At 70.7% G+C, this 110585-nt stretch carries 114 protein-coding genes, 1 tRNA gene and 3 pseudogenes (2 of these 118 only partly in view); 63 read left to right on the forward strand and 55 right to left on the reverse strand.

Features of this window, described 5'->3' with window-relative positions:
• On the reverse strand, positions 1-112 hold the start of the coding sequence (folP, locus tag LT971_RS14260) for a dihydropteroate synthase (protein WP_237007616.1). 1004 nt of this gene lie to the left of the window's left edge; only the first 112 of its 1116 coding nucleotides appear in the window; it begins with the start codon at positions 110-112; its stop codon lies beyond the left edge, outside the window.
• 90 nt (positions 113-202) lie between these two features.
• On the opposite strand from folP, the gene LT971_RS14265 reads away from it, so the two are divergent.
• Positions 203-778 (forward strand): DUF8114 family protein, encoded by a 576-nt coding sequence (locus LT971_RS14265; RefSeq protein ID WP_237007617.1) that lies wholly within the window; start codon positions 203-205, stop codon positions 776-778.
• Complete coding sequence (locus tag LT971_RS14270) at positions 771-1514, forward strand: RNA methyltransferase (protein ID WP_237007618.1); 744 nt, start codon at positions 771-773, stop codon at positions 1512-1514. Before LT971_RS14265 ends, LT971_RS14270 begins: the two co-directional genes overlap by 8 nt.
• Before the next feature lie 3 nt (positions 1515-1517).
• On the opposite strand, the gene LT971_RS14275 is transcribed toward LT971_RS14270, so the two are convergent.
• A complete protein-coding gene (locus tag LT971_RS14275; RefSeq protein WP_237007619.1) occupies positions 1518-1982 on the reverse strand; it encodes a MaoC family dehydratase in 465 nt (154 codons plus the stop codon).
• A 61-nt stretch (positions 1983-2043) separates the two neighbouring features.
• Positions 2044-2982 (reverse strand): DMT family transporter, encoded by a 939-nt coding sequence (locus tag LT971_RS14280; RefSeq protein ID WP_237007620.1) that lies wholly within the window; start codon positions 2980-2982, stop codon positions 2044-2046.
• A gap of 144 nt (positions 2983-3126) precedes the next feature.
• On the opposite strand from LT971_RS14280, the gene LT971_RS14285 reads away from it, so the two are divergent.
• Complete coding sequence (locus LT971_RS14285) at positions 3127-3612, forward strand: Lrp/AsnC family transcriptional regulator (RefSeq protein WP_237007621.1); 486 nt, start codon at positions 3127-3129, stop codon at positions 3610-3612.
• Between the two features lie 12 nt (positions 3613-3624).
• Here LT971_RS14285 and gatE read toward each other — a convergent pair whose 3' ends face one another.
• The 4 genes from gatE to LT971_RS14305 all read right to left on the reverse strand — a co-directional run bounded on the left by gatE (position 3625) and on the right by LT971_RS14305 (position 9190).
• Complete coding sequence (gene gatE, locus LT971_RS14290) at positions 3625-5598, reverse strand: Glu-tRNA(Gln) amidotransferase subunit GatE (protein WP_237007622.1); 1974 nt, start codon at positions 5596-5598, stop codon at positions 3625-3627.
• Between the two features lie 36 nt (positions 5599-5634).
• The gene (locus LT971_RS14295) at positions 5635-7233 is read right to left on the reverse strand and encodes a PH domain-containing protein (RefSeq protein WP_237007623.1); all 1599 of its coding nucleotides are present in this window, start codon (positions 7231-7233) and stop codon (positions 5635-5637) included.
• Positions 7230-7709: a PH domain-containing protein gene (locus tag LT971_RS14300; RefSeq protein ID WP_237007624.1), complete on the reverse strand. Its 480-nt coding sequence runs from the start codon at positions 7707-7709 to the stop codon at positions 7230-7232. Before LT971_RS14300 ends, LT971_RS14295 begins: the two co-directional genes overlap by 4 nt.
• Before the next feature lie 65 nt (positions 7710-7774).
• A complete protein-coding gene (locus tag LT971_RS14305; RefSeq protein WP_237007625.1) occupies positions 7775-9190 on the reverse strand; it encodes a class II fumarate hydratase in 1416 nt (471 codons plus the stop codon).
• Positions 9191-9344: 154 nt separating this feature from the next.
• Between LT971_RS14305 and LT971_RS14310 the strand changes: the two genes are divergently transcribed.
• Genes LT971_RS14310 through LT971_RS14325 form a run of 4 tightly spaced genes read left to right on the forward strand, consistent with a single transcriptional unit; the run spans position 9345 to position 13688 of the window.
• A complete protein-coding gene (locus tag LT971_RS14310; protein ID WP_237007626.1) occupies positions 9345-10631 on the forward strand; it encodes an ABC transporter substrate-binding protein in 1287 nt (428 codons plus the stop codon).
• A 25-nt stretch (positions 10632-10656) separates the two neighbouring features.
• On the forward strand, positions 10657-11652 hold the full coding sequence (locus LT971_RS14315) for a carbohydrate ABC transporter permease (RefSeq protein ID WP_237007627.1): 996 nt from the start codon (positions 10657-10659) through the stop codon (positions 11650-11652).
• Positions 11649-12518 carry a carbohydrate ABC transporter permease gene (locus LT971_RS14320; protein ID WP_237007628.1) on the forward strand — a complete coding sequence of 290 codons (870 nt, stop codon included), beginning with the start codon at positions 11649-11651 and terminating at the stop codon, positions 12516-12518. Before LT971_RS14315 ends, LT971_RS14320 begins: the two co-directional genes overlap by 4 nt.
• 18 nt (positions 12519-12536) lie before the next feature.
• On the forward strand, positions 12537-13688 hold the full coding sequence (locus LT971_RS14325; RefSeq protein ID WP_237007629.1) for an ABC transporter ATP-binding protein: 1152 nt from the start codon (positions 12537-12539) through the stop codon (positions 13686-13688).
• Positions 13689-13718: 30 nt separating this feature from the next.
• Here the strand turns inward: LT971_RS14325 and LT971_RS14330 are convergent, their stop codons facing one another.
• Positions 13719-13979, reverse strand: a complete 261-nt coding sequence (locus LT971_RS14330) for a BolA/IbaG family iron-sulfur metabolism protein (RefSeq protein ID WP_237007630.1) — start codon at positions 13977-13979, stop codon at positions 13719-13721.
• A 123-nt stretch (positions 13980-14102) separates the two neighbouring features.
• Here LT971_RS14330 and LT971_RS14335 point away from each other — a divergent pair, with 123 nt between their 5' ends.
• Positions 14103-15098, forward strand: coding sequence for a hypothetical protein (locus tag LT971_RS14335; protein ID WP_237007631.1), 996 nt, complete (start codon positions 14103-14105; stop codon positions 15096-15098).
• Here the strand turns inward: LT971_RS14335 and fen are convergent.
• From fen to LT971_RS14355, 4 genes are read right to left on the reverse strand one after another with little or no spacing between them, the layout of a single operon-like run.
• A complete protein-coding gene (gene fen, locus LT971_RS14340) occupies positions 15095-16078 on the reverse strand; it encodes a flap endonuclease-1 (RefSeq protein WP_237007632.1) in 984 nt (327 codons plus the stop codon). The two genes, LT971_RS14335 and fen, sit on opposite strands and share 4 nt — an antisense overlap.
• A 37-nt stretch (positions 16079-16115) precedes the next feature.
• The gene (locus LT971_RS14345) at positions 16116-16340 is read right to left on the reverse strand and encodes a hypothetical protein (RefSeq protein WP_237007633.1); all 225 of its coding nucleotides are present in this window, start codon (positions 16338-16340) and stop codon (positions 16116-16118) included.
• Positions 16337-16546: a hypothetical protein gene (locus LT971_RS14350; protein WP_237007634.1), complete on the reverse strand. Its 210-nt coding sequence runs from the start codon at positions 16544-16546 to the stop codon at positions 16337-16339. Before LT971_RS14350 ends, LT971_RS14345 begins: the two co-directional genes overlap by 4 nt.
• Complete coding sequence (locus tag LT971_RS14355; protein WP_237007635.1) at positions 16543-17166, reverse strand: GNAT family N-acetyltransferase; 624 nt, start codon at positions 17164-17166, stop codon at positions 16543-16545. Before LT971_RS14355 ends, LT971_RS14350 begins: the two co-directional genes overlap by 4 nt.
• Positions 17167-17275: 109 nt before the next feature.
• On the opposite strand from LT971_RS14355, the gene LT971_RS14360 reads away from it, so the two are divergent.
• Complete coding sequence (locus LT971_RS14360) at positions 17276-17794, forward strand: class I SAM-dependent methyltransferase (RefSeq protein WP_272904892.1); 519 nt, start codon at positions 17276-17278, stop codon at positions 17792-17794.
• A gap of 22 nt (positions 17795-17816) precedes the next feature.
• Entirely contained in the window at positions 17817-18218 is a 402-nt protein-coding gene (locus tag LT971_RS14365) for a DUF3054 domain-containing protein (protein WP_237007637.1), read from the forward strand.
• Here the strand turns inward: LT971_RS14365 and LT971_RS14370 are convergent.
• The gene (locus LT971_RS14370) at positions 18205-19518 is read right to left on the reverse strand and encodes an MFS transporter (RefSeq protein ID WP_237007638.1); all 1314 of its coding nucleotides are present in this window, start codon (positions 19516-19518) and stop codon (positions 18205-18207) included. The genes LT971_RS14365 and LT971_RS14370 overlap by 14 nt on opposite strands.
• 109 nt (positions 19519-19627) lie before the next feature.
• On the opposite strand from LT971_RS14370, the gene LT971_RS14375 reads away from it, so the two are divergent.
• Positions 19628-20629 carry an ornithine cyclodeaminase family protein gene (locus LT971_RS14375; protein ID WP_237007639.1) on the forward strand — a complete coding sequence of 334 codons (1002 nt, stop codon included), beginning with the start codon at positions 19628-19630 and terminating at the stop codon, positions 20627-20629.
• Here LT971_RS14375 and LT971_RS14380 read toward each other — a convergent pair whose 3' ends face one another.
• From LT971_RS14380 to LT971_RS14395, 4 genes are read right to left on the reverse strand one after another with little or no spacing between them, the layout of a single operon-like run.
• A complete protein-coding gene (locus LT971_RS14380) occupies positions 20630-21586 on the reverse strand; it encodes a presenilin family intramembrane aspartyl protease PSH (RefSeq protein WP_237007640.1) in 957 nt (318 codons plus the stop codon). It abuts the gene before it with no gap.
• 45 nt (positions 21587-21631) lie between these two features.
• Positions 21632-21859: an H/ACA ribonucleoprotein complex subunit GAR1 gene (locus LT971_RS14385; protein WP_237007641.1), complete on the reverse strand. Its 228-nt coding sequence runs from the start codon at positions 21857-21859 to the stop codon at positions 21632-21634.
• A 3-nt stretch (positions 21860-21862) separates the two neighbouring features.
• On the reverse strand, positions 21863-22141 hold the full coding sequence (gene srp19 / locus LT971_RS14390; RefSeq protein WP_237007642.1) for a signal recognition particle subunit SRP19: 279 nt from the start codon (positions 22139-22141) through the stop codon (positions 21863-21865).
• Positions 22142-22180: 39 nt separating this feature from the next.
• Complete coding sequence (locus LT971_RS14395; protein ID WP_272904881.1) at positions 22181-23341, reverse strand: PGF-CTERM-anchored ABC transporter substrate-binding protein; 1161 nt, start codon at positions 23339-23341, stop codon at positions 22181-22183.
• Between the two features lie 59 nt (positions 23342-23400).
• Here LT971_RS14395 and btuC point away from each other — a divergent pair, with 59 nt between their 5' ends.
• From btuC to LT971_RS14425, 6 genes and pseudogenes are all read left to right on the forward strand, one after another.
• A complete protein-coding gene (gene btuC / locus LT971_RS14400) occupies positions 23401-24504 on the forward strand; it encodes a vitamin B12 ABC transporter permease BtuC (protein WP_237007644.1) in 1104 nt (367 codons plus the stop codon).
• Positions 24501-25673, forward strand: a pseudogene (locus LT971_RS14405) (heme ABC transporter ATP-binding protein); the annotation flags it as partial. The gene btuC and the pseudogene LT971_RS14405, both read left to right, overlap by 4 nt.
• A gap of 154 nt (positions 25674-25827) precedes the next feature.
• On the forward strand, positions 25828-27804 hold the full coding sequence (locus tag LT971_RS14410; protein ID WP_237007646.1) for a CARDB domain-containing protein: 1977 nt from the start codon (positions 25828-25830) through the stop codon (positions 27802-27804).
• A gap of 1 nt (position 27805) precedes the next feature.
• Positions 27806-28366 (forward strand): thermonuclease family protein, encoded by a 561-nt coding sequence (locus LT971_RS14415; protein WP_237007647.1) that lies wholly within the window; start codon positions 27806-27808, stop codon positions 28364-28366.
• A gap of 151 nt (positions 28367-28517) precedes the next feature.
• Positions 28518-30281, forward strand: coding sequence for a PAS domain S-box protein (locus tag LT971_RS14420; protein ID WP_237007648.1), 1764 nt, complete (start codon positions 28518-28520; stop codon positions 30279-30281).
• Positions 30282-30283: 2 nt separating this feature from the next.
• Complete coding sequence (locus LT971_RS14425; RefSeq protein ID WP_237007649.1) at positions 30284-31924, forward strand: sensor histidine kinase; 1641 nt, start codon at positions 30284-30286, stop codon at positions 31922-31924.
• Between the two features lie 36 nt (positions 31925-31960).
• On the opposite strand, the gene LT971_RS14430 is transcribed toward LT971_RS14425, so the two are convergent.
• The 4 genes from LT971_RS14430 to LT971_RS14445 form a co-directional block, all read right to left on the reverse strand.
• On the reverse strand, positions 31961-32737 hold the full coding sequence (locus tag LT971_RS14430; RefSeq protein WP_237007650.1) for a hypothetical protein: 777 nt from the start codon (positions 32735-32737) through the stop codon (positions 31961-31963).
• Positions 32738-32895: 158 nt separating this feature from the next.
• Positions 32896-33744 carry a YihY/virulence factor BrkB family protein gene (locus tag LT971_RS14435; protein ID WP_237007651.1) on the reverse strand — a complete coding sequence of 283 codons (849 nt, stop codon included), beginning with the start codon at positions 33742-33744 and terminating at the stop codon, positions 32896-32898.
• Positions 33745-34273: 529 nt separating this feature from the next.
• Positions 34274-34345, reverse strand: a tRNA-Thr gene (locus LT971_RS14440).
• Positions 34346-34479: 134 nt separating this feature from the next.
• On the reverse strand, positions 34480-35463 hold the full coding sequence (locus tag LT971_RS14445; protein ID WP_237007652.1) for a class I SAM-dependent methyltransferase: 984 nt from the start codon (positions 35461-35463) through the stop codon (positions 34480-34482).
• Between the two features lie 119 nt (positions 35464-35582).
• Here LT971_RS14445 and dph5 point away from each other — a divergent pair, with 119 nt between their 5' ends.
• Positions 35583-36365 carry a diphthine synthase gene (gene dph5, locus LT971_RS14450; protein WP_237007653.1) on the forward strand — a complete coding sequence of 261 codons (783 nt, stop codon included), beginning with the start codon at positions 35583-35585 and terminating at the stop codon, positions 36363-36365.
• Positions 36366-36372: 7 nt separating this feature from the next.
• On the opposite strand, the gene tsaA is transcribed toward dph5, so the two are convergent.
• From tsaA to LT971_RS14475, 5 genes are all read right to left on the reverse strand, one after another.
• The gene (gene tsaA, locus LT971_RS14455) at positions 36373-36747 is read right to left on the reverse strand and encodes a tRNA (N6-threonylcarbamoyladenosine(37)-N6)-methyltransferase TrmO (protein WP_425293287.1); all 375 of its coding nucleotides are present in this window, start codon (positions 36745-36747) and stop codon (positions 36373-36375) included.
• A 2-nt stretch (positions 36748-36749) separates the two neighbouring features.
• Complete coding sequence (locus LT971_RS14460) at positions 36750-36965, reverse strand: hypothetical protein (RefSeq protein WP_237007654.1); 216 nt, start codon at positions 36963-36965, stop codon at positions 36750-36752.
• A 61-nt stretch (positions 36966-37026) separates the two neighbouring features.
• Positions 37027-37812 (reverse strand): VOC family protein, encoded by a 786-nt coding sequence (locus tag LT971_RS14465; protein WP_237007655.1) that lies wholly within the window; start codon positions 37810-37812, stop codon positions 37027-37029.
• A 61-nt stretch (positions 37813-37873) separates the two neighbouring features.
• Positions 37874-38296: a TIGR04206 family protein gene (locus LT971_RS14470; protein ID WP_237007656.1), complete on the reverse strand. Its 423-nt coding sequence runs from the start codon at positions 38294-38296 to the stop codon at positions 37874-37876.
• A gap of 4 nt (positions 38297-38300) precedes the next feature.
• A complete protein-coding gene (locus tag LT971_RS14475; protein WP_237007657.1) occupies positions 38301-39413 on the reverse strand; it encodes an OBG GTPase family GTP-binding protein in 1113 nt (370 codons plus the stop codon).
• A gap of 100 nt (positions 39414-39513) precedes the next feature.
• Between LT971_RS14475 and LT971_RS14480 the strand changes: the two genes are divergently transcribed.
• From LT971_RS14480 to LT971_RS14510, 7 genes and pseudogenes are all read left to right on the forward strand, one after another.
• Positions 39514-39720, forward strand: a complete 207-nt coding sequence (locus LT971_RS14480) for a VNG_1110C family protein (protein WP_237007658.1) — start codon at positions 39514-39516, stop codon at positions 39718-39720.
• Between the two features lie 40 nt (positions 39721-39760).
• A complete protein-coding gene (locus LT971_RS14485; protein ID WP_237007659.1) occupies positions 39761-40252 on the forward strand; it encodes a 50S ribosomal protein L11 in 492 nt (163 codons plus the stop codon).
• A 213-nt stretch (positions 40253-40465) separates the two neighbouring features.
• Positions 40466-41104: a 50S ribosomal protein L1 gene (locus LT971_RS14490; RefSeq protein ID WP_237007660.1), complete on the forward strand. Its 639-nt coding sequence runs from the start codon at positions 40466-40468 to the stop codon at positions 41102-41104.
• Complete coding sequence (locus LT971_RS14495; RefSeq protein WP_237007661.1) at positions 41105-42157, forward strand: 50S ribosomal protein L10; 1053 nt, start codon at positions 41105-41107, stop codon at positions 42155-42157. It abuts the gene before it with no gap.
• A gap of 7 nt (positions 42158-42164) precedes the next feature.
• Positions 42165-42512 (forward strand): 50S ribosomal protein P1, encoded by a 348-nt coding sequence (gene rpl12p / locus LT971_RS14500; protein WP_237007662.1) that lies wholly within the window; start codon positions 42165-42167, stop codon positions 42510-42512.
• Positions 42513-42678: 166 nt separating this feature from the next.
• A complete protein-coding gene (locus tag LT971_RS14505) occupies positions 42679-43920 on the forward strand; it encodes a tripartite tricarboxylate transporter permease (protein ID WP_237007663.1) in 1242 nt (413 codons plus the stop codon).
• 126 nt (positions 43921-44046) lie between these two features.
• Positions 44047-44202: pseudogene (locus LT971_RS14510) on the forward strand (dodecin domain-containing protein); the annotation flags it as partial.
• 70 nt (positions 44203-44272) lie between these two features.
• On the opposite strand, the gene LT971_RS14515 reads toward LT971_RS14510, so the two are convergent.
• Together LT971_RS14515 and LT971_RS14520 are read right to left on the reverse strand one after the other, a co-directional pair.
• Positions 44273-44518, reverse strand: coding sequence for a hypothetical protein (locus LT971_RS14515; RefSeq protein WP_237007665.1), 246 nt, complete (start codon positions 44516-44518; stop codon positions 44273-44275).
• Between the two features lie 2 nt (positions 44519-44520).
• A complete protein-coding gene (locus tag LT971_RS14520) occupies positions 44521-46275 on the reverse strand; it encodes a right-handed parallel beta-helix repeat-containing protein (RefSeq protein WP_237007666.1) in 1755 nt (584 codons plus the stop codon).
• A gap of 450 nt (positions 46276-46725) precedes the next feature.
• On the opposite strand from LT971_RS14520, the gene LT971_RS14525 reads away from it, so the two are divergent.
• Positions 46726-48336 (forward strand): alkaline phosphatase family protein, encoded by a 1611-nt coding sequence (locus tag LT971_RS14525; protein ID WP_237007667.1) that lies wholly within the window; start codon positions 46726-46728, stop codon positions 48334-48336.
• A gap of 20 nt (positions 48337-48356) precedes the next feature.
• Here LT971_RS14525 and LT971_RS14530 read toward each other — a convergent pair whose 3' ends face one another.
• Together LT971_RS14530 and LT971_RS16580 are read right to left on the reverse strand one after the other, a co-directional pair.
• Positions 48357-48629: a HalOD1 output domain-containing protein gene (locus tag LT971_RS14530; protein ID WP_237007668.1), complete on the reverse strand. Its 273-nt coding sequence runs from the start codon at positions 48627-48629 to the stop codon at positions 48357-48359.
• An 84-nt stretch (positions 48630-48713) separates the two neighbouring features.
• Complete coding sequence (locus LT971_RS16580) at positions 48714-48890, reverse strand: DUF7563 family protein (protein ID WP_425293285.1); 177 nt, start codon at positions 48888-48890, stop codon at positions 48714-48716.
• Positions 48891-49225: 335 nt separating this feature from the next.
• Here LT971_RS16580 and LT971_RS14535 point away from each other — a divergent pair, with 335 nt between their 5' ends.
• Positions 49226-49462: a DUF8593 domain-containing protein gene (locus LT971_RS14535; protein WP_237007669.1), complete on the forward strand. Its 237-nt coding sequence runs from the start codon at positions 49226-49228 to the stop codon at positions 49460-49462.
• Between the two features lie 104 nt (positions 49463-49566).
• Here the strand turns inward: LT971_RS14535 and LT971_RS14540 are convergent, their stop codons facing one another.
• Positions 49567-50307 carry a hypothetical protein gene (locus tag LT971_RS14540; RefSeq protein ID WP_237007670.1) on the reverse strand — a complete coding sequence of 247 codons (741 nt, stop codon included), beginning with the start codon at positions 50305-50307 and terminating at the stop codon, positions 49567-49569.
• A 143-nt stretch (positions 50308-50450) separates the two neighbouring features.
• On the opposite strand from LT971_RS14540, the gene LT971_RS14545 reads away from it, so the two are divergent.
• The 14 genes from LT971_RS14545 to LT971_RS14610 all read left to right on the forward strand — a co-directional run bounded on the left by LT971_RS14545 (position 50451) and on the right by LT971_RS14610 (position 66532).
• Positions 50451-51866, forward strand: coding sequence for a hypothetical protein (locus tag LT971_RS14545; RefSeq protein WP_237007671.1), 1416 nt, complete (start codon positions 50451-50453; stop codon positions 51864-51866).
• A 158-nt stretch (positions 51867-52024) separates the two neighbouring features.
• Positions 52025-52600 (forward strand): acyltransferase, encoded by a 576-nt coding sequence (locus tag LT971_RS14550; RefSeq protein ID WP_237007672.1) that lies wholly within the window; start codon positions 52025-52027, stop codon positions 52598-52600.
• On the forward strand, positions 52597-53715 hold the full coding sequence (locus LT971_RS14555; RefSeq protein WP_237007673.1) for a DegT/DnrJ/EryC1/StrS family aminotransferase: 1119 nt from the start codon (positions 52597-52599) through the stop codon (positions 53713-53715). Before LT971_RS14550 ends, LT971_RS14555 begins: the two co-directional genes overlap by 4 nt.
• Positions 53716-53723: 8 nt before the next feature.
• Complete coding sequence (locus LT971_RS14560) at positions 53724-54680, forward strand: Gfo/Idh/MocA family protein (RefSeq protein ID WP_237007826.1); 957 nt, start codon at positions 53724-53726, stop codon at positions 54678-54680.
• Complete coding sequence (locus LT971_RS14565) at positions 54677-56080, forward strand: nucleotide sugar dehydrogenase (RefSeq protein ID WP_237007674.1); 1404 nt, start codon at positions 54677-54679, stop codon at positions 56078-56080. The genes LT971_RS14560 and LT971_RS14565 overlap by 4 nt, the downstream gene beginning before the upstream one ends.
• Positions 56077-56853 (forward strand): polysaccharide deacetylase family protein, encoded by a 777-nt coding sequence (locus tag LT971_RS14570; protein WP_237007675.1) that lies wholly within the window; start codon positions 56077-56079, stop codon positions 56851-56853. Before LT971_RS14565 ends, LT971_RS14570 begins: the two co-directional genes overlap by 4 nt.
• Complete coding sequence (locus LT971_RS14575; RefSeq protein WP_237007676.1) at positions 56850-57908, forward strand: DUF354 domain-containing protein; 1059 nt, start codon at positions 56850-56852, stop codon at positions 57906-57908. The genes LT971_RS14570 and LT971_RS14575 overlap by 4 nt, the downstream gene beginning before the upstream one ends.
• Positions 57905-58855 (forward strand): polysaccharide deacetylase family protein, encoded by a 951-nt coding sequence (locus LT971_RS14580; RefSeq protein WP_237007677.1) that lies wholly within the window; start codon positions 57905-57907, stop codon positions 58853-58855. Before LT971_RS14575 ends, LT971_RS14580 begins: the two co-directional genes overlap by 4 nt.
• A gap of 41 nt (positions 58856-58896) precedes the next feature.
• Entirely contained in the window at positions 58897-59904 is a 1008-nt protein-coding gene (locus LT971_RS14585; RefSeq protein WP_237007678.1) for a lipid II:glycine glycyltransferase FemX, read from the forward strand.
• Between the two features lie 2 nt (positions 59905-59906).
• Positions 59907-60866, forward strand: coding sequence for a glycosyltransferase (locus tag LT971_RS14590; RefSeq protein WP_237007679.1), 960 nt, complete (start codon positions 59907-59909; stop codon positions 60864-60866).
• Positions 60867-60963: 97 nt separating this feature from the next.
• Positions 60964-62796 (forward strand): hypothetical protein, encoded by a 1833-nt coding sequence (locus tag LT971_RS14595; RefSeq protein WP_237007680.1) that lies wholly within the window; start codon positions 60964-60966, stop codon positions 62794-62796.
• Entirely contained in the window at positions 62793-64262 is a 1470-nt protein-coding gene (locus LT971_RS14600) for a lipopolysaccharide biosynthesis protein (protein WP_237007681.1), read from the forward strand. Before LT971_RS14595 ends, LT971_RS14600 begins: the two co-directional genes overlap by 4 nt.
• 40 nt (positions 64263-64302) lie before the next feature.
• A complete protein-coding gene (locus LT971_RS14605; protein ID WP_237007682.1) occupies positions 64303-65277 on the forward strand; it encodes an NAD-dependent epimerase/dehydratase family protein in 975 nt (324 codons plus the stop codon).
• Positions 65278-65350: 73 nt separating this feature from the next.
• A complete protein-coding gene (locus LT971_RS14610; protein WP_237007683.1) occupies positions 65351-66532 on the forward strand; it encodes a carboxylate--amine ligase in 1182 nt (393 codons plus the stop codon).
• Positions 66533-66548: 16 nt separating this feature from the next.
• On the opposite strand, the pseudogene LT971_RS16585 reads toward LT971_RS14610, so the two are convergent.
• From LT971_RS16585 to LT971_RS14635, 6 genes and pseudogenes are all read right to left on the reverse strand, one after another.
• Positions 66549-66839 (reverse strand): annotated as a pseudogene (locus tag LT971_RS16585) (DUF2891 family protein); the annotation flags it as partial.
• Positions 66840-66881: 42 nt separating this feature from the next.
• Positions 66882-68498, reverse strand: a complete 1617-nt coding sequence (locus LT971_RS14615) for an alkaline phosphatase family protein (RefSeq protein ID WP_237007684.1) — start codon at positions 68496-68498, stop codon at positions 66882-66884.
• A 30-nt stretch (positions 68499-68528) separates the two neighbouring features.
• Complete coding sequence (locus tag LT971_RS14620) at positions 68529-69347, reverse strand: ParB N-terminal domain-containing protein (protein WP_237007685.1); 819 nt, start codon at positions 69345-69347, stop codon at positions 68529-68531.
• Positions 69348-69350: 3 nt separating this feature from the next.
• Positions 69351-70469 (reverse strand): Gfo/Idh/MocA family protein, encoded by a 1119-nt coding sequence (locus LT971_RS14625; protein ID WP_237007686.1) that lies wholly within the window; start codon positions 70467-70469, stop codon positions 69351-69353.
• 62 nt (positions 70470-70531) lie between these two features.
• The gene (locus LT971_RS14630; RefSeq protein ID WP_237007687.1) at positions 70532-71110 is read right to left on the reverse strand and encodes a metal-dependent hydrolase; all 579 of its coding nucleotides are present in this window, start codon (positions 71108-71110) and stop codon (positions 70532-70534) included.
• Positions 71111-71114: 4 nt separating this feature from the next.
• Positions 71115-72143, reverse strand: coding sequence for a DUF1616 domain-containing protein (locus tag LT971_RS14635; protein WP_237007688.1), 1029 nt, complete (start codon positions 72141-72143; stop codon positions 71115-71117).
• 286 nt (positions 72144-72429) lie between these two features.
• Between LT971_RS14635 and LT971_RS14640 the strand changes: the two genes are divergently transcribed.
• Positions 72430-73875: a right-handed parallel beta-helix repeat-containing protein gene (locus LT971_RS14640; RefSeq protein ID WP_237007689.1), complete on the forward strand. Its 1446-nt coding sequence runs from the start codon at positions 72430-72432 to the stop codon at positions 73873-73875.
• A 47-nt stretch (positions 73876-73922) separates the two neighbouring features.
• Here the strand turns inward: LT971_RS14640 and LT971_RS14645 are convergent, their stop codons facing one another.
• On the reverse strand, positions 73923-74933 hold the full coding sequence (locus LT971_RS14645; protein WP_237007690.1) for a CARDB domain-containing protein: 1011 nt from the start codon (positions 74931-74933) through the stop codon (positions 73923-73925).
• A gap of 210 nt (positions 74934-75143) precedes the next feature.
• Here LT971_RS14645 and LT971_RS14650 point away from each other — a divergent pair, with 210 nt between their 5' ends.
• From LT971_RS14650 to LT971_RS14660, 3 genes are read left to right on the forward strand one after another with little or no spacing between them, the layout of a single operon-like run.
• Positions 75144-76400: a glycosyltransferase family 2 protein gene (locus tag LT971_RS14650; protein ID WP_336885803.1), complete on the forward strand. Its 1257-nt coding sequence runs from the start codon at positions 75144-75146 to the stop codon at positions 76398-76400.
• A 45-nt stretch (positions 76401-76445) separates the two neighbouring features.
• The gene (gene glmM / locus LT971_RS14655; protein ID WP_237007691.1) at positions 76446-77786 is read left to right on the forward strand and encodes a phosphoglucosamine mutase; all 1341 of its coding nucleotides are present in this window, start codon (positions 76446-76448) and stop codon (positions 77784-77786) included.
• Between the two features lie 43 nt (positions 77787-77829).
• The gene (locus tag LT971_RS14660) at positions 77830-78852 is read left to right on the forward strand and encodes a sugar phosphate nucleotidyltransferase (protein ID WP_237007692.1); all 1023 of its coding nucleotides are present in this window, start codon (positions 77830-77832) and stop codon (positions 78850-78852) included.
• Between the two features lie 54 nt (positions 78853-78906).
• Here the strand turns inward: LT971_RS14660 and LT971_RS14665 are convergent, their stop codons facing one another.
• Positions 78907-79590 (reverse strand): DUF7344 domain-containing protein, encoded by a 684-nt coding sequence (locus LT971_RS14665; protein WP_237007693.1) that lies wholly within the window; start codon positions 79588-79590, stop codon positions 78907-78909.
• Between the two features lie 3 nt (positions 79591-79593).
• On the reverse strand, positions 79594-80661 hold the full coding sequence (locus LT971_RS16550) for an NTP transferase domain-containing protein (RefSeq protein ID WP_336885804.1): 1068 nt from the start codon (positions 80659-80661) through the stop codon (positions 79594-79596).
• A gap of 356 nt (positions 80662-81017) precedes the next feature.
• Here LT971_RS16550 and glmS point away from each other — a divergent pair, with 356 nt between their 5' ends.
• The 3 genes from glmS to LT971_RS14685 all read left to right on the forward strand — a co-directional run bounded on the left by glmS (position 81018) and on the right by LT971_RS14685 (position 83794).
• Complete coding sequence (glmS, locus tag LT971_RS14675) at positions 81018-82853, forward strand: glutamine--fructose-6-phosphate transaminase (isomerizing) (RefSeq protein ID WP_237007695.1); 1836 nt, start codon at positions 81018-81020, stop codon at positions 82851-82853.
• Between the two features lie 121 nt (positions 82854-82974).
• Positions 82975-83490, forward strand: coding sequence for a DUF7344 domain-containing protein (locus tag LT971_RS14680; protein ID WP_237007696.1), 516 nt, complete (start codon positions 82975-82977; stop codon positions 83488-83490).
• Positions 83491-83515: 25 nt separating this feature from the next.
• Positions 83516-83794, forward strand: a complete 279-nt coding sequence (locus tag LT971_RS14685) for an ArsR family transcriptional regulator (protein WP_237007697.1) — start codon at positions 83516-83518, stop codon at positions 83792-83794.
• 135 nt (positions 83795-83929) lie between these two features.
• Here LT971_RS14685 and LT971_RS14690 read toward each other — a convergent pair whose 3' ends face one another.
• On the reverse strand, positions 83930-84292 hold the full coding sequence (locus tag LT971_RS14690; protein WP_237007698.1) for a DUF5658 family protein: 363 nt from the start codon (positions 84290-84292) through the stop codon (positions 83930-83932).
• A 468-nt stretch (positions 84293-84760) separates the two neighbouring features.
• Between LT971_RS14690 and LT971_RS16470 the strand changes: the two genes are divergently transcribed.
• Positions 84761-84892 (forward strand): hypothetical protein, encoded by a 132-nt coding sequence (locus LT971_RS16470; protein WP_272904883.1) that lies wholly within the window; start codon positions 84761-84763, stop codon positions 84890-84892.
• A gap of 113 nt (positions 84893-85005) precedes the next feature.
• Here the strand turns inward: LT971_RS16470 and LT971_RS14695 are convergent, their stop codons facing one another.
• Together LT971_RS14695 and LT971_RS14700 are read right to left on the reverse strand one after the other, a co-directional pair.
• Positions 85006-85569 carry a cysteine hydrolase family protein gene (locus LT971_RS14695; protein WP_237007699.1) on the reverse strand — a complete coding sequence of 188 codons (564 nt, stop codon included), beginning with the start codon at positions 85567-85569 and terminating at the stop codon, positions 85006-85008.
• Entirely contained in the window at positions 85562-86404 is an 843-nt protein-coding gene (locus LT971_RS14700; protein ID WP_237007700.1) for a YqcI/YcgG family protein, read from the reverse strand. Before LT971_RS14700 ends, LT971_RS14695 begins: the two co-directional genes overlap by 8 nt.
• A gap of 125 nt (positions 86405-86529) precedes the next feature.
• On the opposite strand from LT971_RS14700, the gene LT971_RS14705 reads away from it, so the two are divergent.
• The 3 genes from LT971_RS14705 to LT971_RS14715 all read left to right on the forward strand — a co-directional run bounded on the left by LT971_RS14705 (position 86530) and on the right by LT971_RS14715 (position 89716).
• Positions 86530-87288, forward strand: a complete 759-nt coding sequence (locus tag LT971_RS14705; RefSeq protein WP_237007701.1) for a DUF547 domain-containing protein — start codon at positions 86530-86532, stop codon at positions 87286-87288.
• A complete protein-coding gene (locus LT971_RS14710; protein WP_237007702.1) occupies positions 87285-88199 on the forward strand; it encodes a prenyltransferase in 915 nt (304 codons plus the stop codon). The genes LT971_RS14705 and LT971_RS14710 overlap by 4 nt, the downstream gene beginning before the upstream one ends.
• A gap of 89 nt (positions 88200-88288) precedes the next feature.
• A complete protein-coding gene (locus LT971_RS14715) occupies positions 88289-89716 on the forward strand; it encodes an FAD-dependent oxidoreductase (protein WP_237007703.1) in 1428 nt (475 codons plus the stop codon).
• Between the two features lie 31 nt (positions 89717-89747).
• On the opposite strand, the gene LT971_RS14720 is transcribed toward LT971_RS14715, so the two are convergent.
• From LT971_RS14720 to LT971_RS14735, 4 genes are all read right to left on the reverse strand, one after another.
• Positions 89748-90245, reverse strand: a complete 498-nt coding sequence (locus LT971_RS14720; RefSeq protein ID WP_237007704.1) for a peroxiredoxin family protein — start codon at positions 90243-90245, stop codon at positions 89748-89750.
• 56 nt (positions 90246-90301) lie between these two features.
• The gene (locus LT971_RS14725) at positions 90302-90928 is read right to left on the reverse strand and encodes a DUF6517 family protein (protein ID WP_237007705.1); all 627 of its coding nucleotides are present in this window, start codon (positions 90926-90928) and stop codon (positions 90302-90304) included.
• 75 nt (positions 90929-91003) lie between these two features.
• Positions 91004-92491 (reverse strand): cysteine--tRNA ligase, encoded by a 1488-nt coding sequence (cysS, locus tag LT971_RS14730; protein WP_237007706.1) that lies wholly within the window; start codon positions 92489-92491, stop codon positions 91004-91006.
• 47 nt (positions 92492-92538) lie between these two features.
• The gene (locus LT971_RS14735; RefSeq protein ID WP_237007707.1) at positions 92539-93048 is read right to left on the reverse strand and encodes a DUF7523 family protein; all 510 of its coding nucleotides are present in this window, start codon (positions 93046-93048) and stop codon (positions 92539-92541) included.
• Positions 93049-93135: 87 nt separating this feature from the next.
• Here LT971_RS14735 and LT971_RS14740 point away from each other — a divergent pair, with 87 nt between their 5' ends.
• On the forward strand, positions 93136-93480 hold the full coding sequence (locus LT971_RS14740) for an ArsR/SmtB family transcription factor (protein ID WP_425293286.1): 345 nt from the start codon (positions 93136-93138) through the stop codon (positions 93478-93480).
• Positions 93477-93773 carry a DUF7521 family protein gene (locus tag LT971_RS14745; protein WP_237007708.1) on the forward strand — a complete coding sequence of 99 codons (297 nt, stop codon included), beginning with the start codon at positions 93477-93479 and terminating at the stop codon, positions 93771-93773. Before LT971_RS14740 ends, LT971_RS14745 begins: the two co-directional genes overlap by 4 nt.
• A 26-nt stretch (positions 93774-93799) precedes the next feature.
• Here the strand turns inward: LT971_RS14745 and LT971_RS14750 are convergent, their stop codons facing one another.
• Entirely contained in the window at positions 93800-95014 is a 1215-nt protein-coding gene (locus LT971_RS14750) for a LolA family protein (RefSeq protein WP_237007709.1), read from the reverse strand.
• Between the two features lie 117 nt (positions 95015-95131).
• Here LT971_RS14750 and LT971_RS14755 point away from each other — a divergent pair, with 117 nt between their 5' ends.
• Positions 95132-96010: a CbiX/SirB N-terminal domain-containing protein gene (locus tag LT971_RS14755; RefSeq protein ID WP_237007710.1), complete on the forward strand. Its 879-nt coding sequence runs from the start codon at positions 95132-95134 to the stop codon at positions 96008-96010.
• Positions 96011-97099, forward strand: coding sequence for a DR2241 family protein (locus LT971_RS14760; RefSeq protein ID WP_237007711.1), 1089 nt, complete (start codon positions 96011-96013; stop codon positions 97097-97099).
• Between the two features lie 66 nt (positions 97100-97165).
• Here the strand turns inward: LT971_RS14760 and LT971_RS14765 are convergent, their stop codons facing one another.
• From LT971_RS14765 to LT971_RS14775, 3 genes are all read right to left on the reverse strand, one after another.
• The gene (locus tag LT971_RS14765) at positions 97166-97726 is read right to left on the reverse strand and encodes a DUF7524 family protein (protein WP_237007712.1); all 561 of its coding nucleotides are present in this window, start codon (positions 97724-97726) and stop codon (positions 97166-97168) included.
• A 42-nt stretch (positions 97727-97768) separates the two neighbouring features.
• A complete protein-coding gene (locus LT971_RS14770; RefSeq protein WP_237007713.1) occupies positions 97769-97978 on the reverse strand; it encodes a methytransferase partner Trm112 in 210 nt (69 codons plus the stop codon).
• 67 nt (positions 97979-98045) lie between these two features.
• Positions 98046-99368, reverse strand: a complete 1323-nt coding sequence (locus tag LT971_RS14775) for an adenylosuccinate synthase (RefSeq protein WP_237007714.1) — start codon at positions 99366-99368, stop codon at positions 98046-98048.
• Between the two features lie 217 nt (positions 99369-99585).
• Here LT971_RS14775 and LT971_RS14780 point away from each other — a divergent pair, with 217 nt between their 5' ends.
• Complete coding sequence (locus tag LT971_RS14780; protein ID WP_089667391.1) at positions 99586-99888, forward strand: hypothetical protein; 303 nt, start codon at positions 99586-99588, stop codon at positions 99886-99888.
• 14 nt (positions 99889-99902) lie between these two features.
• On the opposite strand, the gene LT971_RS14785 is transcribed toward LT971_RS14780, so the two are convergent.
• From LT971_RS14785 to LT971_RS14795, 3 genes are all read right to left on the reverse strand, one after another.
• A complete protein-coding gene (locus LT971_RS14785) occupies positions 99903-102008 on the reverse strand; it encodes a DUF7527 domain-containing protein (RefSeq protein ID WP_237007715.1) in 2106 nt (701 codons plus the stop codon).
• A 100-nt stretch (positions 102009-102108) separates the two neighbouring features.
• The gene (locus LT971_RS14790) at positions 102109-102387 is read right to left on the reverse strand and encodes a UPF0058 family protein (protein WP_237007716.1); all 279 of its coding nucleotides are present in this window, start codon (positions 102385-102387) and stop codon (positions 102109-102111) included.
• 55 nt (positions 102388-102442) lie between these two features.
• The gene (locus tag LT971_RS14795) at positions 102443-102661 is read right to left on the reverse strand and encodes a DUF7120 family protein (RefSeq protein ID WP_237007717.1); all 219 of its coding nucleotides are present in this window, start codon (positions 102659-102661) and stop codon (positions 102443-102445) included.
• A 163-nt stretch (positions 102662-102824) separates the two neighbouring features.
• Between LT971_RS14795 and LT971_RS14800 the strand changes: the two genes are divergently transcribed.
• Genes LT971_RS14800 through menD form a run of 3 tightly spaced genes read left to right on the forward strand, consistent with a single transcriptional unit; the run spans position 102825 to position 106543 of the window.
• Positions 102825-103421, forward strand: coding sequence for a sulfite oxidase-like oxidoreductase (locus LT971_RS14800; RefSeq protein WP_237007718.1), 597 nt, complete (start codon positions 102825-102827; stop codon positions 103419-103421).
• 45 nt (positions 103422-103466) lie between these two features.
• Positions 103467-104792, forward strand: a complete 1326-nt coding sequence (locus tag LT971_RS14805) for an isochorismate synthase (protein WP_237007719.1) — start codon at positions 103467-103469, stop codon at positions 104790-104792.
• The gene (gene menD / locus LT971_RS14810; protein ID WP_237007720.1) at positions 104789-106543 is read left to right on the forward strand and encodes a 2-succinyl-5-enolpyruvyl-6-hydroxy-3-cyclohexene-1-carboxylic-acid synthase; all 1755 of its coding nucleotides are present in this window, start codon (positions 104789-104791) and stop codon (positions 106541-106543) included. Before LT971_RS14805 ends, menD begins: the two co-directional genes overlap by 4 nt.
• Here the strand turns inward: menD and LT971_RS14815 are convergent.
• Positions 106523-107185, reverse strand: coding sequence for a DUF7978 family protein (locus LT971_RS14815; RefSeq protein WP_237007721.1), 663 nt, complete (start codon positions 107183-107185; stop codon positions 106523-106525). The genes menD and LT971_RS14815 overlap by 21 nt on opposite strands.
• 75 nt (positions 107186-107260) lie before the next feature.
• Here LT971_RS14815 and LT971_RS14820 point away from each other — a divergent pair, with 75 nt between their 5' ends.
• The 3 genes from LT971_RS14820 to LT971_RS14830 all read left to right on the forward strand — a co-directional run.
• Positions 107261-108175: a 1,4-dihydroxy-2-naphthoyl-CoA synthase gene (locus tag LT971_RS14820; RefSeq protein WP_237007722.1), complete on the forward strand. Its 915-nt coding sequence runs from the start codon at positions 107261-107263 to the stop codon at positions 108173-108175.
• 167 nt (positions 108176-108342) lie between these two features.
• Complete coding sequence (locus LT971_RS14825; RefSeq protein WP_237007723.1) at positions 108343-109959, forward strand: BCCT family transporter; 1617 nt, start codon at positions 108343-108345, stop codon at positions 109957-109959.
• 48 nt (positions 109960-110007) lie between these two features.
• A protein-coding gene (locus LT971_RS14830) for a 1,4-dihydroxy-2-naphthoate polyprenyltransferase (protein WP_237007724.1) crosses the window boundary here: on the forward strand, positions 110008-110585 show its 5' portion. The gene runs 358 nt beyond the window's last position; the window shows 578 of its 936 coding nt (coding positions 1-578); it begins with the start codon at positions 110008-110010; its stop codon lies beyond the right edge, outside the window.

The raw sequence follows: 110585 nt of genomic DNA on the forward strand, positions 1-110585 counted from the left end.
CGTCGTAGACGCTCGGGTCGTACGGCGACTCCTCGGAGACGTTCAGCACGCCCATGATGCGCGGCGGGTGGTCGTCGCCGATCGGCAGCCCGGCTGCGTCGACGGTTCGCATATCACCACAGGAGGGCGACAGCCTCATAGGTCGTGTGGAACCGGCGCCGGCTTCGGGCGCCTTTTGTGCGTGCGCGGCCAATCTGGGGCCATGACCAAGGTGAGCATCGGCCTCCGGGGGTGGCGCTTCGACGAGGACGAGGTGTTCGACGGGGAGGGCGGCTACCGGCCGCGCTCGGAGATGGACGACGACACCCGGGAGCGCCTCGAGCGGCTCCCGATGCTGCTGGACCAGCCCTGCGACGTCTGCTATCTTGGCGACGGTGACGCCGACGCCGAGCCGGCGGCCGTCTACGGCGAGCCGGGCGCCGAGGTGCTGGTGTGTGACGACCACGAGGCGACGTTCTACTACTGGTTCCTCGAGGCCGGCGGCGACGAGTACGAGGGGTCGCCGGACCTCCAGGACGCCTTCCACGAGTGGGTGGCGGCCGGGAACAGCGAGCCCGGCTGGTACGAGGGCCCCCAGCACGTCGAGACGGACCCCGAGAGCCTGCCCGACCCGGGTCCCGACACGTCGCAGGTCGAAGTGGGTGAGCCGGTGCCCGTGAACGTCGACCTGCCCGAGGACGAGCAAGCGGAGATCAACCTCATCGAGGCCGCCGAGTTCGAAGAGGACGTCGCCGACGACCTCGACCTCGACGCGGACTACCCGACCGGCGATGAGTAAGCCCGCAGTCGCCATCGTGGACGCGGAGACGTCGGGGAACGTCGGCACCATCGCTCGCGCGATGAAGAACTTCGGGTTCGAGGACCTGCTGCTGGTCGACCCGCCGTACCTCGGCCGGGACTCCGAGGCGTACGGGTTCGCCGGGCACGCCCGCGAGGACATCCTCCCCGAGGCCCGCGAACTCTCCTTCGACGACCTCGTCTCGGAGTTCCACACGGTCGGGTTCACGGCCATCACGAACGAGGACGCCACCAGCCACACGCGGTTCCCGTTCCGGACGCCAGCGGAACTCGGCGACAGCCTCCGCGACGTGGAGGCGCCGACCGCGCTCGTGTTCGGCCGGGAGCGCGTGGGCCTGACGAACGACGAGCTCGCCCGCATCGACGAAGTGGGTTCGATTCCCGCCAGCGCGGAGTACCCGGTGATGAATCTCGGGCAGGCGGCCACCGTCGCGCTGTACGAGCTCCGCGACCTCGCGATGAGCGAGACCCAGCTGCCGGACGTCGAGCGCCACCGCGCCGACGAGGCCGAGATCGAGCAGTTCTACGAGCACGCAAGCGAGTTCCTCGACGCCGTCGACTACCCCGAGGAGAAACAGGCGAAGACGATGCGGATGCTCCGCCGGATGCTCGGCCGCACGCACCCGACGGGCCGCGAGATCAACACCGTCCACGGGCTGCTGCGCCGGGCCGAGAACCAGCTGCCGGGGGACGGCGACGGAGCAGGCGACGACTAGCCGTCAGTTTCCACCGGTCGACGGGTCGCGGCGGGCGTACAGCACGATGGGTTCCATGGTGAGCTTCGGCTCGCCGGCCTCGTTCTCGGTGGTCACGCGGGTGCGGACCGTGCCGCGGTCCGGCGTGCTCTCGGAGGGCGTCTTCTCTAGGACGTCGACGGTCACCGACAGCGTCTCGCCCGGGAACGTGGGGTTCGGCCACCGGAGCTCGTCGACGCCGACGGCGCCGTAGCTGGCGGCCTCGGAGAAGTGGTTGTCGACGAGCAGCCGCATCGTCATCGCGGCCGTGTGCCAGCCGGAGGCCGCCAGCGCACCGAAGGCGGACTCCTCGCTGGCGCGCTCCGGGTCGGTGTGGAACCACTGCGGGTCGTACTCCTCGGCGAACGCGAGCACTTCGGCCTCGGTCACGTCGTAGCTGCCGAACGACTGCGTCTCGCCGACGGTCAGGTCCTCGAAGTAGACGGGCACGCCAGCAGGTTCGCCGGGGGCGGCGTTAGCTGTTGTGCCAGCGGCGACGCCGCCCGGGTGCTCACAGGCCGACCTCGTCGGCGGTGTCGCGGACGACGGTGCCGACGTAGTCGTGCTTGACGAGCGCGAACCCGGCGAAGATGACGGCGAAGCCGGCGAGCGCGCGGGGGGCGACGACGTCGCCGAGCAGCAGCCACGCGGCGGCGGCGGCGCCGACCGGCTCGAGGTAGGAGACGAGGTTGATTTCGGTGGCGCCGACGCGGTCCAGCAACACGAAGTACAGCAGGTAGCCGCCGGCGCCGGCTACCAGCGTGAGGTAGGCGAGGCTGGCGAGTGCGGTCGGCGTCCAGTCGACGGCGCCGATGGCCTCGCCGCGGGCCGCGGCGCCGACCCAGAGGACGAGCGAGCCAAGGAGCATGGCCCACGCCTCCATCGTCTCCATGGGGAGGCCGCCGCCGGGGAGTTTGCCGGTGAGGACGCCGCCGAGCGCGAAGCTCGCGGCGGCGAGGAACACGAGCAGGAGGCCGCCGAGGTGGACGCCGCCGGCACCGCCGGGGTTGGCGACGACGACGACGCCGGCGATGCCGGCGAGGAGGCCGGCGGCCTGGGTGCCGTCGATGCTGGCGTTCTGGTAGAGTTTGCTCGCGAACCCGGCGGTCAGAATCGGCGCGAGGCTGACGACGATGGCGGCGACGGCGCCGGAGACGTGACGTTCGCCCAGATAGAGGGCGCCGTGGTAGACGGCGAACACGAAGACGCCGACGACGCTGACGGCGAACCACTCCCGGTGGCCGCGGGGCCGCCAGCGGTCGGTGGTGGCGGCTGCGTAGGCGAGGACGATGGCGCCGGCGACGGTGTACCGGAGCGCGGCGAACGACAGCGCGGGAATCTCGTGGAGGCCGATTTCGATGGCGACGAAGGAGGTCCCCCAGATGGCCGCGAGCAGCACGAACAGCACGGCGGTGGGAGACGTCCCCAACGTGGGACGGTGGAAGCTCATGGAAACTCCAAACAGGTCGGAGTATATTAGACTTATCTTCAAGACTTGTGTCTATACTGGTTTTTCACGTCAAATAAGTGGCTCTGTTTGGGCTTGCGTCGCACTCCCACAGGCTTTTGTCGGCGCTCACCGACCTGACGGACGATGGACGAACGCGACGTCACGCTCCTGAAAGCAATCGCCGACCTCGGGACAGGCAGCCCAGAGGCGCTCCACGAGGAGACGGACATCCCCGTCTCCACCATCCACTACCGGCTGAACAACCTCCGCGACGACGGCGTCGTCACCAACGACCTCTACGACGTCGACCTCGACGCCGTCGGCCTCGACGTCACCGTCGTCCTCGAAGTCCTCACCAGCTACGAGGGCAGCTACGAGGACGTCGCCGACGACATCAGCGCCATCGAGGGCGTCACGCAGACGTTCTTCACGATGGGCGAGACGGACTTCGTGGTCGTCGCCCGGCTCCCGGACTCCGACGAGGTCGAGCGCCTCATCTCCGACTTCGAAGCGCTCGACCCCGTGGACAGGACCAACTCCACGTTCGTCATCGACCGCCAGAAAGACTCCCAGCGCGCCCTCGAGAGCTACAGCCTCGACAGCCTCCTCGAGGCGCTCGTCGACGAGTAGTCCCCGTCGCCCCTACGCCCGCTGCTGTATCTCCTCGCGCAGCACCTCGCTGACGAGGTCGCCGTCCGCCTTCCCGCGCAGCGCGCCCATGCACTCGCCCATCAGCGCCGAGAACGCGCCCATGCCCTCCGCCTCGACCTGGTCGCTGTTGCGCTCGACGACTTCCACGACGGCCTCGCGGACCTCGTCCTCGGCTGCGGACCCGAGCCCCAGCTCCTCGGCGAGCTCGCCGGGGTCGCTGTCCGGGCTCCCAGCCAGCCCTTCGAGGAGTTCCGGCACGCCCTCCTGTGCGAGGTTGCCGTCGGCGACGAGCCCGAAGACGCCCCGGAAGTGGTCGTCCGTCAGCTGGTCGACTGCCACGTCGTCCCGGCGCAGTTCGGTGACCGTCGACTCCAGCGTCTGCGCCGCCAGCGTCGCGTCGACGCCAGCCTCGACCTGCTCCTCGAACAGCGGCCAGCGCCGGCCGTACGCCACCTGCTCGGCGAGCCCGGCGTCCAGCCCGAACTCCGCCTGGTACCGCTCGACCTTCTCCGTGAGCAGTTCCGGCGTCTCCACGTCCGACGGGTCGGGGTCGACCGGCGGCACGTCCGTCTCGGGGTACATCCGGGCCGCGCCCGGCAGCGGGCGCAGGTACCGCGACGTCCCGTCGTCGTTCGCGCCCCTGGTCTCCTCCGGGACGCCCTCCATCGCCGTCTCGGCGCGCTCCGCGACTGCCTCGATGGACTGGGCGGCGGTTTCGGGGTCGTCCGCCACGATGGCGACGGCGTCGTCCTCGCCGGCGCCGACGGCCTCGCGGAGCGCCGCCACCTCGTCCTCCGTCACGCCGTAGGCCGGCAGTTCGTCCGTGTGGAAGATACCGCCCGCGCCGTGGCGCTTGGCGTGGTCGGAGAACTCCGTCCCCAGCCGGCGGTCGTCCTGTAGCTCGCGGCCGACGAGGCCGTCGAAGCCGAACAGCGGGACGGCGTGGACCTCACCACCTGCTCGCGGCTCGTCGCCGTCTTCTCGCGGGCTATGCCCGCTCGAACGGTCCGAGGGACTGCGTCCCTCGCTACTCGCGTCTTCCGCGGAGCGTGGCTCCGCGCCGTCGTCCAGCGCGCCCCGGATGACGCCTGACTCGGTGTCGGCGAACACGTCGGTCACGTCCTGCGTCTCGCCCACGCCGGCGTCGCGCTCGTCCAGCTCGTCGACGATATCGAGGAGTTCGACCTGCCGCCGGACCTCCTCCCGCACGAGGTCGTCGATGTCGTCGAGGCTCTGGACGCCCTTCATCTCCACGCGCGCGCCCTCCGCAATGGAGACGTTCACGTCCTGCCGAATCGTCCCCAGCCCGCGCTTGACTTTCCCGGTCGACCGCAGCAGCATCCCGATGCGCTCGGCGGCCTCCTGCGCCTGCTCGGGCGACGAGATGTCCGGCTCCGTCCCGATTTCCACGAGCGGGATGCCCAGCCGGTCCAGCGAGTACAGCACGCCGTCCTCGCGGTCCTCGATGCGCTGGGCGGACTCCTCCTCGAGCATCAGGTCCTCGACGCCGACCGGCCCCTCGCTCGTCTCGATGACGCCGCCCTCGGCCACCAGCGTCGACCGCTGGAAGCCACCGGTGTTCGAGCCGTCGATGACGACCTTCCGCATCACGTGCGCCCGGTCGACGGCGTCCATCTCCAGCAGCTGGGCGATCTCCAGCGCCGCGTCCAGCGCCTCGTCGTCCAGCCGGTGTGGCGGCTCGTCGTCCTCCTCGACCAGACACGTGGTGTCGTACGCGAGGTACTCGAACTCGCGCTCGACCTTGCTTTCCTCCAGTGCGGCCTCGTCGATCTCGCCCAGCTCCGAGCGCGTCGGGTGGAGGTACCGCGTGAACGTCCGGTCGGCGGCCTCCGGCTCCCGGAGCGCCGTCGGGCACGCACAGAACAGCTTGGTCGCCGTGTCCAGCTGCTGGTGGATCTCCAGCCCGGCGACCAGCCCAAGCTCCTCGTAGTCGAACTCGGTCATTACCCGACTCTGGGACGGCGAAGGCAATAAAACCGTTCAGTCGCCGGCCGCCGCCGAGGACTGTCCGCCACCCGTCTCGGGCGTCTCGCGGACGCCCACGGTCACGAGGGTCCGGTCGACGACGGTGTCCGCGAGCTCGTCGGCCTCGCTGCCGTCGCGGTCCACCGCCACCGCGCCGCTCCCGGAGATGGACCGCGAGCCCGCCGTGTCGACGACGACGCTGGTGAGGTCCCAGCGCTGCTGGAACACCGTCTGGCTCCGAATCACGGTCTGCACGCGGTGGTTCGGGACGACGGTGGTCCGGCGGCGCCACCACCCCTTCTGGGTGACGACGTGGTCGCCGTCCGCGTGCACGCCGCGGTTCGCGTGCGCCCGCGCCGCGGCCGGCACCGCCAGCGGCACCAGCGCGACCAGCGCGTACCACGGGAACGACACGACGAACCGGCTCACGAGGAAGCCCGCAGCCACCACCGTGAGCGCGGCGAGCGCGTACCGGCGGACGTAGCGCTTCCGGGCGCGCTCCGGCGGCCGCGAGAGGTCGTACTCGTCGAACGGCTCGACGTCGCGCGCGAGCGTGAAGACGTCTGCGCGCGGCGCCAGCGGGATTGCCGCCTCCGACCCACCGCTGGGCGACTGGCCGGGCGCGTACCCCGCCGTCTCCACTGCCAGCGACGCGAAGCCGTACCGCCGCATCAGGACGTTCTCCTCGACGGAGACGGTCTGGAGCTTCGACAGCGGGATGGTGCCGTCCTTGCGCTCGAACAGCCCCCGCTCGTACCGGAGGTCGTCGCCGACCCGGCGCAGCCGGAACCCGTAGAACTGGACGACCCGGACGACCGCCGACACCAGCCAGACCCCGAGCCCGAGCACGAGGACGCCCGCAGCGATCACGGCCAGCCCCACGTTCGGGACGTCGACCCGCTGGCCGAGGCTGGGCACGACGAACGTCGCGAACGCGACGACCCCCGACAGCAGCCGGGGGTCGAACGACAGCAGGCCGTACAGCAGGAGGTCGCGGTCCGACAGCTCGAACAGCAACTCGCCGCGCTCGCCGACCGGCGTCGGCTCGAACTCGCCGGTCGACGCCTCGGCGTCCGTCCCTCCAGCAGCGGCGGGTTCACCGCCCTCCACACCGGTTGCGGCGGCGTCGCCCGCCTCGCTGTCGGTCGCGTCCGCTCGGTCGGTGCGGCCGCGCTCGCGGGCACCGCGGCGCTCCCGGACCTCCTCCTGGAGCCGCGCGGCCTCCTCGCGGCTCACGAACCGGAGATTCGCCTCGGTGCTGCCGCCACCCGCCGTCTCCACGTCGACCTCCGCCAGCCCGAGCAACCGAGCGACCAGCGACCGCGTGACGTCGACGTTCTGCACGCGCCGCAGCGGAATCTCGCGCTCCCGCCGGGAGAACACGCCCGAGGCGATGTCGAGGCTGTCCTCGGTGAGCTCGTAGTCGAACCGCCGGAAGTACGCCACCTCGTAGCCGACGACCGCCAGCACCGCCAGCACCGCGACGACCACCGCACCCCCGGTGAGCACGGGGTCGCCCCGGGAGAGCGCCACCCCGCCGACGAGGAACGCCCACGCGAACCCGATGGCGCGGGAGACCGCGCGCAGCGGCACCGACAGCGGGTGGAGTCTCATACGGCGTCACCCTCGCCGTCCTCGGGCTCGCTCTCGATGGCGAGCCGCCGCAGCGTCTCCTGGACGTCGTCTACCCGAGCGGCAGCGAGCCCAGGAATCGCCACGTCGGCGCCCCGGGAGCCCGCCGTATAGACGACGACGCGCCCGAGTCCGAGCACGCGCTCCAGCGGGCCGCGGCGTGAGTCGACGTGCTGGACGCGAACGTAGGGGACAGTTGTCCGCACGCGCACGAGGACGCCGCGCTCGATGTAGAGGGTGTCCTCGCGCACGTCGAACCGCCAGATGCGATACCGGAGGAGCGCGTGCAGCGTCCCGAGCAGTGCCACGACGCCGAAGACGGCCGGCGCCACGACGAGGCGGGAGACACCGGGGTCCAGCACGGTCACGGCGACGCCCGCGGCCACGGCGAGCACGACTGCGAACACCAGTACGCGCCACAGCCAGACGACGACAACCTTCCCGTCGAGTCGCTCCATGGACTGCCTCGGGCCTCGCACCACAAGAAGGTAGGCGGGTGACTGCCGGGACCGCGACCGGCGGGTTACTCGTCGTCGTCGCCGGAGAGGATGCCGCGGTGGGTCATCCGCTCGGGGTCGAGGACGTCCGCGGCCTCGCTCTCGGAGAGATAGCCCTTCTCCACGACGACCTCCTTGACGGTCTTTCCCTCCTTCAGCGCGGCCTTCGCGACCTCGCTGGCCCTGTCGTAGCCGATGGTGGGGTTGAGCGCGGTCGCCAGCGCCATCGAGCGCTCGACCTGCTCCTCGCAGACCGCCTCGTTGGCCTCGAGCTTGGCGACGAACTTCTCGCCGAACGCCTCGCTTGCGTTGGCGAGCATGTCCGCGGACTGCAGGAAGTTGTGCGCGAGCACCGGCTTGTAGAGGTTCAGGTCGATCTGGCCCTCGGCTGCGCCCGCGGAGACGGCGGCGTCGTTGCCCACGACCTGCTTGTGGACCTGGTTGACCGCCTCCGCCACGACGGGGTTAATCTTCCCGGGCATGATCGAGGACCCGGGCTGGTTCTCGGGCTGCTCGAGCTCACCGAGCCCGTTCCGGGGGCCGGAGGCGAGCAGCCGGAGGTCGTTGGCGATCTTGTTGAGCGAGCCCGCGACGGTGCGGAGCGCGCCGTGGGCCTCGTTCATGGCGTCGTGGGCGGCCTGCGCTTCGAAGTGGTCGTCGGCCTCGCAGAACTCCACGCCCGTCTCCTCGCTGATGTACTCGGCTGCTTTCTCGGGGAACTCGGGGTGCGTGTTGAGACCGGTGCCGACGGCGGTGCCGCCCAGCGCGAGCTCCGCAAGCCGCGGCTTCACGGCGTCGACGCGCTCGATGCCCTTCTCGACCTGCGTCCGGTAGCCGCCGAACTCCTGGCCGAGCCGCACCGGCGTCGCGTCCTGCAGGTGCGTGCGGCCGGTCTTCACGACGCCGTCGAACTCCTCGGCTTTCGCGTCGAGTTCCGCAGCCAGCGTCTCCAGACCCGGCTTTACGTCTTTCACGAGGGCTTCGAGGCTCGCGACGTGCATCGCCGTCGGGATGACGTCGTTGCTGGACTGGCCGTAGTTCACGTGGTCGTTCGGGTGGACGACGCGGTCGCCGATGTCCTCGCCGAGAATCTCGGCGGCGCGGTTCGCGACGACCTCGTTGGCGTTCATGTTCGAGGACGTCCCCGAGCCCGTCTGGAAGACGTCGACGGGGAACTGGTCGTCGTGCTCGCCGGCGATGACCTCGTCGGCGGCCGCGACGATGGCGTCGGCCTTCTCTTCGTCGACGAGGTCGAGGTCGCGGTTCGCCTGCGCGGCGGCCTTCTTGACGACGCCGAGCGCGCGAACGAACCGCCGGCCGAACGCGATGCCGGAGATGGGGAAGTTCTCGACCGCGCGCTGGGTCTGGGCGCCCCAGTAGGCGTCGGCCGGTACCTGCATTTCGCCGAGACTGTCCTGCTCCGTTCGGTAGTCCTCGCTCATGAGTGAAGCGTCGCCCGGCGGTGCGTAAAAGCCATCGGAAGCGGTCGTCGACGCCTCGCTACGTGACCTAGTAGCATATCTTTACTCGATACCGGATTAACGAATGGACAATGATTAAGTATCCCCGCGGCAACGTGCGGACGATTACCGCACGATGTCAGACAACGACCTTTCACGACGAAGCTACCTCAAGGGCGCGTCCGCCGCGGGCGCCGCCTCGCTCGCGGGACTGACAGGCTGCCTCGGCCTCGGCGGCGGCGGCGGCAGCGACCCGGTCGAACTCCTGCACGGCTGGTCCGGCGGAGACGGCGCCTCCGCGTTCGAAGCCATGCACGAGGGCTTCCAGAAGGAACACGACGTCGAGACCAACGTCAAGCCGATCGGCGGTAGCGGGAACACCACCCTCGACGCCCGCATCAGCACCCGCCTGGGCAACGACGACCCGCCGAGCTCGTGGGCAGAGTGGCCCGGTCAGAACCTCACCCAGTTCACCAGCGAGGACCTGCTGGGTGACATCGAATCGGACGTCTGGGAGGAGAACGGGATGAAAGACGCCTACCTCGAGGGCCCGAAAGAGGCCGCGCAGGTCGGCGGCAGCTACGTCGCCGTCCCGACGAACATCCACCGCATCAACAACCTCTTCTTCAACAAGTCGGTCGTCGAATCGGCCGGCATCGACCCGGCGGGCCTCGAATCCCCCGCAGACCTCGTAGAGGCCGCGGCGACGGTCGAGGAGGAGACGGACGCCGTCGGCTTCTCGCACGCGATGTCGTCGCCGTGGACGACCCTCCAGCTCTGGGCGTGCGTGTTCCTCGGTGAGCACGGCGAGAGCGCCTACGACGACTTCATCAGCGGCGAGGGCGACCAGGACGCCGTCCAGTCCTCGCTGGAGACCGTCGCCGAGCTCTCGGCGCACTTCAACGAGGACGCCGGCACCGTGGGCTTCCAGGAGGCCAACCAGAAGGTCATCGACGGCGGCGCCGCGTTCTTCGACCAGGGCGACTGGGCGGCCCAGCAGTACATCTCTCAGGAGGGCTTCGAGTTCGAGTCCGAGTGGGGTCACGTGCCCTTCCCGGGTACCGACGGGCTCTACTCGCTGAACATGGACTCGTGGGTCTACTCGGCAGACGGCCCGAACCCCGAGGGTACCAAGGAGTGGCTGCGCTACGTCGGCACGAAGGACGCGCAGGTCCGGTTCAACACCCGGAAGGGCTCGATTCCGCCGCGCTCGGACGTCTCCACCGAGGAGTTCGGTCCGTTCCAGACGAGCCAGATCGAGGAGTTCCAGAACTCCAAGGCTCAGCCGCCGTCCATCGCGCACGGCCTCGCCGTCGCCCCGGAGACGCTGACCAACCTCAAGAACGCCGTGAGCAACGAGTTCAGCAACCCCTCGATGGACGCCGCAGCGAACGCCGCCGAGGCGTTCATGAACGCGTTCTGAGGAGCCGAACCACCTACCGAGTTTTATGATCGACCGCATACACGAAGCAGTACGGGCACGTGGGGAGTCCGAGGGGGACGGAGACGCCCGAACAGACGGCGGGACGGCCACCGTCGCCGACGACGACGCGGGGAGCTTCTTCGGGTCGGTGAGCCGAGACTTCCTCGGGTCGCTGCCGTTCTGGCTGCCGCCGTTCGCGCTCATGGGCTTTTTCGTCTACGGCGCCATCGGCTGGAACTTCGCGCTGTCGCTCGTGAACGTCCAGCAGTTCAACCAGCCCAACTACTCGCAGCTGGACTTCGACCAGTACCTCCGGGCGTTCGGCGACCCGTCGTTCATCAGCGCCGCACAGAACACCGCCGTTCTGCTCGTGGCGTTCACGCTCGCGTGTCTCGTCGTCGGCCTGCTGGTCGCCATCCTCGTCGACCGGCACGTCCGCTTCGAGAACACGTTCCGCACCATCTACCTGCTGCCGATGAGCCTCTCGTTCGTCGTCACGGCCCAGTTCTGGCTGTGGCTGTACAACTTCGACAACGGGCTCGTGAACGTCGTGACGCAGGCGCTGGGCCTCGGACGCTACAAGTGGATCTCGAACCCGGAGCTGGCGCTGGGTGCCGTCGTGTTCGCGCTCATCTGGCAGTTCAGCGGCTACGCGATGGTCGTCTACCTCGCCGGCCTCCGGGCGATTCCCGACGAACACTACGAGGCCGCGCGCGTCGACGGCGCCAGCACGCTGAAGATGTACTGGCGGGTCATCGTCCCCCAGCTGAAGGGCGCGACCATCTCGGCGAGCGTCGTCCTGATGGTGTTCGCACTGAAGGCGTTCGACTTCCTGTACGCGCTGGCCGGCGGCTTCTTCCCGCCGAAGGGGACGGACATCCTCTCGACGATGATGGTCCGGCAGGCGTTCTCCGCCGGCAACCGCTCGTACGCCGCAGCAATCGGTATCATGTTGTTCCTGCTCGCAATCGCCATCGTCGCACCGTACCTGACCTACCAGTACCGCCGGGGTGAGCTATGAACACGTCCGACCTCGACGGCCGTCGCGTCGGCCTATACGCAGTGCTGTTCGGGCTCGTCGCGTTCTACCTGCTTCCCCTGGAGATCGGACTGGTGACGTCGCTGAAGACCGACCCGCTGGCGTCGCTGCCGTTCGCGCCGCCGGCCGCCGGCAGCTTCACGCTCGAGGAGTGGGGGCGGGCGTTCACCGCGCTCAAGAGCGGGCTCGTGAACAGCCTGCTGCTGGCGGTACCCGCCACGATTCTGTCGGCGGGCCTCGGTAGCATGGCCGCGTACGGCCTGACGACCCTGCAGTGGCGCGGGCAAGTCGGCGTGTTCACGCTGTTCATCGCCGGCATCTTCATCCCGTACCAGGCAGTGCTCCTGCCGGTGTCGCGGTTCTGGGCGACGTACGCACCGCTCGAGGAGTGGCTGGCCGTGCTGTGGCTGCTCCCCGGACTGGAAGCCTACCACGGCGAGTTGCTGTCGCTCATCATCACGCACGTGGCGTACGGCATCCCGATCTGTACGCTGCTGTTCCGCACGTACTACAAGGAGCTCTCCGGCGAGATGGTCGAGGCGGCGAAACTCGACGGCGCGACGGCGTACACCATCTACCGGCGCGTTATCCTGCCGCTGTCCGTACCGATGTTCGCGGTGACGCTCATCTACCAGTTCACGCAGATCTGGAACGACCTGCTGTTCGCGCTGGTCATCATGGGACCGGGCGACGGCGCACCAGTGACAGTCGGACTGACGAACATCGGGTCGAGTCTGACGAACCTCGGTTTCGGCGTGAAGATGGCGGGCGCGTTCATCGCGGCGCTCCCGACGATGGTGGTCTACGTACTGTTCGGCGAGCAGTTCGCTGAAGGTGTCGCGTCATGATATGGAGGACAATCACTAATGGCTGAACTCGTACTCGACGGCGTTACCAAGCACTTCGACGACGACGGCGACCGCATCGTGGCGGTCGACGATGCGAGCATCGACATCGAGGACGGGGAGTTCCTCGTCCTCGTCGGCCCTTCGGGCTGCGGGAAGTCGACGACTCTGCGGATGGTCGCCGGCCTCGAGACCGTCAGCGGGGGCGAACTCCGGCTGGACGGCACCGACATCAGCGACCGCGCGCCCGCCGACCGGGACGTGGCGATGGTGTTCCAGAGCTACGCCCTCTACCCGCACATGACCGTGCGGGAGAACATGGCGTTCGGCCTCGAGGAGTCGACGGACATGGCCGACGACGTCATCGACGAGCGCGTCTCGGAGACGGCGGAGATGATGGGTATCGAGGAGCTCCTCGAGCGCAAGCCACGGGAACTCTCGGGCGGCCAGCAGCAGCGCGTCGCGCTCGGCCGCGCCATCGTCCGTGACCCCGAGGTGTTCCTGATGGACGAGCCGCTGTCGAATCTGGACGCGAAGCTCCGGTCGACGATGCGGACGGAGCTCCAGCGCCTCCAGGAGAACCTCGGCGTCACCACCGTCTACGTTACGCACGACCAGACGGAGGCGATGACGATGGGCGACCGCATCGCCATCCTGAACGACGGCCGCCTCCAGCAGGTCGCGACGCCGCTGGAGGCCTACCACGCGCCCGCCAACGAGTTCGTCGCGGGGTTCCTCGGTGAGCCGTCGATGAACTTCTTCGACGCGAGCGTCGAGGACGGCAGTCTGATCACCGACCAGTTCACCTACCCGCTCTCTGAGGACACACTCGACGACCTCGGCGGCGCCGACGACGTTCGGCTGGGCGTGCGGCCGGAGGACATCGAGCTAGTCGAGAAGCCGGTCGGCGACCACGACTACGCCGTGACCGTCGACGTCGTGGAGCCGCTGGGTGACGAGAACAACGTCTACCTCGAGTTCGACCTCGACACCGAGGGCGAGGGCGCCGGCCGGACGTTCACCGCGGCGGTGGACGGCACGCACCCGGTCGCTGCGGGCGACGAGCTCGGCGCGCGAATCCCGGAGTCCGCCATCCACATCTTCGACGTCGACTCCGGCGTCGCCTTGCACAACCGCGAGCGCGACCCCGACGAGCAGGTCATCCCGCAGTAACGCAGCTTCGACCGCCGTCGCCGCTTCGGTTCAGTTCTCGCGCTCGTCAGCTTCGTCGGGCGTGTACGTCGTCAGTTCGAGGGCGTGACTCTCGGTGGTCGTGGCGTCGCCGAGCGTGTCGGACACCAGTTCGTGCTGGGCGACCAGCGACTCGCCCTCGAACGCCGACGAGACCACGGTCGCCTCGAGGTGGTCGTCGTCGTCGTGGTCGCCTCGCGGCCGCGACACGGTAGCGCCGCAGTCCGCTTCGAAGCCGGCCTCGATTCGCGCTTCCACGTCGGAGCGGTCCACATCCGGAGGTGGTGTGCCGCCAGTACACTCCCGCGATGCAGCAACACCGGGAGCAGCGGTGGCGACAGTCGGGCGCCATCTCGACCCACAGGACACTTACCACGTCCGGACGCAGCCCGGGTCATGGACTGGTCCCCGCGCCGCCTCCTCCGTGCGCTCCGCCGGCCCGCGCGGGTGTTCGCCGACGAGGTGCCGCCCTCCGGGGTCGTCGTCGCCGTGCTGCTCGTTCTCGCGGTGGCCAACGCCGTGGTCACCGCGCAGGGCGCGAGTACAGTCACCGACGCCATCACCGGGACCGTGCCCGTCGACAACCCGGCACGGCCCGCCGACTGGATCTGTGAGCGCGCCACCTCGGGCGACGACTTCTACGAGGACTACGTCGACGCCTGCCGGAACCAGCCAGCGACGGTGCAGGAACCGCTGGCGAACTACGCCCGGGACGCCACCGGCAGCCTCGTCGGCCTCGCGGCCGTCGCGCCGGTCGCCCTCGCAATCGCACTCAGCGGACTGGTCGCCGTCGTCTCCGGCGGGAAAGCCCCCGACGACCCCGGAGAGCGCGTCCCCCTGACGCCGGTTGTGGCCGTGACTGCGGTCGGCTCGGTCCCGGCACTGCTGCGGTACACCGCCCGCTGGTACGCCGTCGAGCAGTCGGTGACGGGGCGTCTGACGCCGTCACCCGGCACGGCAGACGGCGCGCGGTCGCTGGCGGTGGACGTACTGACGCCCCAGACGACGCTGTACCTCGCTGTCGTCGTCGCGACGGCCGCGTGGTCGGCGGCAATCTGGCGGGCGGGCTGGCGGGCCGTGATACCCGGCGCCGACCGCCGCGTCGACGCCGCGGCGCTCGCCGCCGCCGGCGTCGTGGTGTTCGCCGCGCTCCGGCCGTTCTACCCCGGCGGCGAGGCGGCCGCCTACGGGCTGGTGCTGTTCGTGCTCGGCGCGCTCCCGCTGGCCGCACCGCGGGCGCTCGAGCGCTTCGACATCTGGCTGGATCTCATCGGCACCCGCGGCGGCGAACACGTCGAAGTGAAGCCGTGGCGCGTCTACCTCGAGCAGGGCACCGGCCTGCTGTGCACGCTCGCCGGCGCGGTCGGACTGGGCGGGCTGTTGCTCGTCTAGGTCCACTGGTCGAGGCCGGTCTGGGCGACCGCGTCCTCGATGCGTTCGAAGCCGCGCGCGACCTCGTCGGCGTCGACGCTCCACTCGTCGGTGACGTACGCGCGGGCCGCGTCGACGTCCGGCGACACGTCGGTGTCGACGGTGTAGTCGTCGGTCACGTCGGGGTTCAAGAAGAGCTCCCGGATGCGGTCGCCGTACTCGACGTGTTCGCCCTCGGCCTCGAGGACGCCCCAGAGGTCGCCGTGCTCGTGGACCGCCTTCAGCGCGGTCTTCGGCCCGAAGCCGTCGATGCCGGGGTTGAAGTCCGTCCCGCAGAGGATGCCGACGTCGACGAGCTGCTCCCACGTCAGGTCGTGCTCGTCGAGGGTCGCGTCGAAGTCCATCACTTCCGGGTGGCCGGAGCTCGTGAGCTGGCGCAGGGTCACCGGCGCGCCGAGCAACAGACAGTCGTAGTCGTCGCTGCCGGCGTAGTCCACGGCGTCGTCGACTCTGGCCATGTGGGCGGCCTGCGCTTCGCCCTCGGCGGGCGCCTCCACCTGTGGCACGTCCAGCAGGTCGAACAGCTCGCGGGTCGTCTCGTGGATGGTGTCGGTGAGTCGCTGCGTGCGCGCCTCCAGTCGTGCCGCCTCGATGGCGTCGCCCGCCTCGCGGGCTTCCTCGAGTTGCTCCTCGTAGCTCTCGCGTTGCTCGCGGCGCTCGGCGATCTCCTCGTCTTTGAGCTCGGTGACGCCGCCGTCCCAGACGAACACGGGCGTCAGGTCGTGCTCGAAGAACTTCGGGAGGCCCTGGACCACGCCGACGAGGTTCGCCACCTCGGTACCGTCGCTCGTCGTGTAGACGTCCTCGCTCGTCCACTGGACGGTCGTGGTGAGGTACTTGTACAGCCAGTTGTGGGCGTCGACGGCCACCACGCTCCCCTCGAGGTCCGCGAAGGGAGTCTCCTCGATGACCGCGAGCTGCCGGAGGTCCGCGTTACCCATCACTCCCAGTTCGGGCGCCCGGGGTTTAACCGTTGAGCTACGCCGGGACGCCGCTCCCGACCAGCACCAGCGAGATGCCGATGGAGGTGACGCCGGCGCCGAAGCCGCGCCACTCGCGGCGGTCGCCGACCGCCTCGGCGTACCGCCGTGGCAGACGCACCCGGACCACTCCCGGCGCGAGCAGTGTGGGCACGCCGGTCACGAGGTGGAGCGCACCGAGCGCGTACAGGAGCGTCTGGAGCGCCTGGAGGAGCAAAGTCACAGCGAGTCCATCGCGCTCCCCAGCAGGAGCAGGCCGACGCCGGCCGTGAGAAGACCGACGGCGCGCCACTGACGGTCGTCGTCGGGCGTTCCCGGGAACACTGCCTGCGAGAGCTCGCGGACGCGGCCCGGCGCAAGCACGGTCGCGGCGCCCGCGGCGAGGCACGCGACGCCGGTCGACGCGAGGACGGTGGCGACGGTCGTCATCCGTCGGCGCTTCGACGCCCGTGCACTTGAATGGGGTCGTCGTCCGAGCGGGTGTCGGGGGGCGACGCCCCGAGTCTGCTGTCCAGAAATTGCTCCTCTTCCGGAGAGAGGTCCCGCTCGCGGTACCGGTCGAGGCCGTCCTGGTAGGCTGCTTCCCGGTCCGGGTGCGGGCGTTCCAGCACGAGTTCGGCGAGGCCGGTCTCTTCGCCCGTGAACCCGAAGCCCGCCTTGTGCAGCGCCTCGTACGCGAAGGGGTTGTTGACGGCGATGCGGACGCGCTCGTGGTCGGTCAGCAGGTGGGCGGCGGCGAGCGCACAGAGTCGCGCGCCGACACCGTCGCCCCGGCGGTCCTCGCGCACGGTCACGTACCGCAGCCACGCCGCCTCGGCGTCGGTGCGGTCCTCGTTGAAGGAGACGGCGCCCACCACGTCCTCCACGGAGTCGTCGGTCGCTCGCGCGTCGGGCGGCCAGTCGTCGTCGCGCTCGTCGAGGGGCCGGCCCTCGTAGGCGATGGCCTTCCCCGTGTTCGACATCACGAACTTGCCGGCGTAGCTGAAGGACTCCCAGTCCAGCAGCAGCGTCGGGCCGTCGTCGGCGTCGCCGAGCACCGCGTAGCGCACACCGGGCGTTGGCCCGGGGAAGCAAAGTATTGCGTGGCTGGCGCGCATCGGTGGTAGTGTGCACGACGTCCCGTATTTCGACCGGTTCGCGCCGCTGTACGACCTCGCCATGCCGGCGGCCGACCCGGCGGACCTCACCCCGGCGCTCGCACTCGCCGACCGCCCCGTCGAGCGCGTGCTGGACCTCGGCGGGGGTACCGGCCGGGTGGCTCGCGCGCTCGGCGGCGACGCCGTGGTCGCCGACGCCAGCCGGGGGATGCTCGAAGAGGCCCACGAGGACGGCCTCGAAACGCTCCAGACGGACGTCCGACAGCTCGCCGTCGCCGACGAGTCCGTCGACGTCGTCGTCGTCGTCGACGCGCTACACCACTTCCCCGCCCGCAGCACCGCCGTCGCGGAGGCCGCCCGCGCGCTCCGCCCGGGCGGCGTGCTGGTCGTCCGGGACTTCGCCCCCGGTACGATTCGGGGCCGACTGCTCGCCGCCGGCGAACACCTCTTCGGGATGGGGTCGCGCTTCGACACGGCGGACGAGTGCGCGCAGCGACTCGACGAGGCGGGCCTGGACGCCCGGGTCCTGGACGAGGGGTTCGCGTTCACGGTCGCCGGCGTGAAACCGGGAGCCCCTTGACCCACCCCGCCCAAGCGCGCCCATGAAGCTGACCGACGTCGACGGGCGCGCAATCACCCGGTTCCTCCCCGGGGATATGCTCGCCATCCTGGGGCTGGTGCTGGTTGGGACGCTCGAACACGAAACGCTCACGCTCCAGCGCTACGCGGGCGTCCTGCTGCCGTTTCTGGTCGGGTGGCTCGCCGCCGCGCCACTGGTCGGCGCCTACAGCACGCGAGCGGCCGACTCCACGCGCAGCGCGCTCGTGCTCGCCGCCGGCACGTGGCTGCTCGGCGACCTCGTCGGCCAGCTCCTCCGAAACACGTCGCTGTTCCCCGGGAACGCCGACCCGGCGTTCTTCGTCGTGATGTTCCTCGTCGGCGCGGCGCTGCTGTCGGCGGGGCGGTTCGCGTCGCTGGTGGTCGCAGACCTCACCGCGAACTGAGCCAGGCGGCCGTGGCGGCCGCCGTGAGCGCGAACCCGGCCAGCACCGCGAACAACACAGGGAGACTCCCGAACTCGAGGATGGAGCCCGCGACGGCGGCGCCGATCGCACCGACGCCGAACACGCCGAGGTACGTGTAGCCGTAGGAGAGCCCCCGAGTGCCGGCGGGCGTGTACTCGGCGACGGTGGTCTGGTACAGCGGCTGGACGACGAACAGCGCGAACCCGAGGAAGACGCCCGCGACGAGCAACGGCAGCAGGCCGGCGCCCGCAGCCGGGAGGAAGACGACCGACAGCGCCGCCAGCACGCCGAACGCGACGGCGAGTGTTGGCTCGGTCTCGAAGCGCCCGGCGAGCTTCCCGCCGGTGTACTGGCCGCCGACGCCGACGAGTAACAGCCCGGCGTAGACGTACCGGTACGGCTGGAGCTGCCGCCCCGCGACCTCGACGGGCGCCAGCGACGGGTACGCCGACAGCACCTCTGGCAGGAACGTCAGCACGCCACGGTAGTAGAGCCCGGAGAGCACGACTACGACGAAGACGGCCGCGAACGGGCCGACGAGGAGGGTCTTCGACGCGTCGAGGAACTCGGGGAGGGAGGTGACGCCCATTTCGGACCTGCCGCCGGCGTCTCCACTGTCGCCGTCACCGGCGGCGTCCTCGCTCCCGCCGTCTGCAGCCGCGTCCTCGCCACCACCGTCTGCGGCGGTCTCCCCACTGTCGTCTCCTGAGTCGGTCTCCGCGGCCGCGTGTTCGTCGAGTTCCACCCGGGACGCGACGACGCCGGCGACGACCGCGGGCACCGCGAGCGCGGCGGTGACGGCCCGCCAGTCGGCGACCAGCAAGAGCAGCGTCACCACCAGCGGGCCGAGCGCGATGCCGAGGTTGCCGGCGATGCCGTGGTAGGCGAAGCCGTCGGCGCGTTCCTCGACACCCGTACTGATGAGCGACAGCCCGGCGGGGTGGTAGACGCTGGCGGCGGCGCCCCACGCGACGAGCGCCAGCCCCACGACGGGAATCGACGGCGCCAGCGACAGCGCGACGAACGCGCCGGCCATCGCCACCAGACAGCCGATGATGAGCCGCTGGGAGCCGACGGTGTCCGAGAGCACGCCGCCCGGGAGCGCGCCGAGCCCGAACAGCGCGTAGCCAGTCGCGACGACGACGCCGAGCGTCGACTGCGTCACGGGGAAGACGTCCAGCCAGATGGGGATGAGTATCGGAATCGAGAGCTCGTACGTGTGGACCGTGGCGTGCGCGAGCGCGACGAGCCCGACGATGGCGCGGTCGTTCCGGTTCACGGCGTCTCGGTGACAGCCACCGCGTCCGTCGGTAAAGACCTGTGGTAACCCGGGGGCGTCTGCCGCCGCGGCCTCAATCCTTTTGCAGCCGTCCGCCGAACTCCGGGGCATGACAGCGACGCTGTTCCTCTCAGACGACGACATCGCGGGACTGGCGGAGCCGGCCGACTACGTCGACGCCGTCCGCGAGGGCTACCGGCAGCGCGGCGAGGGCGCGCCGGCCGAACCCCGGACGGCGCTGTTCCGCGAGGACCCCGCAGGAATGCTGACCGACTACTCGGCGGTCCTCCCGAAGACGGGGGCGATGGGCGGGTACACGTACAGCGCGGGGTTCGGCGCGGGCGACGCGTGGTTCCTGACGCCGCTGTTCGACGCCGAGTCGGGCGAGCCGCTGGCGGTGCTGGACGGCGCCCGCATGAATCCGTTCAAGACCGGCGCGGCGGGCGCGGTGGGCGTGGACGCGCTCGCTCGCGAGGACGTCGACACGGCGGCGGTCATCGGGAGCGGCGCGCAGGCTCGCGGCCAACTGAAGGCGACGGCGACGGTCCGCGACCTCGAGACAGTCTCCGTGTACTCGCCGACGAAGGAGAGCCGGGAGTCGTTCGCCGCCGACCTGAACGACTATCTGGACGCCACCGTCGCAGCAGTCGCGTCGAGTGCCGCCGCCATCGAGGACGCCGACGTCGTCATCACGGCGACGAACGCCAGCGAACCGGTCTTCGACGGCGACAACCTCTCCGACGGCGCCCACGTCACGGCGATGGGGCAGTACAACCCCGAGAAGCGCGAACTCGACGCGACGACCATCGAGCGCGCGACCTACGTGCCCGACCTCCGGGCGCGCGTCAGTCAGGACGCCGGGTCGTTCATCGCTGCCGTCGAGGCCGGCGTCGTCGACGAGGACCACGTCCACGCCGAACTCGGCGAGGTCGTCGCCGGGAACGCCGAGGGCAGACATGGAGCCGACGACGTGACCGTCTTCGACAGCGGCGGCACGGGCATCGAGACGGTCGCCGCCGCCCACATGCTCTACGAGCGAGCCGTCGACGAGGGGCTGGGCAGCGAGATCGAGTTCGCGCCCGCGAGCGAAGCGCTCACCGGTACGCAGTAATCAGACGTACGGCGCGAGGCCCAGCGCCTCCACGACGGGGATGCCCGCGGCGACAGCGCCGACGAGGTAGCCGGCGATTGCGCCGCCGTTCAGGAGGGGGAGACCGGCGTGCGCGCGGCCCTTGAACACAAGTCGCATCAGGACGAGCAGGCCGAGGAGCGTGCCGACCATCGCGGTCAGCGGCGCGAGTTCGACGCCGGAGACGACCTCGGGCGTGTCGAGGAAGAACGCGGCGCTGGCGACGAGAATCGACGGCATCACGGCGTCGCCGAGGCCGATGAAGTAGGCGGGGCGGTCGGCGGGGTGGCTGGCCTCGCGTTCGCCCTCGTCGGCCTCGTCGGCGGTCTCCTCGGCGTCGTCGACGAACGAGTACGCAAGCGTGGTGGGGACGACGAGCACGATGGGGAGCCGCAGCTCCATCACGCCCGATGCGAGCGTGAGCATGTGTTCGGTGCCGTAGACGCTGATGGCGTCGTAGACGGCCAGCGCCGTCAACAGGACGAGCGCCGGGAGGATGCCGAAGCTGATGCCGAAGAGGGCGGCGGCGCCCATCCCCATGATGGCGCCGGCGGAGTCGATGACCCACCACTCGGGGTAGGCGTACAGCGCGACCACGAGCGCGACCGCCGGCACCCAGACGGCGAGGTTCACGCCCGCGACGGTGACGGCGGGGAACACGACGGCGAACACGTAGGAGGCGACGACGCCGCTCGTCAGGAGGATGAACCCCTTGAGCACCCACTGCTGGTCGTACTTGATAACCAGCAGGATGCCACCGGTCGCCACCAGCAGGAAGGCGACATAGAAGATGCTGTTGAGGGGGTTCTGGGGGTTCTCCGTGGACTGCAGACCCGCACTCTGGAAGGGCTCGACGAGCGCGAGGGCGCCGACCTGGACGACGACGAACAGCGCGACGACGCCGGCGAGCACGCCGGCGACCCGCGTCGAGTCGTTCATACCCCGAGTGTGGGAGCGACCCGGTTTAGCCTCTTTCGTCTCCGTCTACCGGACGTAGAGGGTGTCGCCGACGAGGCCGGCGAGGTGGACGCCGGAGTCCGGCGTCACTGCGAGGTAGGGCCGCTCGACGGGGCCGAAGACGTCGACCACGCGGCCGACGGCGTCCAGTTGCTGGTCGACGAGCGTCGCGCCGATGCCCGGGTGGTCGTCGTCGTCACTGCGCACGATGGCGACGTTGCCAGCGGTCCGGGTGACGCTGCCGGCGCGCTCCATCAGTCAGTCCCGGAGGGCGCCGACGTAGGCGGCGACGGCCTGGACGACGTCGTTCTTGGAGTCGTCGGCGTCCTTCACGAGCACGCGCCCGGCGTCCTCCCAGTGCCGGCGGGGGTAAGCGACGTCGCGTTCGACGACGGCGTCGTAGCCGACCTGCTGGACGGCCGTCGCGATCTCGTCGACGGTCGGCTCCTCGACGGCGAGGTCCTCGGGGACGCGGCGGCCCTCGCGGCGGGAGAGCGCCGCATCGAAGTAGGCGGGCCAGATGACGTTCTCGACCATGCCCGCCGCTACCAGACGGAGAAAGGAAACGGTGTCGGCCTACGTGCGGCGCGCGAGCAGGGCGGCGCCGAGCACGGCGACGACGCCGGTGGCGACGCCGAAGCCGGGCGCGGAGCCGTTCGACGACCCGTCGCCGTCGTCGGCGGCGGTGGTCGTCGCGGCTGCAGTCGTCGTGCTCGACTCGGTCGTGGTGGTGGTGGTGGTGGTGGTGGTGCTGTCTGCGGTCGTCGTGGTGGTCGTGGCGGTGGCGTCAGCGTACGCCTCGGGGTGGAACGCCTCCGCCATCTGCGTCATCGGCTCGACGATGCGGGGCGCGGGCTGGCTGATGTGGTTGTTGTCCACGACGACGATGTTGCCCTCCTCGAAGGCGGTGGTGTTCCGGACGACGGAGTCCTCCGGGATGTACGACGTGGGTTCGTTGCCCAGTTGCTCGGGGGCGACGCCGACCACGACGAACTCGGGGTCCTGTTCGGCGATGAACTCCTCGGAGAGCTGGGGGTAGGCGCGGCTGCTGTTGGCGTCGGCGACGATGTTGTGACCGCCGGCAACGTCGATGGCCTGCCCGATGAAGGTGTTCGGGCCAGCGGAGTAGCCGGCGCCGGTGCCCCAGAGCACGCGGGGTTCGTCCTCGCCGTCGACTGCTCCCCGGACGGTGTCGATGGTCGTCTGCATCTCGGAGACGGTGTCGCCAGCGGCGTCACACTCGCCAGTGAGCTGGCCGATGGTCTCGGTCTTCTCGATGACGCTGTCCAGCGAGCTCGCGAACGGCAGCCGGTAGACGGTGATGCCGGCGTCGCGGAGCTGCGTCACCGAGTCGTTGCTGATGGTGTTCGGCGCGAGCACGAGGCCGGGCTCGAGGGAGATGACCTGCTCGACGCTCACCTGCGAGGGGTACCCGGAGGTGACGACCTCGCGGTCCGAGGCTCCCTCGAGGTACGTGCCGAACTGGGAGACGCCGACGACTTTGTCCTCGGCGCCGAACTCCCACATGGTCTGGGCGGCACTCGGATTCAGGGTGACGACGCGTTCGGGCTCGGCGTCGACAGTGACGTCGGCGCCGCTGGCGTCGGTCATGGTGGTCGGGAACTCACACGTCAGCGTTTCCTCCTGGGCGGCCGGCGCGGCCAGCGCACCGGCTGGAGCGGCCGCCGAGGCCAACAGGAGTAGGACTATCCCAACTGCGATTGTACTTCGGCGCATATCTGGTAGAGCCGCCTAGCGCAATAAATATTTGGCTAAAGCAAATAGGGTTGAGCGACATGCGTGTGCTCACGCGGGTGACGGCCTGGACTGCGGCGTCTGCGGGCCTCCTGGCGGTGGTCGCCCTCGCGAGTGCCACCATCGGCCCGGTCTCCATCTCGCTGCCGAACGTCGCGCTCGCCGCCCTCGACGCGCTCGCGGTTCCGGTGTCCGCCTCCGTCTCGCTGCGGGACGCCGCCCTCCCCGCCCTCGGCGGCCTCCCCTGGGTCGCCGTCGACCTCGGCTACGTCTCGCCGCTTGACTTCGACGTCCCCGGCACCCAGCAGTACATCGTCGGCGAACTCCGCCTGCCCCGCATCGTGATGGGCGCCACCGTCGGCGCCTCGCTGGCCATCTCGGGGGCCGTCATGCAGGGGTTCTTCCGGAACCCGATGGCCGACCCCTCCATCGTCGGGGTCTCCTCCGGGGCGGCCGTCGGCGCCGTCGCCGCCATCACTGCCCCGACGGTGGTCGTCGTCGGCGTCCAGCCGGCCGCCTTCCTCGGCGCGCTGGTCGCCGCGTTCACCGTCTACCTCGTTGCCACCGAGAACGGCCGGACGCCGGTCGCCACGCTCCTGCTGGCCGGCGTCGCCATCCAGACGCTGCTCGGTGCGTTCACGTCGTTTCTCATCGTGCACTCCGGGCGCAGCATCCGGGAGGCGATGTACTGGCTGATGGGCAGCCTCCACGGCAGCCGCTGGCACGAGGCCGAGGTCGCGCTGCCGGTGGTCGTCCTCGGCAGCGTCGTCCTGCTGGCGTACGCCCGCGACATGAACGTCCTGCTGGCCGGCGAGGAGGACGCCCACGCGCTCGGTGTCGAGGTCGAACGCACCAAGCGCCTGCTGCTCGCCGTCGCCAGCGTCGTCACCGCTGCCGCCGTCTCCTTCGCGGGAGCCATCGGCTTCGTCGGTCTCATCGTGCCCCACGCCGTCCGGCTGGTCGTCGGCCCGGACCACCGCGTCCTCCTGCCCGTGAGCGCGTTCGCGGGCGGGGCGTTCCTGGTGACCGCCGACACGCTCGCGCGCTCGACGGCCAGCGAACTCCCCGTCGGCATCGTCACGGCGTTCGTCGGCGCGCCCTTCTTCCTCTACCTGCTGCGCGACCGGGAGGTGCACGCACTGTGACACTGGACGTCTCCGGCGTCGACGTCGAACTGGCCGGCACGCAGATTCTCTCGGACGTGAGCGCGACCGTCTCGGACGGCCGGCTCGTCGGCGTCGTCGGCCCGAACGGCGCGGGGAAGTCGACGCTGCTGCGCGCGATGAACGGCGTCGTCGAACCATGCGCGGGCACTGTGCTCGTCGACGGCGACGACGTCCACGAGCTCCCGTCGAAGGCCGCCAGCCGCCGCATCGCCACCGTCCCGCAGGACACCCACGTCTCCTTCGAGTTCACGGTCCGGCAGACCGTCGAGATGGGGCGCCACCCACACCAGCCCCGGTTCGGCCGCGACGACGACCCCGAGGCCGTCGACCGCGCGATGGAGCGCGCCGAGGTCTCGCAGTTCGCCGACCGCGAGGTCACCTCTCTGTCCGGCGGGGAGACCCAGCGCGTGCTGTTGGCCCGCGCACTCGCTCAGGACACCCCCGTGCTCCTGCTGGACGAGCCGACGGCGAGCCTCGACGTGAACCACCAGATTCGCACGCTCGAACTCGTCCGCGGGCTCGCGGACAGCGACGACCGCGCCGTCGTCGCCGCCATCCACGACCTCGACCTGGCGGCCAGATACTGCGACGAACTCGTGCTCGTCGCCGACGGCGAAGTCGTCGACGCGGGCAGCCCGCGGTCGGTGCTCACGCCTGAGGCGGTCCGGAACGCGTTCGACGCCCGGGTCGCCGTCGGCACCGACCCGGCGACGGGCGCGCCGACCGTCACGCCGCTCCCGGATTGCGAGGGGAGGGACGACGACGACGACGACCTCGACGCTCGCGTGCACGTGCTCGGCGGTGGCGACAGCGCAGCGCCCGTCGTCCGGGACCTCGTCGACGCCGGCGCCGAGGTGACGGTGGGGCCGGTCGTCGACGGCGACACCGACCACGAGACGGCGCGTCGGTTCGGAGTAGACTGCGTCACGGTCCAGCCATTCGAGTCCCCGCGCGGCGCGGCCGAGGCGACAGCCCGCGACTTCGTCGACGCTTCGGACGCCGTCGTCGCACCCGCCGAGGCCGCCGACTGGGGCGTAAACGACGACCTGCGCGCGAGAGCCGACCAGTGTGTGGTTGTCGGGGAGGGTGCGGGTGGGCCACGAGTGGCCGCCGGGGACGTCGCGTCGGCCGTCGCGGCCGTCTCGGAGCCGGGCGAGCGCCTCGCCGTCGCCGACGGTGGCGGTGGCACCGGCAGGGACGACGACAGCGACGACGGCGAGAGTGGGGCGGACGGGAGTGGCGCCGGGGACGCCGACTGAGCTAGCCAGTCCCCCTTTGAGTCTCGCGCCCACAGACACCTGCATGGACCGCGTGGCCGCCCCAGTCGCCGCCGTCGTCGTCGCCGCCCTGCTCGTTCTGTCCGCCGCCGCACCTGCCGTCGGCCAGTCTGTCGCCCCCACTCGCGACGCCACCGCCGTCGAGCAGCGGACGGTGACAATCGAGAAGCACGTGGAGCTGTTCCTCACGCCGGACGAGCCGGGACGCATCGACGTCGTCGTCGGGTACAGGCTCCCGGACTCCGTGTCGTCGCTGTCGGTCTCGCTGCCGGACCGGACGACCGCAATCGAGACCAGCGACTTCGAGGAGACGCCCGACGACTACGAGTGGGACGGCGACGGCGACACCGCCCAGCTCCGGGCGACCGTCGACGCGAACCGCAGTGCCACCGGCTTGCGGGCCGGCGCCGACTCCCAGTCCGGCGAGTACTCGTTCGTCGACGCCGGCAACTGGGCGCTGGTCACCGTGCCGACGATGCGAACCGGCTGGGGGTGGTCCGGGCCGGAGGACCTGACCGTCGACCTCACCCAGTCGACGACGGTCAACGGCGAGGGCTCGACGGGCGGCGAGGTGGCGTACCTCGGGCCCGTCACCGAACACACCCGTGACGCGAACGGCCAGACGTTCACGCTCGCCGTCCCGGACCGGGCGTCGCTCGCCGAGCGCCCCGCGGACGTGCTCGCCGCCTTCGAAGCGGCGTCCGGCCGGATGCAGGTCGGTGACCGCGACGACGAGGTCTGGATGGGGGTCGCGCCGACCGACGCCGGCTGGGGCGTCCGCGGCGTCGAGTACGGCGGGAACGACGCCTGGGTGCTCGCCGACTCCCGGCTCGACGAGCCGGCGAACGTCTGGCTGCACGAGTACGTCCACACCCGGCAGGACTACACGACCGAGTCCTCGGGCCGGTGGACGATGGAAGCGGCCGCCGAGTACTACGCCGCCTCGCTGTCCCTCGAACTGGGGTACGTCGGCTTCGAAGACTTCCGGCAGTACCTCGCGTACGGCGACCGCGACCCCTGGCGGGACGCCGTGCTGGCGACGCCGTCGACGTGGTCGTCGGGCGCGAACTACCTCAAGGGCGGCCTCGTCTGGGGTGAGCTCGACCGCCGCGTCCGGCTGGCGACGAACCAGACGTCGTCGATGGACGAGGTGCTGTACGCGCTGAACCGACAGGACCCCGACGTCTCGAACGAGGACGTCGTCGCCGCCGTGCGCTCGACGGCCGGTGACGACGCAGCGGGGGCCGCCGAGCACTTCACGACCAGCGACGCGTCGCCGTCGATGTGGTCCAGCAGTGACCACACGGCCGCCTTCGACACGGAGCCGCCCCGGATGACGTACAGCGAGCGCCAGTACCGGGTTTCGGGGCCGTTCCGGAACGAGACGTTCGCCGGACCGCCGCCGACGCTGTACGTCGGGGAGACGCTGACAGTCACGGCGTCGGTGACCAACAAGGGCGGCTTGCCCGGCACGTACGAGGCCACACTGGACCGGGACGGTGCGACACTCGCGACCGACTCCGGGTCGCTGGACGCCGACGAGTCCGGCCGGGTCGCCGTCGAGCACACGGTCGAAACGCCGGGGACGTACAACCTCACGGTCGGCCGGGACGGCGAGCAGGTGACGGCTCGGTCGCCGTCGACGCTCCGGGTCGCCGACCTCGCCGTCGAGCCCGACCGGGTCGAGCCGGGAGAGACCGTCGCGGTCACTGCGACGCTGTCGAACCCCAGCGAGCACCCGGCGACCGGCTCGGTGACGGTCGCGCTGGACGGTCGGTCGGTCGGCACGCTGAACGCCACGCTCGCGGCCGGCGAGACGACCAGCCGGTCGACGACCGTCACGCTCACCCAGTCCCGCCGGTACGAGGTGTCGGCGGGCGACCGAACCGTGTCGGCGCGAGCGAGCGAACCGGACGCGTCGGCTCCGGGGCTCGGTCTCGCTGGCGCCGCAGTCGTCGTCGCTGTCACGGCGAGCGCGCTGGCAGCCCGACGGAGGCGGTGACGTGAACGCCACGACCCGCCGCGCGCTCGCTGTCGCCGTCCTGCTTGCGCTCTCGGGCTGTACGGGCGCCATCTCACCGGGTGCCGACGGCACGCCGACTGCCGGCGAACGGACGGCCACCGTCGTCGACGTCGTCGACGGCGACACCGTCGACGTGCGGTTCGCGGACGGCACCGAGGAGCGCGTCCGGCTGCTCGGCGTCGACACCCCCGAGGTGTACGCCGACCCGTCGCCCGGCGAGTTCGAGGGAGTCCCGGACACCGAATCCGGGCGCACGTGCCTCCGTGAGTGGGGCGAGCGCGCCAGCGAGTTCGCCACCGACCGGCTCGCCGGCGAGTCGGTGGTCGTCGAGACCGACGCCGAGGCGGACCGCCGGGGCGGCTACGACCGGCTGCTCGCGTACGTCACCGTCGACGGCCGCGACCGGTCGTTCAACCGCGCCCTGCTCGACGACGGCTACGCTCGCCTCTACGACACGGCGTTCACGGAACGGGACGCGTTCGCAGCGGCCGAACGCCGCGCCCGGCAGAACGAGACCGGCCTCTGGGCCTGCGCGACCTGACGCGTCCGGCCCCTCACACCGCCCCCGAAACCGAACTAAAGGGTTTCGTCAGCCGCGTGGCGTCCCAGTCAGCGGGAAGGAGACGCCCGGCTTATACCCTCGGCCCGTACACGTTCGCACGAGACCCGGCTGCCCGCCGAGGATACCGCCGATGACACCGCCAGACCCATACGCCGACGTGCTCGCCAGCGTGACAGACCCGGTGGTCGTCGTCCGTGACGGCACTGTTGCCTACGCAAACGCCTCGTTTAGCGAACTCACCGGCGCGGACGACCCCGTCGGCGACCCGATTCGCGCGTTCGCCCCGAGGGACACCGCCGCAGACGTCGAGCGGTTCTGTGAGGCCGTAGCGACCGGAGACACCATCGACGAACGCGCCCGGCTCGTGTTCAGCGACGTCGAGGCCGAGGAGCGCCGCCTCGTCACCGTCGAGGCCTCCCGTGTCGCTCCCGACGGTGACGGGACCAGCACGCCCGGTGCAGCGCTCGTCGTCGTCGACTCGCCGGCGGCCAGCACCGAGTGGGCGCGCCACGAGCGAATCCTCGACGAACTCCCCGTCGGCGTCTTCCGCACGGAACTCGAGGACGGCGAACTCATCGACGTGAACGACGAACTGGTCGCGCTCGCGGACGCCGACTCGAAAGACGAGCTCCGGGGTCGGGAAGTCACCGAGATGTACGCCGACCCCGGGGCCCGGGAGGCGGTCGCGGACCAACTCCGCGAGGAGGGCGCGGTCCACGAGGAAGAGGTACGCCTGAAATCGCTGTCTGACGAGCCGGTCTGGGCGGCGGTCACCGCCGTCACCGACGAGCGCGCCGACACCACCGTCGTCGACGGCGTCGTCCGGGACGTCACCGAACGCCGCGAGCTCGAGACCGAGCTCCGGCAGCGCGCCCGGCAGTTCCGCCGGATGTTCAAGCGACACTCCGCGCCGATGCTGCTCGTCGACCCCGACAGCGGCGGCATCCGGAACGCCAACGACGCCGCAGCCGAGTTCTACGGCTACTCGGCGAGCGAGCTCGCCGGCATGACTGTCGACGACCTCAACAGGCTCCCGCCCGAGGAGGTCGAGGCGGAACGCGAGCGCGCGGAGACCGGCGACCGCAACCACTTCCTCTTCGAGCACGAGCTCGCCGACGGCGAGGTTCGCACTGTCGAAGTCCACTCCTCGCCGATCGAACTGGAGGACGACACACTCCTGTTCTCCATCGTCGTCGACGTCACCGAGCGCGCGGACTACGAGGACCGCCTCGAGACCCAGCGAGACAACCTCGAGGTCCTCAACAAGGTCCTGCGCCACGACATCCGCAACGACCTCCAGCTCGTGCTCGCGTACGGCGAGATGCTCGCCGACGAGGCCGACGACGAGCACGCCGACTACGTCAGCCGCATCCGGGAGAGCGCGGACCACGCGGTCGAGCTGACGAAGACCGCCCGGGACATCGCCGACGTGATGCTCACCGACGCCGACAACGACCACCCGATTCCGCTGCGGTCGACGCTGGAGGCGGAACTGGACGAGGTCCGGTCGTCGTTCCCCGGGGCGGCCGTCACCGTCGACGGCTCGATTCCGGACGTCGCCGTCCACGGCAACGACATGCTCGACTCCGTCTTCCGGAACCTCCTGAAGAACGCCGTCCAGCACAACGACGAGCCGGTGCCCGAGGTCACCGTCCACACCGAGGTGAACGGCGACACCGTCAGCGTGGCGGTCGCCGACAACGGCCCCGGCGTGCCCGACGCCCACAAGGACGCCATCTTCGGGAAGGGCGAGACCGGCCTCGAGAGCGACGGCACCGGTATGGGACTGCACCTCGTGGAGACGCTCGTCGACGCCATCGACGGCGAGGTCCACGTCTCCGACAACGAGCCACGGGGCGCAGTGTTCACCGTGGACTTCCGGATAGCTGACTGACGATGCGGTCCCGTCGACTCTTCGTCCTGGTGCTCGCGGTGTCCGCGCTCGTGCTGTCCGGCGCCACCTACGCCGGCTTCCAGGCCTACCAGGACGCCGTGGTCGACGAACACAGCGCCGACGTCCAGCGCAGCGGCGACCTCGTCCGCGCGGACATCGACGCCCGGCTGGCCGCCCACCAGGAGACCGTCGAACTGTGGGCGGCCCTGCCCGCGGTCGCCGCGCACGGCACCGACAGACAGCAGGACCGGCTGGACGCGCTCGTCGCGAACACGGCGTTCTCCGGGGCGTCGGTGGTCGACGCGAACGGCACGATGACGGCGCTCGTCTCGGACCTCCCGCCGGCCGAACGCGACCGGCTCGTCGGCAGCGACCTCGGCGACCGGACGTACGTCCAGCGCGCACTCGCCGGCGAGACGTACGTCAGCGACCCCGTGGCGGCCGAAACCGGCAACGACGTCGTCACCGTGAGCACGCCAGTGCGCCGCGACGGCGAGGTCGTCGGCACCCTGAACGCGGCGTTTCACCTCTCCGGGGCCGCGTTCTTCGAGTCGGCGACCCGCGACCTCTCGGTGGAGACGGGTGTCACTGTCACGACGGCCGACGGCACCGTCGTCTACGAGGAGGAGCCCTCGCCCGACGAGTCACTGACCAGCCACGACGCGGCGCTCTCCGAGGCCGACTGGACGGTCACCGTCTCGGAATCGCGGGCGGTACTACGACCGACGATTCGCCGCCTCAGTCTGCTGCAGGCCGTCAGCGTCGCCGCCGTGCTCGCGGTCGCCGCCGGGTTCGGGTGGTGGAACTACCGCCGGAACCTCAGGCAGGTCGAAGCCCTCCTCGAAGGCTTCGAATCCCTCCAGGACGGCGAGTACGGCACGCACGTGGACGTCGGCGGGGCCGAAGAGTGGGACCGCATCGGTCGGGGTTTCAACGAGATGAGCGACACCGTCCGCCGGTCGGTGGACGAGAGCCGCGAGCGCGCCCAGCAGCTTCAGGTCCTCGACCGCGTGCTCCGCCACACGCTCCGGAACGAACTGAACGTCGTTCGCGGCCGCGCCGAACTGGTCGCCGCCCAGACCGACGGCGAGCCGGCAGAACACGCCCGCACCGTCGTCGAGCGCTGCGACGACCTGCTCGAGACGGCGGACAAGGAGCGCGCCATCAACGACGTGCTCGGTGCGGAGACGACCGCCGAGCCCGTGGACGTCGCTCGGGTCGTCGAGCACGCGGTCGAAGAGGTCCGCGAGGAGTACCCGGACGCCGCGCTGGCGCTGGACGCCCCCGAGCGCGCCCGTGCCGTCGCCGTCCCGCAGCTCGGGACCGCCGTCCGCGAGCTCGTCGAGAACGGCATCCGGCACGCCGACCGCGACCCCGCCCAGGTAGCAGTCGAGGTCACCGTCGACGGCGAGACCGTCCGGGTCGACGTCGCCGACCACGGCCCCGGCATCCCCGAGATCGAGCGCCGCGTGCTCAGCGGCGAAGACGCCATCGACGCACTCCACCACAGCCAGGGGCTGGGCCTCTGGCTCGTCCACTGGACGGTCGCGCACTCCGGCGGCGAGCTGTCGTTCGCCGACAACGACCCCCGGGGGACGGTCGTCTCCATCACCCTGCCCGTCCCGCCGAGCCGCCGCGACTGACCGCCAGCCGAGCCGCCGCGACCGACGGCTACCCGCTCAGTGCCCGTACCGGGGGTGGTCGCGGAGTTCGTCGACGTCCGATTCGACTCGGTTGAGCCGGTTCGCGAGCCGGTCGCGGCCGTGCCGCAGCTCGCGGAACTCCCAGTCGGCGTCGCCGTCGTCCAGCGAGACGAACGACAGGGCCTCGTCGTCGACGTCGTACTCGGTCCGGCACCGCTGGGCGGCCACCCGGAACGCGTACGCTCGCTGCATCGCTGCCTCCCCGGCGCCGAGGCAGTCTCGGGCGTCACGCACCGCCGCTCGCGCGTCGTCGACGAGCGCGTCGAACGACTCCTCGCCCTGCACGCCCCCCATCTCGTTCCGGTACTGGAGGGCCGACTCCGCCTCCTCGACGGCGGTCTCGGCGTCGCTGCGACGGCCGCGCGCCTCCTGGAACTGCGCGCCGGCCTCGTGGAACTGCACGAACGCCTCCAGTGACAGCAACTCGGCGAACCGCCGCATCGCCGTCTGGAACGTCGCCCACGTCAGGCCGAGGTCGCCGCCGCGCTCCCCCAGCGACTCGAACCACGACTCGTCGTACTGCGCCCGCACGAACTCCCGGAAGTGCTCGACAGCCTCGTCGCTGTCGAGGTCGGCGCCCGGCACGCCGTCGGCGTCCGCGACCGCGGCCGCGACGTCCGACGTGTGCGCCCGGAGCGCGTCGAACAGCTCGGGCGTCTCCTCGGACAGCTGCTCCGTGCACGCCTCGACGGCGCGCTCCGCCGCCTGTCGGTCGTCGGTCAGTCCCACCCGCTCGTCCGGCGTCACGACCATCGACTCCGAGTAGATAGACGGGCAACATAAATGCACGCGCCTCGCCGCACTGGTCGGAGGCGGCACAGTCGCTGGTTTACGGGCGGCCGCCGAACGGCCAGAGTCAGTCGAGGGCTGCAACAGCGGGCCAGCGAACCGTCTCTGGGCGCGTATCGTCCCTACTCCTGTCGGGGGAGCTGCCCGACGTTTCGCCTGGCCTCGCGCAGGACGACGTTGATCGCTCCGCCGAGCAGGACGACGATACTGGCGAAGTACAGCCACGTGACGAACAGGAGGACCGCCCCAATCAGTCCGTAGGCCGCGTAGCGGGAGGCGTTTGCCGCGTAGACCCGGAAGCCGATCTGGAGGATCACCCATCCGCCAGCGGCGACGACTGCCCCCGGAAGCACCTCGCGTGCCGACACGTCGACCGGCGGGAGTACGTAGTAGATCGGGAGGAACGCGAGCCCGAGAACTGCCGTCAGCAGCAGCGACCCGACGGCATTGGCGAAGGGGAGTTCGAGTGACAGCAACGAGAGCGCGACGCCGACGGCGACGACCAGCCCGACGGCGAGCCCGATTCCGACCACGACGACGAGGCCATTCCGGACCTGTCCGAGTAGCGACGTGTCGCCGTGGTCGAGGTACAGCTCGTCGAACGCCTGGTCGAGGCCACGAAACAGTTTCAGGCCGCTCCAGGTCAGTCCCAGCAGGCCGACGACGGACGCCGTCCCCCGGCCCGCGGTGGTCGTCAGGGACTGTGACACACTGTCCTGGCCCGCGGACGAGAGCTGCTGGCTGAGGATGCCCGTTACCCTGTTCGCCAGTGCTTCACCACCGGCGAACGACGCGAGTGAAACAGTGAGCAGTACCAGCGGGATGATCGAGACGAAGGCGTAGAAGGCGATACCTGCCGCCAGGTACGTCAGATTGCGGTCTACGGCGAGGGCGACGACACCCCGGATGGTCGAGGCGGCTCCCTCCAGAGGAGCGGGAACGTACCGGCCGATGGGGGTGTCGCTGTCCATCGTGTTCGCTGTACAGATACCCACCGCTTCCGGCGGTTAGTTACCCGATGCGTATCGTCGCGAGACGTCGAGTCCACGCAGGGTTTGGCTCCGATATGCCGGAGCTATCGGGAACACGGTGGGCTTACTTCGAACCGCGCCCGACGACGCCCAGCCGGGTCCCGGACTGTTCGCTGCAGCAGCGGCGAGTCTGGTCCGGCCGCTCGGTGTTTCGGTTCCCGTCGGGGGACGGTACCAACTAGAGCCCCTCGTAAGCACCCCACAACCGAGTGTCTCCGACCGGGTCGACGGCTGATTTGAACGACGCCGGGACTCGCTGCGCTCGTCCCGTCTCGTTCGAATCCCTCCTGCGGCTCGTCAGCCTCGCTTCGTTCGGCAGAAAGAGCCGGTGGAGGGATTTGAACCACGGGAAGACGGCCCGCTCGCATTGCTCGCGGTTGCGACTTCTCTGGCTCAAATCCCTCTCGCCACCGCAACCGTCCACGCGAAGCGACACAGCCGTCGCTTCGCGGTGAAGCAACGCAGAAAGAGCCGGTGGAGGGATTTGAACCCTCGGCCTATTCCTTACGAAGGAATCGCTCTACCGCTGAGCTACACCGGCGCACGTCGCTTCGCTCGTGCGCCGAGCCCTGCCTCGCGTACTCGGCAGGACACCGGCACGGCACGACGTTACGTCGCGTGACGACTCCTCTTCGCACTCACCCGTAGCCGCATACGAGAAATAAGGCTTGCGAATCAGCGGCGGGTCAGCCGGACGTCCAGCACGACGTTGAACTCGTGGGGGGCGTACGACCGGACCGTGTGGCGGGTCTCGACGTCGACGTCGTACTCGGGTTCCGCCACCTCGCGAATCGCGGCCTCGCCGGCGTCGAAGCGGCCGTCCTCGTGCTGGATGTCGTAGTAGTGCAGCACGCACTCGTCGCCCGCCAGCGCGACGGCGGTGTCGAGGAAGTCGCCGGCGGTGTGGGGGAGGTTCATCACGATTCGGTCCGCCCAGCCCTCGTAGTCGGTGGCGACGTCTCGGACGTCTCCCGCGATGGCGGTCACGCTGTCGCTGACACCGTTGCGCTCGGCGTTCTCCCCGAGGTACTCGATTGCGGTCTCGTTGACGTCGGTCGCGACGACCTCGGCGCCGGCGGACGCCATCGGGACGGCGTACGGCCCGACGCCCGCGAACATGTCGAAGACGCGCTCGCCCGCTGCCACCTGCTCCACGACGCGATGGCGCTCGGTCGCGAGCCGCGGCGAGAAGTAGACGGCGTCGAGGTCCAGCGCGAACTCGTGGCCGTACTCGCGGTGGACGGTCTCCGTCGAGTCGCCTGCGAGCACGTCCCAGTCGCGGACGCGTTGCTCGCCTTTGATCTTCGAGGCCCTGTTCAGCACCGTCTCGACCGGGATGTCCGACTCGACGACGGCGTCGGCGACCTCCCGGGCGCGCTCGGGGCCGTCCTCGTCGACGACGACGATGTCGCCCAGTCGCGCGTACGACGGATCGAAGCCCAGGATGTCTGCCGGCGTCGTCTGCGTCCGGCGCTCGGGCGCGTCGAAGGACTCGACGGTGAGGTCGTCGGGCACCGACTCCGGGTCGGTGACCGGGACGTAGAGGGAGCCGTCTTCGCCCGTGATCGCGTGCTCGGCGTCGACGAGGTCGGCGTCGGCGAGCCGCTGCCGGGTGGCTTCGCCGTCCTCGACGGGCACGCGAACGCAGGGCACTGCCATGCCAGCCAGTCGGTGCGCGCGAGTCTTACCGGTGTCGCTCTCCAGTGACACCGCCGGCGGTGACACCGGCGAGGCCGGCGTCTCGAAACCCATAGGACCTCCCCGGCCCAATCCCGGGTATGCTCACGTTCGTCGGGCTCGGACTCTACGACGAACGGTCGGTCACCGTCGAGGGACGGGACGCCATCGCGGCGGCCGACCGCGCGTTCGCCGAGTTCTACACCAGCTACCTCGTCGGCGCCGACGTCGACGACCTCGAGGACCACCACGACACCACCATCGACGTCCGGGACCGCGCGGGCGTCGAACAGGACCCCGAGCCGATTCTGTCGGCCGCCGAGGACGGCGACGCCGTCTTCCTCACGGCCGGGGACACGATGATTTCGACGACGCACGTCGACCTCCGGCTGCGCGCCGAGGAGCGCGGCATCGACACCCGGGTCGTGCACGCGCCGACCGCCGAGTCCGCGGCGTCGAGCCTGACCGGGCTCCAGAACTACCGGTTCGGGAAGGCGACGACGCTCCCCTTCGAGTGGGCGCACGGCGCCGACGGCGTCCCCGACTCCGTCGTCGAAACTCTCGAGGCGAACCGCGAGCGCGGCCTGCACACGCTCGTCTACCTCGACATCAAGGTCGACCACCCGCGAATCGCCGGCGACGCCTACATGACAGCGAGCGAGGCGGCGGGCCTGCTCGCGGACAACTGGGACCCGGACGCACTCGGTGTGGTCGTCGCTCGCGCCGGCGCACCGGACGCGACCGTTCGCGCCGACCGGCTCGGCGCACTCGCCGACGCGGACTTCGGCGACCCGCTGCACCTGCTCGTGATTCCCGGCGACCTCCACCACGTCGAACGCGACGCGCTCGCCGGGCTCGCCGACGCCCCCGAGGACGCCCTCTGAGCGCCGGTCAGTCGAGTGCTGGCTTCAGGTCGACGACGGGCGTGCCGTCCACCATGTCGACCCCCCGGACTGCGAGTGTTCCGTCCTCGACGTCGACGGCCACCAGTTCGCACTCCGTCACGCAGACGGGGTTCGGGCGCGCCGGCGACCGCGTCGAGAACACGCCGCGCTCGCCGTCCCGCACGCGTAGGACGTCCCGGTCGGCGTCGTCCGCCCACCACACGACGACGATTCGGTCGTCGGCCTCGAAGCCGTCGAGACCGTCCCGGAACTGTTCGTCGACGTGGACGTTCGCGGCGTACGGCGTCTCTTCGCCCTGCTTCGGGGCGTCCTCTCTGGTCTCGAACGGCGTCTCCACGTGCCCGATGGGGTACAGTTCCACGGTCACGACCCCTCGTGGCCGAGCATCGCCAGCACAGCCACGCAGCCGCCGGCGACCGGGAGCAGCCAGAACTGTTCGACGACGGGAGCGCCGGCCAGCAGGCTCCCGCCCGCATAGCCGACGCCGAGGAACAACACCGCGAGCGCGACAAGGAAGACGCCCCACTCCTCGCCGTCCCGCATCGTCTCGAGCCGTTCGCGCAACACAGCCGTCACCATACCCGGTGCTGGCGGCGCCGTCCTACTAAAGAATCGGGGTGGGTCTCGGGGACTGCGAGCGCTACGCGGACCGGTCCATCGGCGACGACTCGGGGTTCAGGACCTCGATCTCGTGGCCGTCCGGCGTCTTCGTGAACGCGTAGTTGTCGTCGCAGGACGCGGGGTCGCGGTAGTCCTGGGCCTCCCGGACCAGCAGGGTCTCCCAGTCGTCGTGGAGGTCGTCGGCGCGCACGGCGAGGTGCCCCCAGCCGTCGCCCAGCGTGTAGCTGCGGCCGTCGTAGTTGTACGTGAGCTCGACCGCCATCGCCTCCTCGCCGGCGTCCGCCGGCTTCAGGAAGAAGTTCGCGAACGTGTCGGCCTCCCAGCGGCCCGTGTGCTCGTACTCGAACTTCCGCGTCCAGAAGCCCAGGTGCTGGTCGGCGTCCTCGACGCGCACCATCGTGTGGTCGATGCTCCAGCGCGCGCCGTGGTCGCGCTCGACGATCTCGATCTCGTGGCCGTCCGGGTCCGTGACGAACGCGTAGCTGCCGCCACAGGACTCGGGGTCGCGGTAGTCCTCGACGCCGGCGTCCATCAGCTCCTCGTAGGCGTCGAAGACGTCGTCGACGCGCACGGCGATGTGGCCGAACGCGTCGCCGTTGTCGTACTCGGCGGTGTCGTGGTTGTACGTGAGCTCGAGGAGCGCGCCGTCCTCGCCGGGGTTCTCGGGGCCGAGGTAGACGTTCGTGAACGTCTCGGCCTCCCAGCGCGCGTGCTCGACGTAGTCGAGGTGCTCGCCGTACCAGTCCAGCGACTCCTCGAGGTCGCCGACGCGCATCATCACGTGGTCGAGTACGAAGTCGGTCATACGCGGAGTGTGACGTGGCGCGTCGAAAAGCGTACCGGAGCCGGAACCGGCCGCCACGCCCTCACTCGGTGCGCGCGACGAACACGTAGCCGGCCGCCAGCCAGAGCGCCACCGCGCCCACCGGGATGCCGGTGACGGTCTGCTGGCGGGACAGCGCCAGCGCCAGCGACACCACGCTCCCGCCGGCGAACGCCAGCAGACCGGCGGTCACGCGTCGGTCCGCGTCCACGACTGCGGCGAGCACGCCTGCCAGCCACAGCGTCGTGCCGACCGGCCACGCCCGGAACTCGGGCGGCACCGACCCGGCACGCTGGACGTACACCGGCAGCGACGTGAACGACAGCGTCTCCGGGTAGACGAATCCGAACGAGAACAGCGGGTACGCACCGTTCTCCCAGCCCACGACGACCCAGGGGACGAGACCGGCGACGACGGCCACCGCCACCGCCCACCGACGCGACGTGCCGGCCAGCCCGCCGGTCATACCGTCACCGTCGCGCGACCACGCGCAGGACGTCCTCGTCCTCGAGGACGTGGTCGCGGCCGACCTGCTGCTCGTCGTGTTTCCCGGACGGACCGGTCACGCGAGCGAACCGGAACCGCTCGTCGAGCGTCCCGCCGAGCTTCTGGAGCGCGTCGTCGACGGTCTCGCCGCGCCGGATGATGAGCGGCTCCTCCCAGTCGATTCCCCGCCCGGGCTTGTCCATGTAGATGCGGATGAGTCCGAGCTCCTCCCACATCTGTTCTTTCAGGGAGTCCAGGCCCTTCTCCTCCTCGGCGGAGATGAAGATCGCCTCCTCCGGGTCGACTCCCTGCTCGCGGAGTTCGGACTTCATCGTGTCGACGTACGAGGGCTCGATGAGGTCGACTTTGTTCACGGCCACCAGCGACGGCATGTAGACGCGGTTGTCCATCACGCCGTCGACCAGCCGGTCCACCGAGGGGTTCCCGCGGATGGTCACGTCCGCGTTGATGAATCCGCGCTCGCGAAGAATCCCCTTGACAGTGTCGACGTCGAGGTCCATCTCCCCCGACGTGTTCACGTCGATGCCGTCCTTGCCCTTCCGGCGGACGGTCACCGACGGCGGCTCCTCGTCGACGCGGATGTTGACACCGTACAGCTCCTCGGAGAGGCGCTCGTACTGATCGACTTCGAACGCCGACAGCATGATGATGACGAGGTCCGCGGCACGAATGACCGACAGAATCTCCTTCCCGCCGCCGCGACCGCCGGCAGCACCCTCGATGAGTCCGGGCACGTCCAGCAACTGGATGTTCGCGCCCCGGTACTCCAGCATCCCCGGGTTCACGTCGAGGGTCGTGAACTCGTAGGCGCCGACCTCGCTGTCCGCGTTCGTCATCGCGTTGATGAGCGAGGACTTCCCCACGCTCGGGAACCCGACCAGCGCCACAGTCGCGTCGCCGTGCTGCTCGACGGCGTACCCACCACTCCCGCCGCTGCCCGACTCCTGCTTCTCGAGTTTCTCCTTCTTCTCGGCGAGCTTCGCCTTCAGGCGACCGATGTGGGCCTCCGTCGACTTGTTGTACGGCGTGCTGGCGATTTCTTCTTCGAGCGATTCGATTTCCTCCTCGAGCCCCATCACGTGCCCGTAGACCGCAGGTGCCGAAAAGCGCTTTCCTCCGCAGTCCAGTGAAATCGTTTCGACACGTTAATACGCCGGCTCAAGCACTCCCGAAGTGATGGGAGACCCCTCCACGTACCGGGACAGCACACAGATCGTGCTCCCCGAGTCGACGGTGGAGGACATCGACGCGGACCTCGAGGACGAGTTCATGGTGTCGGTGTTCCAGCCGGACGACAGTGACATCGTCCGCATCATCGGCAGCCCCGTCGTCATCAAGGACGTCAGCGAGTTCCTCACCCGCCAGGGCATCCACCTCCCCTGAAAAGACAAGGGTTAAACCCGCGGCGGCGGTTTCTCGGAGTATGGCTGAGACGATAGAAGTGCTCGTCGCCGGTGGGCAGGCCGATCCCGGTCCGCCCCTCGGTCCCGAGCTCGGTCCCACGCCCGTCGACGTACAGGCGGTCGTCCAGGAGATCAACGACCAGACCGAAGCGTTCGACGGAACGGAAGTCCCCGTCACCATCGAGTACGAGGACGACGGCTCGTTCTCCATCGAAGTCGGTGTCCCGCCGACGGCCGCCCTCGTGAAAGACGAGGCCGGCTTCGAGACGGGCTCCGGTGAACCCCAGGAGGACTTCGTCGCCGACCTCTCCATCGAACAGCTGAAGACCATCGCGGAGCAGAAGAAGCCCGACCTCCTCGCGTACGACACGCGAAACGCCGCGAAGGAGGTCGCCGGCACCTGCGCCTCGCTCGGCGTCACCATCGAGGGCGAGGACGCGCGCACGTTCAAGCAGCGCGTCGACGACGGCGACTACGACGAGACCCTCGGCGCGGAAGAAGCCGCAGCGTAATCGGTTCGACGACCCGATTCAGTTTCTCCCGTCGCTCGATTCGCCAGCCGCCGGTTCGTCCTCGTGGGGTCGCGTGGACGGCTCGCACGGCAGTCTTGCTTCGACGCTTTTAAGCACGGGATGGCCGTCTGTCGAAGCGAGACAGGCTTCGCCTGTTTCACTGACCCGTAGGAGATCCGACCTTCACAGGGTCACGCACTACGGAGGTGAAAGATGGCAGACAACGATATAGAAGAGGCCGTATCCCGCGCACTCGACGAGGCCCCAGAGCGGAATTTCCGCGAGACCGTGGACCTCGCTATCAACCTGCGCGACCTCGACCTCAACGACCCGTCGAAACGTGTCGACGAGGGCGTCGTGCTGCCGTCGGGCACCGGACAGGAGACGCAGATCGTGGTTTTCGCAGACGGCGAGACCGCGGTTCGCGCGGAAGACGTCGCCGACGAAGTCCTCGACGAGGACGACCTCGGCGACCTCGCAGACGACACCGACGCCGCGAAGGACCTCGCAGACGAGACGGACTTCTTCGTGGCGGAAGCACCCATGATGCAGGACATCGCGGGTGCACTCGGTCAAGTTCTGGGTCCGCGCGGGAAGATGCCGACCCCGCTCCAGCCCGACGACGACGTCGTCGAGACAGTCAACCGAATGAAAAACACCGTGCAGATCCGCAGCCGCGACCGGCGGACGTTCCACACGCGCGTCGGCGCGGAGGACATGACCGCTGACGACATCGCGGACAACATCGACGTCATCATGCGTCGTCTGCACGCGAACCTCGAGAAGGGCCCGCTGAACGTGGACTCTGTCTACGTGAAGACGACGATGGGGCCCGCCGTGGAGGTAGCCTAGATGTCCGCAGAGGAACGCACCACCGACGAGGTTCCCGAGTGGAAGCAGCGGGAGGTCGACGAGCTCGTCGACCTCCTGGAGACGTACGACAGCGTCGGCGTGGTGAACGTCACGGGCATCCCGAGCAAGCAGCTCCAGGACATGCGTCGCGGCCTGCACGGGCAGGCGGCGCTCCGCATGAGCCGGAACACGCTGCTCGTTCGCGCGCTCGAACAGGTCGACGACGGCCTCGAAGACCTCACCCAGTACGTCGAGGGCGAGGTCGGGCTGGTCGCGACCAACGACAACCCCTTCGGCCTCTACCAGCAGCTCGAGGATTCGAAGACGCCGGCGCCGATCAACGCCGGCGAGGTTGCGCCGAACGACATCGTCATTCCGGAAGGCGACACGGGCATCGATCCGGGTCCCTTCGTCGGCGAACTGCAGACCATCGGCGCGAACGCGCGCATCCAGGAGGGCTCCATTCAGGTGCTCGAGGACTCCGTCGTCACCGACGAAGGTGACGTCGTCTCGGACGACGTGGCGAACGTCCTCTCCGAGCTCGGCATCGAACCCAAGGAGGTCGGTCTGGACCTGCGTGGCGTGTTCTCCGAGGGCGTGCTGTTCACGCCGGAGGAGCTGGAGATCGACGTCGACGAGTACCGCGCGGACATCGAGTCCGCGGCGGCGTCGGCGCGGAACCTCTCCATCAACGCCGTGTACCCGACGGAGCAGACGGCACCGGCGCTCGTCGCGAAGGCCCGGGGCGAGGCGAAGAGCCTCGGCCTGCAGGCCAGCGTGGAGAGCCCGGACCTCGCCGACGAGCTCGTGAGCAAGGCGGACGCCCAGGTGCGGGCGCTCGCCGCGCAGATCGACGACGAGGAGGCGCTCCCTGAGGAGCTCCAGGACGTCGACGCGCCCGCGGCACCCGCCGAGGGCGGCGACGACACTACCGAGGACGAACAGAGCGACGAAACGACTGATACCGAGGCCGACGCCGACGACTCCGACGACGATGATGACGACGACGACGGAGACGCTGGCGCCGAGGGTCTCGGGGAGATGTTCGGATAATACAACAATGGAATACGTCTACGCAGCACTCATCCTGAACGAGTCTGGCGAAGAGCTGAACGAAGACAACATCACCGGCGTCCTCGAGGCCGCCGGCGTCGACGTCGAGGAGTCCCGCGTCAAGGCCCTGGTGGCCGCGCTGGAGGACGTCGACATCGAGGATGCCGTCGAGCAGGCCGCCGCTGCGCCTGCCGCCGCGCCCGCCGCGTCCGGTTCCGCCGACGAGGCGGCGGCCGACGAGGGCGACGACGAGGAGGCCGAGGAGGAAGCTGACGAGGCCGCCGAGGCCGAGGAAGCTGGCGACGACGACGACGAGGAGCCCAGCGGCGAAGGTCTGGGCGACCTCTTCGGTTAATTCGGTCGCGCCACGCGGCGACACCGACTCGACTATGACACTTTCTTCGAGACGCTCGCCGGCCAGCGGCTGCTGTGTCCAGCCGGCAGTATCGGCGGTGAGAGACGGGGCGCCACCGAGTGCTCGCGCGTAGCTTGAAGTAGTAGAGCGCGGGCACCTGACGGCGATGGACGTCCTCGGTGTGCGCGTGTTGCTGTCGCCTGCTGGGACGGCGGCGGCGCTGGCCGCAGTTTCGGTTGGCGTTGCGCTCGGCACGTGTTCGGGGCTGGTGCCGGGGCTGCACGTGAACACGCTGGCGTTGCTGCTGGCGGCGGCCGCGCCGCTGGCGCCGGGGCCGCCCCACCTCGTGGGTGCGGCGTTGCTGGCTGCGGGCGTCACCCACTCGTTTCTGGACGTGGTGCCGATGCTCGCGCTGGGCGTGCCGGATGCGGCGATGGCGGTGAGCGCGCTGCCCGGTCACCGACTCGTGCTCGGGGGGCGGGGCCGAGAGGCCCTCCGGGTGTCGGCGGTCGGGAGCGCCGCCGCGGTCGCCGTCGCCGTCGTGCTCGGGGCGCCAGTGACGTGGCTGGCGGTCCGGGTGGCGCCGCTGGTCTACGACCATCTGCCGGTCGTCTTCGCCGTCCTCGTAGCCGTGCTCGTCGCCCGAGAGGACTCGTGGCGCGCGCGAGCCGGCGCCGTGCTCGCTGTGGCGGCCAGTGGCGCTCTGGGGGTGGTCGCGTTGCCGATGCAGCCGGACGCCGTCGTGCCGACCGGCGACGTGCTCTCGCCGCTGTTCGCCGGGCTGTTCGGTGCGCCCGTGTTGCTGGCGGCGTTCCGGGGTGCCGGCGTCCCCGAACAGCACGACGCCGGCGTCGCAGTCTCCGCCCGTCAGGTGGTACAGCCGGGGGTGGCGGGCAGCCTCGCCGGAGCGGCGGTCGCCTACGTTCCGGGCGTCTCCGGGGCCATCGCCGCCGTATTCGCCCTCGATCTGACGAGAGCGGACGGCGACCGTGCGTTCGTCGCCGCGCTCTCCGGCGTGAACACCGCCAACACGGTGTTCGCGCTGTTCGCGCTGTTCGCACTCGGCTCCCCGCGGACTGGCGTGCTCGTCGCGTTCGAACGCGCGAGCCTCCCGCGGACCCTCCCGCTGCTACTGGCGAGCGTCGCGCTCGCTGCCGTCGTCGCGGCCGCGATGGTGCCGCTGGTAGGCGACCGGTACTTCCGCCTCGTGCGCGCCGTCGACCATCGGCGGCTGACGGCCGCCGTCTGCCTGCTGCTGGTCGCGCTCGCGTGGCTGTTCGGCGGCCTCGTCGGCGTCGGGCTGCTCGCCGCAGCGACGCTCGTCGGCCTGATTCCGCTCGCCTTCGGCGCGCGTCGCGTGCACCTGATGGCCGTCCTGCTCGTACCGATAGCGCTCCAGTCGGCCTAACGGGGGCCAGTCCTGAGTCCGCCGACCACCCCAAACGGCGGCGGCAGCGAACCCCCGCCCGCCACGACGGCAGTCAAAGTCATCAGGGCCCTCGGCACGTCCGAGGAGTCCTGAGAGGACGCCGCCCGGACGGCGGTGCATCGCGCCAGCGACACCATCGGCGACATCCAGGGTATCGGGGCCGAACAGTCGACGGCGTCCGTCGAGGACGACGAAATCACCGAGTTCCGTCCGACCGTCGAAATCGCGTTTCCCGTCGCGGAGACGGCCACAGACGTCTAGCAGCACCGAACAGTCGGAGAAACAGCAGGGATGACAGTGTTGCTGGCGGTTGTCGCTCGGCGGGCCCGCGTCAGACCATCGTCTCGAGGTCGACGAGGTCGTCGGCGTTAGCGACGAGGAACGCGTCCTCGCGCAGCATCTCTTCGTCGGTCGGCATCACGAGCACCTGGTCGCGGTGGCCGGGGTCGTGACGGATGACGTCGAGGTCGACGACCTCGTACCCGAGGTCGTCGTTCGGGTCGGGGTTCTGGCCGACGTCCCACCAGTTTCCGTCTGCCTTCTCGTCTTCGTCATCGGTCGAGGTGGCTGGAGACATCGTCACACGTCCCGCTGGATGTAGACGGACGCGTCGCCGTCCACCGTCAGGTCGGTCACGTTCCCACTGAACCGGAACACGTCGACGCCGTCTTCGACGAGTCCGAGCACCTTGCCCTCCTTCGAGACGTCCTCGACGACGCTCCACGTGAGGCCGTCACCACCCCCAGTACTGTTCTCGACGTCTCGCTCGGCGGTCCCGGAGACGGTGAACGTGTACGTGGTGACGGTATCGTCGGACTGGCCGTCGACGACGATGACGTTCGAGAGCTCGTCGCTGCTGCTACTGCTGGTGGTGTCGTCGCTCGTGGAGCCGTCGCCGCTCGTGCTGTCGCCGTCGTCGCTCGTGGAGCCGTCGCCGCTCGTGGAGTCGCTGGTCTCGCCGCTGTAGTCGAAGTTGCCGTTGGCGAGGTCCTCCAGCGTCGTCGGCTGGCCGTCGACGGAGATGTCGACGCCGTACCCGTCGTCAATCACGTAGTCGACGACTTCGCCGTCGAAGTGGAACGAGTCCAGCTCGTCCGGCTTCAGGTCGTTCACCTTGATGGTGGTGGTGCCGTCGCTGTTCGAGTAGATTTCGTCGGAGCCCGGCTCGGCCTTCGCGCCGAACGCCGCGGTACCCACCGTAGTGATCTTGAGGTCGAAGTCGCCGGGGATGGCGTCGTCAGAGAGGGGGTTGCTCGGGTCGGCGTGGAGGACGATGGTGTGCTCGTAGTCGTCCTCGCTCGTGCTACCGGAGCTGGTGGCCTCGCCGTCGAAAGGGTGGACGTTCGGCCCGACGCCTGCAATCTCGTCGGCAGCAGCGTATCCAGTGATTTCCGACGGTAGGGGGACCTTAACGCTCTCTTCCGTGAAGCCGTTGCCGTCGTAGTTCGGCTGCACCTCGCGGTTGCCGGAGCCGGCGACGGTGCAGTCCTCGATGGTGACGTCCATCTCGCCGCCGGACTTGTCCCGCACGAGGCGGCCGCCGCTGTCGTTGTAGAAGTGCGTGTTCCGGATCTCGACGGTGGAGCCGGGGGCCTCGTCGTGCAGTTCGACGAGGTCGGCGGTGCCGTCGACGTCGTGGAAGACGATGTAACAGTTCTCGATGACGAGGTGCGCGGGGTGGCGCAGCCGGATGCCGCGGGCGTACGAGCCGGCCTCGTTGTCGTGGCGCGGCGTCTCGGTGACGGCGACCAGACAGTTCCGGATGTACGTCGTCTTCTCGCGGGGGTTCGAGGTACCCCTGTCGTCCCAGTGGCCGACGCGGATGTTCGCGATGTTGTTGTTCACCGCGGCGGAGTTCTCCATCGTGACCGGCGCCTTGTCGATGTAGGCGCCGTTGTTCGCCATCCAGCCGAACGCGGTGTTGCGAACTTCGGTCCGACCGCCGCCGTCGGGGTGGTAGAGGGCGCGGTCCTCGCTCTGACCGCCGCCCTCGGGCCAGACGAAGCCGTCGATGACGCCGCCGGGCGCCAGGTCGATGCCGGCCTTCGGCGAGGGGTTGTCGCCGCGGACGACGACGTTCTCGAGGCGGCCGGCGACGGTGCCGTCCATCGTACCGGAGTTCAAATTCCAGACGACGTCGCCGGGGTCACCCTCGCCGACGACTGCCTCGCCGCTGCCCACGGACAGCGAACTGCCGTCCCAGTCGTACTCGCCGGCGGGGATGGTCTGTTCGCCACTCGGGGGCAGGTAGCCGTCGAGGGACTCCGCGGCTGACGCCGTTCCGAGCAGGCGGGATGCCCCACCGATGCCCGCTGCGGCTGCCAGACCCTTCACGAAGGTTCGGCGGCCTATAGTCGAGTCCTTCTCGCTGGTAGGCTGATCGTTACGCGACTCGTCGTCGGGGTTGGTATCCGACATGGACCGGTAAATCCACCTTACTCTAAAAGGAATTCTGACGGTCTCACGGCCCGAAGGCGGTATGTAGGCCCTACTTGGCGACGTTTGACTGTCGAGTAGTTACAGGATGACTACCAGCTAAGTGCACTTCGATGTATGAATTGCCTACTGCAGCGTAGGGTACGCGAAACGAGAGTATGGTCGACCAAACGACAGTATGCCGAGCGGATTACCCGCTCCCCCGAGAGCCCCCGAACTGGGACTGAGACCGTGCTCCGTTCAGACCACCCTACTCGGCGGGTAGGACCTGATTGACCAGCGAAATCCGGGCCTACTGGGCGTGTGCTGGGCCTACTAACAATGCCTCGACAGCGATTCGAGTGTCGTGTGCGCGACAGCGACCAGTCTGGGCTTCGGACGCTGCTCGTCGGCCTCGAGGGCGTCTGCGAGCGCGTGCTCAGGCCACAGGTCGAAGCGGGGCGGGCGCCGACCCTCGGTGGACTGGTCGCCGACGGGACTGCGGCGCCGCTCCCCTCGCAGGTCGTGCCGGAGCCGGCGAGCGCGTGGCCGTCGCTGTACACCGGCACCAATCCGGGCCGCCACGGCGTCTTCGACCGCGTGGTCTTCGACGGCTACGACTGGCGGCCCGCCTCTTTCGAGGACGTCCGCGAGCACGCGCTCTGGGAGCTCCTGGACCGCCGCGGGCACGCCAGCGTCGTCGTGAACGCCCCGCTGACTGGGCCGCCGGCGCCGTTCGACGGCGCGCTCGTCCCGGGCTGGGGCGGCCCGGACCGTCCGACCTGCCACCCGGAGGGCCTACTCGCCGACCTCGACGACGCGGTGGGCGACTACCACGTGTACGCCGACCGCGACGCGACCGGCGACGACTGGGTCCGGGAGGCGCGCCGGCTCGCCGGCGCTCGTGCCGCGGCGTTCACGCACCTCGTCGACCGCTTCGACCCGGCGTTCGGGTTCCTCGCCTTCCACCAGACCGGCACGGTGCTCGCCGAGCGCCCAGAGGACGAGACGGCGGTCGCGGCCGTCTTCGAGGCGGTCGACGACGCCGTGGCCAGCGTCCTCGACGCCACTGACCCCGACGTGGTCGTGCTCGCGAGCGAGCACGGCGTGGCGCCGGTCGCCGGACCGTCGTTCCGCGTGAACGACTTTCTCCGGGACGCCGACCTGCTGGCGGCCGACGCTGGCCCGGGCGGTCTCCCACCGCCGGACGTCGACGAGCAGCTGGACGAACCACCGCCGGGAAGCGGCGTCACCGAACGGCTCGCGTCGGCGGCAGCGACCGCCGGCGCGACCAGCCAGCGCGTCGCGGCCGCTCTGGAGCGCGTCGGCATCGGTGGGGCGCTGCGCGGACTGGTGCCGGACAGCGTCGCGCGAGCGGCACGCGAACGCGTCGACCCGGAGTCCTCGGTCGCTTACGCTCGCACCGGCACCGAGTACGGCGTCCGCATCAACCGCGCCGACCGCGAGCCCGACGGGGTCGTCTCGCCGGCCGAGTACCCGAGTGTCCGCTCGGACGTGGTGGACGGTCTCCGTGCCGTGCGAACCCCGGACGGCACCCGGGCGTTCTCCGCCGTCGGGCCGGCCGAGCAGTTCTTCGGCGGCCCCTACGTCTCGGAGGGTCCCGACGTCGTCGCCGTCCCGCACCGCTACGACGTCCATCTGGACGCGTCGCTGCGAGGACGTCGGTTCGGTGACCCGCCGACCGCGTACGTGCGAGTGCCCCGTGGCGTCCTCGCGCTCTCCGGTGACGCCGTCGACACCCGGGTCGCCGTCGACGAGCCACACCTCTTCGACGTGGCACCGACCGTGCTGGCGTCCCTGGGCGTCCCACCGAGCAGTCGCATGGACGGTAGCACGCTCGAACCGGTCTCGGGACCCGAGCCAGAGGAGTACGCGCCGTTCACCGGCGGCACGCGAGAAGCAGCCACTGCGAGCAGGCGACTGTCGAATCCGGGCTACGGCGACGGCGACCAGCGGTGACTGGTCGCCGGCCGCGCCGGCTACTGCGAGACCTCGACGCTGCCGTCGCCAACGCGAACGGTCCGATTCTCGTACGTGAACGTGACGACGAGGTCGTCGGGCGCTTCACTGTCGAGCAGTCGGTCGAGCGCGTCGGCGTCGACCGCGTACTGGAGTGGCGTCAACTCCGACTGGTCGCGGCCGGTCGCCGTCGCGACGGCCTCCGCGACCGCCGTCGCTGCACTCTCGTAGTCAGCCCAGTCGAGAGACGTCACGTCGGCGGCGTCGCGGTCGAGATCGTTGTCAGGAGTCATCTGGAGATCCGGTCGATGCGGAAAACAATCGCGTCCTCGGTAAATACTTCGTGGGTTCCGGCAGAACGAACACCCGAGTGCCGGTCAGCCGGTCCAGGCGTGTCTTGCGTCGACGCTCCCTCCCGCGTTCGACGCTGCGCCGTCGTCGAGCTCCGCGTTCGGCACACACCGCATACAGTTGTGGACCGTGTCTTCGTTGTCCCCGAACACCTTTGCGAACTGAACTGTCACGTGGCTCCCGCAATTTCTGCACTGGGGCATCGTAGAACAACGGATGGCCCACTGATTTGGTTATACACTCCCCAACTCGCCACAGGTCGGGATTACGGCGTGTGCTCGGCCTCCAGCGCAGTCGCTGACAGCGGCTATGACGGCCGTTCCTGCCGTCGTCGGCCCAGTCTAGTGCCAGTATAACGAAAGCGGAGCCATCCGTCGACAAAGACGCCCCTACCCGAGACGCGACCCGAGTCGGCCCGCCCGGCCGCCGAATCCACAGACGGCGGCCGGAAACCCCTCGTGAGCGGTGCGTAGCAGCTCTATTACTATGCTGTCGGCTGGTCTGGGCTTCTCTGTGGCCGCAGGGCCGCACATTCACAATGGCACGACCATTCAGAGACGGCGACACGGGCATGGATGTCCTGAGCAGCGACGGGGAGAAGATCGGGACCGTTCAGGAGGTGCACGGGGACACGGTACACGTGAAGCCGGAGCACGGCATCGCCGACAGCATCCGGCAGCGGCTCGGCTGGGAAGACGAGTCTGAGGACATGTACGCGCTCTCTCACGACCGCGTGCGGCAGTTCTCCGGGAACGAGATCCACCTGAAAGACTAGTCGCTCTCCCCGGGCCACTGCACCCACGGGCGGCATCGCTACGCGCGCCTGCGGGGATACCGAACACTCCACTTATCGGTCGAGCGCCACCGACACTCGAATCGTCAGCAGCTGGCGACTTCGTTCTCGACGCCGTCGAGGTGGCTGAAGCCGACGACGGCGACGACGAGTTCGCCCCGAGCGGCGAAGCCGGCGAGCCGCCGCCCCATCTGTCGCTCGCGAACGCCGTCGAGGACGCGGGTGGCGGGCGGCGGGTCGAACGCGCGCAGCAGGGACGTGCTGCGGCTGACCCGAGAGGCCTCGTGGGACGCCTGCTCCCCGGGGCTGGCGTCCTGTGGACAGTCGTAATCCTGGGTGCGTTCGAAGTCGCCGCCGAGCCACCCCGGCGGCACGCCGGCCGCCTGGAGCCGGCCCCGGGCGGCGTGGACGCCGAGCCGGCCGAGGCCAGCGAGCGCCGACGCCACAGTCCGGACGTCCGGCCGCTCGTCAGCGACCACCGACGCCAGCGACCGTAGCGTCCCGCGGCCGGGGGCGTCGACCCCGACGACGGCGGCGTCGGCTGCCGCGGCGTCCGCAGCGGCGGTCATCTCGCCGCCAGCCCCGTCCGTGTCGGTGAACGCAGGCGTCAGTGCGTTCGGCGCCTCGAGGGCGACAACGTCGGGGTCGAGCGCGTCGACGACCCGGCGTGCCCGAGCGACGCTCGCGGGGTGGTCGTGAACGACGCCGAGCAGCACCACTGGGTCCGGGGCGTCGTCGACGAGGCGGACGTAAGCACCGTCAATTCGGGGGTCGGTGTCGGCGAGGCCGTCGAGCCGTCGCCGGAGTTCGGCAGTGTCAGTCGTCACGGTGGCGGGTGGTCGGGTATCCGACCGTTACCTGCGGTATTGGCCGGTGCTACTTACGTTGCCCGGCGCCGTAGGGTCGTCCTACTCGCCACACTCCCGCCGCATAACTAACAGACGCGGCTGTCTGCACGCAGACGACACTCATGCGCCGGCGAAGGTTCCTGGCGACGGTCGCAGCGGCTGCCACAGTCGGGCTCGCCGGGTGCGGCGGCCGCGAGGACGACGACCCGCCACCGCCGGGTCCGGGGCCGCACGAACAGCCAGAGGTGCCGGCACGGACGACGGGCGAGGAAAGCCGGTATCCGGCAGCCATCGCTTCCGAGTGGGGGTTCGACGAGGTCGTGAACCTCGGCACGGAGGGCGCCGACCAGACGGGCGCGCGGGAGACGGCGGACTACTTCGAGGACCACCTCCGGGACGGCACGCTCGTCTACCTGCCGCCCGGCCGCTACGAGCTCGGCCGCACGGTCAGCGTCAGCGACGCGTCCACGGGAATCGTCGGCGAGAACGCCACCATCGTCCCGCCAGACGGCTACGACGGCACGCTGTTCGCGCTCGGCTACCCCGAACCGCTCTCCGAGGTCCTGATCGCGGGGCTCACCTTCGACTTCCGGGCCGAGGACACGGGCGCCCGGCCGCTGTTCGCGATGGCGGACGACCGCATCGTCGCCCGGGAACTCGACGTCCGGGGGCGCATCGACGTCGGGCAGGACCAGCTCCGGTTCGACGTCACCGAGCCCGACGGGACGGCGCGCGTCGAGAACGTCCGTCTTCCGGACGGCGGGGTCCCGGGCACCGGCGTGACCGGCATGGAGGTCGGCGACCAGAACCACGGCGACCTGGCGTTCGTGGACTGCCACGTCGCCGGGTTCCCTGACAACGGCCTGTACGCGAACCCGCCCGAGGGGGAAGTCTCGGTGCTCGGTGGCTCGTACCTGAACAACGGCATCTCGGGCGTCCGCATCGAGACGAAGGACGCCAGCGTCGTGCGCGGCGTCCACGTGCGCTGTGACGATCGCAGCGACGCCGGCGAGAACATGCGCGGCATCCGGCTGCGGAGCGGCGAGAGCCTGCTCGTCGAGGACTGCCTGGTGGAGATGCTGGAAGTGACTTCCAGCGACGGCGGCATCGTGTTCTCCTCGGAGCTCGGGTCCGCGACCGTCCAGAACTGCCAGGTCAGGGTGGACGCCGACGACGTCAACGCCGTCCGCATCAAGGCGCCGGGCGACAGCACAGCCGAGGACGCCCACCACGGGCCGTTCCGCTGCGAGAACGTCGTCGTCACCGGCGAGGCGACCGGCGGCGCGGCCGTCGCGGCGGCGAACCGGCGGGGCTGCGAGTTCGCGAACCTCTGTGTCCACCAGCCCGGCGACGACCGCGACGGCATCGTCGCCGAGGACGTCACCGGCGAGGTCCACGACTCCTACGTCTCGGTGACTGGCGACCCGCTGTCGTTCACCGGGTCGGCCATCTCGCAGCGCAACGTCACCGTGAACCGCGACCCCCGGGACGCCGACAGCGCCGTCGACCGCTGGTGTTCGCAGCCGTCCCGGGAGTGACCAAGGCGACTGCTAACCCCGGCAAACGCGTCCATAACAATGCTCCGACGCTGGCATGCACCGACAACCGCCACTGCGGTGTTCACAATGCAGGATTACTCACAGCCGTCGAGGGGGGAAACGAACGGACAGGCACGCCGGACGTCCGGGGGGCGGCGATGACCGGTGCCGGAACGCGGCCGACTGGCGTCCACCCGGAGGCGACGCTGGGTGAGGGCGGCGCCGGTGACCCGACGATCGGCGCCGACCCGACCATCCGCAGCGGCACCGTCGTCTACGCCGACGTGACCATCGGCGACCGCTTCACGACCGGACACGGGGCGGTCGTCCGGGAGGCGACGACCATCGGCGACGACGTGCTCGTCGGGACGCACGCCGTCGTCGACGGCTCCTGCCGGCTGGGCGACGAGGTCAGCCTCCAGACGGGGGTCTACCTGCCGACGGGGACGACCGTCGGCGACCGCGCGTTCTTCGGGCCGCACGCCGTCCTGACGAACGACCCGTACCCGCTGCGCGAGGAAGCGAGTGAGCTGTCGGCGCCGACCGTCGAGGCCGACGCCTCCATCGGCGCGAACGCCACCGTGCTCCCGGGAGTGACCGTGGGAGAGCGCGCGTTCGTCGCGGCGAACGCCGTCGTCACTGAGGACGTGCTGCCGGACACGCTGGCCGTCGGCGCGCCGGCGCGTCACGAGCCGCTGCCGGAGCGACTCCGGGGAGGGAACGATTCGTCGTGATTCCCATCGCCGACCCACAGCTGGGCGCCGCCGAGCGGGACGCCGTCTGCGAGGTGCTGGAGGACGGCCAGCTGGCCGACGGCCCCGTGGTCCGCGAGTTCGAGTCCGAGTTCGCCGACCACACCGGCGTCGAGCACGCCGTCGCGACGACCAACGGCACCACCGCCCTGCACGCCACCTTCGAGGCGCTCGGCGTCGGCGACGGGGACAGGGTCGTGACGACGCCGTTCTCGTTCGTCGCGAGCGCGAACGCCGTCAGGCTCGCCGGCGGCACGCCCGTGTTCGCCGACGTCGACCCCGACACGCTCACGCTGGACCCGGACGCCGTAGCCGACGCCGTCGCCCGCCACGACAGCGTGGCCGCCATCCTCGCCGTCCACCTCTACGGCACGCCCGCCGAGATGCGGGACCTCCGGGACGTCGCCGACGACCACGGCCTCGCGCTCGTCGAGGACGCCGCGCAGGCCCACGGCGCGACCCACCGCGGCGAGCCCGTGGGGTCGCTGGCCGACGCCGCCTGCTTCTCCTTCTACCCGACGAAGAACATGACCAGCGGCGAGGGCGGGATGGTGACGACCGACCACGACGCCGTCGCCGAGCGCGTCCGCCGGTTCGCCGACCACGGCCGCACCGAGGGGTACGCCCACGCCGACCTCGGCCACAACTTCCGGATGACGAGCCTGTGTGCCGCCATCGGGCGCGCACAGCTCCGGCGGCTGCCGGCGTTCAACACCGCGCGCCGCGAGCACGCCGACCGACTGACCGAGCGGCTGGCCGACACGCACGTCGAGACGCCGACCGAGCCCGCCGCCGCCACCTCGGTCTACCACCAGTACACGGTGCAGACCGACTACCGGGAGAACCTCCGCTCGCACCTCGCGGACGAGGGCGTCCAGACCGGCGTCTACTACCCGACGCCCATCCACGAGCAGCCCGCCTACGACGACTTCGAGGCCGACTGTCCGGTGGCGGAGCGCGCGGCCGACCGGGTGGTGTCGCTGCCCGTCCACCCCGGCCTCGACGATGCGGACGTCGAGGCCGTCGCCAGCGCCGTCGAGTCGTTCGACGCGACCGTGCTCCCCGAGACAGCCGAAGCCGGCGAGGTGTCCTCGTGACCGACCCCATGCCGGTCGGCGTCGTCGGCGTCGGGAGCATGGGCCGCAACCACGCCCGGGTGTACGACGAACTCGACGACGCGACGCTCGTCGGGGTCGCTGACGTCGACGCCGAGCGCGCCAGCGAGGTCGCCGACGCCCACGCCACCCGGGCGATGGACACCCCGGACCTGCTGGACGCCGTCGACGCAGTCTCCGTCGTCGTGCCGACGCCGTACCACGCCGACGTCGTCAGCGACTGCATCCACGCCGACGTGCACGCCCTGGTCGAGAAGCCGTTCGTCGGCGACGTCGCCACCGGCCGGGAGCTCGCCGCCGCAGCCGACAGCGCCGGCGTCACGCTCCAGGTCGGCCACGTCGAACGGTTCAATCCGGCGGTCCGCACGGTCGCCGAGGTGGTCGAGAACCTCGATGTGCTCGCCGTCGACGCACAGCGCCTCGGCCCGCCGCTGGACCGCGACCTCGGGTCGAACGTCGTCCACGACCTCATGATACACGACCTCGACGTGGTGTGTGCGCTGCTCGGGGACACCCCGGACTCGGTGACGGCGGCCGGCGGCCACGACGGCCAGTACGCCACCGCCACGACGACGTTCCCCGGCGGCGTCGTCGGGTCGTTCACGGCGTCCCGCGTGACCCAGCAGAAGGTCCGCCGGCTCGCCATCACCGCCCGCGAGTGCCGGGTGCTCGTCGACTACACCGACCAGTCCGTCGAGATCCACCGGTCGTCGGCGCCGGAGTACGTCGCCGGCAACGGCGGGTTCCGCCACCGCACCGAGAGCGTCGTCGAGCGACCGATGGTGGACAACGGCGAGCCGCTCGCCCACGAGCTCACGGCGTTCCTCGAAGCCATCCGGGCCGGCTCCGAGCCCGTCGTCTCCGCCGAGGACGGCCTGCGCGCGCTCGAACTGGCGACGCGGATCGACGACCTCGCCAGCCGGCGGCCCGCGGAGGTGACGCCGTGAGCCGCGCGCTGTACGGCGCCCGCGCCGGCGAGGAGGTCCAGCGCGGCTGGCTGCGCACCGCCGACGTCCCGGTCGCCGTCTACGGGCTCGGGAAGATGGGGCTGCCGCTGGCCGCCGTCTACGCCGAGACCACGGGCAACGTCACCGGCGTCGACGTCGACCCGGCGGTCGTCGACACGGTCAACGCCGGCGACTGCCCCGTCGAGCGCGAGCCCGGCCTCCCGCAGCTCGTCGCCGACCTCGTCGGCCGCGGCGCGCTGCGCGCCACGACGGACGGGCCGGAGGCGGCCGCCGAGGCGAGCGTCCACGTCGTCATCGTCCCGACGCTCGTGGCGGACGGCGAGCCGGACCTCTCGGCGGTCGAGTCGGTCGTCGCCGACGTCGCCGCCGGCCTCGAAGCCGGCGACGTGGTCTTCTTCGAGTCCACGCTCCCGCCCGGCGCCACCGACGACGTGCTCGTGCCCGTGCTCGCCGAGCAGAGCGGCCTCGACCGGGACGCCTTCGGCGCGGCGGTGTGCCCGGAGCGGACGTCCAGCGGGCGCGCGCTCGCCGACGTCCGCGGCACCCACCCGAAGGTCGTCGGCGGCACCGACCCCGAAGCCACCAGAGTCGCCGAACTCGTCTACGGGGAGCTCGTCGACAACGACCTCGTCCCGGTCGCGGACGCCCGCACGGCGGAGGCGGTGAAGGTCTTCGAGGGGCTCTACCGGGACGCCAACATCGCGCTGGCAAACGACCTCGCGCGCCTCGCAGACGACCTCTCGGTGGACGTCAGGGAGGCCATCGACGCCGCCAACACCCAGCCGTACTGCGACATCCACACCCCGGGGCCGGGCGTCGGCGGCCACTGCATCCCCTACTACCCGTACTTCGTGCTCGGGTGGCTCGACGGTGACGCCCCGCTCGTGCGGACAGCCCGGGAGGTCAACGACTCGATGCCCGGGTTCGTCGTCGACCGGGTGGCCGAGGGGCTGGCAGCGCGCGAGCGCTCGCCGGCCGCAGCAGACGGCGGCGACCCGGATGGCGGCGAGGCAGGCGACGGGGCGGCCCTCGCGGGTGCGAGTGTCGCCGTGCTCGGTCTCACGTACCGGGCGGGCGTCCGGGAGACACGTGCCAGCCCCGGGGTCGCCGTCTGCGAGCGCCTCGCCGAGCGCGGCGCGACCGTCCACGCCGCCGACCCGCTCGTGGACGCCGGCGACGACGTCCCCGCCAGCGACGTGGCAGTCGACGACCTGCCCGTGCTGGACCTCGACGCCGCTGTGCTGGCGGCCGCCCACGACGAGTTCGACGCCGTCGACTGGCGGGCGTTCGACCCCCTGGTCGTCGTCGACGGCCGGGACGCACTGGACCTCGCCGGCACCGACCACCGCCGGTACGTCGTCGGGAGGGGATGGCAGTGACCGACGAGTTCACGCACGCCGCGTACGCGGAGCTGCTGGGTGCGCTCGCGGACGCCGGCTACGAGACGCTGACCGTCCGGGAGTACCTCCGCGCCGGCAGCCTCCCGGAGCGCTTCGTCGTCCTCCGCCACGACGTCGACCGGAAGCCCCGCCGTGCCGAGGCGCTCGCCCGCCTCGAAGCCGAGTTCGACGCCTCGGCGTCGTACTACCTCCACCCGAGCGCGTTCCGGGAGGGGCGGGCCGAACGGCTCGTCGACCTCGGCCACGAGGTCGGCTACCACTACGACGACGTGGCGACCACCCGGGGCGACCTCGATACCGCTCGCGCGCTGTTCGCGAACAACCTCCGAGTGTTCCGGCGCGCCTGCGACGTGGCGACCGTGAGCCCGCATGCCGCCGCGCTCTCCCAGCACGACAACACAGTGCTCTGGCAGCGCGGGCCGTCGTTCGAGGAGTTCGGGCTGCTCGGCGACGCCGACCGCTCGGTGGACTACGTCGACCTGTCGTTCTTCTCGGACGCCGGTCGGACGTTCCGGGAGCGGCCCGCCGACCGTGCCCGGTCGCTCGGCGAGCGCGACCAGCCCACCACCGCCGAGACGGCCAGCGACCTCGCCGCGCAGTTCCGTGCCGGTTCGCCGGCGCGAGTCTGCGTGCTCACGCACCCCTGCCGGTGGACGAACTCGCTGCCGGCGCGCGTCGTCTCCCGCTCCCGGGACCGGGCCGCGACGCTCGTCTACCGGGGCGCGACGCTGTTCGGCGGGCCGGAGGCATGACCCAGTCCACCGACTCGGCGCCGCTGTGCGTGCTCGTGGACGTCACCCACCCCGCGCACGTCCACCTGTTCCGGCACGCCGTCAACGCCCTCGAGGCCCGGGGTCACGACGTCCACGTCGCCGCCCGCGAGAAGGACGTGACGACCGACCTCCTGGACGCCCTCGGTCACGAGTACGCCGTCTGCTCGGCGACCCGCGACGGCCCGCTGGCGCTCCCCCGAGAGTGGGTGTGGCGGGAGCTCACGCTGTACCGGTACGCCCGCCGCGTCGACCCGGACGTCGTGCTCAGCCACCTGAACCCGGCGGCGGCGCACGTCGCGGCGGCGGTCGGCGCCGAGAGCGTCGTCTTCCACGACACCGAGATCGCGGACGCCGTCGAGCGGTACACGCTCCCGTTCGTCGACACCGTCTGCACGCCCCTGGAGTTCTCCCGGGACCTACCGGGTGAACACGTCCGTTACGCGGGGTTCCACGAGCTCGCGTACCTCCACCCGGCGCGCTTCGAGCCCGACCCGGACGCGCTCCGGGAGGCCGGCGTCGACCCCGGCTCGCCCTACTCCGTGGTCCGGCTCGTCTCGATGGACGCCCACCACGACACCGGCGCCGACGGCTTCCCTCGGGAGGCGGTCCGTCGGCTCGTCGACGGGCTCGCCGACCACGGCGACGTCTACCTCTCCACGGAGGGCGCGCTCCCCGCCGAGTTCGCCGACCACGACCTCCCGGTCGACAGCCACGAACTGCTTGACCTGCTGGCGTTCGCTGACTGCTACGTCGGCGACTCCGGGACCGTCGCGACGGAAGCCGGCGTGCTCGGCACTCCGGCCGTCCGCTACGACCCGCTGGACGCCGACCTGGGGAACTTCGACGCGCTCGCCGACTACGGGCTCGTGGCGTCCACGACGGACCCCGAGGCGGCTGTCGACCGCGCGCTCGAACTCGCCGGGGACCCGAACGCCGGTCGGCGGTGGGCGCGTCGCCGCCGCGACCTGCTGGCCGACAAGGTCGACGTGACGGCGTTCGTGGTCGCGCTCACCGAGGAGGTGACCACTGCGTGACCGCGACCGACTGGCAGCCCGACGGCGACGGCGAGCGCCCGGTTCCCGACGGCCACGAGTTCGCGCTGCTGCTCACCCACGACGTCGACCGCCCCTACAAGACCCACCAGTCGCTGTACTACGCGCTGACCGAGCCGGGCCGGCGGCGCCACCACCTCCGAGACCTCCTGCCGGGCCGCAACCCCTACTGGCAGTTCGACCGGGTGCAACGCATCGAGGACAAGCTCGGCGTCCGGTCGGCGTTCTACGTCCTCGACGAACAGCGCCTCCTCGCCGACCGGCCGCCCCGGGAGTGGCTGTCGATGGACGCGTGGCGGCTGTACGCCGGCCGGTACAGCCTCGACGACCCCCGGATTCGTGGCGTCCTCGCCGACCTCCGCGACGGCGGCTGGGAGGTCGGCCTGCACGGCTCCTACGAGTCGTTCGACGACCGCTCCCGGCTCCGCCGCGAGAAGGCCCACGTCGAGGCCGTACTCGGAGAGTCGGTCCGGGGCGGCCGCCAGCACTACCTGAACCTCGATGTCCCTGAGACGTGGCGCCACCACCGCGCGCTCGGCCTCGACTACGACGCCAGCCCCGGCTCCAGCAGCGAGGCCGGGTTCCACCACGGCCACGGCGTCCACCGGCCCTTCGACGACGAGTTCGTCGTCTTCCCGCTGACGCTCATGGAGACGGCCCTCCCCGACCCCGGCGACGACTACGACGCGGCGTGGGCCGTCTGCGAGGACCTGCTCGTCGAGGCCCGCGACGAGAGCGCCGTGATGACGGTGCTCTGGCACCCCCGGTACTTCACCGATCGGGACTTCCCCGGGTACGCCGACGTCTACCGCGACCTCGTCGCGTGGGCGCTCGACGAGGACGCCTGGGTCGGCTCCCCGGCGGCCTTCTACGACGCCGCCGGCCTCGGCGAGCGGCGGGCCGAGGAGCCCGCCGCCGACCCCCCGTAGTCGGCCCATAACGATGGGGGTGCCACGCCCCTCCAGTGGCAATGGACGTCCGGGAACTCACGCTCGACGAGTGGGCCGACGCGCTCCCCGATGCGGGGTTCGAACTGTTCCACGCGCCCGAAGCCCTGCGCGTGCTCGACGACCACAGCGCCGGCCAGCTACGGCTGTACGGCGGCTTCAAGGGCGACCAGCCGGTCGGCCTGTTCCCGGTGTTCGTGCGCGAACAGGCGGTCGGCCGCGCCGTGCTGTCGCCGCCGCCCGGTCGCGGCGTCCCCAGACTCGGGCCGCTCGTGATGCCCGCGAGCCCGAAACGCCGCAAGCGCGAGAAGGTCAACGGCCGGTTCGCCGAGGCCGTCCTCGACGAGCTCGACGTCGACGACTCCCTGACGGTGTTCCGGGCGGTCTGCCCGACGACGTACCCCGACCCCCGCCCGTACGTCTGGTCGGACCTCGACCTCGACACGTCGTTCACGTACCACCTCGACGTCGACGGGGACACCGACGCCCTGCTGTCGTCGTTCTCGAAGAGCCTGCGGCGCGAGATCCGGGACGCGAAGGACCTCGACGTGTCCGTGCGGGTGGACAACGACGAGGGGCCGCGACGGGTGTTCGAGCGCACCCGCGACCGCTACGCCGAACAGGACCGACCGTTCCGGCTGTCGTGGCCGTACGTCGCCGACCTGACTGACGCGCTCGCCGACGCCGACCGCTGCCGGACGTACGTCGTCGAGGACGCCGACGGCGAGTTCCTCTCCGGGATAATCGTCCCCTACAGCAACGACGCCGCCCACTACTGGCTCGGCGGCGCGCGCACGGTCCACGACGGCGTCAGCGTCAACAGCCTCCTGCACTGGCGCATCGTCGAGGACATCGCCGCCGGGGAGCCCCGCGAGTCGGTCGACACCTACGACCTGATGGGCGCGAACACCGAACGCCTCTGTCGGTACAAGGCGAAGTTCGGCGCCGACCTCGTCCCCTACTACGGCATCGAGTCCGGGGGCGCCGCCACGACGGCGGCGAAGACCGCCTACCGGCTGGTGTCCCGGTAGTGGTGGCCGTGCGCGTCCTCAATCTGGTGACGACGCCCCGGTCGCGGTTCTTCCGCCAGCAGGTCGCGTCGCTCGGAGAGCGCGGTGTCGAGGAGACCACGCTCGCCGTCCCCGGCCACCACGAGTACGGGTCGGAGAACGACGGCCGGAACGCGCTCGACTACGTCAGGTTCCTGCCGGCGGTGCTCCGGTACGCCCACCGGGAGTTCGACCTCGTGCACGCGAACTACGGTCTGACGGCGCCCCACGCCGTGCTCCAGTCGACGGTGCCCAGGCTGGGGGGGCTGCCGGTCGTCGTCTCCCTGTGGGGGTCGGACCTCGCGGGCCGCTACGGCACCGTCTCCCGGCTGGCGTGCCGGTTCGCCGACGAAGTCGTCGTGATGTCGCCGGCGATGGCCACGGACCTCGACCAGCAGTGCCACGTCGTCCCGCACGGCGTCGACCTGGAGCTGTTCGCGCCCGAGCCGGCCGCGGACGCCCGGGACCGCCTGGGGTGGCGGGCCGACGCCAGCCACGTCCTCTTCCCGTACCCCGAGGGCCGCGCCGTCAAGGACTACCCCCGCGCCCGCCGCGTCGTCGACCTCGCACAGCGCCGCACGGACGACGACCTCGTCCTGCACTCCGTGCAGGGGGTCGCCCACGAGGACATGCCGACGTACTACAACGCCGCCGACGCGCTCCTGTTGACCTCCCGCCGAGAGGGCTCCCCGAACGCGGTCAAGGAAGCCCTCGCCTGCGAACTCCCGGTGGTCGCGACCGACGTCGGCGACGTCCGCGAGCGCCTCGCAGACGTGTCCGCCTGCCGCGTCTCCGACGTCGACACCGAACTCGCCGACGGGCTCAACGACGCCGTCACCGTCGGCGCCGCCCCCGACGCCCGCGAGGCCGCCCGCGAGGTCAGCACGGACCGCTGTACGGACCGCTTACTGGACGTCTACCGGGCGGTGGTCGACGACGCCTAACGGCGAGCGTGACGCCAGCGGACGCCCTACGCTCCGCATAACAATCCACCAACGCATCGGACTCCAACCAACCAGCCCAACGGGGAGACAACTGCTCATGGCAACCCTCACACACCGCCTCTCGAAACTCGCGCTCGCCGCCTGCCTGTTCGCGTTCGCTGCCGGCGTCTGGGTCGCCCACCGGACGCCCGCGACCGGGTACGAACTGTCCATCTACGCCGCCACCCCCACCGCCACCTGGGTCGGCGTCGGCGCCGCGCTCGTCGTCGGCGGCGTCCTCGCGCTCACCGCGTCCCGCGAGAGCCGCCTCCACGACGCCGCACTCGTGGCCGTCGGGAGCGCCAGCCTCGCCGTGTTCGCGCTCCCGCTGCTTCGCGGGTACGCCTACCACGGCGGCGGCGACGCCCTCACCCACCTCGGCTGGGCGCGCGAGCTCGCCGACGGCAGCCTCGCGGTCACCGAGCTGCTGTACCCCGGCGTCCACACGACGAGCGTGATCGTCGCCGACGCCGCCGGCGTCGGCCTCCCGCGAGCGATGCTGTACGTCGTGCTCGTCGCCGCCCCCGTCGTCTATCTCCTGTTCGTCCCGCTGACCGTGCAGGTCCTCGGCGGCGGCCGGCGCGCGCTCGCCGTCGGGGCCATCGCCGCCGCGATGTTCGTGCCAGTCAACAACGTCAGCGTCCACCCCGTCGCGCACCCGACCAGTCAGGCCATCCTGCTGTCGGCGTTCGTCTTCTACCTCCTGTTCGCGTACGTCGCCGCTCCAGCGGCCGAACGCACCGCCTCGAGTCCCGCGCCCTCGGGCAGCCGCTCACGGTTCGGCGCCGTCACCGGCCTCGGTGCTCTGCTGGCGGCCGCAGCGGTCGCGTTCGTGTTCGTCCACCCCCAGCAGGCCGTCAACCTCGCGTTCGTGTTCGTCGCCGTCGCCGTCCTCCGCGGACTGCTGCGATACTGGACCACCGGCCCGGCGACACAGCACCGGCCGGTGTACGCCCAGACGGCGGTGCTCGTCGCGGCGCTCGCCGTCTGGGCGCCGCGCTTCGAGCGGGTGGGCGGCGCGACGGAGGCGACGTTCAGCAGCCTGCTCGCCCGCGGCGCGACCGCCGGCGGGGTGGTCTCCCAGCGCTCGGCGTCACTCACGGAGGTCGGCGGCAGCCTCGGCGAACTGTTCGTGAAGCTGTTCCTCCCCGGCGCGGTGCTGTCCGTGCTCACCGCCGGCCTCGTCGGTGTCGTGCTCTACCACCGCTTCCGGGCGCACGACGACGCGCTCACCGGCTACGCAGCGGCCAGCATGGTCCCGCTCACCGGGGCGTTCGTCGTGATGTTCGCCGCCGACCTCGGCGACCAGTACTTCCGCTATCTGGGCTTCCTCATGGTGCCCGTGACCGTGCTCGGTGCTGCCGCCGTCGGCCGGCTGGCCGACCACCTCGACGCCACATCCGGCCGGCACGTCGGCGCCGTCGTCGCCGTCGTCCTGCTCGTCGGCATGTTGCCGGTCGGCGCGATGGCGGTCCACCCCTCGCCGTACATGTACCAGCCGAACAGCCAGGTCACGGAAAGCGAGTTCGGCGGGTACGCCGCCACGTTCGAGACCCGCGAGGAGAACGTCCCGTTCACCGGCATCAGGGGCGGCCCGCGGCGCTTCGTCGACTACCACTACGGGACCGAGTACACCGACCGCCAGCTCGAGTTCCCGGGTGACCGCGCGAGCATCCCCGAGGGCGTCTTCGCCGCCGGCAACTACACGACCGCCTACGAGGCCGACCGGTACATCACGGTCACGCGGGGGGCGTACCTCCGCGAGGTCGTGATGTACGACGGCTTCCGGTATCCGGCGTCCGGCTTCGAGGCCTTCGAGGCGACGCCCGGCGTGAACCGCGTCCGGTCGAACGGCGGCTACACCCTCTACCGCATCGAGACCGAGGAATGACGCTCGCCGACCGCCTCGCCAGCGGCACGAAAGCCGTCTTCGGCGGGAACCTCGTCGGGATGGTCTCGCAGGCGGCGCTCGTGCTCGTGCTCACCCGGGTGTTCCTGACGCCCGACGAGTACGGCGAGCTGAACTTCGCGCTGTCGGCGTTCGGCGTCGTCGTCATCCTCGCGACGCTCGGCCTCCCGAAGTCCGCCGCCCGCTACGTCACCGAGTTCGCCGAACGCGACCCCGGACAGGTCCCCCACGTCGTCCGCGCGTCGGTCGGCTACCTCTGCGCGCTAGTCGCGGTCGTGGCCGGAGCCACGCTGCTGTTCGGTGGCCCCCTCGCGCGGTTCGTCGGGACGCCGTCGCTGGTTCCGTTCGTCGGGCTCGGCTCGGCCTGGGTCGCCGCCCGCGCGTTCACGTCGTACTTCGGCGCGCTCTTCCAGGGGTTCAACCGGGTGCAGTGGAGCGCCAAACTCCGCGTTGTCACCCGGCTCGGCCAGTTGCTGTTCGTCGTCGCGTTCGTCGCGCTCGGGTTCGGCGTCGCCGGCGCGCTCGCGGGCTACGTCGCCGGCCTCGCGGTCGCTGCCGTCGTCGGCGGCGTCGTCGCCTACACGAAGTTCTACCGGGCGTACGAGCCCGCCGCCGAGCGCGCTGAGGGGCTCTCTCGCCGGCTGCTCGAGTACAGCGTCCCCCTCACGGCGACCCGGGGTGCGAACGTCCTCGACAAGAAAGTCGACACCATCATCGTCGGCGTGTTCACCGGGATGGCGGGCGTCGGCTTCTACACCGTCGCCAAACAGGTGTCGAACTTCGCGTCGATGCCCGCCGCCTCATTCGGCTTCACGCTCTCGCCGGCGCTCGGCGAGCAGGCCAACCGGGAGAACGGCGAGCGCGCCGCCCGCCTCTACGAGCAGTCGCTGTCGTACGTCCTGCTGGCGTACGTCCCGGCCGCCGTCGGCCTCGTGCTCGTCGCCGACCCGATGGTCCGCTACGTCTTCGGGAGCGACTACCTCGGCGCCGTCCCCGTCGTCCAGGTGTTCGCCGGGTTCGTGCTCGTCAACGCCGTCAACAAGATCACGACCGACGCCCTCGACTACCTCGGGCGGGCACGGGAGCGAGCCGTCGTGAAGGGCGCCAGCGCCGTCGCGAACGTCCTCCTGAACCTCCTGCTCGTCCCGCTGTACGGCGCCGTCGGGGCGGCGGTGGCGACGGTCGTGACGTACACGGCGTACACGCTCGCGAACGTCTACGTCATCCACGACGAACTCGGCCTGCGGGTCGGCCGGGTCGGCCGCCGCATCGGGCTCGCGTGCCTCGTCTCGCTGGGGATGGCGGCGGCCGTCGTGGTCGTCCTGCCGTACGTCTCCGGCGTCGTCTCGCTGCTGGCGACCGTCGGGCTCGGCGCCGGCATCTGGGGGCTGCTCGCGGTCGCCAGCGGCGCGGTCGACCCGGCCGCAGTGCGGCGGTTCGTCGCGTAGCCGGACCATAACAATTCCCGCGCTCGCCGACGCAGTTGGCATGCCAGCCACGCCACCGGCGACAGCAGCAGCAGCCGACCGCGCCGACAGACTCGCCGGCCAGACCGCCCTCGTCACCGGCGGCGCCGGGTTCGTCGGGAGCCACCTCGCGGAAGCGCTCCTCGACCTCGACGCCGACGTCCGCGTGCTCGACGACTTCTCCTCGGGCCGACGCGAGAACGTCCCCGCCGGCGCCGACGTCGTCGAGGGCGACGTCCGCGACGCGGAGACCGTCCGGTCGGCGGTCCGGGGCTGCGACGTCGTCTTCCACCAGGCGGGCCTCGTCTCCGTGCCGGCGTCCGTCGAGGACCCACTGGCCAGTCAGGCCGCCAACGTCACCGGCACCCTCCACGTCCTCGAAGCCGCCCGGGACGCCGACGCCCGCGTCGTCGTCGCGTCCAGCGTCGCCATCTACGGCAACCCCGACGAGACGCCCGTCTCGGAGGGCGACCCGAAGGACCCCCAGTCGCCGTACGGCGTCGACAAGCTCGCCATCGACGCCTACACGCGGCGCTACCACGACCTCTACGGGCTCGAGACGGTCGCGCTGCGGTACTTCAACGTCTACGGCCCCCGGCAGCGCGCCGGCGACTACAGCGGCGTCGTCTCCACGTTCCTCGAGCAGGCGGGCTCCGGCCAGCCGCTGACCGTCCACGGGGACGGCACCCAGACGCGGGACTTCGTCCACGTCTCGGACGTCGTCGACGCCAACCTCGCCGCCGCCACGACCGACGCCGCCGGTCGGGCGTACAACATCGGCACCGGCGACAGCGTCGAAATCCGCGAGCTCGCAGACCTGATTCGGACCGTCAGCGGCACCGACGCGGGCGTCGTCCACACCGACGCCCGCCCCGGCGACGTCGAGCGCAGCGAAGCCGACGCCGCCCGTGCCCGGCGGGAGCTCGGCTGGGAGGCCACTGTCAGCCTCGCCGACGGCCTCCGGGACCTCGCTGAGAACGCCGTTCGTGCGCGGTGACTGCCGGGGGTAGCGCCCGCTTACCCGGCTTTCGCTGTGGCTACTGATAGCCACTCGGTCGCTATGGCGGAGCATGGACCCGTCTCACGGCCGGGCGCTGGTGCCGTCCGGGAACGACGCGTCGGCGTACACGTGCCTGCGGTCGCTGGCCGACCACGGCATCGGCACGGTCGTCGCGTCGGACAAGCCCAGTCCACCCGCCGCAGCCTCCCGGTTCTGCGACGAGTTCGTCGACCTACCGTCGCCACGCGAAGACCTGCTCGCGTACCGGGACGCGCTCCTCGAGCACGCGGCCCGCGACGACGTCCACACCGTGATTCCGGTGCGCTGCGAGGACGGCTACCTGCTGTCGCGGTACCAGTCGCTGTTCGAGGAACACGTCTCGGTCGTCGCCCCGTCGATGGAGACACTGGAGGCAGTGCACGACCGCCTGCTGCTCGCCGAGGCCGCCGAGGCCGCCGGCGTGCCGGTGCCCGAGACGCGGCCCCTCTCCGGGGTCGACGACTGGGACGACGCCCGAATCGTCAAGGCCCGGTACAACGTCCTCGCGGACGCCTACCTCGACGACTTCGGCGAGCGGGACGTGGACGTCGTCAAGGACCTCCACCACGTCGCCGCCGGCGACGCCGTCGACGCCGACAGCGTTCGGGAGTCGATGCGCCACGACCCCATCGTCCAGTCGTTCGTCGAGAAAGCCGGCGAGTACATGGTCGCCGCGCTCTGCGTCGACGGCGAGGTCGTGTCGTCGTTCCAGCACCGCCAGCTCCGCGGGAACTCCTACACGGGCGGCGGCGGCGTCTACCGCCGCTCGATGTACGACCCCGACCTCGAGTCCGTCGCCGTCGACCTCCTCGAACACCTCGACTACCACGGCCTCGCCTGCATCGAGTACATGCGGGAGGCCGGCACCGGCGACTACGTCCTCACCGAGATCAACCCCCGCATGTGGCAGTCGTTGCCGTCGACCGTCCACGCCGGCGCCGACTTCCCCTGGTACTACTGGCTCGCCGCCGCCGGCCGCGTCACGGACGTGGCTGACGACTACGAGATGGGCGTCGGCACCCACCTCCTGCACGGCGAAGCCGGCCACCTCGCGAGCGTGCTCACCGACGACTCGCCGAACGTCCCCCGGCCGACGCTCTCCGGGACGGCGTGGACCATCCTCGCGTCCGTGGTCGCCGAACCGCACTTCGACTACCTGAAAGCCGACGACCCCGGGCCGTTTCTGGCCGGCGTCCGGACGATGCTGTCCTGACGCCTACGTCGACGCTCTCCCGGACGGCGCGCTCGTCGGGGTGGTCGTCGAACAGCCGGAGCTGTCGGACGAGCGCCCCGTGGCTGTGGACGGCCGAGTGCCAGTCGTAGCAGCCGCAGAAGACGGGGTGGGTGTCGCTCGGGGCGTCGACGCCGTCGGCGGACTCGGCCTCCCGGACGTAGTGGGGGTACTCGGTCGCCACCGACGCCAGTGGGTGTTCCGCGAGGCGGCTCGCGTGCTCGTCGGTCAGCCAGTCGCTGCGGCCCGCGAGCAGCGTCCCGGTGTCGACCGTCTCGAAGTCGTCCATACCGTGGGCGCTCTCGCCCCAGTCATAGGGCTGTGGGCGGGCCTACTCGATGTACCCCAGTCCCCTGAGGCGGTCCTCGACGTCGCTGGCGTCTCCGTCGACGCCCCGTTCTCCGCCGGGGTCGCCGGCGTCGTAGTCGAGGTCGACGTACGCCGGGTCCCGTGCCGCCGGCTCCCCGTCGGGTTCGAACGCCGCCTGAAGCACGTTCCCGTCGACGTGCTCGGGCACGGGGTCCCCGATGGCGTGCAGCACGGTCGGCGCCACGTCTACGACGGAGGCGTCCCGGACGCGGCTGCCGCCCTGCATCCCGGGTCCCCACGCGAAGAACACGCCCTCGGGCCGGTGGCCGGCGGCCTTCGTGTCGGCGTCGTGGAACACCTCCTCGGTGAGCATCGTCAGCACCTCGTAGCCGCCTCGGCCCGACAGCACGAGGTCGGGCGCGCTGTCGTCGCGCGGGAACAGGTCGCCGCCGTCGGCCACGTCGAAGACACGGTCGCCGGTCTCGGGGTCCGTGACGCCCTCGAACAGCTCGACCAGTTCGGCCTTCACCGCCGGGCGCTGGGCGGGGTCGACGACGCCGTCCTCGAAGCGCGCGGTGTCGTTCACGTAGACGTTCCCGGCGCCGTGGGCGAACGCCGCCGTGTTCGCGTGGTCGACGTCGTAGAGGCTGTGCTCGCCCGGCACCTGCATCGCCGCGACGTCCACGAACCCCTGCGGGACGTAGTCGACCAGCGCCTGCTCGCTGATGCCGATGCGTTCGAGCTTCGACAGCACGCTGTCCTTGTCGATGCCGAGGCCCGCGAGCACGCCGCGCACGCCGGACTGCTCGTGGGGCACGAGGTAGCCGGCGTCCTCGAGGAGCTTCGGCGCCGACACCACCGTCTCGTTCGGCCCGAAGCCGTGGTCCGAGACCACCGTCAGCAGCGCGTCGTGCTCGGCGGCGTACTCCATCACGTCCCCCACAACGTCGTCGAATCGCTCGTACCACGACAGCAAGACGTCCTCGTCCCAGACGAGGTGCTGGAGGCGGTCGGGCGCCGTGTACACGAAGAAGAACAGCCGCCAGTCGTCGCCAACCCGCTGCTGGAGCGTCTCCCGGAGTGCGTTCCGCGCCGCGAGGAGGTCGGCGAGGTCGTCCTGGAACTCGCCCTCGCGGTCGGCGTACTCCCCCCAGTCCAGCCCGATCTCGTAGCCGGGAATCTCGTCGGCGACCGCGTCGACGAGGCCCGGCGGGTGCGCGAACCCCTCGTCGCGCCGCGGCGTCATCATCCCGGAGACCACTGCGCCGTCGACGTCCGTGGCGGGGTACGTCATCGGGACGTTGCCGGCGACTGCCGGCTCCACGAGCTCCCAGAGCGCGGGTCGGGCGACGTCCCCGCTCGTGTTCATCCGGTGGGTGTGGTCCGATTGCAGCCGCTGGAAGTCGTAGACACCGTGCTGGTCCGGCCACGTCCCGGTCGCGATGGAGGGCCACGCGAGCGCAGTGTGTGCAGGCGTCGTGCTCTCGAGGACGCCGCTGGCGCCCTCGTCGAACAGCCGCCCGAAGTTCGGGAGGTGGCCGGCCTCGACCCAGTCTCGCAGCAGTCCCCACGGCACGCCGTCGAGCCCGAGGACGACTGCCCGGTCGGCTCCTGGCGGCTCGCTGTCGGAGTCGGTCATCGTGCCCGACGACTCGGTGACGCGGCTTCGTTATCCGCTACTTGTCACCGTCTCACGGCTCTCTACCGGCAGGTCGGGGTGTTCCGGGTCGGCGTCCACAGGCTCGCCGCGAGCCGCCGCGTCCCGGGTCGCCTGCCAGTCGGCGTGCCGCCAGAGCACGCGCACCGGAATCTCGTCGAGGCCCAGCAGCTTCGCGATACAGAGCCGGTTGCGGCCGTCGGCGAACAGCACCTCGCCGTCCCGACCGACGTGGACCGCCACCTCGTTCTTGCGTCGCTCGGTCGGCAGCCGGGGCGGGCGGCCGAGCGTCGGGTCGTCGGCCGCCGCGAGCTCGGCCTGTGACTGGAACCCCTCGGTGGCGATGGACTCGTAGAGGTCGTCGAGGCGCTCGCAGCGCGCCTCCAGGGCCGCCCGCGAGTCACAGCCCCAGCGGGTCTGCCCGCGCTCGATTTCGGCGACGACGCGGTCGAAGAACTCGGTCTCCGTCCACGGGACGCCGTCCTCGAAGTGTGCCTCGTACGCCCGGTAGACGTCGAGGTCGATGAACCGACGGTCGACGAGGTCCCAGTCGCCACCGCACACGACGCCCGCCCGGCGGTACATCGGCCGGGCCTCGTCCGCAACGCGTTCGATGCGCGCCGGGTCGACGTGCACCAGCCGGTAGGGCCGCGGCGGCGCGTCGTATCGGAGCTGGTTCTGCATCCGGGTAGTGGCGACGTACGCCCTCGCGTACCGGTCGCGGGCGACGACCAGCCACGCTGCGAGCCCGCGCGGGGTGGCACCAGACGCCAGCCGGCCGGCACGGAGCACCGTCCTGTCGACCGCCCGCAGCATCGACCTGAACGCCATCGGTCAGTCGTCGTCGTCGACGGCGGTCTCGACGGCGTCGCCGTGGCGGTCGGTGTCCCGTTCGGCCGCCGACCGGACGGCCGCCATCAGTTCCATCGTCCACCGGGACTCCGCCAGTGGCACGGGCATGTCGGCGTCCCCGAGCAGCGCGCGCGCCTCGGCATCTGTCTGGTAGTAGTGTGGGTTCAGCAGGCGTTTGGACTCCCAGTCGTCGCCGCGCTGGCGGCGCAGGACGGCGCGGGCGTTCGCGACGGTGCCGGCGATGCGGTCGGCGGCCTGGTCGACGTTGTTGCGGGCCCGAGCCACCGCCGACGCCTTGTAGTCCCGGTCGTGCTCCAGCAGCGTCTGCGAGACCAGGTCCACGGTCAGGGACTTCTCCGTGCCGTGGAGCAGCACCATCCGGACCGGCCGCGTCCCCCCGAGCACCTGCACCGTGCAGAGCGTGTCGTCCTCGGAGACGAACTGGAGCTGGGCGGCGTCGTACGCGAAGTCGCGGTCGTAGCTGCCCTGCGTGGCGGTCGACGCCTGCACGCTCGCCTCGCTGCGGGGGTAGCCGGCCGCCCGCAGCGCGAGGTAGAACGGGTGTGGTAGCCCCTCCTCGAACTCGCCGCCCGCCAGCTCGAACGTCCACGCGCCCCGGTTGGGGTCGTCCGGCAGGCTCGACCCCGTGTAGACGACGTCGACTCCCCGGACTTCGCCGAGCTCCCCGTTTCGCTGTTGCTGCATCGCCGCGCGCATCACCGGCACGAAGTCGTGGTTGTGGACCTCCGTGACGGGGACGCCGTGGCGGTCGCTGTGCGCGGCGAGCTCCTCGAACTCCGCGACGGTCTCCGTGATCGGCTTCTCGATCTGGACGGGGACGCCGGCCTCGATGGCGAGCTTCGCGATGGCGAGGTGGGTCTGGACGGGCGTGCAGACGTGCAGCCAGTCCAGGTCGGCGCCGTCCAGCAGCGCCTCGGTGTCGTAGTAGGCGTCGATGCCCCAGTCGGCAGCGAGGTCGTCGGCGGTCTCCTCGTCGACGTCGCAGACGGCGACCAGCTCCGTCCGGGGGTTGTCCGCGAGCGCGGCGAGGTGTTTCCCCGAGACGGTGCCGCCGCCGACGACAGCGGTTCGCAGTGTCATCGTCGGAAGCACCCGGCGTCGGCGCATTGTTATGAAGCCGCTATCGACGGCCGGCGGTACGCTCATACTTCTTCCGGGTGGGGAGAGAGCCGCCGGCGGACGGCCGACAGCACGGGCGTGCCGTCGACGACCCAGACGGCGAGAGCGACCGCCAGCAGCCCGATTTCGGCGGCGAGGTAGACGGCGCCCCGGGGCGTCGCGAGGAAGGCCAGGAACGCACCGAGTAACTCCCGGAGGTGCGGCAGGACCGAGTCGGCACCGCCCCGGACCGGGACGACTGGCCAGAACAGAAAGCCTGCGCGGAGGTCACCGCGCACGACCAGCGGGTAGAGCACGTCGGCAGCGAGGTGGCTGCCGTAGCCGAGGACGAACGCGGCCGACAGTCGCTGCGACCCTCGCCACGCGCCGAGCAGTCCCGCGAGCCCCGCCAGCGGGAGAGCGGTGAACAGCGAGTGCGCGAGGGACTTCCCGGCCGGCAGGACGTCGAGGCCCCACGCCAGCGGCTTGTCGACGAGGTCGGGCGCGAGGGCGGCGACGCCGACGACGAGCGCGCCCCTCGTCGAGGGCGGTTCACCCCAGACGAGCCGGCTCACGCCCGAGTACGCGAGGTAGCCGACGGCCAGGTGTTCCCACGGCCACATCGGCTCAGGACTCGGCCGGTGCCGACACGTCCACCCACAGCGTCAGGTGTTCGGTCGCCGTCCCCGCCGAGGGGTCGGCCGGCGGCTCGCCGTCGTAGACGAGCACGCGCAGCCGGAGGTCCTCGCCCAGCGTCTCGGGCGTCACCGACAGCTCCCGCTCGACCGTCTCCCCGGCGGCCACCGACAGCGTCTGTCGGTCGAGTTCGCGCTGTTCGAGGACGGTCACGGACTCCCCGTCCGTCCGCACGCGCTGGAGGACGACCACCGCCACGTAGTCGGTCGCGGCGCCCTCCTGGTTCTCGACCGTGAGCGTGTACTCGGCCGGCTCGCCGGCGGTCAGGTCCGTGGCGTACCCGCCGGTGGTCAGGTCCTCGCCGGACCCGGTCGCCAGCGCGGCCTCGGTGTAGGTCTCGCCGGTCTGGGGCGCCGCGAGCCCGACGGCGAGCGCCGCGACCGCGACCACCAGCGCGCCGGCGAGCGCGACGTTCAGGACGGCGTCCACGCTGCTGTCCGCGTCGACGGTGCCCTCGCGCACCTCTCGGGCCCACCGCTGGACCGGTAGCGTCGCCCGGTCCATCGGCGGCAGTCGCGCGCGCCGGACGCCGGCGAGCAGCCCGCTCGCGACCGTCACCCCGACGACGCCAGTCACCAGCGGCGCCGTCGCGAACGACTGCCCGACGACTGACACCGCCAGCGCGAGCAACACGAGGAGGACGACGGACGTCCCGACGGCGAGTGCGCCGCGTTCGACCCACTCGACGCCGGGCCGCCGCAGCCGCTCTGCCAGCACCGCCCCGCGGTCTTCTGGCGCCGGCGGCTCCGCCGGGAACAGCGCGGCGACGACGGCGTATCCCGGCAGGACGAACAACAGTGGGCCAGCAAGCAGGACTCGGAGCGGGCCTTCGACGACCCCGCCGACGGCCAGCGCACCCACTGCGAGTGCGTAGGCGACCGTCACCACGAGGTCCCCGAACTCGCCGAGCAGGCCACCCGCCGTCGAGAACCCGCTCTCGGCGCCTCTGGCTCGCCTCATCGCCACTCGACCTCCCGTTTGTGGGGTGCGTCACGGAACATCTGAACGTCGGGGTGGACGACCAGCCCGTGGTTTGTTATGGGTGGCGTACCGGTGAGTCGGGCCGCTTGGCTCCGCTCGGCAGGTGGCTCCGAAGCGAGCGCCGGCGACCCGACGCCTGGCTGTCGTGGCCCGCCGGGTCACGGCGCGTGTAAGCTCGGCTTTCAGTAGTTCGCCACGGAGACCCCTCGATACGGCGGAAAGAGCCGGCTTACAATGTGTCCTTACAGCGTCGACCCGATGACGTATGCTCCACTTACAGGCAGCCGGGGGCCGCGGGGCAACCGCGCTCACCGCCGCAGTTCTGGTCGTCGCCGCCACCGCCGGCGTCCCGGTCGCCGTCGCCGCGGACAGCACCGCCGGAGCCACCGACGTGTCGACGTGTCGGACCATCGACTCGCCGGGGCTCTACGAACTCACTGCGAACGTCACTGACGCACCCTCCTCGGGCTGCCTCGTCGTCACTGCCGACAGCGTCGTGCTGTCCGGGAACGGCCACGGGCTCGCCACAGCGAACGGCAGCGAGCCGGGCGTGCTCGTGCGGGACGCGACCCAGGTGAGCGTCAGCGACCTCGTCGTCGACGGCTTCGGGACCGGCGTCGCCTACCGGGGCGTCGACGGCGGCGGCCTCATCGACATCACCGTCACGAACGCCACGACCGGCGTCGCCCTGTCTGACGGCACCGCAGACGTGATGGTCGACTCCGTCACCGTCACGAACGCCACGACCGGCGTCGCTGTCACCGGTGACGGTCCGTCGAACGTCGTCTCCCGGAGCTCGCTCGGAGCGCCGAACGCGACCGGCATCGCCGTCTCCGCGCCGGGGACGACGCTCGCCGGGAACGACGTCGTGGACACCGCCGCGGGCATCCGGGTCGCCGGCACGCGTGACACCGACGTTCGCGGGAACACCATCACGAGGGCGACGGTGGGCGTGGTGGTCGACGACGCCGGCGGCGTCACGGTGGCGGACAACCGAATCGTGGACTCGGTGAGTCGCGGCGTCCAGGTCGCCGGCGACCTGCCCCCGCGGTTCGACCCACCAGTCCGGGAAACCGCCCGCGTGCCACACCTCACTCCGTCCGTCGTCGCAGCGATGGACACCACGCCCCACGAGGTGAGGAACAACACCATCGCAGGGGGCAGAGACTACGGCGTCCTCGTCGCCGACGTCGAGGACGCGACGGTGGCAGCGAACAGCATCTCTGACACCGAGGACGGCATCGGCATCGGCGAGACCGAGGGTGTGCGCGTCCTGAACAACTCCGTCGCCGGCGTCGGCGACGACGGCGTCCACCTGGCGAACGCCGACCGCAGCACGGTCGCCGGCAACGACCTGACCGACAGCGGCGACGACGGCGTCTACGCCGTCGGCGCCGAGAACCGCGTCCTGAACAACACCGCGACGAACAGCAGCGACGACGGCATCGACGTCCAGAACAGCACGCTCGCCGTCGTCAGGAACAACAGCGTCGCCGGCAGCGGCGACGACGGCGTGTTCCCCCGGAACGTCCGCAACGCGTCGGTCGCCGCGAACTCCCTCTCGGACAGCGGCGACGACGGCGTCGACCTCCGCGCCGTCACTGCGACGTCAGTGACGGAAAATCGGGTCTGTGGCGTCGGCGACGTCACCGTCGTCCAGCGCCGCGGCGCCGCCAACAACACCGTCGGGAACAACACGGTCGTCTGCTGACGCACTCCCCGCCCTCCACGCTCGTCGCTCGCGAGTGCTGCCCGCGCTCAGTCACGCCGCCACAGCAGCAGTGCAACGGCGACCACGCCGCCGACGACGGCGACGACGGGACCGAAGCCGGGCGTCTCGGAGGCCGACTCCACGACCGGGTCCTCGGCAGTCGTCCGGGGCTGGCTGTCCGCTGTCACCTCGAACGCGGCGGAGCGGTCACCGACGACTGCTTCGTAGCTCCCGGGCTCGTACACCGTCCGGGTGAACGTGACCTCGGTCGTCTCTCCCGCAGAGAGCGTGACGTCCCGGACTGTCACCACTTCGCCGAACAGCTCAAGCGGGACGCTGACGGTGCCATTCGCCTGGCCGTCGTTCTTGATCAGCGCCGTCACGGTCACGTCGCTGCCGCCCGACAGTGACGCCGGCGAGGCGCCGACGGAGAGGACGTCCAGCGCCGGCTGCTTCGGCTCGACAGCCACGAAGCGGTTCCGGCCGGCGTCCACCTCGAAGCTGTGGTTCCCGGGCGTCTCGAACGTGTAGACGAACGTCTCGGTCCGTGACTCGCCGGGTTCGAGCACGAACTCGCGGCTGTCCACGACGTCGTCGCCGATCTCGAACTGCACGACCTTGCGGCCCGCCTCCGTGCCGTTGTTCGTCGTCGTCGCCGCCACGACCAGCGGCTCGCCGACCACGCTCGGCGTCCGCAGGACGGTCACCGCTGCCGACCCGACGTTCGGCCGGGGGGCGCGCGTCTCGTTGCCCGAACTCTCGTTTCCGGCGACCGATTCGTTACCGGAACTCTCGTTTCCGGCGACTGATTCGTTGCCCGCTCCGGAATCGTCGTCTCCGTCGTCTTCGTCGTGTTCGTCGAGCACGAACAGGAAGCCGGTGGGAGCGGACTCGAAGCCGGTCGAATCGTCGTGGTCGTCGACACTCGGCAGGTCAGTGGCGTCGGCCGACGCGTGCGTGGTGGCAGCGGCAGTCGCCGGTGCGATACCGGCGGTCGGCGCGGCGACGACAGCGGCGACCATGGCGACGACGACGAGCGAGTGGACCCTCGTGTGCATTGCCGAGTCACTGCCGCCGAACGAGGCTTTGTTATGTGCGCGTTTCGCGACGCCGCCCTGCGAAAGCACTGTCTATCGGGGACGGCGGACGGGTCAGATCGACCGACGCGTTCGGCCCGCTAGACGGTAGCAGGCGCCCAACTCGCGGCCGGTCTCACCAAGTGCTCTGTAACAATACAGACGCCGAGCCTACTCCGGGCCGACAGCCGAATGTACCGAGCACACACCGTCGGGGTCGTCGTCCCGGCGTACAACGAGGCCGGGTTCGTCGGGGACACCATCGGTTCGGTGCCCGGATTCGTGGACCGCGTCTACGTCGTCGACGACGGCTCCACCGACGGGACGTGGCAGGAGATTCGGGCCGCCGCCCGGGCCGAGAACGACCACTACGAGTCGGGGGTGTTCCCGGAGCGCGTCGTCCCCATCCAGCACGACGAGAACCGGGGCGTCGGCGGCGCCATCAAGACGGGGTACCTGCGGGCTCGCGAGGAGGACCTCGACCTCGTGGCGGTGATGGGCGCGGACGGCCAGATGCAGCCGGACGCGCTCGCCGACCTCCTCGACCCCGTCGTCGACGGCCGCGCCGACTACGTGAAAGCCAACCGCTTTCTCGGCCGGACGAGCCGGGGCGAGATGCCGCGCCTGCGGTTCGTCGGGAACGCGATGCTCGGTGCGCTCACGAAGATCGCCAGCGGCTACTGGCGCACCGGCGACCCGCAGAGCGGCTACACCGTCATCTCGCGGCGGGCGCTGGACGCCGTCGACATCGAGGAGATGTACGAGTTCTACGGCTACTGCAACGACCTCCTCGTGAAGCTGAACGTCGCCGGGATGCGCGTGCTCGACGTCCCCCACCCGCCGGTGTACGGCGACGAGGAGAGCCACATCCGGTACCGGTCGTACGTGCCGCGGGTGTCGGCGATGCTCGCGCGGAACTTCCTCTGGCGGCTCAAGACGAAGTACCTCGCGTTCGACTTCCACCCGCTCGCTGGCGCGTACGCGGCCGGCGCCACGGCTTCGGTGGCGGGGCTCGCCGGGCTCGCCTGGGCCGCCCCGGGGGTCGGCAGCGTCGCTACACCCCTGGCGCGGTTCGGGGCCGCGCTCGCGTTCCTGCTCGTGGGCGCGCTGGCGTTCGTGGCGGCGATGTGGATGGACATGCGGGCCAACGACCACCTCGGCGGCACCGTCATGCCGAACGACCCCGAGCCCGTGGCGAGGACCGACGCGGACACACCGGCAGTGTCCAGCGACGTCGAAGCGCCGGCCAGCCGGCCGGTGCCGGACGGCACACTCGAGGCCGACGGCGAGGGTGCGACGGTCGCCGTCGAACTCGCGCCGGGCGAGTGGGCTGCTCTGCTTGACGCGGCCGCCACGGACGGCGGCGACCCCGAAGACGCGGCGGCCGCGCGGCGGCTCCGGGAGCGCGTCAGGGCTCGCCTGCGGGACCCCGAGCGCGCGGCGGACTGAGCTACGCGGGGACTAACTAACTCCGTGCCGGGAGGCAGTTCGGGCATGTTCGGAACCAGCGGTATCCGCGGCGAATTCGGCACCGACGTGACGGCGGCGCTGGCGCTCGACGTCGGCCGGGCGCTCGCCTCCACGGGTCGGTCCCGGGTCGTCGTGGGCCGCGACCCCCGGGAGACCGGCCGGCTGCTCTCGGACGCGGTGACGGCGGGCTTGCGGGAGTGCGGCGCTGACGTGGCGTGTCTCGGCGAGGTCCCGACACCGACGGTCGCCCGGGCGGTCGGCTGGCTCGACGCCGACGCCGGCGTCGCCGTGACGGCCTCGCACAATCCGCCCGCCGACAACGGCCTCAAACTGTGGGGCGCCGACGGGTCGGCGTTCGTCGGCGGCGACCAGACCGCCGTCGTGGAGCGCGTGGAGCGCGGCGACTACGAGCCCGTGGCGTGGGACGCCGTCGGTGACCGCTGGATGGAGTCGGGCGCTCGCCAGCGGCACGTAGACGCCGTCGTGGACGCCGTGCGCGTCGACGGTGCCCCGGAGGTGGTCGTGGACGTCGGTCACGGAAGCGGGCGTCTGACGGCGACTGCGCTCCGCAGACTCGGCTGCAGGGTGACGACGCTGCACGCCCGCCCCGACGGGTCGTTCCCGGCGCGGCCGAGCGAGCCGACGGCGGACCACTGCACGGAGCTCTGCGACGTGGTGGCGTCGAGTGACGCCGACTTCGGCGTGGCGCACGACGGCGACGCCGACCGGATGCTCGCGGTCACCGGCGACGGCGAGTTCGTCCCCGGGGACGCACTGCTCGCGCTGTTCGCGCGCCGCGAGGCCCACGACGGCGACCAGGTCGCCGTCCCCATCGACACCAGCATGGCGGTCCGGGAGGCCCTCCAGTCGGTCGGCGCGACAGTGACGTTCACCCGGGTCGGGGACGGCTTCGTCGCCGACCGCGCCAGCGACGACGGCGTCGCGTTCGGCGGCGAACCCAGCGGCGCCTGGATCTGGCCGGCGCTCTCACTGTGCCCGGACGGAACGCTGGCCGCCGCGAAGCTCGCCGCGCTCGTCGCCGACCGCGGGCCACTCGCCGACCTCGTCGCTGCCGTCCCCTCGGTCCCCATCCGGCGGAAGAACGTCCCCGCCGACGAGAACGACGCCGTCGTCGAGCGCGTGCGCAGTCGCATCGCCGACCGCTACGAGAACGTCACGAACGTCGACGGCGTGCGCGTCGACCACGACGACGGCTGGTTCCTGGTGCGCGCCAGCGGCACTCAGCCGCTCGTCCGCATCACCGCGCAGGCGGACGACGAGCACCGAATGGCGTCGCTGTTCGACACCGCCAGCGAACTCGTCGAGGCGGCCGTCGACGACCTCGACGCCGGCGTGAAACGATAGCGCGCGAATAACGAGGAGTGTTCCGTGCCTCGCGTCCGTCGTCATGCAGACAGTCATCCTCGCTGCGGGCCGCGGCACCCGGATGCGTCCGCTCTCCGACGTCACGCCGAAACCGATGCTGCCGGTCGGCGACCGGCCGCTGGCCGCGCACGCGGCCGACGCCGCCGTCGCCGCCGGCACCGACGAACTGGTGTTCGTGGTGGGCTACCGCGCGAGCCACGTCAGGGCGCACTTCGGCCGGGAGTACCGGGGCGTGCCGGTCAGGTACGCGACCCAGCCGCGGGCCGACGGCACCGCCGACGCCGTCAGGGCGGCCCGCGAACTCCTCGACGGCGACCGCTTCGCCGTCGTGAACGGGGACAACCTCTTCGACGAGGCCAGCATCGCCGACCTCTTCGACCGAGAAGCCGGGGTCGCCGCCCACCGGGTCGCCGACCCGTCGGAGTACGGCGTGCTCTCCACTGCCGGCGAGACGGTTACGGGCGTCGTCGAGAAGCCCGACGAGCCGCCGTCGAACCTCGCGAACGCCGGCGCGTACGTCTTCCCCGCGTCGGCCGTCGACGAGCTCGACGTGCCGCCAAGCGAGCGCGGCGAGCGCGAACTCACGGACGTGCTCGCTCGCGTCGTCGACCGCCGGGACGTGGCGGCAGTCGAGGTCGATCGCTGGCTGGACGTCGCCCGGCCGGGTGACCTCCTGCGGGCCACCGAGCTCGTGCTCGGCGACGAGGAGTGCACCGGGGTCGCGGCGGGCGCCGCCGTCCACCCGGACGCGACCCTCGAGGGGCCGGTCGTGGTCCGGCGGGGCGCGTCGGTCGGCGCCGACGCGACTGTCACCGGGCCGGTAGTCGTCGGCCCCGACGCCGAGGTGTCCGGCGGGTCGACGGTCGAGCGGTCGGTGCTGCTGGCCGGCGCCGGCGTCGCCCCCGACGTGACGCTGCGGGGCGTCGTCGTCGGGCCGGACTGCCGGCTGACCGGGAACTGCATCGCGGGCGTCACCCAGGAGAACGGGCACGGCGCGGCGTCGGTCGTCGCCGGGGAGCCCGCCACCACGCCGCTGGAGTACTAACAGCACCCACCGCTGTTCGCTGTTCTCTCACCGACACAAGGTGTGTCGGTGCGGTTACGCCTCGTCGAAGAAGTGCCGCCAGCACGTCACGCACAGCACGAACGCCAGGAACACGACGACCAGCGCCGTCGCGAGCGTCGCGGCGCCGGCTGCCTGCGCACCGAAGAACAGCACCGCGAAGCCCACGGATGCGCCGACGTACACTGACTCCACGGAGTCCTCCTCGGCCTGCTCGCCGACGTCGAGGTACTCGTAGAGCCCGTCGACGTTCTCGCCGGGGTCGATGCGGCCGCGGTTCTGGTCGAAGTCGACGACGCCGGCGTCGTCCATCTTCGGCAGGTGGCACTGGTAGAGCCCGATGTAGACGCGCTTGCGCTGCTGGGCGTCCAGCTGCTTCACCGGGATGTCGTTCTCGATGGCCGCGATGTGTTCGGCGAGCTCGCCGATTGTGACGGTCTCCTCCGTGTCACGCAAATACTCGAGGACGAGGCGACGGCGCTTGTTCTTGAGTACCTCGAAGGTCACGTCCAGCGGTAGTTCGATGTCCTGTTCGCCTCCGTCGTCGGCTGCGTCGTCCGGGGCGTCCCCCACGTCCCCGCCGGCGTCCGGCGTCTGCGGTGATGGTGGGTCCGCTTGGCTCCCCGAGTCGGCAGTTCCGGTGGTTCCCTCGAGCATGTCTGAAGTGGTATCGTTTGGCGTGGTCGTCGCGCTGTTCCGTCGTGCTGGGTCTGTCGCCATCGCTCACTCCCTCCGCGGCGCCCGGTCTCTGGTCACGACTTCGCCGGGATTCGTGGTCGCCCCCGGGCCGACCGTCACCCCGACGTTCAGTCTCGTCCCGATGCCGAGTTTCGCGTCGCTCCCGACCACCGCGCCGAACTTCCGGCGTCCCGTCGACACGCGGTCGCCGTCGTGTGCCACCTCGACGGCGTCCCCGTCGTGCCGGAGGTTCGCGACGATGGTGCCCGCGCCGAGATTCGCGTCCGGGCCCACGACGCTGTCGCCCACGTAGGAGAGGTGTGGGACCTGTGCCCCCGCCATCACCACACTGTTCTTGATCTCGACGCTGTGGCCGACGTGGGCGTTCCGGCCGAGGAACGTCCGCCCCCTGACGTACGCGTTCGGGCCGACAGTCGCCCCCCGCCCGACGTACGCGGGCCCCTCCAGGACGACGCCGGCGTCGACGCTCGCTGTCGGCTCGACCACCACCGCCCCGCGACACTCGGCGTCCGGGTGGACGTCGCCGGCCAGCGTCCGCTCGACGTGCGCCAGATACGCCTCGTTGGCGGCGAGCAGCTCCCAGGGCCGCCGCGCGTCGAGCGCGGCCGACCACGCCACGCGGGCGTCTTCTGGGGCCGTCTTCGCCACCCGGTCGAGCCCTCCGTCCGACGACACCTCGTCGAATGCGGCGGGCGGCGCGGCGAAGGCCGCCGGCGCCGTCCCCGTGCCACCGTCTGCTGCCGCTGCTGTCTCCGCCCCGGTCGGCGCCGGGGCCGGTCGCAACTGTCCGAGCGTCGTCGAGGGGACGAGCGCCGCCGCGTCGACCACCACCACGCGGTCGTGGTCGGCTGCACGCTCGCGAACTGCACCTGCATCACTCGTCTCGTCTGCCACCGGCGCGTCCGAACGGGCGGCCCAGTCGGACACGTGGCGGTCGTCCGACACGACCAACACCTCGTCTCCCCCCGCACGGGCCAGCGCCGACGCCGCCCGCTCGATTACGGGCGCACCTGCAACTGGGCACAGCGCCGCCAGCGTCGACGGCGCGAACGAGGGACCTGTGTTTCGCGGCGTTCGCAACACACCCAGCATCTCGTCTGACAAAGGTCAGACTACCCACTTAGTTATCCGTCGGTTAGCGTGTGGTAATGTCTGACAAACGGGGTCTTCGGGGTTTAGAGTTCGCGGTGCTCGAACGCTCTCGAACCGGATTCTCGGAAGTAGCCCGCAGCCAACCCGACGCAACTGCCGAATAACAATGCCCGGAAGCTGCGATTCATGCATGTTGTCCGACACGCGAACGCGCCCGACCCTACTACCATGACCTGGAAGACACCGAACCCCCGTGCGACGACGCCCCGGCCGCTGACTGACGCCCTCGATCCCGGGCGTGACCACGGCGACGAGTCGCGGCTGCACGTGCCGGCCCACCGTCAGGGAGGCACAGCATGTGTGGAATAACGGCGTGTGTCACCGCAGCCGCCGACCGCGGTGACGACGGCGACGTCGTCGACGTCCTGCTCGGCGGGCTCCGGAACCTCGAGTACCGCGGCTACGACTCCGCGGGCGTCGCCACGACTGCGGGCGACGGGGTGACGGTGGTCAAACGCGAGGGCGGCATCGACGAGCTCGCGGAGGCCGTCGGCGTCGTGGAACCGACCGGGCGGGCTGGCGTCGGACACACCCGCTGGAGCACGCACGGCGCGCCGACGGACGCGAACGCCCACCCCCACACGGACTGCGCGAACCGGGTGGCGGTCGTCCACAACGGCATCATCGAGAACTACCAGTCGCTGCGCGAGGAACTGGCGGCCGACGGCCACTCGTTCACCAGCGAGACGGACACCGAAGTCGTCCCGCACCTCGTCGCGGAGGCGCTCGCGGACGGCGCGACCCCCGACGGCGCGCTCCGCGCCGCCGCCGACCGCCTCGAGGGCAGCTTCGCGCTGGCGATGGTCGTCCGCGGCCACGACGCCGTCTACGCCGCCAGACAGGGGTCGCCGCTCGTCGTCGGTGTCGCCGACGGCCGGCGCTTCCTCGCCAGCGACGTGCCGTCGTTCCTCCAGCACACCCGCGACGTGGTGTACCTGGAGGACGGCGACGTCGTGCGCGCCACCGGTGACGGCCACGAGGTGACTGACCGCTCCGGCCGGCCGGTCGACCGGCCGGTCGAGTCGGTGGACTGGCAGGCCGAGGACGCCGAACGCGACGGCTTCGACCACTACATGCTCAAGGAGATCCACGAGCAGCCCGCCGCCCTCGAGCGCGCCGTCAACGGCCGCGTGAGCGCCGACGGCGACGTCCACCTCGAGGACTTCCCGCCGGGGTCGTTCGCGGACGTCTCAGACGTCCAGTTCGTCGCCTGCGGGACGTCGTACCACGCGTCGCTGTACGCCCGTCAGCTGCTCGCGGAGCGCGGCGTGCCGGCGCAGGTGTTCAGCGCCGGCGAGTACGCGACGACGCCGGCGCCGGTCGACGAGGACACGCTCGTGGTCGCCGTCACGCAGAGCGGCGAGACGGCCGACACTCTGCAGTCGGTGCGGCGGGCGGCTGCCGACGGCGCACGGACGCTGGCGGTGACGAACGTCGTCGGATCGACGGCCGCACGCGAGTGCGACGACGCCCTGTTCATACGTGCCGGCCCCGAGATCGGGGTGGCGGCGACGAAGACGTTCTCCTCGCAGGTCGCGGCGCTCTCGCTGCTCGTCGAACGCCTCACCGGCGACGTCACCGGGACGGCCGGCGAGCACCGCGACGACCTGCTCAGGGCGCTCGACCGACTGCCGAGTGACGTCCAGCAGATTCTCGACCAGTCGGGGCCCGCCGGGCTCGCCGACCGCTTCCGGGACCGCGAAGGGCACTTCTTCATCGGGCGCGGGGTCGGCTTCCCGGTCGCACTCGAGGGCGCGCTGAAGTTCAAGGAGATCACCTACGAGCACGCCGAGGGGTTCGCAGCCGGCGAACTCAAGCACGGCCCGCTCGCGCTCGTCACCCCGGACACGCCAGTGTTCGCGGTGTTCACCGGCCGCCACGACGAGAAGACGCTACACAACGTCGAGGAAGTCCAGTCGCGGGGCGCCGAGGTCGTCGGCATCGCCAGCGAGGCGAGCGCCGACGTCGCCGCGACCGTCGACGAGTTCCTCCCGATACCGGACACACACCCGGCGGCGGCGGGCGTGCTCGCGAACGTCCAGCTCCAGTTGGTGTCGTACCACGTCGCGGACCTCCTCGGCCGCTCCATAGACAAACCCCGGAACCTCGCCAAGAGCGTGACAGTAGAGTGACACGACCAGAACCGCCAGCGACGCCGCGACCCCGCCGGCCGCAGGCCGACGGGACGGAGCCGGGACGGTACCCGGGAGTACAGCGGCCGCGTCACTGCCCGCCGACCCGCCGACTCCACCGATGTCCAGACAAGACCAAGATTCGCTGACTCAGGGCGAGGTCTACGACCTCCTGAGTAACGCTCGCCGGCGGTTCGTCATCTCGTACCTGCGGGACCGCGACGAGCCAGTGGAGTTGAACCAGCTCTCCCGGGAGGTCGCTGCCTGGGAGAACGAGACCGACGTAGAGAACCTCACCGACCAGCAGATCAAGCGCGTGTACGTCTCCCTCTACCAGACGCACGTCCCGAAGCTCAGCGAGTCCGGGCTCCTCGAGTACGACCAGGACTCGGGGGAGGTGGCGCTCACGTCGAACGTCGCCGTCCTCGACACCTACCTGCCGGACAGCGACGAGGAGGCGGTCCCGTGGCAGCTGGTGTACGCCGGCATCGCCGTCGTCGGGCTGGCCGCGTACGGCGCCGTGTCGGTGTTCCCGGCGGCGCTGTCCTGGGTGTCGGTGACGTGGCTCGGCGGCGTGCTGATGGCGGCGTTCGGCGCCGTGGCAGTCGCCCACTACGTCTACGGAGGTCGATCGTGATGCACGCGGCAACGGGGTGGTTCGCGTGAGCCCCGACTGGGACGTGGTCGGCTACGTCATCAGCTCCGACCACCGGACGAAGGTGCTCGGCCGGCTCGCAGAGGGGCCGGCGACGCCCACACAGATCGCGACGGACGTCGACCTCTCGGTGACGCACGTCTCCCGTGCGCTGAGTTCGCTGCGGGAGCGCGACCTCGTCGAGTTACTCGTCCCGGAAGACCGCCGGAAGGGGCGGGTGTACGGCATCACCGAGCAGGGGGCGTCTGCGTGGGAGACTATCCAGACAAAAGACCTCTCGAAGTGACCCGAAAAAGAACGGGGATGGGGGAGAACGGTGGGTCCGGTCGGGGGCGGACGGGGGAGCGTTCCGGGGGAGAGCGGAACGGGAGCCTCCCCGAGCGTACTGTTGTCGCGTCGGCCTATTGTTAGTCGGGCGTTGTCACACCCCGGCGAGCACGGCGGCGTTCCGGGTGCTGACGGCGACGTGGACCGCCGACGGCAGCCCGTAGCCGACGAGCCGGACCGCGAACTGTGACTGCGGCGGCGCGTCGTCGTACAGCGACACGACGGCGACCGCCGTCTCGGTGACGAGCGCGACTGCACAGACGACGGTCAGGCTGACGGCGGCGAGCGCGGGGAGCGTCCCGTGGGCGGCGACGGCGCTGGCGACCACCGGGTTCGCCTCGCGGACCCCGGCGACGACCTCGAGCCCGAGGTAGGTGGTGGCGGCGTCGGCGAGCTTGGTGGCGGCCAGCACCGCGACGAAGGGCCAGGCCGCCCGCGTCGCACCGGCGATAGACACGTCCGGACAGCGGTGCCGGCGAGCGTTTGTTATGGAGTCGACCAGACCGCGTGCAGTCGGGAAGTCGCGGTATAACGAAAGTCACTGCGTGCGTCGGGTCGTTCGTAATGCGCTCCAAACTCGCAGCGATGTCGGCGCTCGCCGCCGTCGCACTCGTCACTGCACTGCTCGTCGAACGCCGCACGCGACCCACGCTCGCCGACGAACACGGCGACTGACCGCACCCCAGATAACGACACTTTTTCTAGTTCACTGGTAGATTCCCCCGTCTGTCGGTCCATGCACCACTTTCAGCGGCCCGTAACCGATCCTTACGCGGCGGCACCGCTTCGCCGTCCGTGTGCTTCTGGTGGCTCGTCGACCGACGACCGGTCTCCGGTCGGCTCGCCGACGAAACACATTTATAACTGCCTCTAGCCCGGATTATTCGAATTATTACTTTACCCGCGGTGTGGTTAGTAGGGTGTGATGTCTCACCGCATCACCGAGTCGGAGCGGCGGCGGATGGAGGAGTTCGCCAGCACCCCGAAGTACCGCCGGGGCCCCGACCTCCTCGAGCCCGGCCCGACCGAGGACGACGACCAGCAGAGCAGTCAGTAACGTTACGAAAACACCGCCCAGCCCGAGCCTGTCACTGGCGGCGACGCCGGGCCGCCACACTCACACCGTCCTACTCTCCATCGGGTTCCCGTAAGCCGCTCGTTCTCGCCGCGTCACGCCCGACCGAGTACGTCCGCCGTCGTCGCGACCGTAGCGAACTCGCCGTCGAGGTGCGCCAGCGCCGTCCGGTGGACCTCGTCGGCGGGTAGCACCTCGCCGTCGAACGTCCGGTCGTGGGTGGCCGTCGCGTCTCGCACGAGCGTCACGTCGAAGCCCCGGTTCTCGGCCATCCGGACCGTCGTCGACACGCAGTGGTCGGTCGTCAGCCCACAGACCACCACGGAGTCGACCCCCCGTCGGTCCAGCCACGCCTCGAGGTCGGTGTCGACGAACGCGCCGTTGACGGACTTCACGAACTCGCCTTCGCCCTCGCGGGGCGCCAGCTCGTCGAGATACGCGAATCCGGGCTCGCCGCGTCGGAGCGGCGACTCCGGCTCCCTCGAGTCGTGGCGCACGTGTGCGACGGCCCCATCGCGCTCCCGCCACGCGGCCAGCAGCTCTCGGGCGCGAGCCTCCGCCTCGGGGTTGTTCCGGTCGCCCCACGACGGGTCGTCGAACCCCCGCTGGAAGTCCACGAGCACGAGCGCCGCGTCGGGGGCGGTGGCGCCGTCAGTCATCGCTGTCGGCCGGGGAGGTGGCTCGATTGCCGACCACCGGGTCGACGCCGGCCGTCGCTTTCGGGTGGTCGCGCGTGAACGTCACCGGACACTCGTCGGGTGCCTGCGACTCGTCCTCCCGGAAGAGATACTGGACCCACTCGCGGTCGCCCTCGACGCCCCAGTCGCCGAGGTCGGCGTGCGGACACTGGCCGTCGTAGTCCTCGATGCGGTCCTGGATGACCTCGCGGGCGTGCTGGCCGGCCTCGGTGTCGGCGGTGATACCCTCGAACAGCGCGCGCGGCTGGAAGGTGACCTCGAGCCCGACTGGGCAGTGCCGCGAGTACCGGTCGTGCTCGTCGTAGAACGGCGCGCGACACGTCGGGAACAGCGCCTCGCCGCCGAAGCAGAACTCCCACTCGGGGTGGTCGGTCTCGGTCGGGATATCCTCGGGCCACGGCTCCGGGTCGTGGACGTGCAGGACGTTCAGGACGTGCCACAGCGCTTCGTGGTAGTCGGCCTCCGAGAACGATTCGCCGGTGGGCTTCCAGAACGTCACGAACGACGCCCGGCCGTCTCGCTCCCGGTAAACGTCGAGGTACTCCAGCAAGGCGTCACGCAGGCCGAGCAGCGCGTCCGGGTCGGTCAGCGAGGGGACCACCGTGTACAGCGGCTCGCCGTTCCTGACCGACTCGGTACCGAAGTGACACGGAAACGGCGTCCCGTCCCGCTCGCCCGTGACGCCGTCGGAGAAGCTCTCCCAGTGCCGACGCACCCACTCGGGGTACTCGCCGGCCGCCACCCGGTCGGCAAGGGTCGGCTGGTCGACGACCGCCTGCAGGGCCCGCTCGTTCATACCTCACTCTTGCGAATGTGTTCGGATTGAGTGTTGCGGTCGCTTCCACGCACGGCGCCGTCGAAGCATCCCCGAAACCCCCTCTCGCCCGAACCTTCGAGAGGCTCGCGTCCGTATAGGTGGTCGTGTCACCGACAGAGCCGGCGTCGTCGCCGGTCGCCTGCTCCCGCGAGTACGTCCTCGCTACAAGGCACGGCGAGGCGACCGAGCAGTTCCGCGCGGCACTCGCGGCGCTCGACGGCGACCGACTCGCTGCGCTCGACCGGGAGGCGACCACTGCCTTCTGGCTGAACACCTACAACGCCGCCGTGCAGGACGACCTCCAGCGGGACCCCGACATCTTCGCGGACAAGCGCCGGCTGTTCGGCGAACCCCGGCTGACGGTCGCCGGCCACGACCTGAGCCTCGACGACGTCGAACACGGCATCCTCCGCGGGTCGAAGTCGAAGTACGGCCTGGGCTACCTGCCGCGGCTCCGGGCCGACGGCTTCCAGCGCCGCCACAGGCTTCCCGACGCCGACCCCCGGATTCACTTCGCGCTGAACTGCGCGGCCGCCTCCTGTCCGCCGATAGCGGCCTACACCGCCGACGGCGTCGACGAGGAACTGGACCGCAGCACGGCCTCGTTCCTCCACAGCGACTGCGAGTACGACGACCGCGGCCGGCTGGCCGTCTCCCGGCTGTTCCTCTACCACCGCGGGGACTTCGGCGGCCGGTCGGGCATCTACGCGTTCCTCCGCGAGCACGGCGTCCTCGATGACGGGGAGCGCCCGCGCGTCACGTACCAGTCCTACGACTGGTCGCGCAAGCTCGGGTACTTCACCGACCACGAGGCTTCGGCGGCGGCGACGGACGCGGAAGAGACGGAGGACCCTGAGCCGTGAGCGAGACGAACCCGGCCTGGCCGGCAGCCGACGCCCGCACCGTCGCATGGGTGCTCTGGAAGACGGCGCGGCCGCCACAGGTGCTGCTCATCGGACTCGTCTACGCCATGGGCGCGAGCCTCGCGTTCGCGGAGACTGGCCGACTCCCCGTCGGGGCGCACGCCGCCGGACTGGCAGCGATGGCGCTGGTCGCCGCGAGCGTCCACTACGCCAACGAGTACGCCGACGCCGAGACCGACCGGCTGACCGAGCGGACGCCGTTCTCCGGCGGGAGCGGCGCACTGGTACAGACTGGAGTCTCCCGGCAGGTCGTGCTGGCGGCCGGCGTCGTCGCACTCGCTGGTGCCGTCGGCGTCGTCACCGCGACGGCCGGTGTGGCGCTCCCGTGGCTGTCTGTCTGGCTGCTCGCAGCCGTCGCAGTGCTGGGCTGGCAGTACTCTGTGGGGCCGCTGGCGTTCGCGTGGCGCGGCCTCGGCGAACTCGTCAACGCGCTGCTCGGCGGCCTGCTGTTGCCGCTGTACGCCGTCTCCGTGGCGACCGGGCGCGTCACGCTCGCGGCGGTCGCCGCCTGCCTGCCGTTCGCCGTGGTGGTGTTTTTGAACCTCCTCGACACCACGTGGCCCGACCGGCGGGCCGACGCCGCCGTGGGCAAGCGCACGCTGGCGACGCGCTGGTCGACCGGCCGACTGCGCGGGACGTACTGGTCGGGGGTCGTCGCCTTCGCCGCGACGACCGTCGCCCTCGCGGACGCCCTGCCGTCGGCCGTCTGGGTGGCGACCGCTGCTGTCCTGCCGGCGCTGGCGTTCGCGGGCGGCCGGTACACCACCGACCGGTCGCCGGCGCCGACGGTGGTGGCGATGGTCGCACTCGCAGTCGCTCAGACGGCGGCGTGGCTGGCTGTCGCCACCTGACTGCCGTCCCTGCGAGTGCACGCCTGTCCGGGGCCGGTTACCCTGCGGTGACTCCAACAGTTACGTCCCCACGCGTCGCACGTTCACGCATGACGGATCCATTCGTGGTCGTCGGCGGCGACGCCGCCGGACTGAGCGCGGCCAGCAAGTGTCGACGGGAGGACCCGGACCGCGAGGTCGTCGTCTTCGAGCAGGGCGACTGGGTGTCGTACGCCCAGTGCGGGATGCCGTACTTCGTCAAAGGCGAGGTCGACGACATCACCGACCTGCTGTCGCTGTCGCCGGAGGCGGCCGCCGAGCGCGGCATCGACCTGCGGCGGCGACACGAGGTCACGCGCGTCGACCCCGACGAGAAGACGGTCACCGTCCGGAACGAGAGCGGCACGTTCGAACAGCCGTACGCTGACCTGCTGGTGGCCTCGGGGGCTCGCGCGCTGTCGACGCCGATTCCGGGGACGGAGCTGTCGGGCGCGTTCACGCTCCATCACATGGACGACACCGCCGCGCTCCGGGCGTTCCTGGTCGACGACGCCGAGGCCGAGTCGATTGCGAGCGTCGAGTACGTGGACGGCGAGTACGTCCGCGAGTACGGCGCCCGCGACCCGCCGGAGACGGCGGCCATCGTCGGCGGCGGCTACGTCGGCGTCGAGATGGCGGAGGCGTTCGCGGCCCACGACCTCGACGTCCACCTCTTCCAGCGACCCGACCAGCTGTTGCCCCCGTTCGGCGAGGCGGCCGGTGAGCGCGCCGCCGAGACGCTGCGCGAGCACGGTGTCACCGTCCACCTTCAGACCGAGGTCGAGGCGCTCGTCGGTGACGACCGCGACCACCTGATGGCGGTCGAACACGACGACGGCCGGCTGCAGGCGGACGTCGCCGTCGTCGGGGTCGGGGTTCGGCCGAACACCGAGTTTCTCGCCGGGTCGGACGTCGACCTCGGGCCGAGCGGCGCGGTGGCAGTCGACGAGTTCGGCCAGACGAACCGCGAGGCCGTGTTCGCCGCCGGCGACTGCGCCGAGATGCGCCACGCCGTCACGGGCGAGGCCGACTGGGTGCCGCTCGGGCTCACGGCGAACCGGGCGGGCCGCGCCATCGGGCAGACCGTCGCCGGCGACCGCGAGCCCGTCGGCGACATCGCCGGGACGGCGGCGGTGAAAGCCTTCGAACTGGAGTGTGGGCGGACCGGCATCCTCGACCACGACCGCGCGTGGGACGCCGGCTTCGACCCGGTGTCCGAGACCGTCACCGCCGGCTCCCGGTCGGGGTACTATCCGGGGAACGCCGAGACGACGGTGACGCTGACCGCCGATAGCCAGAGTGGTCGGCTGCTCGGCGGCGCCATCGCCGGCGAGGACCGCGCGGCGATCCGAATCGACACGGTCGCCACGGCCATCGAGCACGAAGCGACCGTCGCCGAGATCGAACGCCTCGACCTGGCGTACGCGCCGCCGTTCAGCCCCGTCTGGGACCCCGTGCTCGTCGCCGCGAAAGTCCTGCGGGGCACCCTCGAGGACTGAGAACGGGCGCGCAGTTCGGTGGCGACGGCTGCTACGAGCGGGCGTCGAGCTCGGCGAGCAGGTCGTCGACGCTCGGCCGGTCGGTCGGCGACGACCCGCGGTGCTCGTAGGCGACGGTCGGCTCGTCGCCCCGCACGTCGAGAACCACGGTTTCGGGCATCCGGCCGACGAGGTCGTGGAGGCTCCCGAGCACGCCGAAGCGCGTCGGCTGGTCGTAGTCGTCGCCGACGGCCTTCGACTCGTCTGCCAGCAGCGCGAACGGCAGTCCGTAGCTGTCCTGCCAGGACTCGGCGCGCTCCCGGGGCTCGGGGAGGACGGACGCCACCTCGGCGCCCCGGGAGACGAACTCCTCGTACCGTTCGGCGACGTGCTGGACCTGCTCCCGGCAGTTCCCGCAGTGGTAGTCGCGCTGGAACAGGAGCACGAGAAACGCGAGGTCGTCGTCTGCTGCCCGGTCGGCGAGCCGGTAGGGGTCGGGGCCGGCGCCGGCGTTCGGCAACTCGAAGTCGGGCGCGGGCGTGGAAGCCATACACAGCCGTGGGGGCGCCAGCCGCCTGAAGCTTCGGGAGCGCCCGCGACTCGCCGCTAGTGCTCGAGGCCCGCGAGCAGGTCGTCGACGGTCTCCTGCTCGCCGTCCAGCGCCTGCGGGTAGATGGCGACGGCCACCACGAAGTCGCCGTCGTGTTTCACTTTGGTGACGTGGACGTAGACGTCGACGGTCGACCCGCCGATGGACGCCTCGCCGTCGAACTTCGTGACGTTCGTCGACTCGCCGAGCGTCGACACGCTCCGCGTGCCGACCTCGTCGCCGACCGTCAGGCCGCTGTACTGCTGCTGGGCGAGCGCCACCAGCTCCCGGTCGCTGTAGTCCTCGATGGGGTTGAACGACTGCCCGAGCACGCTCACCTCGGGGCTGGCGAACGCCCCGAAGACGGCCGCGCGCTGACTGCCGACCACCGGCACGTCGACGCTGCGCTCGTACATCGCGATCTGGTTCGTCACGGTGACGTTGCGGGACTGACCGGCGGCCTCGAACTCCCGGGTCACCTCCTGCTCGGAGACGTTGGCCTCCTCGTAGTCGGAGTCGTCGAGCGTGGCGTCGCCGACGGTCGCGGGCGACGCCGAAAAGGAGACGTCGCCGGTCAGCGCGCCGCAGCCGGCGAGCGCGACCAGGGCCGCCAGCGCGACTGCCGTCGCCGTTGTGCGTTGCATACGCCACCGGAGCCGTCCGCCGAGAATAACCCTTGTGGCCCGCCTGCGGCGGCGCGTCGCCCAGAAGGGGGCCGTCTACAGCCGGAACGTGGCGCCGTCGTCGGTGTCCTCGACGGTGACGCCGAGCGCCTCCAGCCGGTCGCGGAGGTCGTCCGCGCGCTCGTAGTTGCCGGCCTCGCGTTCCTCCTCGCGGACGTCCAGCACGAGGTCGACGACGTCCTCGGCGATGGAGACGTCGCCGCCGACCTCGCTGTCGCCCTCGAACTGGAAGCCCAGAACGCCGCCGCCGAGGGCCTCGAACGCCTCGATGGCGTCGACGAGCGCCCGGTAGTCGTAGGCGTCGTGGGCGTCGACGTGGCGGTTCACGGCCGTCGCCACCTCCAGCAGCGCGGAGACGGCGCCCCGCGTGTTGAAGTCGTCCTCCATGGCGGCCGCGAAGTCCTCGCGGGCGTCAGCGACGGCGGCGCGCAGGTCTCCGTCCTCGACTTTCGCGTACGCCTCGACGTCGTCGGCGGCGTCGACGGCACGTTCGTAGGCGCGCTCGAGGCGCTCCCAGCGCTCCTCGGCCTCGCCGACGGTCGCCTCCGAGTACGTCTGGCGCTGCGTGTACGACGTCGACACCAGCAGCATGCGGACGACGTTCGCACCGAGCTCCTCGACGGCGTCGCCCACCGTGAAGAAGTTCCCGAGGCTGGAGGACATCTTCTCCCCGCCGGTCTCCAGCAGCCGGACGTGCATCCAGTAGTCCGCGAACCGCTCGCCCGAGGCCGCCTCGCTCTGTGCGACCTCGTTCTCGTGGTGGGGGAAGACGAGGTCCTGCCCGCCGATGTGGACGTCGATGTGCTCGTCGAGGTGCGTCGTCGCCATCGCGGAGCACTCGATGTGCCAGCCCGGCCGGCCCTCGCCCCACGGCGACGCCCACGTCTGGCCGCACTCGTGCTCGAGCGGCGGTAGGTCCTCGTCACGGTGTTCGTTGGCGTCTGCGGGGCTGACGCCGCCGGCCTTCCAGAGCGCGAAGTCGGCGGGGTGGCGTTTCTCCGCCTGCTCGCCGTCGGGGCCCTGCGCGTCCAGCTCCTCGACGTCCTGCCCGGAGAGCTTCCCGTAGTCCTCGAAGCTCGTCACGTCGAAGTACACCGAGCCGTTCGACTCGTAGGCGTACCCCGCCTCGATCAGGTCCTCGACGAGGTCGATGATCTCGGGGACGTGCTCGGAGACCCGGGGGTAGACGTCCGCCCGTTCGAGGTTCAGCGCGCGCATGTCGTCGATGACCGACTGCGTGTAGTGGGCCGCCACCTCGGCCTCCGTGTCGCCGAGGTCGTCCTCCCCGACGCGCGCAACGATCTTCTCGTTGACGTCGGTGAAGTTCTGCACGTGTCGCACGCCGTAGCCAGCGTGCGAGAGCCACCGCGCCACCACGTCCGACTGCACCCAGAGGCGAGCGTGCCCGAGGTGGGCGTCGTCGGAGACCGTCAGGCCACACGTGTACACGAGCACGTTCTCGGGGTCGCGTGGCTCGAAGGACTCTCGCTCGCCGGAGAGGGTGTTCGACACGTACTGCGTCATGCCGGGAGAGTACGACGGCCAGCGTTTCAAGGCGTCGGAATCGTCACCTACTGCGACCGGTCGGGCACCGACGCCAGCGCGTCCTCGACGACCCGCAGCGCGTCCGCGCCGTCCCGGCGTTCGACGACCACCGCCAGCCCGTCGGCCACGCCCGCGGCGACCGGGTCGATGTCGGCGGCGTGCAGGCGCTCCAGCGAGTGCGCCAGCGCTCGCGAATCGAGGCCCTCGCCCGCTGCGACCAGCGCCGTCAGGCTGCCGCCGTCCCGCGCGAACGACGCGTCGCCGACAGCGAGCAGCCAGTCGGCCTCGCCCGTGGCTGTGTCGCCGTCCACCTCCGAGATGCCGGACGACATCGACACGCGAGGGGTCGCATCCCGGCGCTCGAGTGCCGGGAGGTCTTCGGCGTACCGGCGGACGGCTGCCGCCACGGCGTCCTCGTCGCCGTCCACGTCGAGAAAGCGCGCCACAGCGGCGTGGTTCGCGACGCCCGCCCGCAGCGCCCGCCGCAGGAACGGGTGGTCGTCGACCGCCGCCCGCGTCTCGCCAGCCAGCGACATACGGACGGCTCGGCGCCCGACCGGCTTAACTTTCAGTATCTGCGACTCGCGGGCGGCGTTTAAATGCGGGGAGTGTGAATCGCTGCTGTGAGCGAGGACAGCGACCCGACGGCGGTGCTCTCCGTGCTCGACGACGAGCACGCGCGAGCCATCCTCGCCGCGGCAAGCAGGGAACCCATGTCCGCGAGCCAACTGAGCGAGGCCTGCGACGCGTCGACCGCGACGGTCTACCGGCGCATCGACGACCTCACCGAACTCGGCCTCCTGGAGGAGTCGATCAACGTCCGCCCGGACGGCAACCACCACAGCGTCTACCGCGCGACGCTCACGCGGTTCAGTCTCGAACTCGAGGACGGCGAGTTCACCACGGAAGTGGAGTGCGAGTCAGAGGATGTCGCCGACCGATTCACGAGAATGTGGGAGGGACTATGACCTGGTTCGCCGCCATCGTCGTCGTCTCGCTGGCGTCGACGCTCGTCGGCCTGTTCGTCGGCTACCAGGCGTACCGGGGCTTTCGCCGCCACCAGAGCACGTCCATGCAGTACCTCTCGGTGGGGCTCATCCTCCTGACGGCGGTGACGAACACGGCGGCGTTCGTCGGCACCGGGCTGTTGCGGCTCGGCGTCATCGACGCCAGCCTCCAGTCGCCGCTCACGCTGGCCGTGCGGCTGCTCCAGTTCGCGGGACTGGTCTGCATCGCGTACTCGCTGTACCGGCGGCCCTGACCGCTGCGAAGCGTCCGAGCTGCCGGTCACTCGCAGGCGACCGATGCTGCCACCCGAAGCACCGACGCCTTCTCGAGGTCTGTCGCGAGCACCGTGTACCGGACGTCCCCGCAGCGCCACTGGACCGCGGTGGCGTACTCGGTCCGCAGGAACGTCGCGCTCCGCCCGGCGACCGTGACGGACTCGCCCGCAGACAGCGGCGACGCATCCTCACTGGCCGTCGTCTCGTTGTCCGGCGCGTACTTCGAGACCGCGAGCATCGAACCCGCGCTGTCCCGCTGGCTCGCGTACTCGGTGACGACCTGCGTGTAGTTGTCGCCGTCGAGGACGCGACCGTGCTCGAACGCGTAGCCGTCGGGGACGTCGGGACGCGGCACCGACATCGGGGCGTCGTCGACGAACACGGCCCGGGAGTCGTAGGCGTCTTCCCCGACCCCCAGCGTCTCCACGGACGCGTTCGAGGGTGGTGACCACGCGAAGGTGCCCGCGTCGAGGTCGGCGTCGAACGTGACGTCCCGCAGCGCGGACTGGACGTGGTACGTCTCGTTCTCGAAGGCCGCTGTGCGAGCCGACCGCAGCGGGTAGTAGTACTCGGCGTCCAGCCACAGCGTCCGGTTCGCTGTGAGCGCGGCGTCGGTGACCGCCGACAGCCGGAAGCCGTGAGCGGTGCGGCCCGACACCGTCTCCGTCCCGAGGTACTCGACCTCGTAGCCTTCGACGGCGTCACCGACGGGGCGAGTCCTGTCTGACGCCGGAACGACCGGGAGCGGCGACACGCGGTCGGCCGTGATCGTCTCACCGTCCCGGGCGGCCTCGGCGATCCTCGCGTAGAACTCGCCCCGGTCGGCGAACTGTGCCGGGATCACTGGACGGGGGAATCTGGTGGCTTCGGCCTCGGAGGCGTCGTACACCACGACTTCGGCGCCTCGCCAGGCGACCACGTCGCCGGAGTCGGCCTCGGGGGCGACGACGCGACGGAACCGCTCGACGCCCCTCGGGTCGTCGCCGACCGCCAGCTTGACCGTCGCTCGCGTCCGGTTCGTGGTGTCGTTCGTCTCGACGGTCCGGACCTCCGTGGCGGTCAGCGAGTCCAGTGTCTGGAAGCTCGCGGCGACCTCGTCGCCGCTCGGCGGCGCCGCCGGCTCGCCGTCGCCGTCGAGTGCGAGCACCGCAGCGCACCCGCTGACGAGCAGCAGGGCGGCGGCGCAGAGTGCGATGGTCTGCCGAGAGCTGGGAGCCATCGGGTACCGTACACGTACACGTCATCCGGGTTAAAACAGGCGAAAAACTCCGGGTCTGTGGGGGCAGACGACGTCGTTCCCGAAGTCACTAAGGCCGCCCCGCCACTAGCGGTGTCCATGCAAGCGCTGGTCATCGTCGGACACGGCTCGCACCTCAACCCGGGCTCCTCGGAGCCCGCCTACGCGCACGCCGACACCATCCGCGAGTCGGGTGCGTTCGACGAGGTCCGCGAGGCGTTCTGGAAGGAGGAGCCGTCGTTCCGGAACGTCCTCCGCACGCTGGAGTCCGACGAGGTGTACGTCGTCCCGCTGTTCATCTCGGAGGGCTACTTCACCGAGCAGGTCATCCCTCGGGAGCTGCGCCTCGACGACTTCGACCCCGAGGACTGGGAGTCCGACGGCACCGACGCCGACCACGTCACCCTCGACGCCGGCGACGTCGAGAAGACGATTCACTACTGCGGGCCGGTCGGCACCCACGACTCGATGAGCGACGTCATCGTCCAGCGCGCGAAGTCCGTCACGGGCCGCGACGAGTTCGGCGACGACTTCGGCCTCGCGGTCGTCGGCCACGGCACCGAACGCAACGAGAACTCCGCGAAAGCCATCTACTACCACGCCGACCGCATCCGCGACATGGGCACCTTCGGCGAGGTGCAGGCGGTGTTCATGGACGAGGACCCCGAGGTCGACGACGTCACCGACTTCTTCGAGACCGAGGACATCGTGGTCGTGCCGCTGTTCGTCTCCGACGGCTTCCACACCCAGGAGGACATCCCCGAGGACATGGGGCTGACCGACGACTACCGCACCGGTTACGACGTCCCCAGCGAGGTCGACGGCCACCGCATCTGGTACTCGGGCGCGGTCGGCACCGAGCCGCTGGTCGCCGACGTCGTCCTCGAGCGCGCCGAGGACGCGGGCGCGCCCGTCGGCGACGCGGTCGAGGCGGTCCGGGAGCGTACGGGTGGCGCCGACGCCGCCGCGGGTGATTAGATGTCGGTCGCCGACGCGCTCGTCGACGCCGCCGACGACGGCATCGACTTCGACGGACTCACCGTAGAGCCGTACCGGGACGCCTACCGCTTCCAGACGCCCGACGAGGACGCCGTCGTCACGCTCGAGGAGCTCCGGGAACACGCCGACAGCCCGTACGCGACGAACTGGCACTACTGGGAACGCGACGTCGGCGGGCACGACACCGCCCGGCGGGCGTTCCTCCGCTGGCTGGAGGGCGGCGACGGCCTCTCCGTCCCCGAGCGCTACGATGCGCTCGAGGGCGGCCACACCCGCCACTGGGGCGAGCTCGCCGTGACCGCCGTCCTCGGCCGCGACGGCCAGCGGCGCTACGAGGTCCGCCACGAGGACGACGTCGGCGAGGACGTGGACGCCTACACCGACCCCCTCGAAGCCCGGGAGCTGGTGAAACACGACGACGACGGCCGCTACCGGCCGCTGTCGACGGCGCCGTCGCTGCCGCACGGCTGGGCGTTCGTCGACCTCGACGGCGGCGACCTCGTCGAGACGGTGGAGTACGTCTACCCGGCGACGGTCGCGAACTGGCACCGCGAACGTGCGGGCGACCTCGACGTCGACCACTGGGAGGACGCCGCCGGGCGCCAGACCGGCATCTACGGCGTCGTCTCCGAACTCCCCGACGAGGCGCTGGAGTGGGCGGCCGAGGCCTGCTGTGTCGACTCCCAGTGTCTGAAACGCCGGGAGTGGGACCGCAACGGCGACGAGGAGCTGGACGTCCCCCGCGGCGACGGCGAGTTCCCGTGCCGGGAGCCCTGCTCGCTGCTCGTCGCCGCCGCCCGCAAGTTCACGACGCTCGAACGCGAGGAGACCCGCGAGTACACCTTCGAGCTGACGCCCGAGGAGAAAGAACAGGTCGAGGACATCGTCGACGCCGTCGCCGACGGCCGCACCGACGAAATCCGGGAGGCCGACGTCTACGAGGGCGCGAACCGCTACCGCGCCCGGTTCCTGCGCGCCAAGCGCATGGACGACCACGGCAACCTCTCGGGCACCCCGACCTACCCCGAGGACCACGACGAGGACGAAGCTGACGACGACCACCACTGAGGCAGTCGCTGTCGCAGGTCTTCTTGCGAGGTCACTGACCGAGGCCCGCGAGACGTAGCTTCGTCGCTACCGGAACAGCTCGTAGGCTGCCACGGCCACGCCAGCCAGCACGCCCGCGACGCCGACGGCAAGCGCGCCGGCGTCCGGCACCGCAATCGCCGCGGCCGCGGCGACCAGCACAGCGACCCCTGCGAGGACGACCGGCGTCACGACCTGCGTCACGGACGCCGCCGTGTCCGACTCCGTCGGCGTCTCCTTCTCCGTCAGCGTGTCGTCGACGGCGACGTCCGGTCCGCCGTCTTTCCGTTCGCTCGTCACCGACACCGCCACCGCCGACTCCTCGGCGCCGTACCCCGTCACGAGCTGCAGCCGGCCCTCCAGTGGACCGGCCCCTCGCGGCACCGCCACGTCCACGCTCCGCGTCTCCGCCTCGTCGACGTACAGCTGCGTCTCCGCCGGCGTCACCACGCCGTCGAGCACGTCGTCGGGATGCAGGTGGACGTGCAGCGGCTGGCCGTGGTTCACGAACTCCAGCACGAACGACCGGTCGGTCTCCAGCGCGGCCGCTTCCGGGTCGAGCTCGCGCGGCCCCTCGCGGTTCAGGTGGACCGACAGCGTCTTCGGCACGTCCGGGACTGCGACCCCGGGCGGCAAAAAAGGTTCCCCGCCTCAGGCCGACGCCGCGCTCTCCTCGTCGTCGTCGCGCATGTCCGGCGGCAGCAGGTTCGGGATGCCGTCCTCGATGGGGTAGACCTCGCCGCACTCCGTACACGTCAGCGTCCCCGCCATCACCTCGCCGTCCTCCTCGGACTCCACGTCCAGCTCGAGGTCGTGTTTGTCCAGCGGACAGCAGACGATGTCCATCAGGTCCTCTTTCATACCTGAAGCCTGGCGGGCGGTCGGCAAAAACGTGCGGGTTCCGACCGGGGCGGGAGCGAACGGCGGGCTACTCGAAGGGGTTCTGTCGGACCACGGACTCCTCGCGGCCGGGACCGACGCCGAGCACGTAGGCGGGGGTGTCGAGTTCGTCCTCGACGTACTCGACGTACGCCTGCGCCTCGTCGGGGAGGCCGTCGTAGCCCTCGCTGGCGACGGTCTCCGGGTCGAACTCCGGCCAGCCGTCGAAGGTCTCGAAGACGGGCTCGCAGTCGCCCCAGCGCTCGGTCGTCGCGGGCATCGAGTAGACGGTCTCGCCGTCGAGCTCGTAGGCGTGCCCGACCTTTACCTCGTCGAGGCCAGCGAGCACGTCAAGGTGGTTGATGGCGAGCCCCGTGAAGCCGTTCGCGCGGCTCGCGTGCCGGAGCATCGGCATGTCCAGCCACCCGACCCGGCGCGGGCGACCGGTGACGGTGCCGTACTCGCCGCCCTCCTCGCGGATGTACGTCGCGAGGTCCTCGTCGTCGCCGGTGAGTTCGGTCGGGAGCGGGCCGGTGCCGACCCGGGAGAGGTACGCCTTCACGATGCCGACGACCTCGCCCTGACCGATGGTCGTCGGGCCGAGCCCCGTGCCAGTGGCGGCGTAGCCCGCCGTCGGGTTCGAGGACGTGACGTAGGGGTAGATGCCGTGGTCGATGTCGAGGCTGGTGCCCTGGGCGCCCTCCAGCATCACCTCGTCGCCGTCGGCGATGCGGTCGGCGAGGTAGTCGCCGGCGTTGACGTCCATGCCTTCCTCCTGAATGCGTTCGCCGTACTCGCGGTACTGCTCGAAGAGCGCGTCGACGTCGAATGCCTCGCCGGCGTCGCCGCCGTAGACGTCCTCGTAGAGCGCGCGCTTCTGTGGGACGACGTACTCCAGGCGCTCGCGGAGCACGTCCGGGTCGAGGAGGTCGCCGACGCGGACGCCGCGGCGGCCCGCCTTGTCCTCGTAGGTCGGGCCGATGCCGCGGCCCGTCGTGCCGGCGTCGAGGTCGGAGTCGGCCTTCGCTTCCTCTTCGATGCCGTCGAGTACGCGGTGGTAGGGGAGAATGACGTGGGCGCGCCGGGCGACGCGGACGTCCGGGTCGAGGCCGCGTTCGCGGAGGTCGTCGATCTCCTCGAACAGCGTCTCGGGGTTGACGACGCAGCCGTTGCCGAGGACGCCAGTCTTTCCGCGGACGGCGCCCGACGGGACCAGTGATAGCTTGTACTCGTCGCCGCCGACCACGACGGTGTGGCCGGCGTTGTCGCCGCCCTGGTACCGGGCGACGACGTCTGCAGCGTCGCCGAACAGGTCGACGACGCCGCCTTTGCCTTCGTCGCCCAGCTGGGCGCCGACGATGGTGACGGTCATACGCGAATCTACCACCACGGACGTGATACCGGTTACGGTATCTCGGCCGAGGTTCTACACGTACGTGTACACTTCCGGCAGAATAGCAGCAACCAGCGCCGCGAGTTCCCCGAACGCAATCGTTAATTGTTACCACCCGCGTAGTTCGATGTAGCTCAGTTCTGCCGCCCGGGTGTGACAACCTTTAAAGGCCCGCCCTGACAAGTTAACAAATGCCATGATAGACCGGCTTGAGAAGGAAGTCGACATGCTGGAGCGTCATCTGCAGGTCCTCCGGATGGTCATCGAGAACGAACCTATCGGCATCGTGAAGATGTCCAACGAGACCGGCTACCCGCACCACAAGGTCCGCTACTCGCTGCGCGTCCTCGAGGAGGAGAACCTCATCGAGCCGTCCAGTCAGGGCGCAATCACGACCGAGCGCACCCACGAGTTCGTCGAGGAACTCGACGGCAAAGTCGACGAGATCATCGACAAGATGGAATCCATGAAGATCGACGCGGCCGCGGAAGCCGAGTAACCCGTTTTCTCCCTTCAGAGCTCCGGAACGGTCAGGTGGAACGCGTCGTTGCGGTCCTCCACGAGACACAGGTGGTAGCCAGCCTTGCGGCCGACTTTCACGAAGCTCTCGCGGTCGGCCCGCGAGAACAGGCCGCCGGCCGCCGTCTCCTCGTCGGCCGTCTCGAGGGCGGCCGGCTGGAAGAACGACCCGGTGACGTACATCGCCGCCGCGAGGTCGTCGCTGCCCTCGCGGATGGCGGTCGCGTCCTCGACTAGCGCGGTCATCTGGTCGCCCGTCACGGGGTCGCGGCCCGTGCTGACGTCGGCGACGACCAGCGGGTTCCCCATGCGGTCGCGCAACACCACGTCGAACGTCCGCGAGACGGTGGTGTCCTCGTCGGGAGTTACCTCGACGGTGCCGTTCAGTTCGGCGCGGTCCACCTGCGGCAGCGCGCCGTAGAGGTCCGCGAGCCCGGACTGGTGGCCGGAGTCCCGGACCTCGTACGGGAGCGCGCGCACCGCCCAGGAGACGAACCGGTAGACGGTCGTCTCCTCGAGGAACGACTCGAAGGACTCGCCGTCGACCGTCGCCGACTCGGCGTCGAACTGCGTGTGGTGGTCGATGCGGAGGTTCTCGTTGACGGCGTCGGGGTCGGTCGTGTCCTTGAGTTCGTCGAGCGTCGGTTTCCCCTTCGACTCGTACCGCACGAAGAGGTTCGTGCCCGACAGCGCGTCGACGGCGTTCAGGTCGGTCGCCGCCGTGTCGTCGCTGCCCTCACTGGCCTCTGCGGCCGCCAGCTCGCTCTCGAGGCCGGCGACCGTCGACTCGAGGTCGTCCCGCTCGCTCTCCAAAGTATCGACGCGCTCCTGGAGGCGCTCGCGTTCAGCCTCGAGGTCGTCCCGTTCGCCCTCGAGGGCGTCGATGCGCTCGCTTGCGGCCTGCAGCTTCTGCTCGCGCTGCTTGACCGCCTGCTTGAGCTTCTCGACCGTGGACTTCGGACCCGACGACGAGGAGCCGGAACGCGACCGGCCGCTCCGACCAGACGAGGAGGAAGAGGACGAGGACGACGACTTCGTGCGACCCCCGCTGCTCGTGCCGGTCGACGTCCGCGCCTGCGAGCCCCTGGCGCCGCTCCCGTCTTCGCTGTCCTCGGGGTCGATTGTCGGGACCGACGTGGTCTCTCGCCACTCGCGCTCGTCGTCGAACGCCTGGTCGCTCTCCGGCGGCTTCGCCTTCGTTCCGCCGTCCTCGGCGGCTTCGGCGCCGCTGTCCGCCGTCGCTTCCGTCCGCCGACGCGACCCCCCGCCCGACTCGTCGCTGCTGTCGGGAGCCGGTGTGTCCCCGGTGCCCCGGGTCCCCGACTTCCCGTCGGGGGAGGCACTCGAGGCGTCGCTCGGGGTCGACTCCGACGGGTCAGCCGCCGAATCGTCGGCGCGCTGGCCCGTCGATAGCGACGCGTCCGTCCCCTGCGTGTCGACCTCGTCGCTCTCGGCGGCTGCGTCCGCGCTCGCGTCTGCTGCCACACCGGCTGCGGCCCCCGCCGCTGCCCCACTGTTCGCGTCACTGTCTGTGTCCTCGCCGCCGTCCGCCTCGTCCTCGCGCGGCGGGAGCTCGGTGACGTTCACCGGCGTCTTCACGACCTCGTAGACGCCGACCTCGTCGTCCGCGCGCTCGAACGCCTCGTCGCCCGTAATCAGCTCCTCGGTGGTCCCGACGAACGCCGCGCTCATCGACCGCCCGCCGTAGTAGACCACGTAGTAGTCGCCCGAGAGGACGTTCTCGGAGAGCTCGATGTAGCCCGTGAACTTCGCGTCCGACAGCGTCTCGCCCGCCTCGGACAGCGGCGTGTCGTTCGTGTAGTACTTCGCCTGCGTCTCCCCGCCGCGCTGCTGCATCGCGTACAGCAACGCGACCGACTCGTGGGGCGCCTCGTACACTGTGCCCTCGGCGTCGGCGACGTCCTCGACGTCGCCCCCGAACACCCCGATGACGCGGCCGTTCAACAGGAACAGCCACGTCTCCCCGGCGGACACCGCGCCCGAGAAGTCCGCGTCCGCGAGTTCGTGGAGCTGGCCGACCCCGCCGGAGAACGGCCGGGAGTCCCAGGACTCCACTCGCTCGACTGTGCGTGCCTGCATGTCCGGGAGAATGCGAGTGCCGCGTATAAGCCTTTTCGGGCCGGACGAGGGGCTCAGAACGTGTCTCGCAGTGACACCGAAGCGGCGGAAACTGGGGCGGCTACAGCTGGTTCGACGCGTCGTCGGCGAGCTCCTCCATCCGCTTGCTGATGCGGCCGGCGCTGGAGAACTCGTCCTCGCTCATCGCGGCGGCAAGCGAGTTCCCGAGGAGGAAGACGGCGTGCTTGTGCTCGCTTTTGGACTTGTGGACGTGCGAGGGTTCGACTTCCAGCTCCTCGTAGGCGGCGAAGGAGTCTTCGTCGACGTGGTCGAAGCCGAGGAACTGGTCTTTGATGTCGACCATCTGTTCGTGGAGTTCGAGGAGCTCGTCCTTGTGCATGAAGTTAGCGTAGGGAATTCTGGGGTTTAAGCGTTCTTCGGGACCAGTTCACACGCTAGAAGACGTACTCGTCGTCGTGCCCCATCATGCCGCCCTCGCTCTCGAGGCCGGCGCCGTCTTCTTCGTCGCTGGGGCCGCTGGTCTTGTAGGCGCGAATGCCCGAGGACAGCAGCTGTTCGATCGCTTCCTCCCGGCTCACGAACTCCCCCTGTTCGACGAGCTGGGCGATCTGCATCTCGATCTGGTCGGGGATGTTGACTTCGACGGTGGGCATCCTAACGAGGGAGGCTTCGACGCCTCCCTTGATAAGCCTGACGGGGGAGATTCTTTCGACAGGCAAAACTAGAGTGGCGAAACGGCGAACTCCGCTTTCGGTTTCCCCAGACGGCGCTGGGTATTCCGGTAGGAATACGTGTCCGGAATCGCTACGCGTAGCCATGACTGTCGACGACGTGACCGACCTCTACCGGGAGTTCGGCGACGACCGGGTGCCGCCCGGGCAGCGCGAGACCTCGAAGTTCCCGGTGCTGTCGAAAGGCGACACCCCGAACTGGGACCCCGAGACGTGGGAGTTCACGGTCACCGGCGCCGTCGAAGACGAGTTGACGCTGTCCTACGACGAGTTCCGGGACCTCGAGACCGTGACACAGCGCCAAGACTTCCACTGCGTCACCGGCTGGTCGAAGCTCGACTGCGAGTTCACCGGCGTGCCGTTCACGCACCTCGCCGACCTCGCCGGCGTCGACCCCGACGCCGTCCACGTGATGTTCCACGCGCTCGACGGCTACACCACGAACCTCCCGCTGGCGGACTGCATGCGGGACGAGGTGCTGTTCACGTGGGCGTTCGACGGCGAGGACCTCGCGCCCGAACACGGCGGCCCGCTGCGGGTCGTCACGCCCCACAGGTACGCCTACAAGGGCGCGAAGTGGGTGGACGGCGTGGAGTTCCTGACCGAGCCCGAGCGGGGCTACTGGGAGAAGCGCGGCTACTCGAACACGGCGGACCCGTGGGCGGAAGACCGGTACAGTTAGGCCGGGACAGCAGGGTATTTGGCGCGCCAGTCCGAACGGCAGGTAATGAGTTCGCTTGCCGGGGAGGCGACCGCCGACGGGCCGGTCGTCGCGACGAGCTGTCGGGTCGCGGACGTCTCCTACCGGGCGTTTCTCGCCGCCCGGGCCGCGCCGGGGTTCCACTGGGCAGACCCGGACGGTCTGGAGCTGTCGGGGGCCGGCACCGCCGCCGGGGTGACGGCGGCGGGCGAGAACCGGTTCGAGACGGTGCGCGCGTGGGCCGACGACCTCTTCGACGACCTCGACTACGACGGCCCGCCGGCGGCCCGGCCGCGGCTGCTGGGCGGCTTCTCGTTCTTCGCCGACCACGACGCCGAGGCCCCGTGGACGGGGTTCCCGGCCGCCCAGTTCGTGCTCCCGCAGTACCAGCTCGCGAGCGTCGGCGACGAGACGTGGCTCACGGTCGCACGAGCGGGCGAGGACGCCACCGAGGAGACTGTCGAGGAGGCGCTGGCGGACGCCCGCGAGGCGGTCGAGGCGCTGCCGGCGATGCGGCCCAGCGGCCCCAGGCCGGGCGTCACCGAGACGACGCCGACGCCGGACCGAGAGACGTGGACGGAGGGCGTGCTGGACGCGCTCGCCCGCATCGACGCCGGCGACCTCCGCAAAGTGGTGCTGGCGACGGCGCTGCGCGCCGACCTCGACGGCTCCGTCGACCCCCGGGACCTCCTCGAGCGGCTGCGCCAGCGGTACTCGCAGTGCTTCCGGTTCCTCGTCGCTCCCACCGAGGAGGCGGCGTTCCTCGGGGCGACGCCGGAGCGGCTGGCGACGCTGCGCGACGGCCGCGTCGAGACGGTCGCGCTCGCGGGCTCGGTCGGCCGCGGTGACTCCCCCGAGGAGGACGCCCGGCTCGCCGAACGCCTGCGGGAGAGCGATAAACTCCGCCACGAGCAGGGCGTCGTCGTCGACACCATCGCGCGCCGGCTGGAGGAGCTCGGGGCCGTCGAAGTCGGCGACCGGGGAGTCCGGACCCTCTCGAATATCCAGCACCTCGAGACGCCGATTTCGGCCGCTGTCGGCGACGAAACCCACGTCCTCGACGTGGTGGAGACGCTGCACCCGACGCCGGCCGTCAACGGCCTGCCGCCGGCTGCTGCCCTCGACACGATTCGGGACACCGAGAGCTTCGAGCGCGGCTGGTACGCCGCCCCCGTAGGGTGGTTCGACGCCGACGGCGACGGGACGTTCGGCGTCGGGCTGCGGTCGGCGGTCACGAACGGCGACTCCGTGACGCTGTTCGCCGGCAACGGCATCGTCGCCGACAGCGACCCCGACGACGAGTGGGAGGAGGTCCAGCTCAAGTACCGCCCCGTACTCGACGAACTGGAATGACGGCACCAGCACCGAACCGCAACACGCTCTGGGCGGACGCCGTCGCCGACGAACTCGCGACGGCCGGCGTCGACGCCGTCTGCGTGTGTCCGGGCAGCCGGTCGACGCCGCTGACGGTCGCCGTCGACGCCCACGACGACCTCACCGTCTACTCGCACCTCGACGAGCGCTCGGCGGCCTTCTTCGCGCTCGGCCGCGGGAAGCGCACGGGCAAGCCGACGGCCGTCGTCACGACCTCCGGCACCGCCACGGCGAACCTCCACCCGGCAGTGATGGAGGCCAATCAGGCGCGCGTCCCGCTGCTCGTGCTGACCGCCGACCGCCCGCCGGAGCTCCGGGACTCCGGAGCGAACCAGACCGTCGACCAGCAGCAGCTCTACGGGGACGCCGTCCGCCACTACCGCGACCTCCCAGAGCCCGAAGCCGACGCCCGGAAGCTCCGGTCGCTGCGCACCGGCGTCTGTCGGGCGGTCGGCGAGGCCACCGGCTCGAACCCCGGCCCGGTCCACCTGAACTTCCCGTTCCGGAAGCCGCTGGAGCCGGTCGACGTGCCCGGCGACGTCCCCGAGACGTTCGCGGAGGACCACCCGCTCGCGGCGGAGGGGCGGGCCGGGAGCCCGTTCGTGGACGTCGCCCACGCCACCGCCCGGCCGAGTGACGAGGTTCTCGCCCAGCTCGCCGACGCCGCCAGTGCTGCCGAGCGTGGCCTGCTGGTCGCTGGCCCCGAGGACGGCGGGCTCTCGGCCGGCGCCGCGAGCGCACTAGCGGACGCGACCGGCTTCCCGCTGCTGGCGGACCCGTTGTCGGACCTGCGGTTCGGCCCGCACGTCGCCGACGCACCGGTCGTCGGCGGCTACGACGGCCTGCTCGCCGGCGACGCGGACGCCCCGAAGCCAGACTTCGTCGTCCGGTTCGGCGCGTCACCGACGTCGAAGCCGCTCCGGAAGTACCTCGCCGCCAGCGACGCCCGGCAGGTAGTCGTCGACCCGGCCGGCGGCTGGCGGGAGGCGGAGTTCACGGCGAGCGACCTCGTGGTCGCCGACCCAGACGAGACCGCCCGGGTGCTCGCCGAGCGCGTCGAACGCGCCGGCGACGAGGACTGGACGACCCAGTGGCTCGACCGCGAGGCCCGCTACTGGGAGACGGTCTCGGCCTTCGATCCCGACGCACTTCTGGAGGGAGAGATCGCGTCAGTCGTCGCCGCCGACGCCCCCGACCCGGCGACGGTGTTCGTCTCGAACAGCATGCCCGTCCGGGACGTCGACCGGTTCGCCGAACCCCACGAGGACGACCTCACCGTCCTCGGCAATCGCGGCGCGTCGGGCATCGACGGCGTCGTCTCGTCGGCGCTGGGCGCCGGCAGCGCGACCGACGACCCGCTCGTCCTGCTGACCGGCGACCTCGCGTACTACCACGACTCGAACGGCCTGCTCGCGCTGGAGCGCTGCGGCGTCGACGCCACGGTCGTCCTCGTGAACAACGACGGCGGCGGCATCTTCCACATGCTCCCCATCAAGGCCTTCGACCCGCCGTTCACCGGCCAGTTCAAGACGCCCCACGGTCTGGACTTCGAGCCGACCGGCGACACCTACGACCTCGAGTTCGCGCGCGCCGAGTCCGTCGACGGCTTCCGGGCAGCCTACCGGGACTCGGTCGGCGCAGCCGGGACGCAAGTCATCGAGGTGGCGACGGACGCCGAGGCCAGCCACCGGGAGCGCGAGCGCCTCGAGTCACTCGTCGCGGACGTCTGACCGACCCGCGAGCTGTACCCGGGCGAGCGCGACCACGACTGCCCCGCCGAGGCCGAACACCAGCGCGTACGCGGCGGTGTGGAGGGCGACGGTGACCGGGTCGGGCGCGATGGTGAGTTCGGCCACGCCGAGGCTGCGCTCGTAGCCGGCGACCCGGAGCGCGAGCAGGGCCGTGGCGACGTAGCCGGCGGCGACGCCGAGGCCGGGCTGCCACGCCCGCGACGGCCGGCGGACGCTCGCGAGCACGACCACGGCGGCGCCGGCGGCGAACAGCGCGACGGGTGGCGCGTAGGCGAGCGCGCCATCCCAGACGGACAGCGACTGCACGTCGACGGTTCGGTGGGCGGTGTTCCCGAACGCCTCGGCGTCCAGTTCGAGGGGCACGCGGTGGCTGGCGTACGCGAACCACGCCACGACCTGCGTGGGGTCCGGTTCGAGCCAGTCCGCGAGCTCAGCGAGTACGCGGCCGGCGTCGGGCCCGAAGGAGGCCGCCAGCGAGTCCACGAAGGCCGCGACGTCGCCGGCCTCGTCGCGCTGCCGGACGGCGGTGGCGGCGACCACGGCGCCGAACGCCAGGGCGCCGGCGACCACCCCAGCAGCTGTCGGCCACCAATCGCGTGCCAGCGTGCGGGCGTCGTCCATAGGGAGGGGTCGCTGCGGGCGCACTTCAGCCTGCGGGTGGGAACCCTTTTGCGGGCGCCGGCCGACCGCCCCCGTATGGTCTCGGAACTCTTCGACGAGGCGGCGTGGACGCCCGTTGACGGCTTCGACTTCGACGACGTCACCTACCACCGCGGGGTGGACGTGCCGGCTGTCCGCATCGCGTTCGACCGGCCGGACGTCCGGAACGCGTTCCGGCCCGGCACGGTCGACGAACTGTACACGGCCCTCGACCACGCCCGCAAGCAGGCGGACGTCGGCTGCGTGCTGCTCACGGGCAACGGGCCCTCGTCGAAGGACGGCGGCTGGGCGTTCTGTTCGGGCGGCGACCAGTCCGTGCGCGGCGACTCCGGCTACGAGTACCGGGGCGACGACGAGGCCGCAAGCGACGACGACCCCCAGGTCCAGCAGGCCCAGGCCGGCCGGCTGCACATCCTCGAGGTGCAGCGCCTGATTCGCACGATGCCGAAGCCGGTCGTCGCCGTCGTGCCCGGGTGGGCGGTCGGGGGCGGCCACAGCCTCCACGTCGTCTGCGACATGACGCTGGCGAGCCGCGAGCACGGCCAGTTCAAGCAGACGGACCCGGACGTCGCGAGCTTCGACGGCGGCTTCGGGTCGGCGTACCTCGCCAAGCAGGTCGGCCAGAAGAAGGCCCGCGAGATCTTCTTCCTCGGGAAGACCTACGACGCCGAGGAGGCCGCAGACATGGGGATGGTCAACGAGGCCGTTCCCCACGACGAACTGGAGGAGACGGCCCTGGAGTGGGCCGAGGAGATGACCGGAAAGTCGCCGACGGCGATGCGGATGCTGAAGTACGCGTTCAACATGACCGACGACGGCATGGTCGGCCAGCAGACCTTCGCCGGCGAGGCCACCCGGCTCGCGTACATGACCGACGAGGCACAGGAGGGCCGCGACGCATTCCTCGAGGGCCGCGACCCGGACTTCTCCGACTACCCCTGGCACTACTGACAGCTCTCTGCCCGAGAAACGTCCGGCTACCGTGTGGCTTTTCCGTCAGACGGCGTTTCGCCGCAGGCTGTAATGGTGAATCGCGACGTTACGGCGCTGAGCGACTGCGCTCGCGCGACGACCCGGCAGCTAACCGACGACAGCGACGGCCCGCTCCGACACACCCCATGACCCGCGACCCGTGGTACGTTCTCGGCCTCGAGGACGCGACGTGGCCCGAGCGCGGCCTGTTCGGGGTCGCGATGGCCGCCATGATGGGACTCGCGGCCGTCGGATTCCTCCGGCCGGCGCGGCTCAGCCGGGCGCTGAACGGCGCCTTCGACTGGGTACTGACGTACTTCGGCTGGTGGTTCATCCTGCTCGGGTTCGTGTTGCTCGTACTCGTGCTGGCGGTGACGTTCTCCCGGTACGGCAGGCTGCGCATCGGCGGCCCGGACGCCGAACCCGAGTTCGACACGTTCTCCTGGCTCTCGATGGTGTTCACGGTCGGCTTCGGGGCCTCCATCCTCATCTGGGGAGTGGGCGAGCCGGTCTCCATCTTCCAGAACCCGCCGCCCCGACCGTGGCCCGTCGAGGGCGCGTCGACGAAGTCCCTGGCGCTCGCGTTCATGTTCGTCCACGAGGTGTTCCCGGGGCTCGCGATGTGGTACCTGCCGGTCGCGCTCGCGTTCGGTGTCGTCGTCTACACCCGGGGCGTCGGGGAGTACAAGGTGTCCTCGATGCTGACGGGCGTCGTCCCCGCCGACGACTACCCCGGGTTCCACTGGACCGTCGACCTGGCCGCCATCGTCGCGACCATCGGCGGCATCGCCACCACACTCGGGTTCAGCTCGAAGACGATGGCCGCCATCCTCGGCGGCGTGTTCGGGCTGGAGGCGACCGGACTCACGTACGGCATCTTCGCGCTGATCGGCGGCGTCTTCCTCGTCGACGTCTGGCTCGGCCTCCGGAAGGGCATCCGGAACGCCGCCCGCGCGACGATGGTGTTCATCGCCGTCGCGATGGCCGTGCTGGTCGTCGTCGGCCCGACGCTGTTCACGTTCCAGCTCGGCCTCGACGCGACCGGCGTCTGGCTGAACAACGCCGTCCGGCTGATGCTGTACACGAACCCCACCGCCGCCGGGAACTGGGCGGCGAACTGGACGGGGTTCTGGTGGGCGTGGTGGGCGGCCTGGAGCATCTTCGTCGGGAGCTTCGTCGCTCGCGTCTCGAAGGGCCGCACCGTCCGCGAGATGTTCGTCGTGCTCGTGCTCGCGCCGACCGCGCTGACGTGGATTCAGCACCTGATTATCGGCGGCTGGGTGCTCGCACCGGGCTACGTCGGCCCCGTGGGAGCCGCGCTGACCGCCGACGGCATCCCGGTCGCCATCGCAACGGCGCTCTCCATCACCCCCTACGGGACGGTGCTGGCGGTGCTGTTCGTGCTCGTCATCGCCGGCTACATCGTCACGTCGCTGGACTCGGCCGTGTTCATGATTTCGGCCATCACGCTCGGCGACGAGGACCCGAACCCCCGGAATCGCGCCTGGTGGGGGCTGCTACTGGCCGCGTTCGGGATGATGAGCCTCGAGCTGTCGAGCTTCGAGGCCATCGAGGCGCTGTCCCCGATACTCGCGCTCCCGTTCACGCTGTTCCTGCTCGCCGTCGTGTACGCGAGCTACGTCGCCGCCCGGAACTACGCCGAAGCCAACGACGACGTCGACGTCGAACCCGGCACGCTGCTGTCCTCGCAGACACGCCGGACTGACACCGACCAGTCCGCGCCCGCCGCCGACGACGACTGACCGGCCGGACCGCCACCAATTAGACGGCCCTCCCCCTACTGGCTGACAATGACAGAGACGGCCGACGTGTCGAGACGGCGGGCGTGGCTGATGGCAGCCCGCCCGCACACGCTGCCGGCGGCCGCCGCACCCGTCGCGGTCGGGACGGGACTGGCGGTCCACGCCGACGTGCTGGCGGTGCTGCCCGCGCTCGCGGCGTTCGTCGGGGCGGCGCTCATCCAGGTCGGGACGAACTTCGCGAACGACTACTACGACGCCGTGCAGGGCGCGGACACCGAGGACCGGGAGGGCTTCACGCGCGTCACCGCCGGTGGCCTCATCGAGCCCGAGCGCGTGAAGCAGGCGACGTACGCGACGTTCGGACTGGCGATTCTCGTCGGTGCGTATCTCGTCTACGTCGGCGGCCTCCCGATTCTCGTCGTCGGACTGCTGTCCGTCGCGTCCGGGTTCGCGTACACCGGCGGCCCGTACCCGCTGGGCTACCACGGGCTCGGGGACCTGTTCGTGTTCCTGTTCTTCGGTGTGATAGCGGTCGCCGGGACGTTCTACGTGCAGGCCGCCGCCGTCCTCGCCGAGCCGCTCGCGACGACGATTCCCGCGGGGACGCTGCCGGTGTCGGCCGTCGT

It is taken from the genome of Halobacterium rubrum, assembly GCF_021729015.1.
Taxonomy (GTDB): Archaea; Halobacteriota; Halobacteria; order Halobacteriales; family Halobacteriaceae; genus Halobacterium; species Halobacterium rubrum.

Excerpts from the sequence above, each read along its gene's own strand:
- LT971_RS14265 (WP_237007617.1), top strand. The coding sequence starts at position 203 with ATGACCAAGGTGAGCATCGGCCTCCGGGGGTGGCGCTTCGACGAGGAC.
- LT971_RS14270 (WP_237007618.1), top strand. The coding sequence starts at position 771 with ATGAGTAAGCCCGCAGTCGCCATCGTGGACGCGGAGACGTCGGGGAAC.
- LT971_RS14280 (WP_237007620.1), bottom strand. The coding sequence starts at position 2,982 with ATGAGCTTCCACCGTCCCACGTTGGGGACGTCTCCCACCGCCGTGCTG.
- LT971_RS14285 (WP_237007621.1), top strand. The coding sequence starts at position 3,127 with ATGGACGAACGCGACGTCACGCTCCTGAAAGCAATCGCCGACCTCGGG.
- gatE (WP_237007622.1), bottom strand. The coding sequence starts at position 5,598 with ATGACCGAGTTCGACTACGAGGAGCTTGGGCTGGTCGCCGGGCTGGAG.
- LT971_RS14295 (WP_237007623.1), bottom strand. The coding sequence starts at position 7,233 with ATGAGACTCCACCCGCTGTCGGTGCCGCTGCGCGCGGTCTCCCGCGCC.
- LT971_RS14300 (WP_237007624.1), bottom strand. The coding sequence starts at position 7,709 with ATGGAGCGACTCGACGGGAAGGTTGTCGTCGTCTGGCTGTGGCGCGTA.
- LT971_RS14305 (WP_237007625.1), bottom strand. The coding sequence starts at position 9,190 with ATGAGCGAGGACTACCGAACGGAGCAGGACAGTCTCGGCGAAATGCAG.
- LT971_RS14310 (WP_237007626.1), top strand. The coding sequence starts at position 9,345 with ATGTCAGACAACGACCTTTCACGACGAAGCTACCTCAAGGGCGCGTCC.
- LT971_RS14315 (WP_237007627.1), top strand. The coding sequence starts at position 10,657 with ATGATCGACCGCATACACGAAGCAGTACGGGCACGTGGGGAGTCCGAG.
- LT971_RS14320 (WP_237007628.1), top strand. The coding sequence starts at position 11,649 with ATGAACACGTCCGACCTCGACGGCCGTCGCGTCGGCCTATACGCAGTG.
- LT971_RS14325 (WP_237007629.1), top strand. The coding sequence starts at position 12,537 with ATGGCTGAACTCGTACTCGACGGCGTTACCAAGCACTTCGACGACGAC.
- LT971_RS14335 (WP_237007631.1), top strand. The coding sequence starts at position 14,103 with ATGGACTGGTCCCCGCGCCGCCTCCTCCGTGCGCTCCGCCGGCCCGCG.
- fen (WP_237007632.1), bottom strand. The coding sequence starts at position 16,078 with ATGGGTAACGCGGACCTCCGGCAGCTCGCGGTCATCGAGGAGACTCCC.
- LT971_RS14350 (WP_237007634.1), bottom strand. The coding sequence starts at position 16,546 with ATGACGACCGTCGCCACCGTCCTCGCGTCGACCGGCGTCGCGTGCCTC.
- LT971_RS14360 (WP_272904892.1), top strand. The coding sequence starts at position 17,276 with ATGCCGGCGGCCGACCCGGCGGACCTCACCCCGGCGCTCGCACTCGCC.
- LT971_RS14365 (WP_237007637.1), top strand. The coding sequence starts at position 17,817 with ATGAAGCTGACCGACGTCGACGGGCGCGCAATCACCCGGTTCCTCCCC.
- LT971_RS14375 (WP_237007639.1), top strand. The coding sequence starts at position 19,628 with ATGACAGCGACGCTGTTCCTCTCAGACGACGACATCGCGGGACTGGCG.
- LT971_RS14380 (WP_237007640.1), bottom strand. The coding sequence starts at position 21,586 with ATGAACGACTCGACGCGGGTCGCCGGCGTGCTCGCCGGCGTCGTCGCG.
- LT971_RS14385 (WP_237007641.1), bottom strand. The coding sequence starts at position 21,859 with ATGGAGCGCGCCGGCAGCGTCACCCGGACCGCTGGCAACGTCGCCATC.
- srp19 (WP_237007642.1), bottom strand. The coding sequence starts at position 22,141 with ATGGTCGAGAACGTCATCTGGCCCGCCTACTTCGATGCGGCGCTCTCC.
- LT971_RS14395 (WP_272904881.1), bottom strand. The coding sequence starts at position 23,341 with ATGCGCCGAAGTACAATCGCAGTTGGGATAGTCCTACTCCTGTTGGCC.
- btuC (WP_237007644.1), top strand. The coding sequence starts at position 23,401 with ATGCGTGTGCTCACGCGGGTGACGGCCTGGACTGCGGCGTCTGCGGGC.
- LT971_RS14410 (WP_237007646.1), top strand. The coding sequence starts at position 25,828 with ATGGACCGCGTGGCCGCCCCAGTCGCCGCCGTCGTCGTCGCCGCCCTG.
- LT971_RS14420 (WP_237007648.1), top strand. The coding sequence starts at position 28,518 with ATGACACCGCCAGACCCATACGCCGACGTGCTCGCCAGCGTGACAGAC.
- LT971_RS14425 (WP_237007649.1), top strand. The coding sequence starts at position 30,284 with ATGCGGTCCCGTCGACTCTTCGTCCTGGTGCTCGCGGTGTCCGCGCTC.
- LT971_RS14430 (WP_237007650.1), bottom strand. The coding sequence starts at position 32,737 with ATGGTCGTGACGCCGGACGAGCGGGTGGGACTGACCGACGACCGACAG.
- LT971_RS14435 (WP_237007651.1), bottom strand. The coding sequence starts at position 33,744 with ATGGACAGCGACACCCCCATCGGCCGGTACGTTCCCGCTCCTCTGGAG.
- LT971_RS14445 (WP_237007652.1), bottom strand. The coding sequence starts at position 35,463 with ATGGCAGTGCCCTGCGTTCGCGTGCCCGTCGAGGACGGCGAAGCCACC.
- dph5 (WP_237007653.1), top strand. The coding sequence starts at position 35,583 with ATGCTCACGTTCGTCGGGCTCGGACTCTACGACGAACGGTCGGTCACC.
- LT971_RS14460 (WP_237007654.1), bottom strand. The coding sequence starts at position 36,965 with ATGGTGACGGCTGTGTTGCGCGAACGGCTCGAGACGATGCGGGACGGC.
- LT971_RS14465 (WP_237007655.1), bottom strand. The coding sequence starts at position 37,812 with ATGACCGACTTCGTACTCGACCACGTGATGATGCGCGTCGGCGACCTC.
- LT971_RS14470 (WP_237007656.1), bottom strand. The coding sequence starts at position 38,296 with ATGACCGGCGGGCTGGCCGGCACGTCGCGTCGGTGGGCGGTGGCGGTG.
- LT971_RS14475 (WP_237007657.1), bottom strand. The coding sequence starts at position 39,413 with ATGGGGCTCGAGGAGGAAATCGAATCGCTCGAAGAAGAAATCGCCAGC.
- LT971_RS14480 (WP_237007658.1), top strand. The coding sequence starts at position 39,514 with ATGGGAGACCCCTCCACGTACCGGGACAGCACACAGATCGTGCTCCCC.
- LT971_RS14485 (WP_237007659.1), top strand. The coding sequence starts at position 39,761 with ATGGCTGAGACGATAGAAGTGCTCGTCGCCGGTGGGCAGGCCGATCCC.
- LT971_RS14490 (WP_237007660.1), top strand. The coding sequence starts at position 40,466 with ATGGCAGACAACGATATAGAAGAGGCCGTATCCCGCGCACTCGACGAG.
- LT971_RS14495 (WP_237007661.1), top strand. The coding sequence starts at position 41,105 with ATGTCCGCAGAGGAACGCACCACCGACGAGGTTCCCGAGTGGAAGCAG.
- rpl12p (WP_237007662.1), top strand. The coding sequence starts at position 42,165 with ATGGAATACGTCTACGCAGCACTCATCCTGAACGAGTCTGGCGAAGAG.
- LT971_RS14505 (WP_237007663.1), top strand. The coding sequence starts at position 42,679 with ATGGACGTCCTCGGTGTGCGCGTGTTGCTGTCGCCTGCTGGGACGGCG.
- LT971_RS14515 (WP_237007665.1), bottom strand. The coding sequence starts at position 44,518 with ATGTCTCCAGCCACCTCGACCGATGACGAAGACGAGAAGGCAGACGGA.
- LT971_RS14530 (WP_237007668.1), bottom strand. The coding sequence starts at position 48,629 with ATGACTCCTGACAACGATCTCGACCGCGACGCCGCCGACGTGACGTCT.
- LT971_RS16580 (WP_425293285.1), bottom strand. The coding sequence starts at position 48,890 with ATGCCCCAGTGCAGAAATTGCGGGAGCCACGTGACAGTTCAGTTCGCA.
- LT971_RS14535 (WP_237007669.1), top strand. The coding sequence starts at position 49,226 with ATGGCACGACCATTCAGAGACGGCGACACGGGCATGGATGTCCTGAGC.
- LT971_RS14545 (WP_237007671.1), top strand. The coding sequence starts at position 50,451 with ATGCGCCGGCGAAGGTTCCTGGCGACGGTCGCAGCGGCTGCCACAGTC.
- LT971_RS14550 (WP_237007672.1), top strand. The coding sequence starts at position 52,025 with ATGACCGGTGCCGGAACGCGGCCGACTGGCGTCCACCCGGAGGCGACG.
- LT971_RS14560 (WP_237007826.1), top strand. The coding sequence starts at position 53,724 with ATGCCGGTCGGCGTCGTCGGCGTCGGGAGCATGGGCCGCAACCACGCC.
- LT971_RS14575 (WP_237007676.1), top strand. The coding sequence starts at position 56,850 with ATGACCCAGTCCACCGACTCGGCGCCGCTGTGCGTGCTCGTGGACGTC.
- LT971_RS14585 (WP_237007678.1), top strand. The coding sequence starts at position 58,897 with ATGGACGTCCGGGAACTCACGCTCGACGAGTGGGCCGACGCGCTCCCC.
- LT971_RS14595 (WP_237007680.1), top strand. The coding sequence starts at position 60,964 with ATGGCAACCCTCACACACCGCCTCTCGAAACTCGCGCTCGCCGCCTGC.
- LT971_RS14600 (WP_237007681.1), top strand. The coding sequence starts at position 62,793 with ATGACGCTCGCCGACCGCCTCGCCAGCGGCACGAAAGCCGTCTTCGGC.
- LT971_RS14605 (WP_237007682.1), top strand. The coding sequence starts at position 64,303 with ATGCCAGCCACGCCACCGGCGACAGCAGCAGCAGCCGACCGCGCCGAC.
- LT971_RS14610 (WP_237007683.1), top strand. The coding sequence starts at position 65,351 with ATGGACCCGTCTCACGGCCGGGCGCTGGTGCCGTCCGGGAACGACGCG.
- LT971_RS14615 (WP_237007684.1), bottom strand. The coding sequence starts at position 68,498 with ATGACCGACTCCGACAGCGAGCCGCCAGGAGCCGACCGGGCAGTCGTC.
- LT971_RS14620 (WP_237007685.1), bottom strand. The coding sequence starts at position 69,347 with ATGGCGTTCAGGTCGATGCTGCGGGCGGTCGACAGGACGGTGCTCCGT.
- LT971_RS14625 (WP_237007686.1), bottom strand. The coding sequence starts at position 70,469 with ATGACACTGCGAACCGCTGTCGTCGGCGGCGGCACCGTCTCGGGGAAA.
- LT971_RS14630 (WP_237007687.1), bottom strand. The coding sequence starts at position 71,110 with ATGTGGCCGTGGGAACACCTGGCCGTCGGCTACCTCGCGTACTCGGGC.
- LT971_RS14635 (WP_237007688.1), bottom strand. The coding sequence starts at position 72,143 with ATGAGGCGAGCCAGAGGCGCCGAGAGCGGGTTCTCGACGGCGGGTGGC.
- LT971_RS14640 (WP_237007689.1), top strand. The coding sequence starts at position 72,430 with ATGCTCCACTTACAGGCAGCCGGGGGCCGCGGGGCAACCGCGCTCACC.
- LT971_RS14645 (WP_237007690.1), bottom strand. The coding sequence starts at position 74,933 with ATGCACACGAGGGTCCACTCGCTCGTCGTCGTCGCCATGGTCGCCGCT.
- LT971_RS14650 (WP_336885803.1), top strand. The coding sequence starts at position 75,144 with ATGTACCGAGCACACACCGTCGGGGTCGTCGTCCCGGCGTACAACGAG.
- glmM (WP_237007691.1), top strand. The coding sequence starts at position 76,446 with ATGTTCGGAACCAGCGGTATCCGCGGCGAATTCGGCACCGACGTGACG.
- LT971_RS14660 (WP_237007692.1), top strand. The coding sequence starts at position 77,830 with ATGCAGACAGTCATCCTCGCTGCGGGCCGCGGCACCCGGATGCGTCCG.
- LT971_RS14665 (WP_237007693.1), bottom strand. The coding sequence starts at position 79,590 with ATGGCGACAGACCCAGCACGACGGAACAGCGCGACGACCACGCCAAAC.
- LT971_RS16550 (WP_336885804.1), bottom strand. The coding sequence starts at position 80,661 with ATGCTGGGTGTGTTGCGAACGCCGCGAAACACAGGTCCCTCGTTCGCG.
- glmS (WP_237007695.1), top strand. The coding sequence starts at position 81,018 with ATGTGTGGAATAACGGCGTGTGTCACCGCAGCCGCCGACCGCGGTGAC.
- LT971_RS14680 (WP_237007696.1), top strand. The coding sequence starts at position 82,975 with ATGTCCAGACAAGACCAAGATTCGCTGACTCAGGGCGAGGTCTACGAC.
- LT971_RS16470 (WP_272904883.1), top strand. The coding sequence starts at position 84,761 with ATGTCTCACCGCATCACCGAGTCGGAGCGGCGGCGGATGGAGGAGTTC.
- LT971_RS14695 (WP_237007699.1), bottom strand. The coding sequence starts at position 85,569 with ATGACTGACGGCGCCACCGCCCCCGACGCGGCGCTCGTGCTCGTGGAC.
- LT971_RS14700 (WP_237007700.1), bottom strand. The coding sequence starts at position 86,404 with ATGAACGAGCGGGCCCTGCAGGCGGTCGTCGACCAGCCGACCCTTGCC.
- LT971_RS14715 (WP_237007703.1), top strand. The coding sequence starts at position 88,289 with ATGACGGATCCATTCGTGGTCGTCGGCGGCGACGCCGCCGGACTGAGC.
- LT971_RS14720 (WP_237007704.1), bottom strand. The coding sequence starts at position 90,245 with ATGGCTTCCACGCCCGCGCCCGACTTCGAGTTGCCGAACGCCGGCGCC.
- LT971_RS14725 (WP_237007705.1), bottom strand. The coding sequence starts at position 90,928 with ATGCAACGCACAACGGCGACGGCAGTCGCGCTGGCGGCCCTGGTCGCG.
- cysS (WP_237007706.1), bottom strand. The coding sequence starts at position 92,491 with ATGACGCAGTACGTGTCGAACACCCTCTCCGGCGAGCGAGAGTCCTTC.
- LT971_RS14735 (WP_237007707.1), bottom strand. The coding sequence starts at position 93,048 with ATGTCGCTGGCTGGCGAGACGCGGGCGGCGGTCGACGACCACCCGTTC.
- LT971_RS14745 (WP_237007708.1), top strand. The coding sequence starts at position 93,477 with ATGACCTGGTTCGCCGCCATCGTCGTCGTCTCGCTGGCGTCGACGCTC.
- LT971_RS14750 (WP_237007709.1), bottom strand. The coding sequence starts at position 95,014 with ATGGCTCCCAGCTCTCGGCAGACCATCGCACTCTGCGCCGCCGCCCTG.
- LT971_RS14755 (WP_237007710.1), top strand. The coding sequence starts at position 95,132 with ATGCAAGCGCTGGTCATCGTCGGACACGGCTCGCACCTCAACCCGGGC.
- LT971_RS14760 (WP_237007711.1), top strand. The coding sequence starts at position 96,011 with ATGTCGGTCGCCGACGCGCTCGTCGACGCCGCCGACGACGGCATCGAC.
- LT971_RS14770 (WP_237007713.1), bottom strand. The coding sequence starts at position 97,978 with ATGAAAGAGGACCTGATGGACATCGTCTGCTGTCCGCTGGACAAACAC.
- LT971_RS14775 (WP_237007714.1), bottom strand. The coding sequence starts at position 99,368 with ATGACCGTCACCATCGTCGGCGCCCAGCTGGGCGACGAAGGCAAAGGC.
- LT971_RS14780 (WP_089667391.1), top strand. The coding sequence starts at position 99,586 with ATGATAGACCGGCTTGAGAAGGAAGTCGACATGCTGGAGCGTCATCTG.
- LT971_RS14785 (WP_237007715.1), bottom strand. The coding sequence starts at position 102,008 with ATGCAGGCACGCACAGTCGAGCGAGTGGAGTCCTGGGACTCCCGGCCG.
- LT971_RS14790 (WP_237007716.1), bottom strand. The coding sequence starts at position 102,387 with ATGCACAAGGACGAGCTCCTCGAACTCCACGAACAGATGGTCGACATC.
- LT971_RS14795 (WP_237007717.1), bottom strand. The coding sequence starts at position 102,661 with ATGCCCACCGTCGAAGTCAACATCCCCGACCAGATCGAGATGCAGATC.
- LT971_RS14800 (WP_237007718.1), top strand. The coding sequence starts at position 102,825 with ATGACTGTCGACGACGTGACCGACCTCTACCGGGAGTTCGGCGACGAC.
- LT971_RS14805 (WP_237007719.1), top strand. The coding sequence starts at position 103,467 with ATGAGTTCGCTTGCCGGGGAGGCGACCGCCGACGGGCCGGTCGTCGCG.
- menD (WP_237007720.1), top strand. The coding sequence starts at position 104,789 with ATGACGGCACCAGCACCGAACCGCAACACGCTCTGGGCGGACGCCGTC.
- LT971_RS14815 (WP_237007721.1), bottom strand. The coding sequence starts at position 107,185 with ATGGACGACGCCCGCACGCTGGCACGCGATTGGTGGCCGACAGCTGCT.
- LT971_RS14820 (WP_237007722.1), top strand. The coding sequence starts at position 107,261 with ATGGTCTCGGAACTCTTCGACGAGGCGGCGTGGACGCCCGTTGACGGC.
- LT971_RS14825 (WP_237007723.1), top strand. The coding sequence starts at position 108,343 with ATGACCCGCGACCCGTGGTACGTTCTCGGCCTCGAGGACGCGACGTGG.